We start from the raw sequence: 115,343 nt of genomic DNA, 5'->3' as shown, positions 1-115,343 counted from the left end.
TTTGGCGAAGTCTCTTCATAAGCCGATTGATCAGTTAAGACAAATGGCAAGGCGGCTTGCGAATGGGGATTATAAAAGCAAGATTGAGCTAAATGAATATGTGGAAATTGCTCAGCTTTCAGCATCTTTTAATGCGATGGCTGATGGAATTGAACTGCATATTAAGCAATTGAAAGAGGAGAAAGAGAAGCAGAAAGATTTCTTAGACCGCATTACGCATGAGTTAAAAACACCGTTAACGGCGATTATTGGCTATGTGGATTTAATTCCGAAGTTAAAGGCGAAGGAAGATGTAAAAGAGAGCCTGCGATATGTGGCTGTAGAGAGTGAGCGTTTATTATCACTTGTAGAGGAATTACTTAAGTCTTCAAAGTACGGGACGAGTACGTTTGAAGTATCACCTACAGTTGTGAACATAAAGGAATTAGCAGAAGAAGCAGTTTCAATTGTGAAACCTCGCCTGCAGCAATTCGAGATTGAAGTGATAAATGAGTTAACAGATGTACATGTTGTTGCAGATTTCGATAAGACGAAACAGATTTTCTTAAACGTGCTTGATAATGCGATAAAATATAGCGATGCTACACAAATTCGTATGAATGTAATTGTAAATGAACGCGAGGCAAAGGTTTTTGTTCATGATGATGGCATTGGTATAGATGAAGGTGTGCTTGCAGAGTGGAATGAATCGTCAGGAGGGAAGGTACTTCCTTCTAGTTACGGGAATGGTTACGGTTTGTATATTTGTCAGGAGATTATGAATAAGCAGGGCGGAAGTATGCGAATTGAGAGTAGTGAAGAGATGGGTACTACGATATTTATTACATTTTTACTTCCGAAACGGATGGAAGACATAAAAAACTTGAAAGCGGTTAAATGATACATTTATGAAACAATTATGCGGTATTTTCGAAACAACGTTTTTTTATCTTGGAGGTAGGCAGAAATGAAAAGGCTATCATTTCAAATTCTTATGTTTGTCCTTTGTATAATCGTTTCTCTTATTTTGTTCTATGTGATGGAGAAGCAAATATATAATCGAATCACAATAGTGAATGACAAACAAACTGTTTTACAAAGAGTGAATGAATCCCTGCCTACTGAAATGAAAGTTAGGCATGAAAAGTGGGGAGAAATTGTTATAACGGATGAAGTTCGTTTGCATACGATTGTTTCATTCTTTGACCGAATTCAAATAGAACCGAGAGAAGCTAATAATCAAGAACAAGTATTTACTGGAGAAGTAACGTACTTGAATGGACATAAACGTACTTTTGCAGTAGGTGACTTGTTCCAGTACGGGGCTGATATGTACGGAAAGAATGGTACGGACCCAATGATTTCAGCATTTCAAACGTATTTGTTAAGCCTGTATTACACACCAGAACGTATTAGTGATTTTTTTGCGTCAGCACAGGATGTCATAGTACGCCAAGGTGATGTAGAACGTGCGATGAATCTTACGCACATACTTGATTCGATTCGGTACGCAAAGCAAATTACAGATTACGGAGAAATACAGAAATTATTACAATCACAGAATGAACCGATTGCTTATATTACCGCTTATAAAACAGGGAAGCGTATAAAGAATGAGCGAGAAGACATTCTTACTATTTCTGTGTATCCATCGTACTTTGTTGTGCAATATCTCGGCGATAATAACGGGAATGTTATGTATATGAAAAGCTCCCTCGCAAATTTATTTGTAAAGGAGAATGTGTCATGAGAAAGATAGCCTTTTTCTTCTTTTTGCTAGTAATTGGAGGAGCGATGTCTAGTTGCTCTCGAGATACAACCTCTATTAAATATAATAAAAGTGGTCTCCCTATTTTGGATGATCGTCATCTTGTTGCGTATGTAGCAGCTCGTGAGGAAGTTGGTGAAGCTTTGCTTTCATCATTTTGTAAACCACGCGGCTGTACGTATGAATTTATTCGTCTTTCGACAGAAGAGCTTCTTCGGAGGGTAGAAGAGGAAGCTGGAAATCCGAAAGCAGATATTATTATTGGCGGTACGGTAGACGCGCATCAAATGATGAAGCAAAAAAATCTATCTATTCCTGTTACGAGTCAGCATGCGAACCGTATTTCAAAAACTGTTAAAGATAAAGACGGTTATTGGTACGGTTATGAAGTGGAGAAGTTGGCAATTGCGATCAATAAAGAGCGGTGGAATGAAGAAATAGCACCGCTCGGACTTCCTTATCCATCAAGATGGCAAGATTTATTAAATCCAGTATATAAGGGAAAGATTGTAATGCCAGATCCCAATGTCTCAGGAACAGCATATACGTTTTTTCAATCACTTATTGATACTGTAGGTGAAGTGGAAGCGAAGGAATATGTGAAGAACCTTGCAGGGCAAGTTGGTGAAGTAACGGTGAATGGTTACATACCAGTAGAGCTTGTTGCGAGCGGTGAGTATATGATAGGCATCAATTTCATGGGAGATCAGAGAATGCTTCAAAAACGAGGCTTTCCAATTGTAAGTATTGTACCTGAGCAAACAGGGTTATCTGTTAATGCGATTTCGAAACTAAAACGTGCACCGAATGGTATTATTGCGGATTTATTTATTGATTATTGTTTATCAGAAGAAGCGGGTCACATTTTAGAAAAAGTTTCGTTTGGCGTACCAACGATGTTTGTGAAGAACGAGAAAGAAATAGAAGGACAGCCGGTTAGAAGAACAAACCAAAATATATCAAATAGCGGAATAATCGAGATATGGAATAGACAGCGTCTCTCTCAGAAGTGAGAAAAGGAGACAAAATATATGTTTAAATGGCTCAAGCCAGCACCTGCAATTGAGAGATTGCCAGCGGATATGATTGATCGAGTATACAAATTATTACGTATTCGTGTATTGATGGGAATTTCAGTTGGGTATGCTGCTTATTATTTAGTTCGTAGTAACTTTACGTTATCAAGTACGTATTTAGTACAAGAATATGGATTTAGTACAGCTGAAATTGGACTACTAGGTTCAATCATGGCAATTGTTTATGGATTTAGTAAGTTCTTTATGGGGAATTTGTCAGATAAGGCTTTCGCCCAGCGCTTTATCGCAGTCGGTTTATTCTTATCAGGGCTTGTAAATATTTGTTTCGGTTTTGCATCGTCATTTGGAATGATTGTTACACTACTTGTTCTAAATGGTATTGTACAGGGTATGGGAGCACCCCCTTGTAGTATCGTTATGACGAAATGGTTCTCGAAGAAAGAACGTGGTACGAAAACAGGTATTTGGAATATTTCACATAACGTTGGCGGAATGCTTGTGCCACCACTTGTCGGAATTGGTGTAGCTATTTTTGGTGAAAATCATTGGCAAGGCGGCGTGTTTATTTTCCCTGCGATTATCGCAATGGTAATTTCAGTTCTTGTTTGGATTAATGCGAAGGATACACCAGAATCAGAAGGTCTTCCTCCAATTGATGAGTATCGTAATGACTATGAGAATCTTGAAAAAGCAGATAATGCTAACAAGATGTCACCAAAAGAAATTTTAATGAAGTATGTAGTGAAAAATAAATTTGTATGGTTCTTATGTATTGCAAATGCATTTGTTTATTTAATTCGCTTCGGTGTTATTAACTGGGTTCCACTTTATTTAACGACAGTTAAAGGTTTCTCAAAAAATGAAGCACATGCAGCATACGCAATCTTTGAAGGTATGGCAATTCCAAGTTCATTAATCGTTGGTCTTTTAAGTGATAAATTATTTAAAGGAAAACGTATGCCATTATGTATCATTAGTATGGTCGGAGTTGTTATTGGTACGTTTGTATATTGGCAAGCAACTAGCATACTTGTTGTAAGTATTGCAGTTTCTATTATCGGGTGTTTAATTTATGTACCACAGTTCTTAATCGGTTTAAGTGCGATGGAATTAGTACCGAAATTTGCAGTAGGTACGACAGTTGGTATGTGTGGTCTGTTCGGTTATGTAGGAGGAAGTCTTGTAGCAAACGCAGCAATCGGTGTTATTGTTGATCGTTCTGGCTGGGACGGTTGCTTCATCTTACTATTAACAGGTGCTATTTTATCAACAATCTTCTTGTTCATCGTTCAACGTGGACATGAGAGAAAAGCTCCTAAAGCAGCGTAATATTTTGTTAGAAAAGCTATCCAATTATCATTTTGGATAGCTTTTCTTATATTAATATAACCTTTCCTTAAATCTATCTTAAAAGACAATATGTCATATTTCTAATCATTGGAATTTTTGTTACAATATAAATGGATGTGTAAAACTTTGTAAAAAGAATGTAATAATATGTAATTCATTTTCAGAAAGTTTTATACAATTTTTACATTAAACTATTAAGTTATAAAAGGAGAGAGAATATGGTACCAAATACGGTTCGTACTCCAAACAAGAAGAAGAAATGGATTATTATCGGGGTTATTGCACTAATTGTTATTGTAGCAGCAGTTAATATTTTTATTATGCAAGGCAAGAAGAAGGGGGCAACAACAACGGCTGATGCTGTGAGCTTTGAGAAGGTAACGGAGCGAAAGCTTAATAATACGAAGTTAATTTCTGGTCAGGTGAAGCCTGGGAATATTGAAAGTTTTTATGCAGATCCAACTAAAGGAAAAGTGAAAGATATTGAGGTAAAAGAAGGACAAGAAGTAGAAAAAGGTGCGAAGTTATTCTCTTATGATAATGAAGAGATTAATTTACAAATGAAGCAAGCTGAGCTTGATCAGAAGATGGCGGATATGCGTTATGATCAAGGGAAGAAGAAGATTGATTCGCTGAAGAAAGAAATTAAGAAAGCGAAAGATAGCGGAGCTGGGAAAGAAGTAACAGATCCGATGGAAGAGCAAGTAAGTGAGTTAGAGATGGCGCAAAAGACAACTGATCTTGAGAAAGAAAAAGGGAAGTTGCAGAAAGAAGAGTTAAGTAAAAAGCAGAAAGAGCTTACGATTTATAGTAATTTTACTGGTGTCGTTCAAAAGTTAGATAAAGATGCGGCGCAAAGTTCATCTCAAGCGTTAGGTGGTCAAGGGAAAGCATTTTTACAAGTGGCGTCTAAAGATCCATTCCAAGTGCAAGGGACGTTAACTGAGCTTCAGAAGTCACAAATTCAACCAGATCAAACATTTACTGTCACTGCAAAAGCGAATAATAAGAAGAAGTGGACAGGTAAAATTACAGAGGTAAGTGAATTCCCAACGAGTGCAGAGATGTCTCAAGCTGGTGGTATGGGTGAAGCGACTCAAAATATGTCCCAATATACATATAAAGCAAGTCTTGATAGTCAAGATGGTTTATCTCCGGGTTATCACGTTTCTCTGCAAGTAAGTTTAGAGAATAAGACGATGATTGCAGTTCCGACTAAGAGTATTGTAGAAAAAGACGGTGATGCATTTGTTTATGTTGAGGATAAAGGAAAGCTTCGTAAACAAAATGTGAAAAAAGGTTCTACTGATGGAGACTGGACAGAGATTGTTGAAGGCGCAAAAGTGGGGCAAAAGGTGGTTAAAAATCCTTCCGACGACGTGTATGACGGAATGGAAGTGAAAGAGAAATGATTACGTTAAATAATATTGCTAAAACGTATTATCAAGGAAAGTTGGCAGTGCCAATCTTACATGATATTAGTGTAACGATTCAAAGCGGTGAGTTCGTTTCGATTATGGGACCGTCTGGTTCTGGTAAATCAACGCTTATGAATATTATCGGTTGTTTAGATCGCCCAACTGAAGGCGAATATATGCTGAATGATGTGAATATCTTAACAGCAGACGAGTCAAAGCTTGCTTTAATTCGTAATGAATATATCGGTTTTGTGTTTCAGCACTTTAATTTGCTTCCACGTCTTTCGGCAGTAGAAAATGTTGAACTTCCGCTCGTATACGGTGGTGTGAAGAAAGCAGAGCGTCGTCAAAGGGCTCTAGAAGCGCTTGGTAAAGTCGGTTTGTCAGATAGGGTTCATCATTTACCGAATGAATTATCAGGTGGACAGAAGCAGCGTGTAGCGATTGCAAGATCGATTGCGAATAATCCAACGTTCATTATGGCCGATGAGCCTACAGGCGCGCTTGATACGAAGTCTGGTGAGCAAGTTATGGATATTTTCACGAAGCTTAATGCAGAAGGTACAACGATTGTTATGGTTACGCATGAAGAGGAAGTAGCAGCGTATTCTTCCCGCCGCATTGTACTGCGAGACGGGAAAATTACAGAAGATAGAAGGTGTGCGGTATGAGTTTACTAGATAGTATAAAAATTGCCCTATCTTCTATTTTAGCTCATAAACTGCGTTCAGCTCTTACGATGCTCGGTATTATTATCGGCGTTGGTTCTATTATTACTGTCGTTGCGATTGGGCAAGGCGGGGAAGCGATGCTGAAGTCGAAATTCGCAGGTTCTGGTGGTAATAACCTTATGCCAATTCAATTTAAACCAGATATGAATGATGAGTTTGCTATAGGCGGATTTGAAATACCGAAGTTAACGGAAGAGGATATTTTAGAAGTAAAACAAGTGAAAGATGTTTCACATGTTATTACGACAAATTCGACGACAGAGATACTAGATGTAAATGATAAAAAAGCAAATCTGAACGTTATTGGTCTTGATAATGAATATTTTGCGGTTAATAAAGTAAAGGTCGTAAAGGGACGTACTTTAAATGAATCAGATATTTCTCATGCAAATAACGTTGTGATGATTAGTACAAAAACAGAAAAGACGTTATTTAAGGACGTAAACCCAGTTGGGCAAATTATTGAGATGAAAGGACAACCGATGCAGATTGTCGGTGTGTATACATCTGATAATGAGTTTATGGGATTTGAAATGGAAGAAGCGTTAATCCCCCTTACATTATGGCCTGTTTTATTCGGAACAGATGATATTCAAAATATCGCAATTCAAGCTAAAAATGTAGACGATTTAGAAGCAGCTGGGAAACAAGCTGTTGATGTATTAAATAGTCGTAAGCCAAGTGAAATTCCAGGTAAATATGAACTAGTGAATTTAAAAGAATTCCAAGAAAATGTTTCTAAAGTAACTGGTATTATGACGATGATTATCGGTGGTATCGCGGGTATTTCATTAGTCGTTGGTGGTATTGGTGTTATGAACATTATGCTCGTATCTGTAACGGAGCGTACGCGCGAAATTGGGATACGTAAAGCGCTTGGGGCAACACGTAGTAAAATTTTATTACAGTTTTTAATTGAAGCAGTTATGTTAACGCTTCTAGGTGGTTTGATCGGAATTGGTCTTGGATATGGCGGGGCATATATCGTTTCCACATTTGCGAAATGGCCACCGCTCGTTTCATGGGAAGTTGTCGTTGGGGGCGTACTATTCTCTATGACACTCGGTATTATTTTCGGATTAATTCCAGCAAATAAAGCTGCGAAATTAGATCCAATTGAAGCATTACGTTATGAATAAGTTAGTAGTGTAATAGAGAGGGAGCTCTTTACTACACATTACCGTTCTAGTGGGCGGTTCGTAGCCTCTATGTTGAGGAAGTGAACCGCCCGTTAGAACGGGTTATATAAATAGAAGGAGGCGTTATAATGGAAGCGAATATTAATACGCAAGATGTAGGTTCTAAAAAGCCATCGTTATTAGGGATGATTACATCTCCAGGTGAACAATTTGAGAGAATGAAGACGAAAAGTCCAGTATGGGGGGCATTTTTCCTTTTCATTATATTAACAGCTGTAATTGCAGGGATTGGCATGTATCAAGTAGTAAATCATCCTGGTGTAATGGGTGAGGTGCCTGATGCTGAAACGGCTAAAGTTGTTGGTTACTTCGGAATAGGGGCAGGTATTGTTGGAGGGCTATTTGGTACTGCGATTTGGTTCTTCATTGCGGCAGCTATTTATAAAGTGATTATGATGTTTATGAGTAATGATACTTCATACATGAAATTATTATCTATTTATGTCTACACATATACGATTTCAATTTTAGGTGCAATTGTGAACTTTATTATTAGAATGATTCTTGGTGGAGATATTGAAACTTCTTATACAAGTTTAGCAACTTTATTTGAGCCAGGTACAGTTGCTCATGGTGCTGCTTCATCATTCGAAGTTTTCAATATTTGGGCATTAGTTGTAATGGGGTTAGGATTACATATTACGGCTGGATTAAGTAAAAAACAAGCAACGATTTTAATTGTTATTTTCTTTATTCTTTCAGTTGGATTTAGTAGTTTAAGTGGTCTAGCTCCAAAATTTGGTGCATAATTTATTCTTTTAGAAAAAGGTGACTCTTCAAGGGAGTCACCTTTTTTATTTTTCCCCATACTTCAAATACCACCAGCAGAATTTCAAATTCTACTTCATGTAATTTCAAATTTCGGCGGTAGTATTTGAAATTACTCACAGTGAAATCGCTTCTTTATTTTTATATTGTGGAGGTACCGGCGGAATAACAAAGAGGTATACCTTTTAGAAACGGGTACTGTGTGAAACCAGCAACTTTTACAGAGACAGCTTTGTTGTATGAAGGAATGATCGTAAATCAAATAAAGAAGTTAGGGATTTATCAAGATTATGAAGAGTATTATCAATGTGGTTTAATTGGTCTTTGGCATGCGTATGAAAGGTATGATGCGGAGAAAGGAAGTTTTCCTGCATATGCAGTTATAACTGTGCGTGGTTATATATTAGAAAGATTGAAGAAAGAGTTTGCAGTGCAAGAAAAGTGTGTATGTGTAGGAGAATATGAGGATATCTTCCATTTTGAAGATATTGAAATGAGAGCAAAGGATTTTATGAGTGTATTAGATGAGAAGGAGAAGTATATTATTTTCGAACGTTTTTTTGTAGGGAAGACGATGGGGGAGATCGCTAACGAGATGGAAATGACCTATTATCAAGTGAGGTGGGTGTATCGGCAAGCACTTGAGAAAATGCGAAATAGTTTAAGAGAATAAATATGATTATAAGAATGGAAGGCAATGGATATTACTTTCCATTCTACTTATTCTGTTAAGGTAGTAAATGTAATAAGAGGTTTTTAAATTGTAGTGAATCTTGCATGTTCATACGTGATAATACGTATCCAGCTTTTAATAATTGCTGTTTTAACTTATGGGGACTGATATGTATTGTTGTAGTAGTGCCATTTGAGAAATGAATGTTAGCTTTTTTAATCTTTTTGAAAAATTCTATGTCATCTATATGGTTATAAAATAGCCATATACAGTTTGGAGAAGAAGGAGATTCTGTCGGGAAAGCACAAATATATTCTCGATGATTAATTGGAATTGGGACATTTTGTTTAAATTTAAAGTTTGTTTGGACTGCATTACGTCTACCTTGATAAGTAGAGTGAACATTGGTTAGACAAGATTGCTTGATGAGTTGGAGAGCAGTTTGACAGGAGTAAAGATGGTTCCCGCTACTGTCGATAATTTTGGTGCGATAATAAGGGTGCTTGTAAGGTTCCAGCATCATTGTAGAATTAGAAATAATAATATCATTTTCTTCATTCATAAATTTGATTCCTCCCTTATAAATGATAGTAATATCAAATATAATTATATACGAATTAAGTAAATTAATTATTAATATTCTGTTTCATATTGTAAATTTTGACTATTCGTTTACAATCAATAGATGTTAGTCTTTCTAATTTGCATCGCTTGTACATATATATGAAAATAGAAAAGAGTAGGCGGTGAGATAGTATGAAGAAAAAGTATATTATTATGGCTCTAGTTGTCGTGCTTCTAGTATATTTAGCAAATAGTAATCCGAGTAAAGGTGAATATACAGACTGGGCAGCGAAGCAGTTTATGAAACGTAATGATGTAAGTAAGAAGCTAGACGAAGTTCAAAAGGAAAATGAAGAGGGTCTCCTTGGCGATTTAGCATCGGCTGGTAAGAAGTTGGCGAAAAAATATGTTGAGCCACAAGTTGGATTATTAATCGAGAATTATACAAAGCGAAATGATTATATTTTCTTCTCAACATATACGACCGAGTTTGATATAGGCGGAGAACATTATAAATATGTATGCGTCGGTTTTTCAAAAATCTTTATTCCGATTGAAATGCCGAAGAAAAAAGACGAATCTGCAAAATGATGCAGATTCGTCTTTTTGTTTATAAGTTAATTGGAACTTCAGACACATTCTTTTCTACGAGACGGGCTCCTTTTTTTCGGGTATTTTCATTAATTGATGAAAATACAGATGAGGCAAGGATGGTATCCATTACTTGATTTACGACTTGTGCATCGACGGGTGTGATCGGTTTCTCGATAGAAAAGACAACTGTTTTTCCATCTTCTTTCGCGAAAATTAATTCTAGTACTTGCATACGTTATTTCCTCCTTTTTATTTATCGTGTTATATGCGGGTAGGCCGATCGGTGTAATCATCGGGGGATGAACAAAACCCCCACTGATTAAAGTTCCACCTTATAGGGTAGAAAGATCTGATGTGCTAACAAGTTGTATAGCGTGAAGCGGTGATACTTGTAAAGAAGCAAGAGCACGTGCTACGTTTTGTACTTGCTCTAAGTTTGCGTTTGTTTTAACACGCTTAAATTGTTTTTGCTTAAAAGCTGTTTTTCCGTTCTTATCTAATCCACTGTTTAAGACAAGACGTAAAGTTAAGTCCGTTACGATTGTTTCGACTGCCATGTTTATCACCCCCTTTCACTTTATAAATAGGGTGCAAATGTCATGTTTTGGCGTGAAATTTATTCTTTTTTTTGGTACGCTTAAAAGACTAAGAGAGGGGTTTCGGAAGAATGAATCGTAAATGGTTATTTTGGATTCCTGTTTTACTATGGATGGGGTTGATTTTCTATTCCTCGGCACAACCATATAAAAAGCAGGATATGCGTTCGGATATTGAACAATATGTAAATGTTGAGTTTGTGGAAGAGCATTTTTCGTGGGTATCTATCGATTATGGTGGTGGTACACCTGTTAGCATTGCAAATAAAGGTGTAGGCGGATTTATTGAGTTTTTCCTTCGTAAAGGTGCTCATTTTATGGTGTTCTTTATGCTCGGTTCATTGACGTATTATGCTTTTCATCGATCGGGTTATTCGAGAAAAAGGTGCTTCCTATACGCTCTTCTATTCGTTGCGGGATATGCAACATTTGATGAAATTCATCAATGGACTACGGGAGATCGTACACCGATGTGGCAAGATTCATTACTGGATACGTGCGGCGGATTAACAGGAATTATAATAAGCAATTGGTTTTGGAGTAGAAAAAGGAGCTAATCTTTTGAGATTAGCTCCTTTTGTTTATACACCAAGTAATTCTTTTAGTTCATCTGTAGATAGTTCGGTCATCCAACTATCGGTTGTAATGACGGCATTGTTTAAGGATTGTTTTCTTTCTAACATTTCATCAATTTTCTCTTCGAGTGTCCCCGTTGTAATAAGTTTATGAACGTGAACGAAGCGTTTTTGACCAATACGATATGCACGGTCTGTTGCTTGGTTTTCTACAGCTGGATTCCACCAACGGTCGTAGTGAATGACATGGTTGGCAGCGGTTAAGTTTAAGCCAGTTCCACCTGCTTTTAACGATAAGATGAAAATGTCATACGTTCCGTTTTGGAACTGCTCGATCATTTTGTCACGTTCCTTCTTCGGTACACTACCGTTTAAGAAGAGGACGCGCTGACCGAAATGTTCTTCTAACACATTTTTTAGCATGTTCCCCATACCGATGTATTGTGTGAAGATTAAACAACTTTCATTTTGATCTTTTATATTTTCAATTAGTTCCATTAGCGTGCTCGTTTTCATGGAACGTTCGATGATGTCTTTTGGTTCTGTTTCTTTTAAATAAAGAGCAGGATGGTTACAAATTTGTTTAAGTTTGTTCAGCATGAGTAATATAAATCCGCGTCTTTCAATCCCGCTTAATCCTTCTACATTTTGCAATGTATCTTGAACAAGTTGTTCATATAAGGAAGCTTGTTCACCAGTAAGTGGACAGTACGCTTTCTGTTCTTGTTTATCAGGCAAGTTTAATGCGACGGTTTGATCTTTCTTCGTACGACGCAGTAAAAACGGCGAGATAAAACGTTGAACTTGTTGGATTTTTCCTTCGTCACGGTCCTTTTCAATTGGTGAGACGAAGCGGCGCTGGAATTGTCCTAAGCTGCCGAGATATCCATGATTAATGAAGTCAAAAATAGACCAAAGCTCGGCAAGTCGGTTTTCCATCGGTGTACCGGTTAAAGCGATTTTGTGATTTGCTGGCAAGTTTCGTACTGCTTTCGACTGTTTCGTATGTGGGTTTTTAATATTTTGTGCTTCATCCAAAATAACAGCATCCCAGCATAACGTACTAAGTTCTTCTTCATCAAGCTGAGCTAATGCATAAGATGTTAATACAACATCTGCTGATTGAAGGAAGTCTTTAAATGATTCGCCTTTCGCTCGGTTACTTCCATAATGTAACTGAACACGTAAATTTGGTGCGAAACGCTCAAATTCTTTTTGCCAATTTCCAAGAACAGATGTCGGTGCCACGATTAAAGCAGGGCCTGTTTGGAGATTGTTCTCTTTTATATATAGTAAGTAAGTGATCGTTTGAATGCTTTTTCCAAGTCCCATGTCGTCAGCTAATAATGCTCCGAATCCAAGCGTTCTTAAATATAATAACCACTCAATGCCATGTTGTTGATACGGACGGAGTGTTGCGTTTAGTGCAGAAGGGACATCTACTTTTGGAATATCTCCAATGTGCAATAGTTTTTGGAATAGCTCTTCATAATATCCATCTAGCTCGATTTCAATATCGGTAAATGGACTATCTTCTTCTACAATTTCTGTTTCAGCAGTGTTTGATAAATGTTGCTGAAGGACATCTTTCATTTCTAGTCCATATTTATCGGCACGGTTCATAAGCTTTCGTACTTCTTCAATAAAGGCTGGATCCAGTCTCATCCATTGACCATTTATATTGAATAACCGTTTGTTTTGTTCAACGAGTTCGAAAAATTCGCTTTCGGATAAATCAATGCCGTTCGTTGAAATGCGCCAGTCAAAGTTAACGAGTGTATTCATGCCGAAGAAAGATTGCGTTTGCGTAGCATTTTGCTTCAGCTGCACACGTAATTTTGGTTTTGTCGCTTTTAAATTTTGCCACCAGGATGGCAGTAAAATCGTAATACCTGCAGCGAGTAATTCGTTACTTGCTTCTGTTAAGAAGTTCCACGCTTCTGTTTCAAAGAGCTCACTTCGGAATGTATCGCCTTCTTTTAACCACGGTACGAGCTTACTGAATCCTTCTTGTGTTTCAAGAATACGTTCTTCATAATCGTGCCATCGTTTTGGCAAAGAATCGATACTTTCATATACATATATGCGATGTGCCCCGCGCTTTGGTGTAACAATTGTCTCAAGCTTCCACATTTCAAATTCTTCTTGCGGCTCTTGTAGCCGTAGTCCGATTGTAAACGGAAGGTCATCTTCAATGTAACCAATTTTTCGAAGCCAATCTTCTTCATGTAGTGCTGCATCCAATTGTCTTTTCGTAAAGTCGTAATGTTCATAAAGTCTCTTGGCATCTTCCCATCCATCGTTTGAACGGTTATCTTGTAATATGCTTTCATTTACCGCGGCCGAGAAAAGAGATGCCAATGTGTCATCTTCGATTGGGGTATTTTGCACTTTCCAAGATGGTTGTTTGGGCCAATGCTCCATATCAGGTACGAAGCTACCGCTTGTGAAGGCATCCCATAATTCGTTCGCATCTTTCGTAAGTGCTGTAATAGGGCCATTCATTTGAATATGGGCAAAGGAGTTCATCGGTTTATTAGCGATGTATTCAAATGCTTGTGCGTTTGTTAGCATAACACCTTGTTTTCCTTCAAAGGTCGCTTCTTTTAGAAACGTGCCGTAGAAGGAAGTGGAATGCCACGTAAATGCATTTCGTTTCCAACTTGTTACGGATAATGGAGTACCGCTGTCATTTTCTCCCCAAAGGAACCAACCTTGACTAACATGCTGGAGCCTAATTGTTACTTCAGTTTGATTGATCATCGATTAATTTTCCTTTCCGTAATTCCTCTTGTAGTGCACGCAGACGTGAATGTAAGTTTGCGATGTGAATAATGAAAGCATCCCATTCATCAGTGCGCTTTAATCGTTTATATAATGTACGTAATTTCTTTAAGTAACGAACTGCACGTCTATATGATTTGCGGTTTCGCTCTTCAATGGCCTCGGTAGCAGCAAGGTGATAAAGAGGAAGGGCTGCTTCTGGTGCTTCCTTTTCAATATCTTTCAGCGGCTCTTTCAAAAGTTCAATTGCTTCAAACCCATGTAAGAGCTGAAGTTCTGCCCATGTACGATATTGCTTTTTCGCGAGTACGTATTGCTCATAGTTTGCGAAACTATATGGTAGTAGCTCTTGCAAAATCATTTCGAGTCCGGCTTGTTCATTTGTATGGGTTGCATACGTTTCATACATGATGACAAATAAGCGAACGATATCTTTTATGAAAATCGTATTTTCGTGCTCATGTATCGTTTTCTTCACTTGTTTATACGTAAAGGAAAGCCAGTTTTTCGCACGATCCCACTGCATTGTATTTAATAGCTCTTCTAACCAATAGAAGTACAGACTTACAACAGAAGCAGGCTGTTTTTTTAGTAAGTCCATCGCTAATAGGTCTTCGTCATTTAAAAAGAGTAGGTGAGAAGATGCTAATGCTTTGGAAAGTGGATTGATTTTCGTATCGATTCGCTTTTCTTCTTCTTGCAGTTTCTCTTTATTGTGTAAGAGTTCACTCCATATGTGACGATAAATAAAAAATCTTTCTTGCGTATAGGCATCGGTGGAGAAGAATACTTCGTGAACGAGACGAGCTGTTTCTTGCAAAATTGCTTCAGACTCTGAAGGAATCGCTTCTGATTGTAAGTCCCGAACGATGGATTCCACTTTATCTACAAATAAGCGAACGACGTTAACAGGCTGGTGATAAGAATACGTTTTATTTGCTTCGAAGTCCTGAATTTCTTCTAATAATTTTTGAAAGCAATAAAGCGCTGCGTGTAGCCTGAACAACTCATGTATCGCAACGATACGCGGAGCTTTCCGCTCGAGTTTCGTATAGAAGTCTGTAAAAATACTCATAAGAAAATACATTTGTTTATAAGTAAGCCGAGCTTGTTCTTTTTTAAATGATTCATATTCGTTGTCAAAATACGATTGCCAACTTTTATAATCCGTTTCTTCAAACGCTGATGATTGCAATACTTGTCTTGCAGTTCGAATAGGAGGAAGGGAAGGTTTCGTATTATTTTTAAATAAAGTTAATACATCTCCTACTTGCCCGAAACTAGATGCTGCAGATAGTAAAACAGCGAGCATATGCTCACATTGCGTTGGTGCAAAGCAATCGCAATAGCTTTCAGCGACGTTACGAATCGGGATATGGACGCTATATACGCTGCCTGCAGCATCTACAGTTCCTGATAGCGTATAACCATCAAAGTCAACGTTGTAGACAACACCACTACGATATAGGTGCCGAGCTGTAGCGACATGTTCCTGATCAGCTGTTTGCTGTGGATCTAGTCCTTGAACGAACTCATTCGCAATCATCATAATTTCATCTTTCGTAATTGAGTGTTGCAGCATAATATTCCTCCGTACACATATTTCTTTCCTTTACCATTATAAACAAAAAATGCTCAAAACAGAAAAAATGAAATTTGGATTATCATATTGTAACTGTGAATGGAGGTGGAAAGGTGTTTTTCAATATTTTTGAACGGCATCTTTTTTGTAGTTTACTTCTCTTGTCAATCTTTGTCAGTAAATCGATATTTCGTGTCGAACCGTTAATATATTTTTCTCTACTCATGTTTACGAAGGGAAAATAAAAAGGATATCACTTAGCCGAAAAAATTCGACGAGGTGATATCCTTTTTTACAATTATGAGCGCGTTTCCTTTAATATCGCTTGCACATATGGATCATGTAATATTTGTTCTATAATTGGTAACATGTTTTGTTCGAATGGAATATCGATAGGAAATGGCTTTTGTGAGCCGGGTTTGATTCCATATTGGACAATTTTGTAATGTGTATTTTCTTCAAAGCTGAGCACAATTAATCTATATCGATTGTCATCGCCAGCGAGTGAAAAGTCAATGGAAGTAGCGTCGTATGTTACTTCATCTTTATATATATACGGTTTTGGTGTACCGATCCAGTCTACTTTTGCTTGTACATTCATGAACATAACCTCCTTATAGTTATTATAAAAAAATAAAAGCCAGCTCTCAACAAAGAGAACCGGCTTTAGCAGTCATTGGTTATTTTAAAATTTTCACTTTAACAGTTTTGCGTCCCCATTTTTGAGCAGCGCTATCTGATCCAAGTAGAATGTCGATACGGTTACCTTTAATTGCACCGCCAGTATCTCCAGCGATAGCTTCTCCATAACCTTCAACCCATACTTTAGATCCTAATGGAATTACTTTCGGGTCAACAGCGATCATTTTCATGTTTGGGTTCGCTGTTAAGTCATGACCCATTGCAGTTAATACACGGCCACCGTATGTGCCACCGTTTTCGCTTGGGTGAGCTGTATATGCTGTAGCTACAACTGTTAACTCACGACCACCAGAAGGTGTGCTAGTTTCAGCAGCTTTCACAGCAGGCTTAGCAGCTGGTTTTGCTTGTGCTGCAGGTGCTTGCGCTTTAGCTGGTGCTACAGTTTTAGCAGGAGCAGGTTGTTCTTGTTTCTCTATAACAGGTGCTGTACCTGTTAAGAAAGGAACGTGAACATAAGCTGTTTTCCCGTTATATTCAAATTGTAACCACTCATTTTGTACTTGGTTCGTTGTTTCGATCATATCGTCTTTCTTCAACGTTCCAAGAATTTCTGAGTTTGTGTTCGTTTCAGCACGTACGTTTAATACGTTAGCTGTTACGTAGTAGATGCTTTTTGTAAACTCTGTACTTACGAATGCGTCTTTACCATCTAAAGTGATTTTTGACCATCCGTTCTCTGTATTTTGAACATCTATTTTATTCCCGTTTAGTAATTTACCGACAACTTTTGATTCCGTAGTAGGGTTTTCGCGTACATTTAGTACGTCTGTTGTTACAACAGTTTCTGCATTAGCAGATGATGTGAAAATCCCAAGACCAAAAACTGCTGCTGTTGCTATTCCAATTAATTTTTTCATGATAGCCTCCATTGCGTTTGTTTTCGTGTCCTCATTATAGCAACAGATTTTTTCGGATTTGAGGAAAACACACAATTACAAACCATTCGTAATCAGTCGTTAACATCCTGTAATATAGCAAAAAATATAAGAAAGCGTTTTTCATTCTATATGATTAGTAGGTTTCTACTTATATTCAAAATATTTAATACAACATATTGTTTTCGGCGTAAATAAAAATATTACAGGAGTATTACATAATGTTTACTAAACGGTTACATTCCTTGAGTATTTTACCGTTTTATGGGTAATATAGTTATATAAACATAAACATTTCGTTTGTGAAACTATAAACACGTGCTATATACTAGCAAAAAAACCGCATAATTGTTACAAACAGAAAGGGTTGCAAGGAAGAAAAATGCCCTTTTTTACATCTGTAACACATCCTTTTTTGGGAAAACACATTCCCCATCCGCATTTTTCTCGCACAATTTGACAGCAGTATTTCGATCTTATAGCTCTTGCAGAGTAAAAAGATTATACGGAAGGTAAGGCTGTCCATAAGAATTCTAGTTGGTGAAGGTGAAAGTAAGAAAATCACCGTAAAATTATAGTTTTCTATCCGATTTTACATATCGGAATTTATGTTATTTACAAAAGTGAAACCTACGAAGGGGGATTTGATGAGGAAACTGACAAAAACATTCATCGTTTCATTAACATTATGTATTGCATTTACAATTTGGGGGATTATTCCCGAATCTATTATGGGAAAAGGTAGCTTAGGAAATGTAACAACCGCAATTCAAACTGCACTAGTTAGTAAGTTTGGATGGTTCTATATTATTTCTGTTTCTATTATTTTAGGTGTGTCTATCTTTTTAATTGTTTCGAAATACGGTTCTATTCGTTTAGGTAAAGATGATGATGAACCTGATTATAGTTATATGACATGGTTTGCTATGCTATTTAGCGCTGGTATGGGTATCGGTTTAGTTTTCTGGGGCGTTGCTGAACCATTAAACCATTTGTACGCACCTCCGTTTGGAGAAGGTGCAACTGAGGAAAGTGCGCGTCTTGCATTACGTTTTTCATTTTTCCATTGGGGATTACATCCGTGGGGACTATATGCATTTGTAGCGCTGTGTATTGCTTACTTTACTTTTAGAAAAGGAAAAGCAAGTACAATTAGTGCGACAGTAGGTCCGTTATTCAAAGACGGGGAACATGGACGTATTGCTCATTCATTTGATGTGTTAGCTGTTTTTGCAACTGTGTTTGGTGTCGCAACATCATTAGGTCTTGGTGCGAAACAAATTGCTGGTGGTGTTAGTTATTTAACATCTATCCCGAATTCATTGCCGACACAGTTAGTTATTATTGCAATCGTAACCGTGTTATTTATGTTATCTGCGCAAACAGGTCTTGATAAAGGAATTAAATATTTAAGTAATGCGAATATTATTTTGGCGTTTGCACTTATGATTATTGTATTATTTGCAGGTCCAACAAACTTTATTATGAATTACTTCACTTCAACAATCGGTTCTTATATTCAGGAATTGCCAAGCATGAGCTTCCGCTTAAGTCCATTAGATGAAGGTGGAAACCAATGGATTCAGTCGTGGACTATCTTCTATTGGGCATGGTGGATTGCATGGTCACCATTTGTAGGTACGTTTATTGCCCGTGTTTCACGAGGACGTACGATTCGTGAGTTCGTTATCGGTGTGTTACTCGTACCGACTGTAATCGGTGCGCTTTGGTTCTCTGTTTTCGGCGGGACGGGTATTCATATGGAGCTGTTCGGCGATGCACATATCTTTGAAAAAATTAAAGAGATGGGGACTGAAGTAGGATTGTTCGCTATGTTTGATCAGATGGGAAGCTTTGGATCAGCTTTATCTGTGCTAGCAATTCTTCTGATTTCTACATTCTTTATTACATCTGCAGATTCTGCGACATTTGTTTTAGGGATGTTAACGACACATGGTAGTTTAAATCCGCCGAACCGCATTAAAATGGTTTGGGGTATCGTTTTAGCCGCACTAGCTTCTATCTTATTATATGTAGGTGGATTAGAAGCCTTACAAACGGCAGCTATCATAGCAGCATTCCCATTCGTCTTCGTTATTTTCTTTATGATGGCAGCATTATTTAAAGAGTTACAAAAAGAAGGACGTATGAAGCGTCATTAATAATAGAAGGAAAAGGAGCTGATTATGTATCAGCTCTTTTTTATATAGAAGGAATTTTAACTGCAAGTCAGGGAAATAAAATACTTTACTATGTAAGTAGTATGCCTTTTATACGAAGATAAATCGATACATTTCGACAATGTTCGATATCTTGCGGATTCTATTTGTATTTTTGACAAAAAATTGTCGGAAATGTGTTGTCACGTTTATTTATATGTGCTATATTATTTCCTGTAAGCGATTTCAAATAGTTTTAAAGCGCATTCAAGGGGGACATCTAGAATAATGAAACGTTACGAAAGAAAGTGGAAGCATATTTGTTTGAAACGTGTGGCACATCGTAGTGTCCAAGAAAGCACGGAACCTAAGACTGAAACGCGCAAAGAACAGCAAGAGAAGCAATTGGTTCTACAAAAATAGCAATCACTTTTTCGTATATAAATGAAGGTCAATCGTTCGTTGGGGGATGGACGTGAAATTACTTTCAGCTAAGGGGTATTGTCTGATATATATAATTTATACGGCAATAAATCAGCACAGAGCATACGGCGCTCTGTGCTGATTTTTATTTACAAAATAAAAATCAGTGGGAGAACTCCCACTGATTAAAGTTTTACTTTTCTTTTTTGAATCGAACTGTTTTATCCCAGCCAATGACTTGTTTCTTGCTCTTTGCACGTAAGTATAAAATTAAGCTGCGAATGAATAAGTACGTAAAGAGCTGTGCGTACGTAAAGTACATGATAACACTAATAAAAATATTAGTTGGTGTAAAGGTTCGTTCCACACTCTGGGCACTAAATAATTGAGAAACATATGTAATATATGCGACATACCACATAAATAGTAGCGGAATGCTATATTGAATTTGGAATATCCCGAGTAACCCAATTACAAACCAAACGTTCGAGATGATTAAGAATAGCCAAAATACAACATACACTAAAACTTGTTGTAAGGAATGGACGAGAAGTTTTCCTTTAAAGAAACTTAAGGAAGAAAACATTTTTTCTAAAATGTACAAGTTCCCTTGGAGCCAACGTGTACGCTGCTTAATAAGGATTTTTAAATGCTCAGGTTCTTGTTCCCATGTAATCGATTCTGGAACGATCGGTAAGAGATAGCCTTTTTGTGTAATTCGTAATGTTAATTCAGCGTCTTCTGCAATTGCATACGGGTCATAGCCGCCAAGTTCTTCTAATGCAGAGCGACGAAGAAGCATATTTGTTCCTGTTAGTGAACCTGTTTGGAATAGTAACCAGCGTCCTGATTGCATAAGGAGCTGGAAGATTTGAAATTCTAATGAAATCATTCGTGTTAGCCAGTTTCTGTTTTCATTTACAGTACGAACGTGACCAACAGCTCCAACAGCATCCTCGGTTGTTTCAGCGTGTTCTACAAGCATTCGCAGTGCATGTGGTTCAGGCTGGTTATCTGCATCATACACACAGAAGTATTCACCATCTGAAATACTAAGACCATAGTTTAATACACGCGATTTCCCTTTTGGTTCACCCGCCGGAACACGAATGTGACGAATATGAGCATAAGCTTTGTCAAAATCGTCACCAATTTCAGGTGTCTCATCTTGAGAGTTATCGTTTAATAAATAAACAGTTAGTTTACCTGGATATTCAATCTTTGCCATCGCCTCTAAAGTATCTTTAATAACGACCCCTTCATTGTGGGCTGGTATTAAAATGTCGACGCTTGGATAATGTTCTAGCGTACGATCTTTTCGTTTACTATTTCGGTGAACTAAACCTGCGAGTGTTAAGAAAGAATAGTAAACAAGTAAGGCAGAGAATAGAAAGGCTGTAAAGATAAGTATATACTTAATCGAAAATGTGATACTAATCCAAAAAACGAGTACGCAAAACAGAAGGAATAAAAGCAGTATAACGAGTGTCATCATAATAACGTCTTTCCTTTGTTCCCAATTTGCTCGCGTGAAATTTGTATATCTTGGATCGCTTCAGCAGCAAGCCATTGCTCCATTTTTGGCTTTAGACGGTTCATTACAATGTCAGCACCGGCTTCATTTGTGTTTTGTAATAAAATAACTAGCTTATTATTATCGTATTCAGCAGCAAGATCAAAGTCATCTCTTATCGTTTCAACTAATAATGAAGCTACACGGTTCATAACACTTTCCTTTGTATATTTACTAAAGGAATTGAAATCAAAGTAAATAATAACACCTGTTTCATTACGACGATTCATTGCAGTGATTAATAATGCTTGTCGTCTTTCGAATTCTTGTCTTGTTAATAATTTTGATTCTCCAATGTATTGTTCTAATATTCTCACGCGTTCGGTTAATTCTTTATTTTCATGAATAACCTTCTTTAATAAATGAGTGGAGATATATACGATGAAGAAGTTTGCTGCCATTAGGAAGTGAGTAATAATGTATTCCCATTGTTCTGATGTACTCCATAAGTAAAGCCATGCTTGGTAGAACAGATAGAATACCGAAGTAATGGTTGCTAATATAAAAAGAACAAATGCGGTTTTATCAGTTAATAATAGAAATAGTACATTAACAATTACATATATAATTGTAAAAATGAGAGCATGCTCATATTGCGTTACATGTACAGTTGTAAAATAAAATAAAATTTGTAAAATCCACATAGAGAGGACTTTATAGAAGTTATTTTTCACAAAACTTTCCTCCTTAAAGGTAATTCATGCAAGGATACTTGTAGTATGCGCAATTATTAAGAAATAGACCGGATGACTAGGTTATTTTGGAGAGCAACAACAAGTAGTATCTCTCTTTTGCAAGAAAAAATAAACAGACTTACTAATTATTGTATCATAATGTTCTTATATTTAAGCATAAAGTATTTAATATATACCAAAAAAATATACAACATATAATAAAAAGCCCCCTCTTTAGAAAGAGGAGACTTTGCGTCATTTTATCCGACTTTAATGGGCAGTAAGACCCTCACCTCAAAATTCAGCGAAAGCAAAGAAGTTAGGTGAGGATCAACTGCCCATAAAAGTCCGATTGGTTCAACTAATAATCAGTGGGGGATGAAGAAAACCCCCACTGATTAAAGTTTCACTTTATAGGAACATCATACCTGCAACTGCTGCATTTAAGAAGTTTGCTAATGTACCAGCGATAACTGCTTTAATCCCTAACTGTGCAATTTGTTTACGGCGAGTAGGAGCTAACGTTCCTGTTACACCTAATTGAATTGCGATAGAAGAGAAGTTTGCGAATCCACAGATTGCGAATGTTAAAATTAAATTTGTTTTTGCAGAGAACTCTGCCATGTGTGGTCCTAAGTTTGCGTATGCAACGAATTCGTTGATTGCAAGTTTTTGACCGATAAAGCTTGCTGCTTGTATAGCTTCACCAGGAGAAACACCGATTAAGATTGCAAATGGTGATAGTAAGTAGCCGAAGATTAAATCAAGGCTCAGTTTAATATCGAACCAAGAACCAACCCATCCTAATAAGCCATTTAATAAAGCGATTAATGCGATGAAAGCCATTAACATTGCTGCTACGTTAATAACAAGTTGCATACCTTCAGATGCACCACGTGCAGCTGCGTCAATAACGTTTGCATCTTCACGTTCTGTAGAAAGTTCAACGTTATTATCTACTTTTTCTGTTTCTGGCATAATTAGTTTCGCGATTAATAAACTTGATGGAGCTGCCATAATTGCTGCTGCTAATAAGTGTTCTAACGGAATACCCATTGCTGCATAGCCGACAAGAACTGATCCGGCAACAGCTGTCATACCGCTTACCATAATAGTGAAGAATTCACTATTTGTTAAACGTGCTAAGTAAGGTTTAATTAAGATTGGAGCTTCAGTTTGTCCTAAAAATACAGTTGTTACTGAGTTTAAACTTTCTGCTTTAGAAGTTCCAAGAAGTTTACTTAATGCGCCACCAACGACACTAACAAATCTCTGCATAATACCGAAATGATATAAGATTGCAACTAATGAACTAATAAATACGATTGGAAGTAGTGCTTGAATGAAGAAAACAAATCCCCAAGGGCCTTTTGCGTTGACTAAATCCCCAGCAACGAACTTAATTCCCTCGTAAGAAAAATTAATTAATCCTTGAACGCCATCTGCAGCGTATTTTAAACCTGCTTTTCCGGCATCCCATCGTAATACGATAAATGAAAATGACATTTGTAATGCTAGCGCGATTAAAATTGTGCGCCAATTAATAGCTTTGCGGTTGGAAGATAGTAAGAAAGCAATTGCTAATACTCCAATCACGCCGCCAATTCCCCATAAAAGATTCATGCAGTGTATGCTCCTTCCTCATAGTAAAAAAAGTGTATAAACCAGTTGTCTATACGTTTACGAATATAACATCTTAAGTAACTTATCATAATGGACATCGGAGGTCAAACGTCTAACGAAAAGTTTAAATAAAAAGAAAATTCTTTAAAAAAACACATATAAAATGATTAAACATGAAATAGGTTATGTTTTTTATGTAAAAATATACATTATGATAACGTTATGGAGTGTTTTTGTAGAATATAGTGTATGAAATAGGGAAATAGATACATTATTTTTTCGGGGATATAGGTGACATATATTAAAAAGAGCCTTCTAGTAATCTAGAAGGCTCTAAAAATATAACTTAAGGTGCTTTCGTGTATCCTAAGAAATGGCTCTTCCAATAAGAGTTACTTAATGAAGCGATTGCTACACCTTTATCTCCGGCTTGGATAAATGATCCGCCTCCAAGGTAAATACCCATATGAGAAGGACCTGCTTTATAAGTATCTTTGAAATAAATTAAGTCACCTGGTTGTGGACTTGAAGTTTGTGGTAGGCTACTCCAATATCCTGCAACACTTTGACGACTAATGTTATGACCAAATTTCTTAAATACGTGGTAGATGTAACCACTGCAGTCAACACCAGTAGCAGAAGTACCGCCCCAAACGTACGGTACGCCTTGCATTCCTTTTGCATATGCAAGTATGGAAGAACTGTCGCCGCTATTATTACCTGTATTGTTATTGTTATTATTGTTATTTTGGTTGTTGTTAGGCTTATTATCTACTGCGCCACCAACTGGTGTTTTAGAAAGGTAACGTGTTCCGATGTAACCAGTTTGACCGTTGTAGTTAATTTTGCTCCATCCAGAGTTTTCAGAGATTACTTGAACCTTCTGTCCTTGTGGAAGTGCCCCTATGATTCTATAATTTGTACCTTCGCCGCTACGTACGTTTAAGGCAGAAGCATTAATGTAGTAGTTGCCAATTGCACCTTGATCAGGTTGTTTTGGCTGTTCAGGAGTAGCAGTGCCACCTTTAACGAATTTTACAAACTCGCTACTAACGAAACCTGTTTTTCCTTGATAGTTTACTTTAAACCAACCGTTTTCAGATCCAACTACGTTTAATGTAGTCCCATTTAACACGCCACCAATTACACTATGGTAAGCAGCAGGGCCTGTACGAACGCGTAGAGATGTTGCGTTAACAACGTAAGTACCACCAGTTTGAACGGTTACATTATTATTTTGTTCTTGTTTGTTACCTTGTGTAACGTTGTCGCTAGAACCGCCTTTTGTTACGTAGTCTTTGCTTACGTAAGCAGCTTGTCCAGCGTAATTGATTTTGAACCAATCTTGAACTTCGCCAACAACTTGTACGACTTGTCCTTTTGTAACAGACCCTACAGTTGTGTGAGAAGTGCTAGGACCTGTACGAACACGAAGGGAAGATACATTTACTGTATAGTTTCCGCTTGCTGGTTTTACAGATTCTTGGTTGTTATTATTCGTATTGTTGTTTGAAGAACCTGCATTAGAAGAAACACCAGATACGAATTCGCCACTTACATAGCCAACTTGTCCATTATGGTTGATTTTCACCCAACCATTTTCTTGACCAATTACGTTTAATGCTTGTCCTTCATATACACGTCCTGAAACAGAACTAGAAGTGTTAGGAGCGGTACGTACACGTAATACATCAGCAGTAACTTTATTGTTTCCACCTGTTGTACTTACATTGGAATTGCTTGCACCATTTTTTGATACAAATTCACCGCTAACAAAGCCTGTTTTTCCATTAATGTTAATTTTGAACCAACCATTTTCTTCGCCAATCACGTTTAGTGATTGACCGTTATAAACGCGAGAGATGATGTCGTGAGAAGTACTTGATCCTGCACGAACATGTAATACACTAGCGTTTACCGTATAAGATGAGCTGTTTGATGCAGAAGCTTGGACAGTTGTAGCAGCTTTTTGTGTATTTTGTTCAGGGGCAGCTTGAACACTATCAAGTGTAGGTGCTGCTCCTCCTGCTACAGACACTGCCGCAAGACCGGCAAGGTATTTTTTCATAATTTGTCGATTCCTTTCTGTCTGTAATGTAGTTAAGAAATATTTACCAACTGTTAAAAATTCTAAAGAGCATGTCGATTACTGTCAAGACTTATGCGGGAATCTGAATATGACAAAAAGATTACAAGAAAAAATCAAGGCATAAATTACACCTTGATTTCCATTTAAATACATATATTGAATGTAGAAAGGTTAGAAATTATTCGTGTTTAAGAAGATGACATATTGGATTGTAACAAGCTTTGAGAAAAGGATCTTTGCAACATTTTTGTGATAGGGCCAACTTGACCATCTTGGATGGCAGTTCCATCAAGGTGAGTCATCGGCAAAATTTCAATCGTCGTTCCTGTAAAGAAACATTCATCCGCTTGATAAACATCGCGAATGCTAAACAGTTCTTCTTTTACCGGAATGCGAAGGGTTTTCGCTAAAGAAAGGACATACTGACGAATGATGCCATTTAAAATAAGGTGATTGGCTGGATGTGTGTAGAGAGTTCCGTTTTTTATGAGAAAGAAATTAGAATAGCTTCCCTCAGTTACAGTACCATTTCGTACGAAAAGAGCCTCTTTACAACCTTTACGTTCAGCTTTCGTAGCGGCTAATACATTGGGTAATAAATTTAATGATTTGATATCACAGCGTAGCCAGCGCGTATCTGGTTCTGATATAGCACGTACACCATATTCAATCCATAACGCTGGTCTTTCTTTCTTCGTAATATAGGCATAGATTGTAGGAGGGACGTCATATGAGAATGTGTGGGTACGAGCTTGTACACCACGAGATACTTGTAAATAAATCGTTCCATCTTCGTAGAAATTATTATTTTCAATTAGTTTGTAAAGTAGGATAATAAGTTCTGCTTTTGAGAAAGGGAGTGATAATTCTATTTCTTCCATGGAGCGATATAATCTTGTGATATGCGGATCTAATAAGTGAAAGTTTCCTTTATATAGGCGAATAACTTCGTAGACACCATCTCCAAACTGCAAGCCTCTTTCTTCAAGTTCTATGTACGCGCGATGTTTTGTTGTATCAATAACTGCATCATTCCATAGTACAAATCTTTCATATGCCAATTTCCGTCCCATCCTTTCGTAAGTGCATAAGTAAAGTGAAGCTTTCATTCGGAATAAAAATCACTATAGTAATTTCTATGTGAGTACTTCTTTACATATGACGTATATGTATTTGTAAATGGTAGAGAAGTAGTAATGATTTACAGCATTTTGTATATACAAATTCGAAAATGAGAAATAAGAATCCTGCTTTTGAATAAAAAAAAGCAACATTCTGATGGAATGCTGCACAAGGAGGGTAGCTATCTTTCATAGGGACATCGTCTTATTGAATGTTTTGTGTATGGAAACAAAACATAGTGAAAGACAATTATAAGAAAGTAGAAATAAACGATTCATATATTTCTTTAAGGGATCTTATTACAGATGAGAGATAAGAAATATATAGAACCTTGCTTACATATTTTATTATAGAGATGTTTCATTAATTCTATGTGAATATTTGGTAAAGGTTATGTAATGTTAAAGTTAATGAATATAAGTGATTGTATGGAGAAATATAAAAAAAAGAGGCTGAGATTACTCAGCGCTCTTCTTTTCTTCTTTAATAGCTGTCTTTACTTCACCAGTTTTGGTCTTATTACTTTCAGAGAAGCGAAGTAAGTCACCTTCAATGATTTTGTCAGACATGTTCAATTCATTTTGGGCACGATCAATGAGTGGTTGAGATTCTTCTTTTGGTAATTGTACAACTTCGCTAGTAGTACGGTCGTAGAATGTACTGTTCGTGTACATGTACTTATCTGTAATGAAGCTACCGTCACGAAGAACAACGAATCCTTTATTATCAGGTGAGAATACATCATGACCAAATTGAACTTGATTCGTAGAATCTACACCAAGTAAGTTTAGAATTGTTGGTTTAATGTCAATTTCACCAGTTGGTTTTGAAATTGTTTTACCTTCTTTTTGACCTGGAACGTGAATAAACATCGGTGTTTTTTGTAAGTTCATATGGTCAAATGCAGTGATTTCTTCTTTTCCTAAGAACTGTGCCATTGCACGGTTATGGTTTTCAGAAATACCGTAGTGATCACCGTAGAATACGATAACTGAGTTGTCGTAAATACCTTCTGCTTTTAGACGTTCAATAAAGTGTTTCATTGCTTCGTCTAAATAGCGAGCAGTTACCATGTAACGGTCAAATACGCCATCACCAGAATTGTATTCATCGATTAATTTCGTGCTGTCATCATAAGTGAATGGGTAATGATTTGTTAAAGTAAGGAAGCGAGTATAGAACGGTTGCTTCACTTCTTTTAACATATCGATAGATTGATCGAAGTATTCGATATCTTTTAATCCCCAATTCAATTTCGTTTCTGGCGTAATCTTGTAGTCAAGCTCGTTGTAGTAACGATCATAACCAAGTGCCGGATACATAATGTTACGGTTCCAGAATGTTGCGTTGTTCGCGTGGAATACTGATGTATGGTATCCTTGCTCACGTAAAATTTCTGGAGTTGCTGTATATTCGTTATTACCGTGTGTGAAGAATACGGCACCACGGTCTAGTGGATACATTGAAGTATCTACTAAGAATTCAGCATCAGATGTTTTTCCTTGCCCAGTTTGATGGAAGAAGTTATCAAAGTAATAACTTTCTTTCGTAAATTGGTTTAAGAATGGTGTAACTTCTTGTCCGTTAACTGTTGCACCAATTAAGAATGTTTGTAATGACTCAAGAGAGACAACAATTACGTTTTTCCCTTTTGCCGTACCAAACATATTTGGATCTGGTTTGCTTTGCGTTGTTTTTACGTAGTTCTCTGTTTCCTGTAATTTACTACCGTCAGCAAAAGCTTTTTGTGAACTTGATTTTGCTTGTAAGCCAAGATCATACACTTGGTGTACATATAAACCTAAGTTTTTAACAAGCATAACGCGGTCGAATGAACGTGTTAATAGTTCAGGACGCTCAGCTTCTGCAAGTCCTAAGTTTGCGAAGAAAATAGCAACTGTTGACACGAAGTATAGGGAACGCATTGGGCGTGCTACACGTTCTGTCGGTGCAAAATTCTTCATCTTCTTCAATAAAATGAAGAATACAATAATATCAGCAAATGCAAGGATAATTTTGTAGTTAAACAATTCTTTCACACTAGAACCTAAACTTCCAAAGTTAGATGTTTGTCCTAGTACTGGTAAAGTAACGAAGTCATTGTAGAATCCGTAGAACATTACGTTACCAACAAGAACGATTGTTAAAACAAAATTAATTCCAAGTGCTATATAGTTACGTTTTTTCCCTTTTGCAAATAATGCAAGACCAACAAGCAGTAATGATGCTGCTAATGGGCTAAGGAATAAAATGAATTCTTGCATGAAAGATTCAAGTTTTAAATCAAAGCTTGTGCGTGTAATAAGATACGTCTTCAGCCATAAAGCTAAAGCTACGAATACAGTGAAACGCACATTTTGAAATTGTGATTTCAAGGTTTCTTTCATTCATTTCCACCCTTTCTCTATCAGGCTTGGTCGATTTTGGAGCGAAAAATGCTAAAATAAAAAATACATAGTTTTCTTGGCCATAATTAGAGGTTCTATATTCACCCATATACGACTATAACTATGCATACCCTTTTGGTTTCTTGTGCTGCTCATAAGCATAACGTCATTTCTGTATTATACAACAAAATTCATTTCTGAGAAACACTATAACATTTTACATTTTTTGTATGAGATTTGTCACTACCAGAGAAAACTTTAACATTCGTTTATATGTCCGTCAACTAGAAAATATAACAAAGGTAGAGCAGAATGTTAAGTGAAAGTGAAAATTTTCTTGTTGAGAAATAAGAAATGACAATGGGTGAGTGGTTATCTAGAAACCTATTATATGAAGGGAAGTATGTAAAAATTAACGAACACTTGTTCTTTTTTCGTTTGTTTGTTACAATGAAAGTTCATTGATAGATTATGTGTAATTTTGATGAACTTTTACTGATAACATATTGTAGCTTATTTCTTTAAAAAAATAGGGAGGCTTTTACATGGAACAAAAATTTTCAGTTGAAGCGTTTTGGAAGAAAGCAAAACATGTTGCAAAGCAAGCGGGACAGTCGGTCATTTATGCAAGTTTATTATTGTTTTATGTTTTGCAAAGACCTGATGTTCCAAAGCGAGTGAAAATTATTGTGATTGGAGCACTTGCTTATTTTATTGCACCAATTGATGCCATCCCAGATTTCATTGCTGGAGTTGGTTATACAGATGATTTAGGGGCGTTAATGGCTGCTCTATTACAAGCGTCGTTATACGTCAATGAAGAGGTGAAAGATAAGGCGCGAGTGAAGTTGGCAGAATGGTTTGGTTCGGATATAGACACATCCTTTATCGATCAGAAATTAGATCAATAGGTGAGAACTGTCATATGGTGACAGGGCGAACGTAAGCGAGGAAGTGCATTATGCCATCAGGAAGAACGCATACGAAAATAAATTTAATATCCCTTCCGGTTGTTTTGTTTATGCTCTTTTCGTATGGATTAACAAACTTGGATTTTTTATTAACTTTTGCAATTGGCTTTTTAGTAGGTACTTCATTTTTAACGCCGGATTTAGATACATATAGTAATGCGTATAATAAATGGGGGTTCCTACGTATATTTTGGTATCCGTATAAGAAGGTCATGCCGCATCGCTCCTTCTTTACACATACAATTATACTTGGTGATGTGATTCGTATTGCATACATGTTAATTGTATTTTCTCCGTTTTTATTCCTATTAAATATAATCGTGTTTGACGGGAATTTAATAGAAATTGCGAAGGAACATGAGGTTGAAATTGTAACGTTCATAATGGGAATTGTTGTGGCAAGCACGCTTCACATTATAGCGGATAAAGTGAATACGCGCCGCAAGAAAATGATGAGAAAAAAGAAGAAGCGCAGAAGATAAAAAAACCGTCCCAAAAGGTATTTTGGGACGGTTTTTTCTTATTAAAAGATTGTCGTATTGCCGATAAAATTTCATTTATTATGATGCGTGCTGTTTTAATCAAACGTTTGTTTAAACTTAAGCTTTCAGCACTTTAATACCTTTTACGATGTTCCAAATGAAGTAGTATAAGCTAATAATTCCGCAAATACATAAGACAATCATTGCTCCAATTCCAAGTGTTACATCTGGCTGGTCAGATCCGATACCCATAATTCCTAGAATAGTTACGCCGATGAATGTAGCGATACTTGGAATAATGTGTGTCCATAGAGCACGTTTTGCATGTGGTTTTGTTTCAGCATCGCCTACAATCCAAACGATAATAGGGAATAAGATAGGGGCAAATAGTACACTAAAGTATGATAAAGCAGCTAATATTTTGTTTCCATTCATATATATCACCTCATGAATAATGTCTGTTGTTATACTATTATTATGCAATAGTTTTGGCAAGCTTTCTATCGATGAACATTACAGGAACGTGACGATTTTGTAAGATTTCCTGTTAAATAATAAAATTTTCAAAAAAATCTTTTTAAATAAAAATTGTTATGGTAGAATTAATGAAAACGTTTTCTTAGGCGTTTTTTTATTTTAGACTTAAAGGTATGATGACCTGATAGTCTATTGATGAGGTTATTCTATTTAAAAGGGGATTCTTTAGGGGGAGAGAACAATGAACACATGGACACAAGTTTATGATCCGTTCGGAAATATTTGGATTTCGGCAGCGGTCGCACTTATTCCGATTATCTTTTTTTTCTTAGCTTTAGCAGTTTTCCGCATGAAGGGGTATGTGGCAGGATTTATTACAGTTGTACTTACAATTTTAGTGGCTTTATTCGCTTATAAGATGCCGTTCACGATGGCGATGGCAGCGACGGGATATGGTTTCTTATACGGACTATGGCCAATTGCTTGGATTATCATTATGTCGGTATTTTTATATAAAATATCTGTGAAAACGGGTCAATTCGATGTGATTCGTGCATCTGTATTATCCATTACGAATGACCATCGTTTACTCGTTATTTTAATCGGTTTTTCATTTGGAGCATTTTTGGAAGGGGCAGCAGGATTTGGTGCACCAGTAGCAATTACGGCAGCACTTCTTGCAGGTCTTGGATTAAATCCTTTATATGCAGCGGGTCTGTGTTTAATCGCAAATACGGCACCAGTAGCGTTCGGAGCGATGGGAATTCCGATTACAGTTGCTGGACAAGTAACAGGTATTGATCCACATAAAATTGGACAAATGGCTGGACATCAATTACCGTTCTTATCATTATTTGTTCCGTTCTTTATCGTATTTTTAATGGATGGATTTAAAGGAGTAAGACAAACATGGCCGGCTCTATTTGTAGCAGGTAGCTCATTTGCAATTACGCAGTTCATTACAGCGACGTTCTTAGGACCAGAACTTCCGGATATTACGTCAGCACTTGTAAGTTTAGTGAGTTTATCGCTATTCTTAAAAGTTTGGCAGCCGAAAGAAATCTATCAGTCTAAAGAAGCAAATAGTGAAGTAGCAGCAACGGCGATATCTATGCCAAAACTAACGGTAGGAAAAGTAGTAAAAGCATGGTCTCCATTCATTATTTTAACTGTGATGGTAGTCATTTGGAGCCAAAGTTTCTTTAAAGCGTTATTTGCTTCAGGCGGTGCTTTGGAAAGCCTTGTGTTTAAGTTTGAAGTTCCAGGCTTACACAATTTAGTAATGAAAGCAGAGCCAATTGTAAATAAACCGACGCCTTATGAAGCAATCTTGAAATTAGATATTTTATCAGCGACGGGAACAGCAATTTTAATTGCTTGTATCATTTCTATCTTTATTTTGAAAATGAGTGCAAAAGATGCAGTAGTAACATTTAAAGAAACGTTAAATGAGCTTAAGATGCCAATTCTATCTATCGGATTCGTATTAGGATTCGCGTTTATCGCAAACTATTCTGGTCTATCTTCTACATTAGCATTAGCACTTGCAGGAACTGGCGGACTATTCCCGTTCTTCTCACCATTCCTAGGCTGGATCGGTGTATTTTTAACAGGGTCCGATACGTCAGCGAATGCACTGTTCTCGAATTTACAAGCGATTACAGCGCAGCAAGTCGGTGTATCTGAAGTACTTCTCGTTGCAGCAAATACAACGGGCGGTGTAACAGGAAAAATGATTTCTCCGCAATCGATTGCAATTGCTTGTGCGGCAGTTGGACTTGCTGGAAAAGAATCAGATTTATTCCGCTTTACAGTGAAGCATAGTTTATTCTTCGTAATTATTGTTGGTATTATGACGTATGTACAGGCATATTATTTAACGTGGATGATTCCATAAACAACAAAAGAAATAAACTTTGCATTTTTCAGATTATCGTGTATGATGGGAAAGTATTGAAAATTAAATCAGTGATAAACTAGGGGTGCCTAACGTATGCGTAGGCTGAGAGAGAAGCGTGTGAACTTCTTAACCCTTTGGACCTGATCTGGCTCGTACCAGCGTAGGGAAGTTAACGGCTTTACATAATGATGTCTTTATGAGCCAGGTCCTTATTTTTTTATGGACCTGGCTCTTTTTATTTTGGCATACGCTGGCCATATCTTGTCCTTGTCACGTACAGGGGGGCAACAAAGGTTATGAAACAGTCTGTTTCAGCTGAGCAAATTGAATTGAAATCGAGTTTACCAGGAAGTAAGAAAGTGTATGTGGATGGACCACGCGCGGGTATGAAAGTGCCGATGCGCGAGATTGAACAAAGCGAAACGAACGGTATTCCGAATCCGCCAATTCGTGTATATGATACGAGCGGTCCTTATACAGATCCTGCGTATAAAGTGGAACTGGAAAAGGGATTGCAGGCGCCGCGCCACTCTTGGATCCTGGAGCGCGGAGATGTAGAAGCATACGAAGGGCGCGAAGTAAAACCAGAGGATGACGGTGTGAAAGTGGCTTTGAAACATACGCCTGTTTTCCCGCAAATGGATCGTCAGCCGCTTAGAGCAAAGCAAGGTGGAAATGTTACGCAAATGCATTATGCACGTAAGGGTATCATTACGTCTGAGATGGAATATGTTGCGATTCGTGAAGGAGTAGAGCCTGAGTTTGTTCGTAAGGAAATCGCGGAAGGTCGTGCCATTTTACCAGCGAATATTAACCATCCGGAAGCAGAACCGATGATTATCGGCCGTAACTTTCACGTGAAGGTCAATGCAAATATCGGAAACTCTGCTGTATCTTCTTCAATTGCAGAAGAAGTAGAGAAGATGACGTGGGCAACGCGTTGGGGTGCGGATACGATTATGGATTTATCTACAGGTAAAAATATTCATACGACGCGTGAGTGGATTATTCGTAACGCGCCTGTACCAGTTGGAACTGTACCGATCTATCAAGCGCTGGAAAAAGTAAACGGAATTGCAGAAGATTTAACGTGGGAAGTGTATCGTGATACGTTAATTGAGCAAGCGGAGCAAGGCGTTGATTACTTTACAATTCACGCTGGCGTATTACTTCGTTACATTCCGATTACTGCAAAGCGTACGACAGGTATCGTTTCACGCGGTGGTTCAATTATGGCACAGTGGTGTTTATTCCATCATAAAGAAAACTTCTTATACACTCATTTTGAAGAGATATGTGAAATTATGAAGCAGTATGACGTTTCGTTCTCTCTTGGAGATGGATTACGTCCAGGTTCGATTGCAGATGCAAATGACGAAGCACAGTTTTCTGAGCTTGAAACACTTGGTGAATTAACGAAGATTGCTTGGAAACATGATGTGCAAGTGATGATTGAAGGACCTGGGCATGTACCGATGCATTTAATTAAAGAGAATATGGAGAAAGAGCTTGATATTTGTCAGGGCGCGCCGTTCTATACACTTGGGCCGTTAACGACAGATATTGCACCAGGTTATGACCATATTACATCGGCAATTGGAGCGGCGATGATTGGCTGGTTTGGAACGGCGATGCTTTGTTATGTAACGCCGAAAGAACATTTAGGTTTGCCGAATAAAGATGATGTTCGCACGGGGGTTATTACGTACAAAATTGCTGCACATGCAGCTGATCTTGCGAAAGGGCACAAAACGGCTCATCAGCGTGATGATGCACTTTCAAAAGCTCGCTTTGAATTCCGTTGGCGCGATCAATTTAATTTATCTTTAGATCCTGAACGTGCGATGGAATATCACGATGAAACATTGCCAGCAGAAGGCGCGAAAACGGCTCATTTCTGTTCAATGTGTGGACCGAAGTTTTGTAGTATGAGAATTTCACATGATATTCGTGAATATGCGAAAGACAATGATTTAGAAACGACAGAAGCAATTGAAAAAGGGATGAAAGAGAAAGCGAAAGAATTTAAAGACACTGGTAGTCATTTATACCAATAATACGTTACACCTCTTTACTTGATTGATCACACTGTAGTACCTAACTTAAATATAGAAGAAGCCCCCTTTGCTAAGACGGTAGCAAAGGGGGCTTCTATTTTCTATAAGGCGAAGAATAATTGTACCCAGTAGTATAAGAGGAATAATGTGACGGCTGTTGTGAGTGGGATTACGATGAGAGATACGCTTAAATAATCTTTCCATTTCACTTTAATTTTGTTTTGTCTTAGGATATACATCCAAATGAGGGAAGCTAGCGTACCGATTGGTAATAATAGTGAACCGATGTCACTACCAATAATGTTTGCCAGGTAGATAGTTTTTAATGTGACTGGGTCTAGTCCCATTTCTGTTAATGTGATTGTACCAATCATAAGTGCAGGGTGATTATTGAAGATGTTAGAGAGGATAGATACAAGTCCGCCCATTGCAAAGCTAGCATAGAGTAGATGCTGACTTACAACTGGCTCAAGCCAATTTACAAGTGCTGTTGTTAATCCTGCGTTGTGAAGTCCGTAAATAATGACATACATAGAGAAAGCGAAAATTAAAATGTGCCACGGTGTCTTTTTCAAAATATCGACTGGGTTTGTTCGTAAGTAGTACCATCTCCAGATGAGAAGAACGAGTGAACCGAGTACAGCAACAATTTCGATTGGAATCGATAAGAAGGATGCAACGAATAGAAGACAGCGCATAAGAAAGACGAAACCTAATACTTTTAACATGAATTTTGTACGTTTTTGTTTCGTATTAACAGATTTTGTTCCTTTAAGTGGATGGAAGTTTTTTGTGAAGAATATTTCTTCGATATCATATGAAGAAACAGGTAATCTTTCTGGTAGTTTTTTCTTTAAAACTGTGTACATAAGCCATGACATAAACAATAGTCCTAATGTTGCAGGTACAAACATCATAGCAGTATGCATGTAAAGAGTCATATTAACGATATTTAATGCGATTAAGTTTACGATATTACTTACACCAATTGGTGCACTAGATGCAGTAGCGATTAAAGCACCACTTAATAAATAAGGAATTTGTTGATGTGGTTTTAATTGAAGGTTTTTTAGAAGAAGAATTAAAATTGGAGTTGTAATTAAAATACTACCGTCGTTATTAAATAAAAGAGTCATAAGAAAACATAATAATTGAATATACCAGTATAGACGGCGACCAGAGCCTTTTGCTAAATTTGCAAGTTTCGCTGCGGACCAGTGGAAGAAGCCGAAGCTTTCTAATATAACCGCCATAACGATGGTCGCTAATATTGTTATAGAGGCACCGCCAATTTTACTAATAATATCTATGACGTCTGGTCTTGATACAAGTCCAGTAATCAAGATAATGCCAGCGCCAATTGCTGCCGGCCAAGCCTCATTTAAGCCACGGGGTCGCCAAAAGATAACAATCATCGTTAAGAAGAATACAATAATAGTAATCCATATTTCAATGCTCATATTTTACCTACCTTTCTAATTTTCCTTAAACCAATGTAGCTTGTCTCAAGGTCTGTATTGGTAGTATATTCAGCAAAAAATAAGAAGAACTAGGCATATAATGGAATGAAGTGAATATGTGTTTTTCAAGCGAAAGGACAAGTGTCACGAATAGTGAAATAACTATTATGAGAGGAGTCTATAAATTAGCGTGGCAGTAAGATAGTAAATGAAATTTATATGGGCGATTATGGAGATATATTGGTGCAACTTAAAATATATCAACGATTTTTAAAATATATCGACTTATCAACAAAATATGACAAAAGGAGCCCATCCAAAATGCCTTTTGGAACAGACTCCCCCGAATATATTATTTTTCCTTCAAAAAAGTTCGATCCTTCAAGAATAAATTCCAGAAGAAAATAAATCCTGGTAGTAAAATTGCGATTCCAATTGCGTATAGGATAAGCAATGCATAGAATGTTTCTGTCGTTGTAAAACTTGTAAATACAGTTACATCAGGATAAATGATATAAGGTAAATGCGCGACACCGTAAGCGTAACTTGCAAATGCATATTGAGCGACGACCGCTAAAACGGCAATGCGAGGGTATCCTAGTGTGCCATACTTCTTGTTTGTCCACCAAAGAGAAGAGTACCCGATAACGAATAAAACGATAGAAACTGTAAACCATGGGAATTGCTTTATGAGTCCTTGCATAAGCCAGTGTGTTTCCGGGTCCATTACAACGAGGGCGATAATCGCCGTAACAAGTGTTGCAGGACCAAGTATGATGGCGTTTCTTCTGTAAATTCTATACGAATCTTCTGAACCTTGCTCTCTCGCAAAATCAGCAAGAAAGAGAGAGGAGAGAAATAGTTCCGAAGTTAGCCCAAAGAGCATATAGCAGTAGATAACCGGGCTAGAAAGAAGTTTTCCATACAGGAGTACTTCTTTTCCTTCAGAGATTGTAATATAAGCCCCCTCTGTAACGGGTAAAACAGTAATTAATAAGGCTGGAATTAAGAGCCCAGTAATACCTGAAATCACCCGAAGGAGGAATTGATACTTTGGCAGAGAGTAAGCAAATACCATGAATGTACTGCGAATTGCAATGAGTATTAAAATTAACATAACTGGCACGAACATCACTGTTGCAAGGGTGAAAGCAGCTTTCGGAAAGAAACCGAGAAAAGCGACAACGACAAAAACGAGAAATGTATTTGTTACTTCCCAAGTTGGTGATAAGTATCGATTGGCAAGTTTGGCAGCGAGCGTTGGATGTTTTGCGTATACCATGCCCCAAAAACCTGCTCCAAAATCGATGGACCCTAATATACTGTATACGAAAATAAGAGCCCATAAGATGATGATTGCAATACTTTCCTCATGCACGAGAATCGCCTCCTTCGTGATGTAAATCATTTGTAAGCGGATGTTTCTTAAAGAATGTCCGTAGTACAAAAACTGTTAAAATGCCGAGTCCAATATATAAAATGATGAATAGAATAAATAAAGGACCGACAAAATCAGCGCGTGTAGAAGCGTCGACTGTCCGTTGCATACCATAAATGGTCCATGGTTGACGACCACTACAGCTGAAAATCCACCCGAATTCAATACCGAGCATCATAATTGGTCCACATGCTGCAGCTCCCCAAAGAAGCCACTTCGGTAATTCTGCACCTTTTTTTCGGTAAACAAAGTACCAATATAAGAGGGCGATTGCTGCAACTGCAAAAGTAAAGGCAGCGGTGCCGACCATTAAGTTGAATAGTGTATGTGTGTAAAATGGTGGCCATGTTTCTTGTGGGAATTCCTTTAGTCCTTTTACGACGGTGCTAGGGTCGAGTCCCACTAGTAGGCTAAGCATGTTCGGAATTTCTAGTGCATAGTTTAGTTCAAGTGTGTTAGGGTCTACAACTCCGCCAATTGATAACGGTGCATGTGATGTCGTTTCAAATAAAGCTTCAGCAGATGCAAGCTTTTCAGGAGAATGCTTATGTAAGGCAATCGCCGATTCGTGTCCCGAAAGCCACATCGTAGCACCTGTAATAAATGTCACGACGAGTCCTAACAGTAGTCCCTTTTTATGATAAGCAATTTCGCGTTTACTTAAGTTCTTCTTTAATAATTTAAATCCAGCGATAGAGGCAATGACGGCAGCTCCAGTTGCATAGGCAGTAATAACAACATGAAATGCGCTTGTACCAAAACTCGGATTAAAGAAGGCTTTCCATGGATCAACGTTAAAAACTGATCCATCTGGTCCCATTGAAAAGCCCGCGGGTGTATTCATCCATGTATTTGCTGATGTAATAAGCACGGCGGATGCCGTGGCACCAATCATGACGAAGAATAGCGAGATTAATCTCATGAATGGAGGTAGTTTGTCAGCTGCATATACATAAATAGACATGAACAACGCCTCTAAAAAGAAGGCGAAAATCTCAATTTGAAAGGGAACAGAAATAACCTGCCCAACAATTTTGGCAAAACCAGGCCAAAGAAGTGAAATTTGCACACCAACAATTGTACCAGTTGGAATTGCTACACCGAGAAGGATGGCAAAAGCCTTCGTCCATCTTTTCGCCATAATGGCGTAATCGGAATCTTTCTTCCAGTGATAGAGTATTTCACTTATAAAAATCATTAATGAAAGTCCGACACCAAGTGTTGCAAAGATAATGTGAAATGCTAATGAAGAACCAAAAAATGCTCTTGCTAATGTTACCGTATCCATATGTAAACTCCTCTTCTTTTTGCCATTATTTTCTGATTGAATTGGAAGATTTATTCAGAAAAACTACCAAAAATATATATGTATTTAAAAAGTGGATATGGTAATATAATGTTTGAATATTCTAAATAGAAAGAAGTTAATGAATAATATTTTGTTTGTTTTTTAGTAAGGAATATTTTATAATCTTTTATGCGAACATAAGTTCTGTTTTTCGAAGTGAAGAAGTTTATGTGAAATGGAGAGGATGTTTTATGTATCCTGAAGTCATTAAAAAGATGGCATTTTCAAAAGAGCATAGAGATTTATTATTGAAGCTGTATAATAAAGAGATTACGCGTCGTGAATATGATCGACTTGTGGCATCGCTATATAGACCTTCTAAAGAGGCTTGTGAGGGATAGAGGCAAGGGAGACAATCTAATAGATTGTCTTTTTTAATTTTACGTATGTTCTGGTAAAATTAAGGCTAGCCTTATTAGGGAGGTGAAAAGATTGCGGAAACGTTTATATATAGGGATTGGAGTTATTCTCTTAATCGCTTTAGGTGGAATTGTATTTTGGTCAGCTTTGCAAGGAAACCGTACGGAACATTTTATTTTAAGACATATGGTAAATGAAAATGGGACGCTTGCTACATATCGTTTAGCAGATACAAAGGCAGGTACGGGTGAAGCGAAGGGCCGTGAAGCTTTATCAGAATCGGCAGGACTGTGGCTACAATATACATTGGATAAAGACGATCAAGCGTTATTCGATGAACAAGTTAAGGTTATTCAAAATAACTTTGTACATAAGGACCAAATTGTTTTATGGAAAATCTCTGAAAAGGGAGAAGTGCAGTCAGCTACAAATGCACTTATAGATGATCTTCGTATTATAGAACAATTATATCGTGCTTATGAAATGTACAAGGAAGAGCGTTATAAAAACTTGGCAGATCAATTGAGTGACGCTGTAATTCGTTATAATAAGAAAGATAATTATTACGTTGATTATTATGATGCAGATGCAGGGAAACAAAATAATTTTGCAACGACATCATACTTAAATCCGCACGCATTCTCGTATATGAAAAAGTACGGGAAAGTTTCTGATCAGCAATATCAGGAAGTTGTTCAATTTTTAGCGGATTATCCAAGGCATGGCTGGGCATTCCCAAAAGAGTATAAAGAAGATGGTACATTTACGTACGATAAAGAAGTGAATCTTATTGACCAATCATACGTTGCATATCATCGAAGTTTAGGTGGCCTTTCATCAGATGCTTATTTGGAATTTATCAAGAAGAAGTTCCAGGAAGATGGAAAGCTATACGGTCGTTACAATTTAGAAACGGGAAAACAAACTGTGAATTATGAATCGCCAGCTGCATACGGACTAACGATCTTGTACGTACTACAAACAGGTGATACAAAGTTTGCAAAGGAATTATATGATCATATGGCCACATTCCGAAATGACAATATATTTAGTAGATATTACGGTGGATACGTAACAGGCGAAAATAATAATACGCACATTTTCGATAACGTATTGCCGCTTTTAGCGGAAATGGAATTGGAGAAGAGTAAGAAATAGAAGGTGCCATCCTCTGGAGATGGCACCTTTTATTTCTTACTAAGTCGATATAATTTTACGTTCTAATACTGGAGAAGTAGTCAATTACGAATTTACGAAATTGCTGAGCAGTTTTCGATAAGTAGCGTTTCTTCGACCAACTCAATCCGATAGTCCGCTCGCAATTGGGTTCAATAATACGTAACTTATTTAATGCTAAAGTAGAGTTTTTTAATAAAGTTAAACTTGGGACAAAGGCGATGCCGAGACCTTGCTTAATAAGGTCGCTAATCACGGTTGGTTCATCTACTTCAAAAGCGATATGTGGAGTGAAGCCAGCTTCTTTACAAAATTTATCCGTTAAGTGCCGAAATCCGTAACCAGTGTTCATACTAATAAATGGTTCGTCTTTTACTTCATGCAGATGGATACTTTCGCGTCCTGATAAACGATGACCTGAAGGGACAACTAAGAAAATTTCTTCTGTAATAAGTGGTTCCCACATAATTTCCTCGCCTTCAATTGGCACAGAAGAAATGCAAAAGTCAATTTCTATATTATCTAGTTGTCGCTTCATAGAAGGAGTAGATGCGAGAAATTGCTGGAATCGAACGTTAGGATGTTCTAGTAAAAAAGAGCCGAGTAGTTCTGGTAATATTCTCGGGATAGAAACTGCCAGTGTAATAGAGCTTTGTTGTAATTCAGCTAAATCTTTAATTTCTCTTTCGCCTTCACTTAATTCATGAAAAATGCGCTCTACTCGTTTTAAAAATACTTTTCCAAAAGAGTTTAATGTAATCTGTCGACCTTGGCGATCAAATAACGGGACGCCTAAGTCCTTTTCTAATCTAGCAATTGTTTTGCTAAGCGAAGGTTGTGCGATATGCAGTTCTTCAGCGGCTTTTGTCATATGTTCTAATCGTGCGACTGCCTGAAAGTATTTTAGTTGAAGAAGTTCCATTTTGACTCTCCTTTCTATAGACCAAAAGGAATGAATTGATAATTAAAGATGTATTATACAGTATGAAAATGGGCGTGTATAGTAAATCTGTTAAACCATTCGAAGGGTGTTAAATTAGGAGAAGGAGTATGTTTCATGAAGGGTATTAAACTTATATTTAAAGATTGGAAAGCGATGTGGCATCATAAACATGGACGTATCGCTTTAATTTTTTTATTAATCGTTCCGTTAATTTATTCAGGATTCTTTTTAGCTGGATATTGGGATCCGTACGGACGATTAGATAAATTACCTGTTGCAATTGTAAATTTAGATAAAGGTGCTGCGATGGATGAAAAAACAATTCATGCAGGAGAAGATTTTGTTAAAAATTTAAAAGAGAATAAGGAACTAGCTTTTCATTTCGTATCAGAAAAAAATGCTGATGAAGGGTTAAAAGAAGATAAGTATTATATGGTCGTTACGATTCCAGAGGATTTCTCTAAAAAGGTAAGTACACTTATGGATGAGAAACCAGAGCCAGCGCAGCTTCGGTACAAAGTAAATCCAGGTAAAAACTTTGTAGCAGCGCAAATTGGAACGACAGCTGTCGAAAATATGAAAACAAAAATCTCAAATAGTATTACGAAATCTTATACAGAAGGTGTCTTTTCAAAGTTTCAAGACTTAGCACAAGGATTGAGTGATGCAAGTAACGGTGCTGAGAAGCTGCATGAAGGAACGACAGATGCAAGAAATGGAGCAAATGAGCTTGCAGGTGGTATTCATCGTTTAAGTGACGGGACATCGAAATTGAAAGAGGGAAGTGACAAGCTTGCATCCAGCCAATCTGCCTTAACAGGGGGAGCAAATGAGCTGAGTCAAGGAGCAAACTCACTTTATAGTGGTATGGAGTTATTAGCGCAAGGTGAAAAAACATTACAATCAGGAGTTAGTGAATTAAGTGCTGGTACAAATGAATGGGTGAATGGAAGTGAGAAGCTTGCTGAAGGGCAAGTAAAAGCGGATGATGCAGCTAATAGTGTAAAACAACAATTAGAAGAGTACGTGAAAAGTCATCCGGAAGTGCAGCAAGATCCTGCTTTTCAAAAACTCGTTGCTACTTCTAACGGATTAGCTAAAGCAACAAACGCTTTAAATGGTGGCCAACAACAATTGACACAAGGTGCGAAGAAGCTTGCTGACGGTCAGAATAAGATTGAAGAAGGTATGAATACATTCGGAGTTAAGTTAAGCGAAGCTACTGCTGGAACGAAAAAGATAGCAGATGGTGCTGCGAATGTAGCTAATGGATTTACGAAGTGGGGAAATGGATTTACAACATTACAAGAAGGTGTAAATCACCTTGCGATTGGCGGAACAGAGCTGAATCATGGTGCTGATAAGTTAGCAGACGGACTTGTTAAACTTGACGATGGTGCGAAAGAACTTTCTACGAAATTAGGAGAGGGCGCAGAGAAGATAGCGGACGTTCGCAATGATGATACACGCAATACGATGTTCTCAGAGCCGGTTCAATTAGTGAAGTCGACAGTTTCTGATGTGCCTAATTACGGTTCAGGTATTGCACCATATTTTTTATCGCTTGCATTTTATGTTGGCGGAATTATGGCATCAAATATTTTACCTCTTGGTCGTAGACAAAATATGAAGGTAAGTGGAACGGTACATTTTATTAATAAACTAGGATTAGTATATTTAATTGGACTTATTCAAGCATTACTTGTAGATGTGGTTGTGCTAGGAGTTATGAAATTAGAAGTTGCAAGTGTGCCACTCTTTGTTTTATCAAGTATCGTTATTTCCTTTACGTTCATGACATTTATTCTTATGCTAGTAACGGTATTTGGTCTTGTTGGAAAGTTCTTAGCAGTAACGCTTCTCGTCCTGCAATTAGCGACGAGCGGGGGTACTTTCCCAGGAGAATTAAATATAGCTGTTCTTAGCAAAATTGGACAGTTTCTCCCAATGTCTCATTCTCTTAGAGGATTACAAGATGTTATCTCTTTAGGGGATTGGTCGCAATTACAAACGCAAATTTTAATATTGTTATGCTACCTCGTTGTTGCCGGCGGAATTGCTTGGATCACGAGTCATATACAGCATAAAGAAACGAATGTAGAACAAGTTTCTTAAAATGAAAGAAGCTATCCGTTTTTTTAGGATAGCTTCTTTTTTATTTACGCTCCATTACCGCAAAGTAATTGTTTTCATTATCAGCAAAGTTGAATGCTCTACCTGTAGGTAAATCTACAACTTGTCCAACTGTAACGTTTTTCTCAGAAAGATCTTTATACAGTTGATCTAAGTTGTTAGAGAAGAACATAAGTGAAGGTGTATGTAAGTTTAATTCAGGTTGCATCTTCGCAATTAACGCTTTATCGTGAAGGACGATGCTTGTGCCTCCTTCTTTCGTTGGTGCAATTTCAATCCAGCGAAAGCCTTGTCCGTTATTTTCTTCCGCAATAATTTGGAATCCTACTGTCTCAGTCCAAAATTGTACGGCTTCATCTTGATTATTTACATATAACATAATTTGTCCAATTTGATTAATCATAGGTGTGTCCTACTTTCTTTTCTTGTATGGAATTCTATTATATCAAAGATATGGTTTGAATACCTTTTCGTGATTTTTTCGAAGTACAATCTTAGCCCACTTCACATTTGTCGTCGGGGAAGGTCCTGTAATCCACGTATGAAATGGTAGCGTACTGCATATGACCATTGCTGAAATCGAGATTGTGGCTGTCATTGTAAATAATAATAGGCTATATAATATTGTGTTTTCTTGCAGTGTGAATAAAGAAAGAAACTTTGTACATAGTTGCAAGAAGAAAAAGTGAGCTAAATAAGCACCATACGTATAATTCCCGATAAATCGTAAAGCTTTATATAAGAAACCGCGTCTCTGTACAATTGTAATAGAAAGCACGTAAAGTATGATAATTTCGCATACGATATATAAAAACATAGACGGTTTTAAATAAGTCGAAACGGTTAAATGAATAGAGTTTGCGCCGTAAAAACTAAATAACTCATAATTGATGAATAGAAATAAGACGAAAAATAACATTGTTATAAGCGGGATATGCTTCATGACAAATAAACGCCATGTTTTTAGTGCGACAGCAGCGATTCCTCCCATGACGAAATAGAATGAGTAGAAGAAGAAGGAACGATCTGTATAATGTAAAATGGTTGAGCTAGTCAATTTCTCTCCATTAAAAATGTAGTGGGAAGAATACCACATTAAGAGGAAATATAGACAAGCAAAGATGGTCATATATTTATATATGTCTTTTTTATTTTCTGTTCGTTTTTGAAACCAATAAAATAGTGTGCATAGCAAAGGGAACAATAAGTGAATTTGGAACATCATAATAACGTACCAAAGATGGGGCGCGGCTGTTCCGAGTAATAAACTTTTGATTCCGCTTTGTAGTGTAATCATATCGTTTGTTGTTAATAAGTAAAGAATAGACCAGAAGAAATAAGGAATGAGTAAATGTGCGGCTTTTTCATAAATATATTCTGTGTAGGCCAGTTGCTTCGTATATTGCCGAATTAAGTGAAAGCCAACGATAAATATAAATGCAGGTGCCGAAAATTTTGCAAGGTTGAATAGCATGCCCATAATGAGGGATTGCTCAAGTAAGACATTTCCTTGATTCATTGTATATAATAACGAACTTTGCAAAACGACAGCAAGGAATGCAATGCTTTGCAAAACTTTAAATTCTGGTGCGCTTTGTGTCATTGTGTCCATCTCCTTTTCCATACATGATTATAGTACGGAGAATGGATGATAGGTGTGGAATATTTGTGAAGATTTTAACAAATTTGTGGCGGGAGGAGATATCAACGATTTTTCGGATATATCTGTTATAACTTCAAATATATCAACGATTTTTCGGATATATATATTATAACTTCAAATATATCAACGATTTTTTCAATATATCGACTTATCAACAAATAACGAAAAAAAGAGGATGCTCCAAACGAGCATCCTCTTTCTATTTATTAAGCAAATTTGTTTTTGATCCAGTTCTTACCTTCTACAAGGCGAGCTGTCATTACGGCACAAGCGTTATCTGCTGTTACGTTTAACATCGTTGCAGGAGGATCAATGATTGTACTAATTGCTGCGATAATTGGCAATGCTTCTGGCGGGAAGCCGTATAGAGAAACGATTAACATTTCACCAATCATACCACCACCTGGAATAGCGCCCATTACTGTTCCTACTAATAGAGAAACAACAAGTGCAATTGCTAATGTTTTCGGTCCTTCGAATTCCATGTTGAAAATACCGAATAAGAAAGCAATTTTTAATACGCCACCTAAAACAGATCCGTCTTTATGAAGTGTAGATCCAAGAAGGACAACTGTTTCACGAACGTCAGAAGAGATCCCCATTTTCTTCGTTGCTTCCAAGTTCGCTGGAATACTAGCAGCACTACTACAAGTTGCTAGTGATGTAACTGTAGGAGAGACCATGTTCTTCCAAAAAATTTGTACACCTTGCTTGCGACCCGCAAGGTATGCATAGAACGTGAAGAATACAAAGAAGTAAATTAGAGACGCTGGATAGTATACCATTGCTGCTCGGAAGTAAGTTCCAAGAAGTTGTGGTCCGAATTCACCAACTAATGCCGCGAAGTAAGCAGCGAGTCCGATTGGAGCGTAGTACATAATGAAAGATACAACTTTCATTGAAATTTCTGCACCAGCTTGTAAGAATGTAGCGAATGGCTTTCCTTTTTCACCAACTGCTGAAGTTGCAACCCCCATTAAAATAGAGAAGAAAATAAGAGCTAACATATTTTCACGAGATAGTAACTTTGAGAAGTCAGATACTGTTATAATACCAACAATTTGATCAGCAACACTAACAGCTTTGTCAGCCTTGTCAGGTTGTGTTAGTTCTAATACAACACCTTGTGCTGGCGGGAATACTTTCACGACAATAATCATAAAAATAGCAGCTAAAATACTTGTAAATAAGAAAGTCCCAGCCATACTAGACATAATTTTACCGAAACGTTTTAATCCATCCATATTAGCAATAGATGATGCGATGCTAAAGAACACTAACGGTACAACAATCGTAAACATTAAGTTTAAGAAAATGTCACCAAGCGGCTTTAAAGCAACTGCATCGGCACCCATGAAATAACCAATGAAACCACCAATTAGGATAGAAGATAATAAAATAAGTGGAAAGCGATATGCCTTCATAAATATATCCTCCTATCAATTAAAAAAATCATACTGAATTATTATAGCGAGTTAGAGTCCTCTTTACTAGGAGGATAATGATAGATGGAATAGCGTGAAAACCGAGAAATTTTTGTTTTTAAGCTCGGCATACAGCAGGAAATCTAGACATATATATTTGTAACCTAGTGGTGGCAAGGAATGCACCGTGGCTTAGGTTTAGAAAAAGGGGAGGGGAAAGGGATGAATATTTTACTTTGCTGTGCAGCGGGAATGTCTTCCAGTTTGATTGTTACAAAAATGGAGAAAGCAGCAGAGGCAAGAGGGATAGAGGTAAAGATTTGGGCTGTATCAGGTTCTGAAGTAAATAGTCACATAGATGAAGCTGATGTACTTTTACTTGGACCGCAAGTACGTTATTTATTACCGAAAATGAAAGAGTTATGTAAGGAGAAGGGAGTACCTGTGGATGTCATTCAATCTGTCCATTACGGGCTTTGTAATGGAGAAGCTATCTTACAAGCAGCTTTGTCAATGAAACCATGAGGAGAGTGGGATAGATGATACGGTTTTTAGAGAAATATGTAATGCCAGTAGCGGGAAAGGTTGCAGAACAGAGGCATTTGCAAGCAATTCGTGATGGAATTATTTTGACGATGCCGTTCTTAATTATTGGATCATTTTTCCTTATCATTAGTGCGCTACCAATACCAGGGTATAATGATTTTATGGCAGGGTTGTTTGGGGAGAATTGGCAGAGGGCTTTGGGGTATCCAGTTAGTGCAACTTTTAATATAATGGCTTTAATAGCTGTTTTTGGAATCGCTTACAGACTTGGGGAATATTATAAAGTGGATGCTTTAGCATCCGGGGCATTGTCGCTTGTGACGTTTTTACTTGCAACTCCCTTTCAAGTTGCATATATCATACCAAGCACGAAGGAAAGTGTAATTGTAGACGGAGCAATCCCAGCTGCATTAATGGGAAGCCAAGGACTGTTTGTGGCGATGATTATTGCAATTATATCTACTGAAATTTACCGATTTATTGTGCAGAAAAAGATGATTATAAAAATGCCTGAGACAGTTCCACCAGCAGTAACGCGTTCATTTGCAGCACTTATTCCGGGATTTATTGTTGTGACAGTTGTTTGGATCATTAGACTGATTTTTGAACAAACGACTTTCGGTAGTATTCATAATGTTGTAGGGAAGTTGCTGCAAGAGCCGCTTAGTGTACTGGGAGCTAGTCTTTGGGGTGCAGTAATTGCAGTTATCATTGTCCATGTTCTTTGGGCATGCGGAATTCATGGTGCTGCAATTGTTGGTGGTGTAATGAGCCCAATTTGGTTATCGTTAATGGATCAAAACCGAGTTGCTTTTCAAGCGGGTCAAGATGTACCGAATACGATTACCGCACAGTTTTTTGATTTATGGATTTATATGGGCGGTTCTGGTGCAACACTAGCTTTAGTTGTCGGAATGTTATTGTTTGCGCGAAGTCAGCAATTAAAAAGTATAGGCCGATTGTCGATTGCACCTGGTATTTTTAATATTAATGAAATGGTGACTTTCGGTATGCCAATTGTCATGAATCCACTTTTACTGATTCCATTTATAGTAGTTCCGGTTGTATTAACGATTGTTTCTTACTTTGCGATGGAATGGGGGCTAGTTGCCCGTCCGAGCGGAGCTGCTGTACCTTGGACGACACCGATTCTGTTTAGTGGATATTTGGGATCAGGCGGAAAAATTTCAGGTGTTATTTTGCAACTCGTTAACTTTGCACTAGCATTCTTCATTTATTTACCGTTCTTAAAAATATGGGATAAACAAAAGTTAGCGGAAGAAAAGGGGGAGTAAAGAACTAAAATGGATACGATAGAAACGAAGGCTTTTCACTTAATTTTGCATGGGGGAAATGCGAGAAGTTGTTCAATGGAAGCAATTGATTGCGCAAAGCGTGGAGAATTTACAGAAGCAGAAGCGAAATTACAAGAAGCGTTAGAGGAATTAAAAGAGGCGCACCGTGTACAAACGGAGCTCATACAGAAAGAAGCGGGTGGTGAAAAGACCGAAGTTACCCTTCTGATGGTGCACGCGCAAGATCATTTAATGAATGCAATTACGGTGAAGGAATTAGCGAGTGAATTTGTAGAATTATATAGGAAGATGTCAATATCTGAATAAACCTTGCGTATGCAAGGTTTTTTTATGTATGTTTCTGTACCATCAGTGGAATGTTCATTCCACTGATGGTATTTACAATCCTCCTTTTTACAAATGAGTAAGAGTGATATTTAATCGGTAGTAACAATTTCTCCTATACCACGAATTAGTTTTTTTATATGCATCTCATTTGGTTTTAATATACTTACGATATAATCAATCGCTATTTGCGGTTCAACGGTTGTACCGCATGTATAACAATCAATTGCTGCAAAGTTTTTTTCTGGATAAGTGTGAATAGAAAGGTGGCTTTCTGATAGCAAAATTAATACAGTAACGCCATAAGGCTGGAATTTTTTTTTACTTACGTTTAAAACGTGTGCACCAGATTGATCTGCAGCGGCAACTAAATGATGTTCTAAAAAGTAAATATCATCTAATAGGGGAGAATCCACTCCCCATAAATCTACTATTATATGCTTACCGAAAGTAGAATATTCCATAAGGTAGCACTCCTTACTATAATATCGTCAAAACTCCATTTCCTTTTTGTAGCATTGGTGTAGGATAAGATTCGATTCTGAGTTTAGAAGAGCGAGATTACGTTGTTCCAAATGTTCTTCTTTAAATTGAAATAAAGGAGAAAGAAGAGAGGGTAATGTTCGAGGAGATGGCACTACATATAATTGCTCAATTTGATCGAGTACATAGGCAGAATTAGCGGCAATATGAAATCCCCAGTCAGTTCCGAAAGAAGGAACGATTGTATGATAACTTTTCACAGTTAATCCAGCATGTTCAATTGTGTTACCGATACTCCAGTATACTAGAGGTGCATCAGCAGGGGAATTAGATTGACAGACGAACGCGCCGTCTTCTGTTAAGAATGTAGCTATACGAGCAAAAAGTTCGCTTGTATATAAAGTACTTAACAACTCTGTCGCTGGGTCTGGAAAATCAATAATGATTACATCGTATAAAGAGGAAGGAGAGCTTAAAAATTCTTTTGCATCACATACGTGTGTATTTACACGATTATCAAAAAATGCACTTTTGTTTAAAGAAACTAATTCAGGAACATTACGAGCCATATCAATCATCGATCCATCTAAGTCAACAAGGTCTACATGTAGTACAGTTTCATATTTTAAAACTTCTCGTAGGGCAAGACCATCGCCACCGCCTAATATGAGAACGCGTTTTGGATCAATTACTTTTGACATAATTGGATGTACAAGTGCTTCATGATAAATTTGCTCATCGACGGAACTAAATTGTAGTTGTTTGTCCAAATATAAACGGACATCGCTTACTTGTAACAAAGTAATATTTTGATAATTACTTTGTTCCGCAAATAAATTTGTATGTTCACCAGCTTGTATTTCCTTTAGAGAAATCTCATCCCACACATCTAAGTTGTGTGAATCTGTGGGTACTATGATTACATTTTCCGATTGTACTTGCTTGTCCTGTTTGTCCTGTTTGTCCTGTTTGTCTTGTTTGTCTTGTTTATCTTGTTTGTCTTGTTTATCTTGTTTATCTTGTTTGTCTTGTTTATCTTGTTTGTCCTGTTTGTCTTGTTTATCCTGTTTACCGTGCTTGTCCTGTTTGTTTTCTATTTCCTGCTGTTCTAGTTCAAATTTGTCAGAGTCTAATTCAGAACGTTTGTCTTTTTTATAGCTTGTTATTCTATAAATCTTTATTTTGCTTTGTTTTCTATGTTTTGGCATAGGAATCCCCTTTCGAATTGTGTTATTTTATTTTATTCTATGTAATTTAGTAGAGTTTGCTTGGACAATAGATAAGGGAGTGTGTTCAAGAGGAGTTTATTTTTAATAGATTTTCAAGCTAAAAAAATTTTTTAGTGTTTTTTTGTTTTAAACACAACTAGACAACTAAACACTAATCTATTTTCATACAGTTATGTATTAAAAGCGTGTTGTTTTATAACACACTGTGTGGTTTTTTGGTGACACACTAATTGAAAGCGTTAACACACAAAGAAAACAGTCGAAAAAGTGCTGATTTTAGTGGTTTTAAAAAGTTGGCACGCTAATTGCATTGATAAATAGCGTAAAGAAAAATAAATAAACATAAACTTTTTATACTACACAAGGGGGATTTTCAAATGAATATTTTATTATGTTGCTCAGCAGGGATGTCTACAAGTTTACTAGTTACAAAAATGGAAGCGGCTGCAAAAGCTCGCGGTCTAGAAGGAAAGATTTGGGCTGTATCTGGGGATGCAGTAAAAACGAATATCGATCAAGCAGATGTATTATTACTAGGACCACAAGTTCGTTACATGCTTTCTTCAATGAAAACGCTTGCTGATGAGAGAAACGTTGGAATCGACGTTATCAATCCAATGCACTACGGCATGATGAATGGAGAAGCAGTTTTAGATCACGCATTAACACTTAAAAAATAATTAGGGGGGAAGCGAAATGCAAAAATTTATTGCATTTATGGAGAAATATATTGTTCCTGTCGCTGGTAAAATCGGATCGCAACGTCACTTAGCTGCGATCCGTGATGGATTTATTGCAGTTATGCCACTTATTTTAGTTGGTGCACTGGCATCACTAATTAATGGTTTTCCGTCTGACGCTTTCCAAGATTTCATGAAAGGTTTGTTTGGTGAAACGTGGAAACAAGTTGGCGGTGGAATGTGGACTGGTTCTTTCGCAATTCTAGCACTAATCATAGCATTTACAACAAGTTATAACTTAGCAAAATCTTACGGCGTTGATGGTTTGTCAGCAGGTATTATTTCATTTGGTGCGTTAATTATTCTTACGCCAACAACACCGAAAGAAGGCGGATTGAACTTAGCTTGGACAGGTGCACAAGGGTTATTCGTAGCAATTATCGTGGCACTCCTTGTTACTGAGGTATTCCGTTTCTTTGTACAAAGAAATATTACTTTTAAAATGCCTGATGGAGTACCACCAGCAGTTTTAAGATCTTTCGCAGCTATAGTTCCAGCATTTGTTATCTTAACAGTAGTTGCAGGTATTCAATTAGCAGTGAAATTAGCTGGTACAAGTGTTCATGAATTTATCTTTAATACGATTCAATCACCACTGCAAAGTTTAGCAGGGACATTACCAAGTGCAATTGTCATTGTACTCCTTGTTCATCTTCTTTGGTTCTTCGGCTTACATGGTCCAAATATCGTTGGTGGTATTATTGAGCCATTATACTTACCGGCATTAGAGAAAAATATGAATTTATTCAAAGGTGGTACATCTGCATTTGATGTTCCAAACATTATTACAAAACCATTCTTTGATACTTTCGTATATCTTGGTGGTTCTGGTGCAACATTAGCGTTCTTAGTGGTCGTATTACTCGTAGCAAAAAGTGCACAATTACGCGGTGTATCTCGTCTATCAATTGGTCCAGGTGCATTCAACATTAACGAACCAGTAATCTTTGGTACACCAATTATTTTAAATCCAATTTTATTCTTACCGTTTATCTTAACACCAATTGTATTAGTAATTACTTCTTATACAGCTATATCTATTGGTTGGGTACCAAAAACCGTTGTGATGATTCCATGGGCAACACCACCAATTATTAGTGGTTATCTTGTAACAGGTGGACATATTTCTGGTGCGATTCTACAGTTATTCAACTTTGTAATTGCAATGGTAATCTATTATCCATTCGTTGTGTTATGTGACCGTTCAGTTGTTCGTACTGAAAAAGCAGCAGCGCAAGGAAATAACAACTCTGTACCTATGTAACATAGTAATTGTTCTCACAGACAAATTGTCTGTGAGAACAATTACCTTTATATCATGTTCAGAAAGATGAGACCCATCTTCAAGAACACCAAACTATCATTCATAAATTAATATTTTAATAGAAATGTTCAAACTGAAGGGGTATTTAAGTCGGTTGAACCATAATAGAGAGGGCGGTAATTATGATGACTACAGCAGAACAAATTCCATTCCAATTAATTTTAAATAGTGGTAATGCACGAAGCTTTGCAATGGAGGCACTTCAATTTGCCAAACAGGGGAAAATGGCAGAAGCAGATGAAGCGATGGTAAAGGCGAAAGAAGCGATTAATGAAGCGCATCATTTCCAAACAGAGCTCATACAATCAGAAGCAAGAGGAGAAAAAACAGAGGTTAGTGTTCTGTTAATTCATGCACAAGATCATTTAATGAATGCGATTACAGTAAAAGAATTAGCAGCAGAATTTATTGACCTTTATAAAAAGTTAGAAGCGAAAGGGGAATAAAGCATGACTGGAATTAAAATTGCTACAATCGGCGGTGGATCTAGTTATACACCAGAGTTAATTGAAGGATTTATTAAACGTTATGATGAGCTTCCTGTTCGTGAAATTTGGTTAGTAGATATTGAGGCAGGAAAAGAGAAGTTAGAAATCGTTGGTAACTTAGCGAAACGTATGGTGAAAAAATCTGGTTTACCAATCGAGGTTCATTTAACACTCGATCGCCGCGAAGCATTAAAAGATGCTGATTTCGTAACTACGCAGCTTCGTGTAGGGTTATTAGAAGCTCGTGCAAAAGATGAAGCAATCCCATTAAAATATGATGTAATCGGTCAGGAAACGAATGGTCCTGGTGGTTTATTCAAAGCATTGAGAACGATTCCTGTTATTTTAGATATTTGTAAGGATATGGAGGAGCTTTGTCCAAATGCATGGTTAATTAACTTCGCGAATCCAGCAGGTATGGTAACAGAAGCTGTCCTTCGTTATACAAATATTCAAAGAGTAGTTGGTCTATGTAACGTTCCAATCGGAATCCGTATGGGTCTTGCGAGATTACTTGAAGTAGATGCAAGTCGTGTACACGTTGACTTCGCAGGTTTAAACCATATGGTATACGGACTAGATGTATATTTAGATGGCGTAAGTGTAATGGATCGTGTGTTAGAGCTTGTAACAGATCCAGAGAAGCAAATTACGATGGAAAATATTGCAGCGCTTAACTGGGAGCCAGACTTTATTCGCGGTCTTCGTGCAATTCCATGTCCATACCATCGTTATTACTACAAAACACGTGAAATGTTAGAAGAAGAGAAAGAAGCTTCAGTTGAAAAAGGTACACGTGCAGAAGTAGTAAAACAATTAGAAGATGATTTATTCGAGTTATACAAAGACCCGAACTTAGATATTAAACCACCACAATTAGAAAAACGTGGCGGCGCTTATTATAGTGACGCAGCATGTAGCTTAATTACGTCTATTTACAATAATAAAGGTGATATCCAGCCTGTTAATACACGAAACAACGGAACAATTGCAAGCTTACCACATGATTCTGCTGTTGAAGTGAACTGTATTATTACGAAAGAAGGTCCAAAACCAATTGCGGTCGGAGATCTTCCCGTACCAGTTCGCGGTTTAGTACAACAAATTAAATCATTTGAGCGCACAACAATTGAAGCTGCTGTTACAGGAGATTATCATAAAGCGCTGCTTGCTATGACAATTAATCCACTTGTACCATCAGATAAAGTTGCAAAACAAATTTTAGATGAAATGTTGGAAGCACATAAAGAATATCTTCCGCAGTTCTTCAAAAAGGTAGAGAAATAAAGCGGCGCTATTTAGCCCGCTTTTTTTATTCTATTAGGAGGTATTACGATGATTAAGTTAATTGTAAATGCAGATGATTTCGGTCTTACTGAGGGTACAAATTATGGCATTATTGATGGACATATAAATGGACTTGTAAATTCAACGACGATGATGATGAATATGCCAGGAACAGAGCATGCGGTACGCTTAGCGAAAGAGTATAAAACGTTAGGGGTAGGAGTACATCTCGTATTAACGGCAGGGAAACCGCTTCTTGGAGACGTACCATCACTTGTAAATAGCGATGGGTTGTTTCATAAACAAAGCATCGTATGGGAAGGGAAGCTAAGTCCCGAAGAAGTTGAGAGAGAATGGACTGCTCAAATTGAGAAATTCTTATCTTACGGATTAACACCGACCCATTTAGATAGTCATCATCACGTACATGGATTGCCAATTTTGCACGATGTTCTTGAGAGATTAGCTGCTACATATAATGTTCCAATTCGTCGTTGTGAGGAAGAGCGAGCAGTACGCCCATTTTCTGACGTGTTTTACAGTGATTTTTACGCAGATGGTGTGACGGAAGATTACTTCGTGAAGTTAAAAGGAAGAGTACAAGGTGAACAAACGGTAGAAATTATGGTTCATCCAGCTTATATTGATCCAGAGCTTGTGAAGCGTTCTTCTTACGTAATGGATCGTGTGAAAGAATTACGTATTTTAACAGAGAGCGAGTTGCCTGAAGGAATAGAGCTTGTGAAGTTTTAATAGAAAAACGACGGCTATAGAATGCCGTCGTTTTTTATTTACAAAATGGATAAAATATATCCGCCAAAGGCTCCAAGTATAACGATAACCCAAGGTGGTGTTTTCCAAAAAGCGAGCAAGCAAAATAGAAGAGATGCAAAAACAAAATCTACAGCGTTCATAATTGTGCTTGTCCAAATAGGGTCATAAAAAGCTGCTAGTAAAATACCGACAACGGCTGCATTGACTCCAAGTAGTGCACCTTGTATATAAGAGGTTTTTCTCACACTGTCCCAAAATGGTAAAACACCAATAACGAGCAAGAAGGCAGGAAGAAAGATCGCAATTGTTGCGAGTATTGCCCCAAGCGTCCCGTTTAACATAGCTCCTATATAAGAAGCGAATGTAAATAGTGGACCTGGTACGGCTTGTGTTAATCCGTATCCAGCTAGGAACTGTTCTTTCGTCATCATTCCGTTTTGTACGAACTCACCTTCAAGAAGGGGTAGCACGACGTGTCCGCCTCCAAATACAAGTGCGCCAGAGCGATAGAAACTATCAAATAAAGCGATGTAATATGAGAACGGTCTTAATATTGGTAGCAACAGTAATAGTCCGAAGAATAAGATGAGACAAGAAACTGCTATCGTTTTTGAAATAGGTACTTTTATATTTTGAGATTGGCTAATTGGTTGGTTGCGATATAAAAACCAGCCGATAAAGCCAGATATTATAATGAGAATGACTTGTGTCCAGCTGTTTGGCCATAGTAAGGCGATTGCGGCAGTTACGATAGCAATCGTCGCACGATTTCGGTCTGGCGTTAATTTTTGTGCCATTCCCCATATGGCATGAGCGACAATGGCGACTGCTACAAGTTTTAGTCCATGAATCCAGCCAGCACTTCCAAGATCGAACTGATTAAGGAATGAGGCGAAGAAAACTAAAACAAGCACAGACGGTAAAGTGAATCCAATCCATGAAATAATAGCTCCTAATAGTCCGCCCCTTAATAATCCAACCCCCATACCGACTTGACTGCTAGCAGGACCAGGAAGGAATTGACATAGTGCTACTAAGTCTCCATAGCTTCGTTCATCCATCCATTTTCTTTTTTGCACGTATTCATGGTGGAAATAGCCGAGATGGGCGACAGGACCACCAAATGAAGTAAGTCCTAATTTAAATGAGACGAGAAAAATCTCTAATAATGTGTGGAAAGTGTATTTGTTATTTTCCAAAATGACCTCCTAGAATGTTTTTCTAAGTGCATTATACAAGAGATAGTAAAGCGAAAGGAACGATTCTAATGTAAAGATTGTGTGAATCTTTTCTTCGGAATTAAAGCTTGAAAAAGTCATAAATGATTATGTATAAACCATAAAGTAGTAGAAGTAGTGCTGGGAAATTTATATGAGGAGAATGCCCGTATGACAACACGTTTCTTTGCGAGGTTAACAGGGAAGAGGGAAATACCTCCTGTAAATACAGAAGCTTATGGTGTAACAGAGTTTATATTTAGTGATGATTTAAAGAAATTACAATATCGGATCATATTGAAAAACATCGAAAAAGTTACATCATGCCAAATTCATTTAGGAAAAGCGGATCAAATCGGTCCAGTGGTTTTAAATTTGTTTGGTCCAATAAAGCAAGGTATTAGTGTAAATGAAGGAGTCGTGACCGGTGTAGTCAATGTGGAAGATTTTGAAGGGCCTTTACAAGGGAGAGCGTTTGATAGCTTACTTCAAGAAATCATTCAGGCAAATGTATATGTAAATGTTTATACGAAGTCGAATAAGAAGGGCGAAATCAGGGGGAGAATCAGAAAAGTAAAGAAGTAGAAAAAAGGCTGTCCATTTTGGAACAGCCTTTTTTTCTATAAGGTGCAAATTTTAGCGGTTATTGTCGGTAAATCGATATATTGTGAAAATCGCTAATATAATTCGCGTTACGGTCGATATATTTAAAACACTGCTTCGATTAATTTTTTACAGGCTGGTTTTTAATGAAGAAGTCCATGATATAAAACACTTCATCATCAGGGATTTGTATTTCAAATGTATTTTCAATTGGTTGTAATGCTTTTTTCACTTTCATATACATCCAGTACTCATCTTGTCTTCGTTTCTCTTTATCTGGATGAGGGAGGAGACTTTCTCCTTTTTGAAGACGGTCAACCATACAGCTCATATGCAGAATCACACCCATTAAGCTGTCAGGAGTTAGCTGTAAGGAAATTAATTCTTGAATTGTATTTAATGCGTAACGAATTGTTTTAATAAGTAATGCTCCGTCGTTCCGCTGCATTTGTTGTTCCAGAATATCAGCCATTTTTGCATATGTTTCTTCATACGTAATTAATTCTTGAATTGGCTGAATCGCTGTGTAGTTTACAATGTCTTGGAAATGGTATGTTAAGCATGGCACCTGCACATCGAAATTTGTGACGATACAAATGATATTCCGCTCTTTTTTTATGTTCTCAATCATTTTCGTTAAATCTTTTTCATGGACGATACTAATCGGAATAATTTCAATTAATTCCTTGTCAAATCGCAAATAGTTCTCTAACATTTTTTGAATAGCTAAAGCACTGCCTTCCCCAGTTAAACAAGCTGTTAAAATAACAGACTTCATTGGTGATAGTGGCTTTTTCTTTTCTTCTTGTACGTTTAAGTAAAACGGTGTTAAGTTCTTCACTGTCTCATACAATGCATCTAACGAGTAGCCAAGTTGAGCTTTTCGAGCTGCTTCTAGTGCATGTGGAGTGCTTGTCATGGAAAGAACACGTACCGGAATTTTGAACTCAGTTTCTAATATATCACCAATATAAGCGAGTGAGCCCATATCGACGAGTAAGAGAAGTCCATTTACATTTTGGAGTGTTTTCATATACACTTTCACACGCTCTAAGAAATCTTTCGGCGATTCATGTAACGGCATATCGATACCGGTTACTTCCTCAATGCCGAGCAGTTCGTTTGCGACGTTTGCCATTTCTGTTGCGATGCCGTTGCCGTGCGCTAATATTAATACTTTTACTTCTGTTTGTGAGGCAGGAATTGGATCAACAACGAAGAACATTGTTAAAAAGCCTGCTTCATCAATAGGCATTGTTATTTGTAATTCGTCCTCCAGTAGTTGAATGCATTGCATAGCTACGGAAAAAGCGTCTTTATATTTCGTACGAATTTGATTTAATTGTGGGTGATGAATTTGTTTCCCAGCTTGCAAACGTTGTAGAGTTGTCTGTACATGTAAGCTTAAAGCGAGAAATACTTTTTCATCAAACGTCTTAGATAAATGCTTTTCAGCAAGTTCCGCAATTCTTTCACATACGGAAACGATATTACGATCCACAATTTTAAAAACATTTTCATGACTTGTTTTTTTAGAAATTTGGTTAAAATATTGTACGAAAAAGCTTTGAATATCATTTTCTATTAGTAATTCTAATTCGTCTTCTTCAATACCGCGAGCTTGAAGTTCTTCGTATTTATAATCAATATAATCGTAAATAGAAGACCGTTTTTCATTCTCAATTTTATGATTACTCCAACCTTCATCACCTGTAAATATAAATGTTTCATTTGGTATTTGGTATAGATGACGGCTCTTTCTTTCAATGAATAACCCTTCTTTCATATACCAAGGTAAATCTGTACTTGAAACATAGACAGAGTCACGTTTCTTTGTCACAAGGTCAGAATAGGCTTTCGCACAGGCAATTTGTACATCCGTTTTTAATTGCCCGATGTTATTGGGGCAATTGTAAAAGACGAAAGCGCGCATTGCATTCGGGCTAACGTGAATTTCTTTTCGCAGACGGATTGCTTCATTTGTGAAAAATAGTTGCAGTAAAGCAAATCGTTCTTTATGTGTACGCTCACGAAGTGGTGGCAGCGTAACAGTCATTGGTATACGTCTTGTAAATGTTTTTAATAAAAATGAATTTGGTTCTTCTGTTGTTGCAGTAATGATTAATACTTGTGCTTTACGCTCGTTTTCTGTTTCTCCAAGGCGGCGGTATACCCCGCGGTCAATAAAGGTGAAAAGCATTTCTTGTCCCTCTGGAGGAAGGCGATGTACTTCATCTAAGAAAAGGATCCCTTCATGTGCTTTTTCAATTAACCCTTTTTGATCACTTGCCCCTGTATAAGCTCCTTTTTTAATTCCAAATAACTGCCCCAGTAGTAGCTGTGGATTATTTGCGTAATCGGCACAGTTAAAGACGATAAATGGTGCATTTTTAGGAAGCTGTTCAACTTCAATTGCATATTCGTGCATTAAAGAAGCGAACATAGATTTTCCGACCCCTGTTTCTCCTAGCAGTAAAGTATGCATACCGTTTGGAGGATAGAGAATAGAAGCTTTCGCTTTTTCGATTGCGATTTTAAGGCTTGTATTTTCAATTGCAAATGTATCTAATGAAGTCATTTCCTTTGAATGCGTTTCCAACGAAGCGTTCGTTTCTATATAAAAACGAACAGGACGCGTATTTGTTTTTAATAAACGTTTATCTTTTACAAGTTTGTTTAAGTCGCTACTTACATTGGCACGATCTAGTTGCAACAGGGTAGCTAGTTCTGATGCGGTTACACCTTCTATATAATTGCCTTCTTGTATTGCGTTAAAAATGAGATCTATTCGTTTCATTTCTATTCACCTCGAAACTTCATCACTATTTAAAATTTTACACAAAAATGGGAAGGGTGGGAAGAGAAAAATAAAACAGCTTTAGCAAATAGGCACTAAAGCTGTTACAATCTTGTGTCTTTCCAAAAGTTCACTTCGAGGTGAGAAGATGGATTATAGGGAAGAAGTTTGTATCCTTGTGACTGTAAGTAATCAATTACTTTAGGCAGTATTTGTACGGTTACACTCGAATCATGCATTAAAATCACTTCGACTTGTTCATCGCTCTGATTACGTACTCTTTCTAGTATGGCAGAAGGATTGTCATAGCTTTTCCAGTCATATGTATCGATTGTCCAATCCCACATTTTATACTGGGCGGATACAAGTGCATCACGGTAATTCTTTTTTAAGTAAGGCATACTACCATACGGGACGCGAACGAGATGTGTATTTAATTTTGTAACTTGCTGAACAATGTTTTGTGTTTGTTCCATTTCTGTAATTAAAGCGGATGGATCACCAGTGTAAAGGCGTTTTACATCGTGTGACATACTGTGAAGTCCGATATAATGCCCCTCTTGAATTAATCGTTGCATTGTTTTTTTATAATGTGGTACTTTTCCACCAATAACAAAGAAAGTTGCTTTTCCGTTCTTTTCCTTTAAGATGTTTAAAATTTGCGTAGTATATTTGTTTGGTCCGTCATCAAATGTTAAGTACGCGATTTTTTGGATAGGAGAGGTAGTTTCAGTATTTGGATGATGTTCAGCAGGGGTCATTGTAGTTGCTCCTGCATGAGATGACGCGTACATAGTAATTGTTAAAAATAAAATAACGTATTGAAATACTCGCTTGATCATAACATTCACCCTCAGTTTGACAATCAAGATGTAAAAAAGAAAATATAATCCTTTTCTTATTATGTATATCTTTCTCCAATAGTGGAGCTCTCAAACAATCTATATTTTGGAAATATAAAATGATGAATAAAAAATAGCATCCTCTTATAAGAAAGAGGATGCTATTTGAATATTTCATAATTGTAAAGGCTATACTACAATTAGTCTTCGCGTTTTTTCACTTTTTTATAAAAGGAAATAAGTGGTTTGTAACGGTCGTGTACAAGACCGATTACTTCAGCGACTATTTCAGTAAAGAAAATTAAAGCAAACAGAAGAATCATTGATATCCATAGCGTCGCTTTAGTGAAAAAAATAGCATTTACACTAAAAAAAATACCAAATGCATAAATGATGAGCACCGTCGTACGATGAGAGAATCCCATTGCTAGGAGACGGTGATGTAAATGAGATTTATCTGGTGCTGAAATTGGTTTTTTATTTACAATACGACGAATAATCGCAAAAGTTGTATCAAATATAGGTACACCTAAAATGATAATTGGAACAAGGAAACTAAATAGCGTTACACTTTTGTATAATCCCAATAAAGATAGGATGGAAATACAATAACCTAAAAATAGGGCGCCGGTATCTCCCATGAAAATCTTTGCTGGATGGAAATTATAGAATAAAAATCCAAGCGTACTTGCAAGTGCGATAAGTGCTAATGGCAAGATAATAACTGCACCAGTACCCATAGGGCTGGTGAGGGCCATGTAAGCCAATGTTGCTAGAACGATTGATGAAATTCCAGCGGATAATCCATCTAAACCATCAATTAAGTTGATGGCATTTGTAATGCCTACAATCCAAAAAACTGTAATTGGATATGCGAGCCATCCAAGTTCAGTATCCCCGATAATTGGTATATATAGTACCTGTACTAATAATCCACTTTTTACAATTAATATAGCAACTAATAGCTGGCCACCAAATTTTACTTTTGCTGATAATTCATACATATCATCTAAAATCCCAATGATAATGATGATGATAGCGCCTAAGCTTATTGATAACATTCTTTGTTCGTATAACCCACCAACAACAAAACCTACAGCTACACCGATAAAAATTGCTAATCCGCCAAGACGGGGCATGATTTTTTGGTGTACTTTACGCGCGTTTGGTTTATCTGTTGCTCCTATCTTAAATGCTAATTTAATAACGAAAGGAGTAACGCCGAGTACAGTGATAAAGGATGCCAAAATGGCATAAATCACCTGTGAGTCCATTAATACCCCACCTTTTATATTTAAACGTAATTTTTAGATGTTTTTTCTGAAAATTTAGATGATTATTTACAGGCTCATAACATATGGTATCACAAAAAGATTAGAATTCAATCTTTTTTTCTTTGTGTGGTAAATGGAAGCGGATAGAATATATGACAATTGTATACAGAATGTTGAATCATTTGAGAAGGTTAATCGTATTGGGCTTTGGAATATGACATTTTCTCTTTTTCTTCGATAGTGAATACTTTTATTTCAGTATTATAAGTGTTACACGTAGAAATGAGTAAGTTCCGTGTTAAAATGTGGGAATTTATCCGCATGAACGGGCAGTAAGGTTCGCACCTCAAAATTCAGTTGGAGAAAAGAAGTTAGGTGGGGATCTTAATTCCTGTAAAAGCCTGATTGGTTTAACTAATAATTAGTCGATGACGGATGACCCTTACTGAATAAAGTTTCATTTTATATTCTTACATGTAATTTTACAAAAACTTAAAAAAGAATGGAAAAAGTAATTCATATAATAAAGAAGTAAAAGAGTTTTCTCATTTTTAATGTGAGAGGGGGAAGCACAGGGAGAATTCTATGTATTCGTATATTTTCTATTGTATATTCCTGTGCGAAAAGGAAATGAAAATTACGATAATAGGCACCGGATACGTTGGATTAATTACAGGAGTAGGACTGGCAATGTTAGGCCATTCAGTCACATGTTTTGATATAAATGATGAGAAAATTGAACGGATAAAGCAAGGAGATCTGCCTATTTATGAAGCGGGTTTATATGAATTAATAAATGATGCATGTGAGAATGATTGTTTAACTTTTACAACAAGTAGAGTAAAAGCATTTTACGATGCAGAATTTATATTTATTGCAGTTGGAACGCCGTCTTTATTAGATGGGACAGCGGATTTAACATATATTCGAAGTGCTTGTGACGATATTGGAACATATGCGACGAATGACATTATTGTCGTTACGAAAAGTACGGTTCCTGTAGGTACAAATGATGTTATGAGGGGATGGATTGAGGAGAAATTACAAAATAGATATGAATTACATATCGTATCGAATCCGGAATTTTTACGGGAAGGTTCAGGGATTTACGATTTTTTTCAGGGAGATCGTATTGTAATTGGAGCAGATAATGAGGAAGCGGCACGAAAAGTGGAGAATTTGTATAGTGAATTACGCTTAAAAACGTATGTTACAAATATAAAAAGTGCAGAGATGATTAAATATGCATCGAATGCTTTTTTAGCGACAAAAATTAGTTTTATCAATGAAATTTCAAATATATGTGAGAAGGTAGGAGCCAATGTATTAGACGTTGCACAAGGGATGGGAATGGATAAGAGAATTGGGGCGTCTTTTTTAAATGCGGGCATTGGTTATGGGGGTTCTTGTTTTCCGAAAGATACGAAAGCGCTTGTGCAAATTGCAGGGAATGTTTCTCATGATTTTCGTTTGTTGAAAGCGGTTATTGAAGTGAATAATAAACAACAGTTGTTATTGGTTGAGAAAGCGAAAAAAGTAATAAATATGAACAAGAAGCGGATTGCTGTGCTGGGAGCGGCATTTAAACCGAATACGGATGATATAAGAGATGCACCGTCCCTTATTATGATACAAGAATTAATTCATATAGGTGCGAATGTAGTTCTATATGATCCAAAGGCGATTCACAATATGAAAAATATCTTTGGGGAAACTATAGAATATAGCGAATGTATAGATGAATCGATTAGAGGAGCGAGTGCGGCTTTTATCATAACAGAATGGGAAGCAATCAGAGCTTATCCGTTAGAAAAGTACGCACAACTTATGAGAGAACCTATTTTATTCGATGGAAGAAATTGTTATACTATTGAGGGTGTCAAAGAGCAAGGGATAGATTATTATTCGGTTGGAAGAGAAAGTATTTGTAAGAGAGACTTTTCCGTTATTCGTTAAAAAGGTATGTATTCATGTATATTCTTATATGTCATAATAGAATTTGTAACTAGTGAAAGAAAAGAGGCAATGAAATGACTGAACGTTTAAAAGTAATGACAATTTTCGGGACACGTCCAGAAGCAATTAAAATGGCACCTCTTGTGTTAGAGTTGCAAAAACATCCAGAAAAAATTGAGTCGATTGTGACTGTAACAGCGCAACATCGTCAAATGTTAGACCAAGTATTAAGTATCTTTGGAATTACGCCAGATTTCGATTTAAATATTATGAAAGACCGCCAAACTTTAATTGATATTACAACGCGTGGTTTAGAAGGTTTGGATAAAGTAATGAAAGAAGCAAAGCCGGATATTGTACTTGTACATGGTGATACAACGACAACATTTATTGCAAGTTTAGCTGCTTTCTACAATCAAATTCCAGTAGGGCATGTTGAAGCAGGACTTCGTACATGGGATAAATATTCTCCATACCCAGAAGAGATGAATCGCCAATTAACAGGCGTCATGGCAGATCTTCATTTCTCACCTACAACAAAATCAGCAACGAACTTACAGAAAGAAAATAAAGATGAGTCACGCATTTTCATAACAGGAAATACAGCAATTGACGCACTAAAAACGACTGTAAAAGAAACATATAGTCATCCTGTACTAGAGAAACTTGGAAACGATCGTCTTGTACTTATGACAGCTCACCGCCGTGAAAACTTAGGAGAGCCAATGCGTAATATGTTCCGTGCAATTAAACGTCTTGTTGATAAGCATGAAGACGTACAAGTTGTGTATCCGGTTCATATGAACCCAGTTGTTCGTGAAACAGCGAATGATATTTTAGGCGATCATAGCCGCATTCATTTAATTGAGCCGCTAGATGTAATTGATTTCCACAATGTTGCAGCTCGTTCATACTTAATGTTAACTGATTCTGGTGGGGTACAAGAGGAAGCGCCGTCACTTGGTGTACCGGTTCTTGTTCTTCGTGATACAACAGAGCGCCCAGAAGGTATTGAAGCAGGTACATTGAAATTAGCAGGAACAGACGAAGAGACAATCTTTGGTCTTGCTGATGAGTTATTATCAGATAAAGAAGCTCATGATAAGATGTCAAAAGCATCTAATCCTTACGGTGATGGCCGTGCATCAGAGCGCATTGTTGAAGCAATTTTACAACACTTTAATAAGTAAATAAAAAAGAGCCAAATCATATGCGATTTGGCTCTTTTTGTTATTGCTGATTTCTCATAATCCACTCTGCATGAGCATTCGTAGAAGGAGGTGGTTCAGTTGGTGTTTTGTTCTGATTCTGATTCGTTTCTTTCTTTGCCTTTTCGTCAGAGTTAGAATTTGAAGAAGGGTTTGATTCGGTTTTTGTCGTTGAATTGTCTTGCGTGTTTGCTGTTTCTCCTAATTCTTTTTTTATTTCGTTACGTACTGCCTCAACACCGTTTGGATCCGGAAGGAAGTAATAAATACCACCTATTTTTTTGTCTTCTCCTTCAAGCTTGAACGTTTGTATTGTAGAAGGATCAAACCCAGATAGTTTATTGTAAAGTGCAAGTCCGTCAGAAATAGGAATGTCAGTTTTTATATATTTTCCAACGACTGCTGTTAAATCTTTAATTTTAAATACGGTAGAGGCTGAATTTAGTTTTTGAGCAACAGCGGCTAGTAATTGTCTTTGTCTAGCGGCCCGACCATAATCGCCGTTTGGATCCTGCTTTCGCATACGTACGTATGCGAGTGCTTCTTCCCCATTTAAGTCTTGTTGTCCTTGCTTAAATTCGATTTTTTTGTAGTAATCCACGTCTGAACGCTCCCAAAAATCGAATGGGACATCAACAGTAACACCGCCAACAGCATCAACAATTCCTTTAAAGCCTTGGAAATCAATTTTAATATAATGGTCTACAGGAACTTTTAGAAAACCTTCGATAGTTTTGATTGCCATTTCTTCTCCGCCGTAAGCGTGCGCAGCGTTAATTTTGTCCTCTTTGTTCTTACCAACAATTGGAACGCGACTATCACGAGGGATACTCATAAGCGAAATCTTTTTAGTTTTAGGATTGACGGTCGCAAACATTAATGAATCTGTACGACCGTTTTGACCGTCCGTTGCATAATCTTCTATACCCATAATGAGGAGTGTAAAAGGCTCCTTTGTAATTTCTACATCTTCGGTTCTCAAGTCCGATTTTTGACGAGTAAAACCACTATACATCCCCATGAGAGAAGAGTAGGAATTTAATATATAAAGTCCTACACCACCAAATAAAAATACGAAAATAAGGAAGTAGAAAAACTTTCTTCTTCGTTTCTTTTTTATTCTGCTATTTTGGAGATGATAATAACGTTCTTCCATATATAATCTCCTTAGTTCATTTGTAGGAAAGTAATTTACTACATTAATCTTTAAAGGTGAGGATGTAGTTATTCTTAGATAACACCTTGTTCTAAGTACAACATATCTCCTTCTGTAATTGTACATTTCCCATTTGTTAACTCAATCATCCAATCTGTGAATGCTTGTTTTCCGTCTTCTTTTACATACGTATCAAATGTGACATTTTCGAGATAATGTATATCTTTAATGGCATATTTCGAATTACGTAATTCATTTTCAATTTTGCCAAGTAATGTGTAATCAATTTCGGTCTGCATAACACGCATTAGTTTTCGCTGAACAATACCGACATGATTAATGCCTTCGCTTGTACATTTTCCATATGCGCGAATTAATCCACCTGCGCCAAGTTTGATGCCACCAAAATAGCGTGTAACGACAACGACGGTATCTTTTAAACCGCGTTTTTTTAGTACCTCTAACATAGGTACGCCAGCTGTGCCGCTAGGTTCTCCATCATCATTTGCTTTTTGGATTTGATCTTGTTCGCCAATCAAATACGCAGAACAATTATGTGTGGCATTCCAATTTTGTTTTTTTATTTTTTGTATAAATTCTTGAGCTTCTGCTTCGGTTGTAGCTCTGCTAACGTAACAAATAAATCTTGATTTTTGAATGACAATTTCGTGCTCACCGTAGTCTTTGATTGTTAAATATTGTAATAACACTCGTATACGCTCCTATCTACCAAAATGACTAGTACTTTACATTTTAAAAGCGAGCGTTTTTATATTCAAACATTTTTTATAAATAAGTTGAAATTTTTGGTGAGTATTTCACCTTTTTGTTGTAATTTGTCGAGATGGTAAGTATTATTTCAAATTGGCATTTTCATGTATGGATGCACCATTTTTAGTTTTCGTGTAAACTTAGGGAATAAAAACTTTTTTATAAGGCAGGTACGCAAATGAAAACAGCTATTGTTACTGATAGTACAGCATATATACCGAAGCATATTCGTGATGAACTCAATATATATATGATTCCATTAAACGTTGTGTTTGGAACGGAATCTTATCAAGAAGAAGCTGAAATTTCAGTAGATGATTTCTATGTAAAAGTACGTGAGCAAGAAGAACTTCCGAAAACTTCTCAGCCAGCAATCGGAAAGTTTGTTGAGTTATTTGAAGAACTATCTAAGGATTATGATGCGGTTATTAGCATTCATCTTTCAAGTGGGATTAGTGGTACATACCAAACGGCAACGACAGCCGGGCAAATGGTAGAGGGTATTGATGTATATACGTACGACTCTGAAATTAGTTGTGAAGTACAAGGATTCTATGTACGTGAAGGTGCAAAGCTAGCAAGCGAAGGAAAAGATCCGAAAGAGATCGTTGCCCGTTTTGATGAAATGAAGAAAACGATGGACGCTTATTTTGTAGTGGATGATTTACATCATTTACAACGTGGAGGACGATTAAATAGTGCACAAGCTTTCATTGGTAGTTTGTTACAAGTGAAGCCCGTTTTATATTTTAGAGATAAAATCATTATTCCATTTGAAAAGATTCGTACACGTAAAAAAGCGTTAAAACGAATTGTTGAAATTTTTGATGAGCAAGCAAGTCAAGGTGTACCTATGGAAGCAGTTATCATTCATGCACAACGTGAAGAGGAAGCGAATGAATGGAAGGCAGAATTAGAAGCAAAATATCCTCATGTTACAATCCGCACAGGTTATTTCGGTGCTGTAATTGGTACGCATTTAGGTGAAGGTGCACTAGGTCTTGGATGGTATACGAAGTAATAAGATATAAAAAGCTCTCTTTTTGAAGAGGGTTTTTTTACGGATATTTTACGTGTAGTTGACAAGTTAATATTTGGAAATGGTAAAATGTACGTAAAATAAAATAATGAGGAAAGTTTTATAACTTACTTTTTACAAGAAACTATATTATAATAGAAGAGAGGTGAAACATATGGAGCATAATTCTTGTTTATGTCCAAAGTTTGAGTCAGCTTTTACTTTGCTTAGTAAAAAATGGACTGGCTTAATTATTAAATCTTTGCTTGAAGAGTCAAAACGTTTTAGAGAAATCGCAGATATTATACCGAATATGAGCGATCGTATGTTATCAGAGCGTTTAAAGGAATTGGAAAGTGAAGGCATTGTAGTTCGTAATGTTTATCCGGAAGTACCAGTGCGAATCGAGTACGGCTTAACTGAAAAAGGGAAAGCATTAGAAAGTGTTATGGATGAAGTCCAAAATTGGGCTGAGAAATGGATGAAATAACATTTTGATTTCATTTGTATTAGTGTATGTAACAAAACGTAAGGGAAACCTTGCGTTTTTTTTTTGCTTATAAAAAGCTTTTAAAATTCTACACATATATACAAAAATATGCATATTTTGCGATAGAGTTACATATAATATTACATTTGTTTTACAATAGCGTAACATTAGCAAAAAAAATCCCGAAATATGGTATAAACTTTATAGGTTATATACGGAAAAAAGACAAAAGAAAGCGGTGTAAAAAATAAAATGAAAAAGCTAAAAATGGCATCTTGCGCATTAGTTGCAGGGTTAATGTTTTCAGGACTAACACCAAATGTATTTGCAGAAGATAAAATTTCTGACGTGAAATCACAAATTAATACACAAAATGACACTTTACATAAACAACAACAAGAACGTGATGTATTACAAAAGCAAATGAATGACTTAAACAAAACAATTCAAGGTTTGGATAAATCTGTTCAAGAGAATGCTTCAAAACTTGATGAAACAACGAAAAAAGTTGCGGATACTGAGCAATTAATCGAAAATAAAAATAAAGATATTGCAGAACTACAAACGAAAATTGCAAAACGTGAAGAGTTATTAAGAAAACGTTTAGTTGCACTTCAAGAGCAACCAAACACGAACGTTGTAACAGAAGTTCTTGTAAACTCTAAAAACGTTGCAGATTTAGTTGATCGTTTAACTTCTGTTTCTAAAATTCTTGAGTCTGACGAAGATATCATGAAAACACAACAAGAAGATCAAGCGAACGTGAAAAAAGATGTTGAAACGGTAAAAACAAAGCAAAAAGAATTAAAAGAAGCACAAGCTCAAATTGAAACTGCTAAGAAAGAACTTGACGCTGAAAAAGCGAAAAAAGCAACAGCAGTAAACGATTTAAGTGGTAAAATGGATACAGTTGTAACTTCAATGACAAGTACGGAAAGTCAATTGAAAGATCTTGAAAAACAAGCATTACAATTACAACGTATTGCTGAACAAGAAGCACAAGAGAAAGCGGCACAAGAAGCTGCTGCTCAAAAACAAGCAGAACAAGCTGCTAAAGATGCGCAAGCGCCCACAGCACAAGCACCTGCTCAGCAAGCTGCACCAGCAAACAACGGTGGACAAGCTCAAAAAGAAGAGCCTAAAAAGGAAGAACCTAAAAAAGAAGAGCCTAAAAAAGAAGCACCTAAGCAAGAAACGAAAAAACCAGAGCCAGCACCAACTCCAAATGCGGGTGGCGTAATTGGTAAAGCACAAGGTTACTTAGGCTTACCATATGTTTGGGGAAGTGCATCTCCATCAAACGGTGGTTTTGACTGTAGTGGATTCATTTCTTACATCTATGGTGTAGGGCGTCAAGACGTTGCAGGTTACTGGAATTCAGTTTCTCGAGTAAGTAGCCCACAACCTGGAGATTTAGTATTCTTCCAAGGTACTTATAAACCAGGTCCATCTCACATCGGTATTTACGTTGGTAATGGCCAAATGATTCATGCTGGTGATAAAGGGATTGCTTACGCTAGCTTAAGCAGTAGTTACAACCAAAAACATTTCTTAGGTTACGGAAGATTATAGGATTATAATTTAATAAAAAACGTGTATAAAGTCGATAGCTTACTATTTTATAAGTAGGTTATCGGCTTTTTTGAGTTTTTACGAGATTATGAGAAAGGTTTATAGTAGTGCTGGAGGTGGTTGCTGATGTTAGCAGGGAAACAGTTACTATTAGAGGAACTCTCTTCAGATTTACGGGATACATTACAAGATTTGAAAAAGAAGAGGGAGGTCGTATGTGTACAAGGTGTAAAAAAGAAAGCTTCTAAATATATGTGTCAGCGCTGCGGAAATATAGAGCAGCGACTATTTGCGTCATTTTTATGTAAAAGGTGCAGTAAAGTATGTACGTATTGCCGGAAGTGTATAACGATGGGGAGGGTAAGTGAATGTGCTGTACTCGTTCGTGGGATCGCTGAAAGAAAAGGAGAAAAAGGTTTAAATCCGTTACAGTGGAACGGGACCTTGTCTACTGGTCAGGAGTTGGCGGCGCAAGGTGTTATAGAAGCTATTAAGAAGAAAGACTCTTTTTTTATTTGGGCTGTCTGCGGGGCTGGAAAGACAGAAATGTTATTTTACGGTATGGAAGAGGCATTGCGAAAAGGAGAAAGGGTTTGTATCGCAACACCAAGAACAGATGTTGTACTAGAATTAGCACCGAGATTACAAGAAGTGTTTCCACATATAAATGTAGCTGCTTTATACGGAGGGAGTGTAGACCGGGAAAAAGATGCAGCGTTAGTCGTTGCAACTACGCATCAATTGTTACGTTACTATCGAGCGTTTCATGTCATGGTTGTAGATGAGATAGATGCCTTCCCGTATTATGCGGATCAAATGTTACAGTATGCAGTGCAACAAGCGATGAAAGAGAAAGCGGCGCGTATTTATTTAACGGCAACTCCCGATGAAAAGTGGAAACATAATTTCAGAAGGGGTAAACAAAAAGGTATCATTGTCTCTGGACGATACCATCGTCATCCGTTACCAGTTCCTTTATTTTGCTGGTGCGGAAATTGGAAGAAAAGTCTCCACCATAAAAGAATTCCTCGAGTGTTACTACAATGGTTAAAAATGTACGTAAGCAAAAAATATCCCATTTTTTTATTTGTTCCTCATGTGCGATATATAAAAGAATTGAGCCTGATATTGAAAACGTTGGATCCTAGAATCGATGGTGTACATGCAGAAGATCCGATGAGAAAAGAAAAAGTAGCAGCTTTCAGAAAGGGAGAAATTCCGTTATTAGTTACAACGACAATTTTAGAGAGAGGAGTAACTGTGAAGAATTTACAAGTTGCGGTGTTAGGGGCGGAAGAAGAAATCTTTTCAGAAAGTGCGCTCGTACAAATTGCCGGCCGAGCAGGTCGTAGTTTTGAAGAACCTTATGGCGAGGTCGTTTATTTTCATTGTGGTAAGACAGAGGCGATGGTACGCGCGAAAAGGCATATTCAAAGTATGAACAAAAAGGCGAAAGAACAAGGATTAATCGATTAATGCATTGTCTACTTTGCGATGAGTATATGTTGGAAACAGTTAGTTGGTACACCTTCTTTGTAAAGTCTCACAAAAAATATATATGTGATAGGTGTGAGCGGAAACTCTCCTATATTATAGGAGAGATTTGCATGGAGTGTGGGCGACCTTTAGAGGACTTGACTTCCGAATATAAAGAAAATGATATTTGTGTGGATTGCATAAGGTGGATAAAAGAGGAGAAGTATCGTCCTTTTAAAAATCGTTCTTTGCACGTGTACGATGATGAGATGAAAGAAATATTAGCACAGTTTAAGTTTCGGGGAGATGCGGAGTTAGTTCATATTTTTTATCGATCCTTTCGAGAGCTATTTCAAAAGCATTTTACGAGCATTTCAAGTGTTATTGCTGTTCCGCTTAGTAGGGAACGGGAATATGAACGTGGTTTTAATCAGGCAGAGTTATTAGCAGCATGTTTACCTGTCAAAATTTCTTATCCCTCATTAAGAAGAAGGGAAACAGAAAAGCAAAGTAAGAAGACACGTAAAGAAAGGCTTTCGGGAAGTAATCCTTTTTATTTTCAGGGAGAAGATATGTTTCATGATCAACATATTTTACTCGTTGATGATGTATATACGACAGGAATTACAGTTAGACAAATTGGAAGTCTTTTATACGGTAGAGGAGCAAGGGAAGTTTCTAGTTTGACGCTTTGTAGAAGTTGATCTGTAACTGTCGAAAGGGATAATAAAAAGACGATAAGTCTTCTTTGACTTCGTAAGTTGTCATTCGTTATAGTCAAAGTATGGGGCGAATGCCCTGATTTTTAGAGTGAAGGGAATGGAATGAACATGCAAGGAAGAGTGAAATGGTTCAATGCAGAAAAGGGATTTGGGTTTATTGAGCGTGAAGATGGTGATGATGTGTTTGTTCATTTTTCTGCTATTCAACAAGATGGATATAAGTCATTAGAAGAAGGGCAACAAGTTGAGTTTGACATTGTAGATGGAGCACGTGGGCCACAAGCAGCTAATGTTGTAAAACTGTAGGAATATTGTTTTTGGGTAGAGAAAGCTGCGTTTGTGGCAACGTTATATATATAGTAGAACCTCTTGTTTTTTGCAAGAGGTTTTTGTTATGAATCAAGTTGTCAAAAAGTTGTTTCTTTTCTGTAACGAATTGTCCACAGTTATATTCGTTATTCACGATGTTAATAGGATAAAATAAAGATAGAAACGATGCATCTTTTCATTTCAACAAAAAACGATAAAAAAATCGCAATTCCACTAATTTTTTTAAAAAAGTTAGAAGGAGTTTTTAAGCCAATGTCGAAATTATAGTACATAGGCTTGAAAGGAGGAATTCATCTATGAAATTCAACATTCGTGGTGAAAATATTGAAGTAACTCCAGCATTAAAGGAATATGTAGAGAAAAAACTAAGTAAGTTAGAGCGTTATTTTGATACATTCCCAGAGATTAAAGTTAATTTAAAAGTATACTCTGACAAGCAACGTGTCGAGGTAACAATTCCATTTACTGATTTATTACTTCGTGCAGAAGAAACTAATAGCGATATGTACGCTGCTATCGATTTAGTAGTTGATAAACTTGAGCGACAAATTCGTAAACATAAAACAAAGGTAAATCGTAAGTTACGTGAGAAAGGTTCTGTGAAAACGAACTTTATCCTTCCAGAAGCAGTAGCTGTTCTGGATGCGGTAGAAGAGGATGAATTAGAACTTGTACGTACAAAACGATTTGATTTAAAACCGATGGACGTTGAAGAAGCGATCCTACAAATGGATATGCTAGGGCATAATTTCTTCGTCTTCACAAATGCTGATACAAATGAAACTAATGTTGTATATGGCCGTAAAGATGGGAAATATGGTTTAATCGAAACTAAATAATAATTCAAAAGCGCAGCCGAAATGGCTGCGCTTTTTTTGCTGAAAATAGATTTTTTTAAAAAGTTTTCTTAATTTAGAACGAGACATTCGGCCGATTGTTGTCATAGTTATAAGACAAGTGTTACAATTATCATTAGGTATATACATTTTAGTTTTTTTAATTAGGAGAAAAATTGGCATAACATACATTTGATTTTTATAACGACTGATTGTAATAGAAAAAGAAAAAACAATCGGAAGTTTTATTTTAATAAAAAAGAGGAGCGTATTTCCTATGATCGGTATTTTAAAAAAGGTATTTGATGTAAATCAACGCCAAATTAAACGTATGCAGAAGACAGTTGAGCAAATTGATGCATTAGAATCATCTATTAAGCCACTAACAGATGAGCAATTAAAAGGAAAGACGCTTGAATTTAAAGAACGTCTAACAAAAGGTGAGACAGTAGATGATCTACTTCCAGAAGCTTTTGCAGTTGTTCGCGAAGCTGCCACTCGTGTTCTTGGAATGCGTCCGTACGGCGTGCAGTTAATGGGTGGTATTGCCTTACATGAAGGAAATATCTCTGAGATGAAAACGGGTGAAGGTAAAACGTTAACATCTACATTACCTGTATATTTAAATGCTTTAACAGGAAAAGGTGTTCACGTTGTTACGGTCAATGAATACTTAGCACAACGTGATGCGAGCGAAATGGGACAACTTCATGAGTTCCTTGGCTTAACAGTAGGAATTAACTTAAACAGTATGTCACGCGAAGAGAAACAAGAGGCTTATGCTGCTGATATTACGTATAGCACAAATAATGAGCTTGGATTCGATTACTTACGTGACAACATGGTTTTATATAGGGAACAGTGCGTTCAGCGTCCACTTCATTTTGCTATTATCGATGAAGTCGATTCTATTTTAGTCGATGAAGCACGTACGCCGCTTATTATTTCGGGACAAGCTCAAAAATCAACAGAGCTATACATGTTTGCAAATGCATTCGTTCGTACATTAGAAAATGAAAAAGAGTATTCATTTGATGTGAAAACGAAAAATGTAATGTTAACTGAAGATGGTATTACGAAAGCAGAGAAAGCTTTCCATATTGAAAACTTATTCGATTTAAAACATGTCGCACTTCTTCACCATATTAATCAGGCGCTCCGTGCACACGTTGTCATGCACCTTGATACAGATTATGTTGTACAAGAAGGCGAAATCGTAATTGTAGACCAATTCACTGGTCGTCTTATGAAAGGTCGTCGTTATAGCGAAGGTTTGCACCAAGCTATTGAAGCAAAAGAAGGCGTAGAAATTCAAAATGAAAGTATGACACTCGCAACAATTACGTTCCAGAACTATTTCCGTATGTATGAAAAGTTATCTGGTATGACTGGTACAGCGAAAACGGAAGAAGAAGAATTCCGTAGTATTTACAATATGAATGTTATCGTAATTCCAACGAACAAAGATATTATTCGTGATGACCGTGCTGATTTAATCTTCAAATCAATGGAAGGCAAATTCAATGCAGTTGTTGAGGATATTGTAAATCGTCATAAACAAGGGCAACCTATTCTTGTCGGAACAGTTGCAATTGAAACGTCAGAGCTTATTTCAAAAATGTTAACACGTAAAGGTGTACGCCATAACATTTTAAATGCGAAAAACCATGCACGAGAAGCAGATATCATTGCAGAAGCTGGTATGAAAGGTGCTGTAACGATTGCGACGAATATGGCTGGTCGTGGTACGGATATTAAGCTTGGAGACGATATTAAAAACGTTGGTCTAGCAGTTATCGGTACAGAGCGTCACGAAAGCCGTCGTATTGATAATCAGTTACGTGGTCGTGCTGGTCGTCAAGGGGACCCTGGTGTAACGCAGTTCTACTTGTCTATGGAAGATGAACTAATGCGCCGCTTCGGTTCTGACAATATGAAAGCGATGATGGATCGTCTTGGTATGGATGATTCACAGCCGATTGAAAGTAAAATGGTTTCTCGTGCGGTAGAATCTGCACAAAAACGCGTAGAAGGAAATAACTATGATGCACGTAAGCAGTTACTGCAGTACGATGATGTACTTCGTCAGCAACGTGAAGTTATTTACAAACAGCGTCAAGAAGTAATGGATTCTGAGAACTTACGCAGTATTATTGAAGGTATGATGAAATCTACAGTAGAACGTGCTGTTGCGCTTCATACACAAGAGGAAATTGAAGAAGATTGGAACATTAAAGGTCTTGTTGACTACTTAAATACAAACCTTCTGCAAGAAGGTGATATAAAAGAAGAAGAGTTACGTCGTCTTGCTCCAGAGGAAATGAGCGAGCCAATTATCACGAAATTAATAGAGCGTTACAACGACAAAGAAAAGCTTCTGCCAGAAGAGCAAATGCGTGAGTTTGAAAAAGTTGTTGTATTCCGTGTAGTAGATACGAAATGGACAGAGCATATTGATGCGATGGATCACCTTCGTGAAGGTATTCATTTACGTGCTTACGGTCAAATTGATCCACTTCGTGAGTATCAAATGGAAGGATTCGCAATGTTCGAGTCAATGATTGCTTCTATTGAAGAGGAAATCTCTCGTTACATTATGAAAGCTGAAATTGAACAAAACTTAGAGCGTCAAGAAGTTGTTCAAGGTGAAGCTGTTCATCCATCTAGTGATGGCGAAGAGGCGAAGAAAAAACCAGTTGTAAAAGGTGACCAAGTAGGCCGCAACGATTTATGTAAATGTGGTAGCGGTAAAAAATATAAAAACTGCTGTGGTATCGGGAAGTAATACAGGGCGATAGCCCAGATTGCTTTGCAAAATTTTACATCAAAAATATATAATTAAGAAAGTTTAAACTCTCTCCGTCATAAGTGGAGAGAGTTTCCCTTGTTCTCATAAGAAAGTAACAGCAATTACATAGAGGTGAAGGAAATGGAATTAGTAGAAATTAGACAAGAATTAGAGAAAATGGCTAAGAGATTAGCGGCTTTTAGGGGGTCTCTTTGACCTTCCTACTAAGGAGAAACAAATTGCAGAGTTAGAAGAGACAATGATGGGTGCAGGATTTTGGGATGACCAACAAGGTGCACAAGCTGTAATTAACGAAGCTAATGCACTGAAAGAGATGGTTGGAAAGTTCCGTCAGTTAGATGAGACCTTCGAAAATTTAGAAATCACGCATGAGCTTTTAAAAGAAGAGTATGATGAAGATTTACATGAGGAACTTGAATCTGAAGTGAAAGGCTTAATTCAAGAAATGAATGAGTATGAGCTTCAGTTATTACTAAGCGATCCTTATGATAAAAATAACGCTATTTTAGAATTACACCCAGGTGCTGGTGGAACAGAGTCACAAGACTGGGGTTCTATGTTATTACGTATGTACACACGTTGGGCTGAAAAACGTGGGTTTAAAGTAGAAACGGTTGACTACTTACCAGGTGATGAAGCTGGTATTAAGAGTGTTACTTTATTAATTAAAGGTCATAACGCTTACGGTTATTTAAAGGCAGAGAAAGGTGTACATCGTCTTGTACGTATTTCGCCATTCGATTCTTCAGGCCGTCGTCATACATCGTTCGTATCTTGTGAAGTTGTACCTGAGTTCAATGATGAAGTTGAAATCGAAATACGTTCAGAAGACTTAAAAGTTGATACGTACCGTGCAAGTGGTGCAGGTGGACAGCATATTAATACGACAGACTCAGCAGTTCGTATTACACATACACCAACAAACACAGTTGTAACATGTCAGTCAGAGCGTTCGCAAATTAAAAACCGTGAGCACGCGATGAAAATGTTAAAAGCGAAATTATATCAAAAGAAATTAGAAGAGCAACAAGCGGAGTTAGATGAAATTCGCGGTGAACAAAAAGAAATCGGATGGGGTAGCCAAATTCGTTCTTACGTATTCCACCCGTATTCTCTTGTGAAAGACCACCGTACAAATACAGAGGTTGGTAACGTACAAGCAGTTATGGATGGAGAAATTGATCCATTTATTGATGCTTACTTACGTTCTCGCATCTAATAAGCGAAAAAAAGCCAACAAAGTTGTCGGCGTATGCTGAGGATAATCGAGGATATAAAGAATTTGATTTTATTTCTATAGATGAAGTAAAGAGGAAGAGAAGTTGGAAACGACAACTTCTCTTTTTGATGAGATTATATGTAGCATACAATGTTGTATATTGTATTGTAAAAAGTAGAGAATAGTAAAACAGAGCGGTAATAGAGTAAGACTTGAACAGAACTTTTGTGATTTTCTGTTCAACAAGAATTCTTTATAGAAGTTTTTATGTTGTTCACAGAATTGAAACAACTTATGAAAGCTTTATATTATCAGGGTTTTTACTGTATTTTTGAAAAATATGAAATATACCTTAGTTTTTCTATATAAAGATAGTGCTTATAATGAAAATGAGTGTGTTAGGAATGAAAAGAATATCAACAATGGGGAGCGATAGAAGTGAAAAAGAAATTGTTGGCTATTGCGTTAGGAACATCAGTCGTTTTTGCTTTAGGAGCATGTGGAAATAAAGAAGAGAGTAAGCCTTCGAAACAATCTGCAAGCACAGATAGCGCAGAGCAAATTTACCAAAAAAGTTGTATAGGCTGTCACGCGAAAGATTTATCGGGAGCAACTGGACCGGATTTACGAAAAGTGGGACAGAAATATGATGCAGCAGAGATTGAAAAGATTATTGAAAAAGGTCGCGGTTCCATGTCACCAGGAATCATTCAAGGTGAGGATGCGAAAAAAGTAGCTGAGTGGTTAGCTGAACATAAATAAAAAAGGTAAACTGGACGGGTTGGTTATATAATCTTATCCCAAAATGATTTTGGGTAAGAACTATGACGACTCGTTTCCTTTTTTCGGGGTGTAACATAACTGTAACAAAAATGTATCCGAACTGGAAACCGTTTGATGTTACAATGAGGTTTGTAGAATTTTGCTGAAATATATTACATAGTAGTATTGCTTATAAAAAGATTGTAAGTAGACTACCTTCAACAAGAGTGGTTAAGCGAGAATAAAAGGTTATCTTTTATTTTCAGATGTACAGAAAAGTATTTCGAAAAAAATCATTAAGTATTGGGTGATAAATAATGATAAAAATGACGAATGTTTATAAGGAGTACCCGAATGGTATGAAAGCCATTGCTGGTCTCACAGTTAACATTAAACAAGGTGAGTTTGTATACGTAGTTGGACCGAGTGGAGCCGGGAAATCTACATTTATTAAAATGATGTATCGTGAAGAGAAGCCATCTACAGGATCAATTAATGTAAATGGACTTGTTATTGAAACATTAGCAGAAAGAGATGTTCCATATTTCCGTCGTCAATTAGGCGTAATTTTCCAAGATTTTAAATTACTACCTAAGTTAACGGTATATGAGAATGTTGCGTTTGCCTTAGAAGTAATTGAAGAAGAAAAAGAAGCCATTCGTGAGCGTGTAACAGAAGTTTTAGGTCTTGTAGGTCTTGAGGATCGTGCAGACGCACTACCAAGTGAACTTTCGGGCGGAGAGCAGCAACGTGTTGCGATTGCGAGAGCAATTGTTAATAGACCAAAGGTTGTAATTGCCGATGAGCCAACAGGTAACTTAGATATTGAAACAGCTCTTGATATTATGAAGATTTTTACGCGTATTAACGAGCGTGGTACAACGATTGTTATGGCGACACATAACTCAGATATCGTAAATACAATTCGTCATCGTGTAATCGCGATTGAAGGCGGAAAAATTGTTCGAGATGAGATTGAGGGAGGATACGGATATGAAGGCTAAGACCCTTAGTCGACATTTGCGAGAAGGTGTAAAGAATCTATCACGTAATGGATGGATGACGTTTGCTTCTGTTAGTGCAGTAACAGTTACATTATTACTTGTAGGTGTCTTTTTAACAGCGATTATGAATATGAACCATTTTGCGACGAAAGTAGAGCAAGATGTAGAAATTCGTGTACACATTGATCCAGCAGCAAAAGAAGCTGATCAAAAGAAATTAGAAGATGATATGAGTAAGATTGCGAAAGTAGAATCTATTAAATATTCTTCTAAAGAAGAAGAGCTAAAACGCTTAATTAAAAGCTTAGGTGATAGCGGAAAAACGTTTGAGTTATTTGAACAAGATAACCCACTTAAAAACGTATTTATTGTAAAAGCAAAAGAACCAACAGATACAGCGACAATCGCGAAAAAGATTGAGAAAATGCAGTTTGTAAGTAATGTTCAATACGGTAAAGGCCAAGTTGAAAAATTATTTGATACTGTAAAAACAGGACGTAATATCGGGATTGCGTTAATTGCAGGTCTTTTATTCACAGCGATGTTCTTAATCTCTAATACAATTAAAATTACAATTTATGCTCGTAGTACAGAAATCGAAATTATGAAACTGGTAGGTGCAACAAACTGGTTTATTCGTTGGCCGTTCTTATTAGAGGGATTATTCCTAGGAGTATTAGGATCAATTATTCCAATTGGCTTAATTCTAGTTACGTATAATTCACTACAAAGTGTGTTTAACGAAAAACTTGGCGGAACAATTTTCGAACTTCTACCATACAGTCCTTTCGTATTCCAATTAGCTGGTTTACTAGTGTTAATCGGGGCTTTAATCGGTATGTGGGGAAGTGTAATGTCAATTCGTCGCTTCTTAAAAGTATAAAAAGTTGCAAACATAATTCGTACAAGCTTATCATATAGTAGAAATAGGTAAAGGCATCACACACTGTGTGATGCCTTTTGCTACACCACCTGTGTGTTTTGGAAAGGGGAATTCCGCATTGAAACGTAGAGTTGCAATTATTGGAATGGTTGTTGCATTTTTAATTGGTGCTGGCGGAATGTTTGCAGGTATGTCTTTATTTGGGGTTAACCCAGCAGAAGTAACGCAAACAATTTCGAGTGGAAACGCTAGCACCTCACAAGGGAATTTGGCAAAAATTAATGAGGCGTATGCACTAATTGATTCACGTTATGTGGAAGACGTGAAGGATGACAAGTTAGTCGAAGGTGCAATACAAGGCATGTTGTCTACGCTGAAGGACCCTTATTCCACGTATATGGATAAAGAAACGGCTAAACAGTTTAGTGAATCGCTTGATCCTGAGTTAGAGGGGATCGGGGCTGAGGTGAACAAAACGGACGGTAAGCTTATTATCGTATCTCCAATTAAAGGCTCACCGGCAGAAAAGATTGGAATTAAACCGAATGACCAAATTTTATCTGTAGATGGAAATAGTGTGAAAGATTTATCACGTGAAGAAGCAGTATTAAAGATTCGTGGTAAAAAAGGAACGACTGTCGCGATTGAAATTAAGCGTGCAGGAGTAGCTGATCCGATTGTATTTAAAATTAAGCGTGAAAAAATTCCAATCTTCACAGTGTTTAGTTCTGTGAAACAAGAGAGTGGAAAAGATATCGGTTATATGCAAATCACTTCTTTTGCTGAAAATACGGCGAAAGAATTTAAGGATCAGTTAAAAGAGTTAGAGAAGAAAAATATAAAAGGCTTAGTTATTGATGTGCGTGGTAATCCTGGTGGCTACTTAAATAGTGTAGAAGAGATACTAGGGGAAATTATGACGGATAAAAAGCCGATGCTACAAGTAGAGCAACGAAATGGTGAGAAAAAGAAATTCTCTACGGAACTGAAAGAGAAAAAGCCATATCCAATTTCAGTATTAATTGATAACGGAAGTGCTTCTGCTTCTGAGATTTTAGCGGGTGCGCTAAAAGAGGGAGAAGGATACGATTTAATTGGTGAAAAAACGTTTGGTAAAGGTACTGTTCAGCAAGCCGTTCCATTTAAAGATGGCAGCAACATTAAATTAACGATGTTTAAATGGTTAACACCGGATGGAAACTGGATTCATAAAAAAGGAATCGCGCCAACAGTAGAAGTGAAGCAACCAGATTATTATCATGCGACACCAATTCAAATTGAAAAGACACTTTCATACAATTCAAATGATGTGCAAGTAAAACACGCGCAAGAAATGCTTAAGAGTTTAGGATATGTACCAGGACGTGAAGATGGATACTTTAGTAAAGAGACAGAATCAGCGCTGAAAGCATTCCAAAATGCGAATGAGATGGAAGCGACAGGACAGCTGGATAAAAAGACAGCTGAGGCGATTCAAACTAAAATTATTGAAAAAATCCGTTCTGGAGAAAACGATCTACAATTACAGTCAGCATTAAAGTTAATAGTGAAATAAAAAGAAATACAGGCAGTTTGCTGCCTGTATTTTTTTGTGTTAAACAAACGTTTGTCCAGTTATGATAATATAAAAAGAAAGAATGATATAAATGGTGGTGATTGGGTTCGTGGAGGCATGGATTTTTGAAATAATGCGGGCAGTTGGACGTTTTTTCTTACACCCTGCTGTCTATGTATTTTTAATAAGTAGTATCTTCGTTGGATACTTACGTATGTTACGAGAACGAAAGGATTTTTCCTTTAAAGTTTATGATATTTGGTTTGAACTGCGAACATCTCTATTTGCGGGAGTTGGATACGGATTAATCGTATCTATTATTACAATTGGACTTGGCCTTGTTGTTTCCAAAACGAGCTTATGGGTCATCTTACTTTGGACGTTATTATTTGGATTAACTGCTATGTATCGATATTTATCAGCAGCTTATACATTTAGTATCGCAATTGTATGCGTTCTATTATCTTCTAAGCTACCAGTTTCCTTCTTACAGCTTGGAGAAGGGGAAGAGAGTACGATTGTATCTCTTGCTATTTTACTAGGTGTCATGCTCGTTGTAGAGGGCTTGTTGATTTCTAAAAATGCAGTAGGATATTCTACGCCGAAGATTCGTAAGGGTAAGCGTGGGCTAAAGATTGGTTTACACGAATCAAAGCGTTTATGGATCGTTCCTATTTTTATTCTTGTACCAGGTGATGCAGTAACACAGTTTATTTCATGGTGGCCTGTCGTTTCAATCGGTTCACATACCTATTCTCTATTCCTCGTTCCATTTTTAATTGGATTTATGAGAAAGATTAGAAGTTATGAGCCAACAGAAGCTTTATTATTCACAGGAAGACGTGTCTACGGATTAGCAGGAATTGTACTTGTTTTAGGAATCGCAAGTTATTGGTGGCACGTACTTGCCATTATCGCAATGGGAGTCGCAATGCTTGGGCGTTTCACAATTTCCATGCAAGAAAAAATTGCGGATGAGACAAGACCGGCGTACTTCGCTGCACGTAATGATGGGCTTGTTGTATTAGATACAATCCCGAATACAATTGGGGCAGAGCTGAATTTACTGCCTGGAGAAGTAATTACGAAAGTAAATGGAGTCATTCCAGGAAGCGCTGAGGAATTTTATGATGCACTTCAAACGAAGACGACGGGAGCATTTTGTAAGTTAGAAGTATTAGATACAAATGGAGAGCTTCGCCTTGCTCAAACGGCATTATACGCTGGGGGACATCATGAATTAGGTATTGTATTTGTTCAGCAGGAGCATGAGTGGGATTCGGAAGCGATGTAATAATAAAATGAAAGAAGAGGTTATATAACATTGTAGTTATATAGCCTCTTCTTTTTTGATTTACGGTTTTACTTGAGTGTAATGTTGCACAACAAACTCACGAAACGTTTGTGCAGCAAGTGATAAGTAGTGTTTTTCATTCCATACTAAATGAGGCGTCCATTGGCAAACGGGCTCTTCAATATGGAGAAGCGTTAGCGGGGGTAATTCCTTTTTTGCTGCGATTGGTAAAAAAGCAACGCCAAGTCCAGTGCGTACTAAGCCGCTTATTGCTGCAGGTTCATCTCCTTCACATACAATGTTAGGCGTAAACCCAGCTTGTCTGCAGAAATTGTCTGTAATCTCACGGAAGCTATACCCTGGTTTTAGGGAGATAAAAGGATCATTTGCTACTTCACTTAGCTTGATACGATCGCGATCTTTGAGTCGATGTGTACTTGGTACAGCTAGTACGATCTCTTCGGTCATTAATGGAAGACTATAGACTCCTAGTCGATCAATAGGTGAAGGTGTGAGACAAAAGTCGATTTCGCCTTTTTCAAGAAGCTGAATTTTTAATTCTTCTGTAGATGCTTGTGTTATGCGGAAGTTAATGTGTGGATATAGGGCTAGGAAAGGTGCTAGCAATTCAGAGACCCGATTTAAAGTTGTAGTAGCTACTACAACACTTCCTTGTTCTAATCCAGCCATATCTGTAACTTGTCGTTTGCCTACTTCGAGTGCCTCAAGGGCTGTATCCACTTGCTTGAGAAAAGCCTTTCCGAAAGTGTTTAGACGGATTTTTCGTCCGATTCGATCAAATAAGGGAACCCCTAACTCTTCTTCTAATCGAGAGATAGTAACGCTTAAAGCTGGTTGGGAGATATGAAGTTCTTGTGCCGCTTTTGTTATATGTTCCGTCCGAGCGACTGTCTTAAAATACTTGAGCTGCAGCAATTCCATAAATTATGTTCACCTTCTCTTATATACTCGAAGTTATTAATATGATAGTTATTTTATATTTTTGTTTATCAATAATCAATTTTATAATAGGAGTGTGAAAAGAAATACTATAAGAATTTATATATAGATAAAAAATGAGGTGGATGATTTTTGGATATTCAAAAATATTTAGAGCATATTCAATCTGAAAAAAGAGAGGTAAGTTTCTCTTACTTATCTCATCTTCAAAAGCAACATGTACTCAACGTTCACTTTGAGAATCTTGATATTCTTGCAAGAAAACCTCTATCTTTGCGTGAAGAAGATTTATATCAAAAAATTGTTCATGCGAAGAAGGGTGGCGTGTGCTACGAGTTAAACGGAATATTTTATTTTCTGCTAAAAGAATTAGGATTTGATCCCTATCTTATGGCAGGAACTGTATATGTAAGAGAAGGAATTTGGGCTCTTGAAAATGCTCATTTATTCATAATCGCACCAATTGATAATAAAGAGTATTTGGTGGATGTAGGCATGGGCGGTAATTCACCGAGAATTCCTGTTCCGTTGAATGGAGAGGAAGTTGTGGATAGTGATGGTCTTTACCGAGTAAATAAAGACGAGACAACATCATTTTATTATTTGCAAAAAAAGACGGATGATGATTGGGAGATGCTATATCGATTTGAACAGCCGTCTCATAAATGGAACTTGGAAAACATTCATCCAATTTGTGTCTTAACTGAAACAGCTCCAGAATCAATGTTCAATAAGGTGTATTTCCTTTCACGAGTTACAGAAAATGGGCGCATCACCTTGTTAGGAGACACACTGATTATTGTTGATGGAAAAGAAAAAACAAAAGAAAAGCTAGAAAAACATGAGATTAAAGAAACTGTTCGTCGTTATTTTCAAATCCAAGTGTAGTGAGGGGATTTTAGGGTGGGTTAATATGTAACTTTAGATCTACAAGTTAAACCGTTTATTGCACAGTTGGAAGTTACCGGATAAGAACAGAGAAGCGAAAGATTTATCAGGAGTATGATAAGTTTTGAACTATTTAAAGGATGTATTTGTGAAAAAATAAAAGGAACGAAACTTATCAGTAGAGCACTTTGGGTTGAATGCGATCCGTAACATATAGAAATGAAGCCTAATTTCTCATGGATATAAATGAGGAGTTAGGCTTTTTAAATTTATCCACTTTTTTAGTTTCATAGACGGATAACTTGAATAATTATTTGATAATGGTTATCATTTAGGGAGTCTTTTTAATTTTGGAAAATGGAGGTAAGATATGCTACGTAAATTTTTTTCTTACTATAAACCGTATAAAGGTTTATTTATACTCGACTTTTCTTGCGCAGTTGTCGCAGGGTTACTAGAACTTGGCTTCCCGCTTATCGTAAATCAATTTATTGATAAGTTATTGCCCGGACAAAACTGGACGCTTATTTTATGGGCTTGTTTCGGTTTACTTGCAGTGTATATATTAAATGCAGGCTTACAATATGTCGTTACATATTGGGGACATATGCTTGGTGTTAACATTGAAACAGATATGAGGCAGAAATTATTTGATCACATTCAAAAGCTATCATTCAGATTTTTTGACAATAATAAAACAGGTCATTTAATTTCACGTCTTACAAACGACTTAATGGAAATTGGGGAAATTGCTCACCATGGGCCAGAAGATTTATTTATCGCTGTTATGACTTTAGTTGGGGCATTCTCATTTATGATGATGATCAACTGGAAGTTAGCGCTATTAACGTTCTTCGTCATTCCATTCCTATTATGGTTGGCACTTTACTTCAATAAAAAAATGACAGGTACGTTTAGACGTCTATTCTCAGACGTTGCTGATTTCAATGCATGTATTGAGAACAACGTTGGCGGTATCCGTGTTGTACAAGCATTCGGAAATGAAAAGTTTGAGAAAGAGCAATTTGCTGTTAACAACGCTCGTTTCCGTACAACGAAATTAATGGCGTATAAAATTATGGCATTAAATTCATCGATTAGTTATATGCTCATGCGTCTCGTAACACTCTTCGTCTTAATATGCGGTACATGGTTTGTTCTGCAAGGTGAATTAACGTACGGTGGATTTATCGGATTCGTTCTATTAACGAATATTTTCTTCCGCCCAATTGAAAAAATTAATGCGGTAATCGAAAGCTATCCGAAAGGAATCGCTGGTTTTAAGAGGTATGTAGAGCTTCTTGAAACAGAGCCAGATATTGTAGACTCTAAAGATGCGATGGAAGTTAAACATGTACATGGTGATATTCAATATAGCAACGTTACATTCGGATATGAAAACAAAGAACCGATTTTAAATGATATTAGTTTGAAAATACATGCAGGTGAAACAGTTGCGTTCGTAGGACCATCAGGAGCTGGAAAAACGACGTTATGTAGTCTATTACCACGTTTTTATGAACAATCGTCTGGATCGATTCAAATTGATGGTATTGATACGAAAGATATGACGTTATCTTCACTTCGTAAGCAAATTGGAATTGTGCAGCAAGATGTGTTCTTATTCTCAGGAACAATTCGTGAAAATATCGCTTACGGAAACTTAAAGGCGTCAGAAGCTGAAATTTGGCAGGCAGTAAAACGTGCGCAGTTAGAAGACTTAATTTACTCACAACCAGACGGTTTAGATACCGTTATCGGTGAGCGTGGTGTGAAACTTTCTGGTGGACAGAAGCAACGTCTAGCGATTGCTCGTATGTTCTTGAAAAACCCGCCAATTTTAATATTAGATGAAGCGACTTCCGCATTAGATACAGAGACGGAACTTGCGATTCAAAAATCACTTGCTGAACTATCTGTCGGCCGTACAACATTAGTTATCGCTCACAGACTTGCAACGATTAAAAATGCAGATCGTATCGTCGTTGTAAATAAAGATGGTATTGCAGAACAAGGTTCACATGATGAATTAATTGAGCAAGGCGGAGGATACAGCAGGTTATACGAAGCACAGTTCAGTTCATAAATATAATTTCTACTGAATTAGCACATCATATAAGTAGATGGAAATCTCATATGGGAGGCTATGAAGCATGATTGTAACAACAACGTCTACAATTCAAGGAAAAGAAATTATTGAGTATATCGATATCGTCAATGGAGAGGCGATTATGGGCGCGAATATCGTTCGTGACCTTTTCGCCTCTGTCCGTGACGTTGTCGGCGGTCGTGCGGGTGCTTATGAAAGTAAATTAAAAGAAGCACGCGACATCGCAATGGAAGAGATGAAAACTTTCGCAAGACAAAAAAATGCGAATGCAATTGTTGGTATCGACGTGGATTACGAAGTAGTTCGCGAAGGAATGCTAATGGTTGCAGTGAGCGGAACTGCTGTCCGTATTTAAAGTGAAAAGCCGTGCTGATGCACGGCTTTTTCACTTTTATTAATGCTATTCTATGTCGAAGTTCCAATATTTCTTGGGAAATGCGGAAGGCCTTGTCGAGATATAGGGAAGACATTAGAGCGCTTCTTTACATTTCTGGATTTGAACTAATAATGTTTCGTATTCTTGTTCGAGAGATGGGATATCATCGTGATGATTTGGCATGGAAATTCGGCCGATAATTTCTGTTAATTTTGTTTGTAATCGTAATAATTCTTGTTCAGTTACGTTTACAGAATCCCCGGTGGTTCTTTTTGTGTATTGCTCGTAATTACCGTGGAATATTCTTGGTTTACTCTCATCTACTTGTAGAATATGGTCTGCAACAGAGCGAATAAAGGCACGGTCATGGCTAATGAAAAGTATTGTGCCAGGATATTCTTGTAACATGATTTCTAATTCTTCTTGCGTCGCTAAGTCTAAATAGTTTGTCGGTTCATCGAGCAGAAGCATATTATAGTTTCCTAAAAATACTTTTGCGAGTGCGACCTTCATTCGTTCGCCGCCACTTAAGACATGTACAGGTTTATGAACATCTTCACGGCGGAATAAAAGCCGTGCAAGTATTGTTCTAACGAATGCTTCTGTATAGTTGGTTTCTTCTAGAACGTTCTCTAAAATGGTTTTATCTGTTTTTAAAATTGATAGTGTTTGTTCAAAGTATCCAATTTTACAACTTTTCGAAAGCTGAATGCCACGCTCGTTTGCGAGAAGCATGTTGAACAAAGTTGTTTTGCCGCTTCCGTTTGCACCTAAAATAGCAAGTTTTGCACCAGGGGCAATAGTTCCATTCATATTTTTAAATAGTGTGCGGTCGCCTATTTTCTTTGTTGCTTTATTGAACTGTACTGCCACTTTACTATGAATGGGTGTATGGTATTGCACGTCAAACTGAGTCTGAGAAAGATCCTTTGACTTTTCTTTCTTTTCTAGTTTTTCGAGACGTGTTTCTAGTGCGTTCGCTGCTTTGCTAACCTGTTCTTGGCCATGAGCCCCGCTTAACTTATAAAGTTTAGATTCAGATGAACTGAAGCGAGTTGGGATTTTTGTCATATTAGAAGCACGTTGCTTTTTTTGTGAAATTGATTGCTCTAAACGATTTTTTTCTTGTATATATTGATCATATTCTGCTTGTTTTTGTGTTCGTTCACGTTCTTTTTGCCTTCGATAGTTGGAATAGTTTCCTTTATACTCTTGAATCGTCCCGTCTTCAATTTCAATAATTTTTGTACATATATTATCTAGAAATTCACGATCATGCGATATTAAAACAAGTGACCCTTTATAAGATAAAAGTGCCTTTTCTAATTGCTCTGTACCAACCATATCTAAGTGGCTTGTTGGTTCATCAGCAAATAAAATTCCTGCATCTTGTTCGAGAGCATGAGCAATCTTTAGCCGCATTCGTTCACCACCGCTCATTGCATCTGTAACGTTTGAAATACTCCATTTTCCTTTTGCGAGAGCAGAAGTGGTTTCCGGTAGTTCCTCGCTAAGTTGAGGAATGATGCTGATAGAACTATGATGAGTTACTATGCCTTTGTCAGCTTCTATTTCTTTACTTAATATTTGTAATAACGTAGATTTACCAGCTCCGTTGACTCCGACAATTCCTATGCGATCCTGTGCTTGAATTTCCAGTGACGGTAACGTAAATAGTGTGCGATCACCAAAGCTCTTTTCAATATTGCGTGCGAATAAAATAGTCATAAAAAAACCTCCCTAGTTTCACTAGAGAGGATAAACGTCGCCCTTGCATGTAAAAAATCGTACATAAATAAACGATTTTTTTACATGATCGTTTCGAAAGAAAGTATCGACAAATGGACAGACTAATCCCCTGCTAGTTTTCATCATTTTTTGTTCACTATTTGTGATGGATGAAATAAATAAGAGAATTAGAACTTCATTGGTCAAAGTACCTTCCTTTCATAATGTTACTTTTATTGTATGCGCATACAAAATGGTTTGTCAAACTTATTTCTATTTACTGTTTTTGAACTTATTATTATACAATTGTACTTTTGCTAGAGCCTCAGCATCATTTTTGATTTCATCCAATCCATTCGCATCCCCAATAACATACCCTTCAAATGATGAACCAACAAAATCAAAGATATATTGAAACTGAGCAATAAGCGGTAATGCTTTCAGCTTTGGATTGTCTCCGCCAACGATGACAACGTACATTTTTTTACCTTTCATTTTTTCTTTGAAATGAAGGGATGTATCGCGTAAGCTTTGTGACCAGCGATCGACGAAGTTTTTCATATGACCGCTCATTCCATACCAGTATAGCGGTGTAGCAAAGATAATTGTGTCGTGCTCTAACATACGCTCGATTAACTGCTCGTAGTCATCATTTACAGGTTGGAATCCTTCTGCATCATGACGTTGGTCTGTAATAGGATGGACTGTATGGTCTTGCAAGTAAATTTGTTCTGTTTCAATTCCATCGATCATCGTATGTGTTAAAGCTTCTGTATTGCCATTTTGTCTTGAACTGCCATGTATAACAAACATGTAATCATTCCTTTTCTTTTGCTTGTTTTAGGAGTGAAACGTGTTTTTGCAAATTCGTTTGAATGCTGGAAAGTAATGAGATTTGCTTCGTTACTTCATTGAGTTTATCTTCATAAAGCGTAAGGATACTGCTGCAAGGATTTTCGTACAGGTGTGGTTCAATTTCAAGGCAACGCAGCATCCTTGCCGTCTCTTCTAAATTTAAGCCAATTTGTAAGTACATTTGAATAAGTTCTACTTTTTTGATGGCATTTTCATCAAAATCACGGTAGCCATTTGTGAGGCGTTTAGAAGGGAGTAATCCCTTTTCCTCATAATGTCTTAGTGATCTTTCGCTAACGCCAGTTTCTTTTGATAACTCTCCAATTCGCAACGTGTTTCACTCCTTTTAAACGTATTGTAAACCTTCACACTAATGTGAAGGTCAACTCTGTTTTTTCGCAAAAGAATCTACATGATTTAAAAACACTTGAATAGCTTTAGACTGAATAAAGTATTTGCCACGCACGATGGAGAAGGGACGGATGAGTTGTTCATTTGGAACTTCGACGTGGAATAGCTCTTTTGCCAGTAGCTCTTTCCGTACAGTCCAATCAGAAAGGATAGCGATGCCAAGCCCAGCACTAACTGCTTCCTTCACGCTTTGAATACTACTGAATGTAAAGAATCGTTTCATTTTTAAATGGTGTTGATGAATAAAGCGATCACTATAAGCACGTGTTCCAGAACCACTTTCTCTTAATACCCATACTTGATCTTGGAGTGTGTTTTCATTTATTTCATTTGTGTGGAGCAGTGGATGATTTGGCGGAACGACGAGCTTCATTTCATCTTGCATAAATGTTTCAACGTCAACATCGGCATATACGACTTGCCCTTCCACTAAGCCGATATCAATTTGATTAGAGCGAAGGCTTTGCAAAACGTCTTCTGTATTTGAGATAAAAGTATGAACTTCGACGTGTGGATTTTCATTCGCATAGTTAGCTAGTATTTTTGGAAGTAAGTATTCGCCAATTGTAAAACTAGCACCGATGCGAAGAGTTCCTGTTACAACGTTATGTAATTCGTTAATTTCTTGTTTAGCATCTTCGTAAAGAGAGAGCATTTGCTTTGCGTGTATATATAAAATGTTTCCAGCCTCTGTCACTTGAACGTGCTTAGGAGAGCGCTGAATAAGTGTAGTGCCAAATTCGTTTTCTAAGTTGCGTATGTGCATACTTACGCCAGGCTGTGAAAGGTTTAATAATTCTGCTGCACGGGAGAAGTGTTTCTGTTCAACGACAGTAACAAAAATCTTTAAAATGTCTACGTTCATATAATGGGATCCTTTCGTTTTTCTATCATCTTATCATAAGTATTTCTGATGATAGAGATTCAATATTGATATTAAACTTATTATAGAAACTCTCTTATAATGTAAGTAGAAAGAACATGCATGTTCCAATACGATTATTGGGGTGGTACAAAGTGGAACAAACACTTGTTATACAAAAGAAAAAGGGCTTTGGATTTTCGCAAGGAATTGGGATTACATTATTAATCGCAATTGCCGCGAAATATTTAGCAGAGCTTCCATTTTTAAATATTATGGGACAATTAGTAATTGCTATTCTAATTGGGATGGTTTGGCGAGCAACTATCGGAGTTCCGCAAGAAGCGATAGTTGGAACGAATTTCGCGAGTAAGAAGTTGCTTCGCTTTGGGATCATCTTACTTGGAATGCGGTTAAATCTTGTTGATATTGCGAAGGCGGGACCGAAAGTATTGGTCATCGCAGCGGTTGTTATTACATTTACGATTTTCGTTGTATATGGGCTAACGAAAGTATTTAAGGTAGAAAAGAAACTCGGAATTTTAACAGCGTGCGGAACAGCAATTTGCGGCGCGGCTGCGGTCGTGGCAATTGCACCGCAAGTGAAAGCGAAGGATGAAGAAACGGCAGTTGGGGCAGCAATTATTGCAATTTTAGGTACAATATTTACACTTATTTATACGCTATTATACCCAGTGCTTGGCTTCTCACCGTACGGTTACGGTGTATTCTCAGGTGCGACGCTGCACGAAATCGCTCATGTCATCGCAGCTGCGGCGCCAGGAGGAAGTACGGCTGTAGACATCGCAGTTATCGTGAAATTAACGCGCGTTGCAATGCTTGTGCCAGTAGCGATTTTAATTGGATTATGGTTTGGTAAGAGTGAAGGCAGCGAGGAAAAAAAATCGTGGCGTGACCTTCCAATTCCGTGGTTCATCTTCGGATTTTTAGCGATGAGTGCAGTGCATTCGCTCGGGGTTATACCAGAAGTTGTTGCCGGATACATTGTTGTCATTGCTTACATGCTTATTGCAATGGCGATGGCGGGTCTTGGTTTAAATGTAGAGTTTAAAACGTTCCGTAAGTTAGGAAGTAAGGCATTCGTGGCGGGGCTGATCGGCTCGGTTTTTCTTTCTATTCTTGGATACGTTCTTGTATATGTATTAGGATTTATGTAGTAGGACGAAGAAGCTGTTCCAAAAGATATTTTGGGACAGCTTTTTTTATATTTATAGTGCTACGGGTGTCGATATATTAAAAAAATAGCTGATATAAATTGAATTACGCTTGTACTTTGTTAGAGAAGGTGATCAGTGAAACGTTTTTCTGAAATTTGTAGAGATATCTTTACTTATAACTGGAAAATATTTATAATTAAAGTAAAGATATCTTTACTTTCGAAGGTGGAGCCTATGGGTGTGAAAAATAAAATAAAAGAGTTAAGAAAGCAACATCATATAACACAAGTGGAAATGGCAAAGGCGATGCAGGTGACACGGCAGACAATCGTGGCGATTGAAAACCATCATTACAACCCGAGTCTAGAGTTATCCCTAAAAATCGCCAAATATTTTGGGGTGAAGGTGGAGGAAATATTTACGCTAGAGTAAGGGGAGAAAAAATGGAAGATACTAAAAAGTTATTTATCGGTGCGACTTTTGGATTGTTTTTGGGAGACATTGTAGTTCATATTATGAATCCGGCTATACCAATTTTACCGCTCGTAGTGAGTAACGTTTTAGCAATTGTATTTTTGATAGTGTATTCGTATTACAAAAAGCGTAAGTACAAAAAAGAAGAACTTCCAGATATAGATGAGCGAGTAAATGAAAACATAAAAAAGTATGTAAATGTCTCATTTGTATTCGCGTTTCTATTGCTTATTGTTTATATTGTTGCGAGCAAAGCAATAGGTAGAGCTGTTATACCAGTGCAAGAAATATTTATGATATGTAGTTCCTTATTTGCGGGTAATCTCATCATAGGAGTCATGATAGGAAAACGGGCATAGAGATAGGAGGAATGAAAAATGCAAGATGAGTTTGAGAGATTTCAGTCGGATAAAGCGTTTAAATATGTAGGATTATTTTTTACGATTAGTTTAGCGATATGGAGTTTATATAATTTAATTGTTGATGGAAATGCTGGTATGCCGTTTGTTTTATTTGTACTAGGGCAGTGGGTGTATTTTCTTGTGAACTATTGGCCGAAGTGGAAATATAGAAATCAAAAAGAGGTCGATCATGTATGAGTAAGCGAGATGTTATACGGTTCATAGGAAGTTTGTTTTTAGCGGGTCTTGTTTTAAATGTGAGTTTAATGATTTTAAGCATTTCGTGGGGAACTATTTTTATATCGAATGTAGCACTAGTCATTTTATATAGTATTGCTGAATATAGAGAACAGAAGCGTTTGAAAGAAGAGGGAGTACCGTCAATTGATGAGCGAGTTGTGAACAAGATGAAGTCATATTTTACGATTAGTATTACAAGCTTCGTGTTCTTGTTCATTATGTATCTTTGTGTAAATAAGTATGTAGATAGGCAAGCAGTACATGTAAATGAGTTATTATATATTGCTATTTTTGGTTTATTAATAAGTATGGCATCGACGAGTGTGTTAGCAACAAGGAATAGATAGAAAAAGGGGAACTGGGATGGGATTACCGGTGTTATGTGTCGCTACGGCTATTTTTGCTTTGTTTTGGGGAATGCAGAACTTCTCTCGTTATCCAGTGCCAAGTATTTGTATTATGCTCGGTACTGTAGGTTTATCATATTATTTATTAGTTTCAGCTCATTATCATAAAACAGCAACGAGTGTTGTTGTTGGAGCACTTATTTTATTTTGTGGGCGCGCTATACAAAAGGGATTATTTCCGTAAAAGCTGTTTATACAAAGAGTATAAATAGCTTTTTGTATTTTTTTTACAAAAGTCTTGAAAGTTACGTAACGTCATCTTTTATAATGAAGGGGAAGAGGTGATAGTAGTGATTTCAATACAACAATTGACGAAAGAGACAGGGATAACAGTACGTACATTACGTTATTATGATCAAATAGATTTATTAAAGCCGAGCGGGAAAACGGAGGGTGGACATCGGTTATATAGTGAAATTGATGTCATTCGACTACAACAAATTTTGTTTTTAAAGGAAATGGGATTTTCATTAAAAGAGGCTGCGAATATGTTAGTAAAAGGTGAGGTTAACTTAAAGGATTCTCTTGAAAAACAACTTCGATTTGTACAGGAAGAACAAAAGAAATTTAATCGAATGGAGCGTGTTTTACAAGCTGTTGTTTATTCGGTAGATGTGGAGGGAGAACTTGATTGGAAAGTTATGTTTGAACTTATTCAGCTTTCGAAACAGTCGTCTCGTATACGTGAAATATTTCAAAATGAAGTATTTTCAAAGGAAGAACAAAAATTGCTTCATAACTTGCCGAATATGAGTGAAGAAGATCCGAATGTTTTAGAATGGGTAGATTTATTAAAGCAATTACGTACTTTTATGAAAGACGGTAAAGAAGCCGCGAGTGATGAGGTACAAGGGGCAACGAAGAGCTTAATGCAGAAGTGTTTAGAAATGGCCAATGGTGACGAAGCGTTTTTAGATAAGTTATGGGAAGTTAGAAAATCGAAGGAAGATTCACAGAAAATGAGCATGTATCCAATTGAAGAAGAACTTTTATTATATATGGATGAAGCTTTTCGTATATATGATGAAAAGGAGAGGGATAAATGAGTATACTTGCAGAATATCGTTGGTACTTTTTAATTGGGGCAGAGATTGTATTTTGGTTATCGGCTATCGGTTTCTTTTTACTTCGTTACGGATTCCGTTTGAAAAAGGCAAGTTTTATTATGGGGATTGTACTCCTCGTAAATGAAGTGTTTATTTTAACTTTAGGGGTAGTGGACTATTATCAAACAGGGAAGTTCTCTAATTTTCAAATCATTACTGTAATTATCTTATTGTATGCAGTTTTCTACGGGAAAAAGGATTTGAAGAAGCTTGATATATTTGCGCAAAAGCTAGTTGCGAAATGGCGGAATGAACCGGCGCCTATTATTGAAGAACAGGTAGAATTAACAGGTATGGCCTATGCGAAGCAGGAAATAAAAAATTGGATATTGCATCTTGTTTTATTCGTTGTTGTGCATATTTTCTTTTTCTTTCTGTACGGTTTTGTCCCGTTTGAACAATGGGGTAATTGGTTAGAAACGGGGATTGTTTTAAATAAAGCAGCGAGTCGTGTTAGCCAAGTTTGGGCGATTATATTTTTAGTGGATACAGTTATTTCATTTTCATATGTTCTTTTCCCGAAGAAGGAGAAAGGAAAAGAGAAGCTACTTTCGTAGAGGAAAGTAGCTTTTTCTAGTATACCAATAGTTTGTATAGGAGAGGATGACAATAGGAAAAACAGGTTTTATATGCTTATTTCTCTTTAGTTTAGTAGCATGCTCACAATCTAACATTACAATTGATAAGAAGAATGATGTTGTTGTAAAGGGAACAGAAATTTCTAATCTAGATAAATTTGAAAAGTTCGTTTTGAATGTGGAACAAGGGGAAGTTGATAAAATAAGAATTGTACATTATACACATGAAGGTGATCCGGTTTTTCAAACGTTAGAGTATAGTGGGACAGATATAATTCATATATTAGATAATAGGCAAGATCGATTTGCTGGTAATCATACAGATATAGATGAAGATAGCTGTAAAAGGATTGTTAAAGAGCAGCGTGAATTACAAACGGCTTATAGGTTAATAGACTGTGTGAATGAAAATGGGCGCAATGGATATGATTTATTATATGTACCTAAAAAATAGAGTTAGTAGAGGAAGGAAGTTTTGGCTCCTTCCTTTTTCTATGTATATATTGTCGAAAGTTTTACCGAATATCTGTTCGTTTTCTTGGTTTTTTTATGAGCATTCGTGGTAAAATGGGAATACAGATTTTTTACGAGGAGGTCGGTTTTGTTTGGAACATCAATTTGAAATTATTTCAGCGTATTCCCCGCAAGGTGATCAGCCGGTAGCTATAGAGAAGCTTGTAGAGGGAATTAATAGTGGAAAGAAAAAGCAAGTGTTGCTTGGAGCGACAGGAACGGGTAAGACATTTACGATTTCAAATGTCATTAAAGAGGTGCAGAAGCCAACACTTGTCATGGCTCATAATAAAACGTTAGCAGGACAGTTATATAGTGAGCTGAAAGATTTTTTTCCGAATAATGCAGTTGAATATTTTGTTAGTTATTACGATTATTATCAGCCAGAAGCGTATGTGCCGCAAACAGATACGTTTATTGAAAAAGATGCGCAGATTAATGATGAAATCGATAAATTGCGTCACTCAGCAACATCTGCACTATTTGAACGGGATGATGTGATTATTGTTGCGAGTGTTTCTTGTATATACGGTTTAGGTTCTCCAGAAGAATACCGCGAGTTAGTTGTTTCACTTAGAGTTGGTATGGAAAAGGACCGCAATCAATTGCTTCGTGAACTTGTTGATGTACAGTATGGACGTAATGACATTGATTTCAAGCGTGGTACATTCCGTGTGCGCGGAGATGTAGTTGAAATCTTCCCAGCATCACTTGATGAGCATTGTATTCGAATTGAATTTTTCGGCGATGAAATCGATCGTATTCGCGAAGTAAATGCGTTAACAGGTGAAGTATTAGCAGAACGTGATCATGTAGCAATCTTCCCAGCATCTCACTTCGTTACACGTGAGGAAAAAATGAAGGTCGCTATTGAAAATATCGAAAAAGAATTAGAAGAGCGTTTAAAGGAATTAAATGATAATGGCAAGTTGTTAGAAGCGCAGCGTATAGAGCAACGTACACGTTATGATTTAGAAATGATGCGTGAGATGGGCTTTTGTTCAGGGATTGAAAATTATTCCCGTCATTTGACACTTCGTCCAGCGGGGGCAACGCCATATACGTTATTAGACTATTTCCCGGAAGATTTCTTAATCGTTATGGATGAGTCGCACGTATCAGTACCGCAAGTAAGAGCGATGTATAACGGGGACCAAGCACGTAAACAAGTGCTTGTAGATCATGGATTCCGTCTGCCATCAGCTTTAGATAATAGACCGCTTACGTTTGATGAGTTTGAAGGGAAAACGAATCAAGTTATTTACGTTTCAGCAACGCCAGGACCGTACGAGTTAGAGCAGGCACCGGAAGTAATAGAACAAATTATTCGTCCAACAGGGCTTTTAGATCCACCAATTGATATACGACCAATTGAAGGGCAAATTGATGATTTATTAGGAGAAATTCAAGATCGCATTGCAAAAAATGAACGTGTATTAATTACAACTTTAACGAAGAAGATGTCAGAGGATTTAACAGACTACTTAAAAGATGTAGGAATTAAAGTGAACTATCTTCACTCTGAAATTAAAACGTTAGAACGTATTGAAATTATCCGTGATCTTCGCCTTGGTAAGTTTGACGTACTTGTCGGTATTAACTTATTACGAGAAGGATTAGATATTCCAGAAGTATCACTTGTAGCTATTTTAGATGCTGATAAGGAAGGGTTCTTGCGTTCAGAGCGTTCATTAATTCAAACAATCGGTCGTGCAGCACGTAATGAAAACGGCCGCGTTATTATGTATGCAGATCGTATAACAAGATCAATGGGAATTGCAATTGAAGAAACGCAGCGTCGTCGTACTATACAAGAAGCTTACAATAAAGAGCATGGTATTACGCCGAAAACGATTCAAAAAGGTGTGCGTGATGTTATCCGTGCAACGACAGCTGCTGAAGAGCCGGAAATGTATGAAGCGGCACCAGCTAAGAAGATGACGAAAAAAGAGCGTGAAAAGACAATTGCGAAGATGGAAGCAGAGATGAAAGAAGCAGCAAAAGCGTTAGATTTCGAGCGTGCAGCTGAATTGAGAGATTTACTATTAGAATTAAAAGCGGAAGGGTGAAAAGAGTGAGCGTGAGTAAGGATTTTATTGTTGTAAAAGGTGCTAGAGCACATAACTTAAAAAATATTGATGTAACCATTCCGAGAAATCAGCTTGTTGTTGTAACGGGATTGTCTGGTTCAGGGAAGTCATCATTAGCGTTTGATACGATTTATGCAGAAGGGCAGCGCAGATACGTAGAATCGTTATCTGCGTATGCGCGCCAGTTTTTAGGACAAATGGATAAGCCAGATGTAGATACGATTGAAGGATTGTCACCAGCGATTTCAATCGATCAAAAAACGACGAGTCGTAATCCTCGTTCAACAGTTGGAACGGTCACAGAGATTTATGATTATTTACGTTTATTATTTGCGCGAATTGGTACGCCGATTTGTCCGAATCATGGCATTGAAATTACGTCACAAACAGTAGAGCAAATGGTAGACCGTGTACTTGAATATCCTGAACGTACGAAATTACAAGTGTTAGCTCCTATCGTTTCTGGGCGTAAAGGTGCGCACGTGAAAGTGCTTGAAGATATTAAGAAGCAAGGGTATGTTCGTGTACGTGTTGATGGTGAAATGCTTGATGTATCTGAAGATATTGCGTTAGATAAAAATAAGAAGCATTCTATCGAAGTTGTAATTGACCGTATTGTTGTAAAAGAAGGGATTGCAAGCCGTCTTGCGGATTCTCTTGAAAGTGCATTAAAGCTTGGCGGGGGCCGAGTGTTAATTGATGTAATGGGAGAAGAGGAACTTCTATTTAGTGAACATCATGCTTGTCCGCATTGTGGTTTTTCAATCGGAGAATTAGAGCCGCGCATGTTCTCATTCAACAGTCCATTCGGGGCGTGTCCTTCTTGTGATGGACTTGGTTCAAAGTTAGAGGTGGATTTAGAACTTGTCATTCCGAATTGGGATTTATCATTAAATGAACATGCGATTGCGCCTTGGGAGCCGACAAGCTCACAATATTACCCACAGCTTTTACAATCTGTATGTAATCATTACGGCGTTGATATGGATATGCCTGTGAAAGATATACCGAAAGATTTATTTGATAAAGTGTTGTACGGAAGCGGTGAAGAGAAAGTTTATTTCCGCTATGTAAATGAATTTGGTCAAGTAAAGGAAAATGAGATTTTATTTGAAGGTGTTATTCCAAATATCGAACGTCGTTATCGTGAAACGAGTTCTGATTATGTCCGTGAGCAAATGGAAAAGTATATGGCAGAGCAAGCTTGTCCGAAGTGTAAAGGTGGACGCTTAAAGCCTGAGAGTTTAGCTGTTTTCGTTGGTGATAAAACGATTGCTGATGTAACGAAGTATTCTGTTCAAGAAGTACAGGAATTCTTCTCGAATGTGGAGCTAACGGAGAAACAACGAACAATTGCTCATTTAATTTTAAGAGAAATCCAGGAGCGCGTTGGATTCTTAGTGAACGTCGGTTTAGATTATTTAACGTTAAGTCGTGCTGCAGGAACTTTATCAGGTGGTGAGGCGCAGCGTATTCGTTTAGCGACACAAATCGGTTCTCGTCTTACTGGCGTACTTTACATTCTTGATGAGCCTTCAATCGGTTTGCATCAGCGCGATAACGATCGTCTTATTCGCACATTGCAAGAAATGCGCGATTTAGGAAATACGTTAATTGTCGTTGAGCATGATGAAGACACAATGATGGCTGCTGATTATTTACTTGATATCGGACCTGGTGCAGGTATTCACGGTGGCCAAGTTGTATCAGCGGGTACACCAGCTGAAGTGATGCAAGATGAGAATTCGCTAACAGGGAAGTATTTAAGCGGTAAAGAGTTTATTCCGGTTCCACTTGAAAGACGTAAGGGTGACGGACGTAAAGTGGAAATTGTCGGTGCAAAAGAGAATAACTTAAAAAATGCAAAGATGTCATTCCCGCTTGGTACGTTTGTAGCGATAACGGGTGTATCTGGTTCCGGTAAAAGTACGATGATTAATGAAGTACTATATAAATCATTAGCGCAAAAGTTATATAAAGCGAAAGCGAAGCCAGGTACTCATAAAGAAATTAAAGGTCTTGAGCATTTAGATAAAGTAATCGATATTGATCAATCGCCAATCGGGCGTACACCACGTTCTAATCCAGCGACGTATACAGGTGTATTCGATGATATTCGTGATGTGTTTGCACAAACGAATGAAGCGAAAGTGCGTGGATATCAAAAAGGACGTTTCAGCTTTAATGTAAAAGGTGGACGTTGTGAAGCGTGCCGTGGTGATGGAATTATTAAAATCGAAATGCACTTCTTACCAGACGTATACGTTCCGTGTGAAGTTTGTCATGGTAAACGTTATAACCGCGAAACGTTAGAAGTGAAGTATAAAGATAAGAACATTTCTGAAGTGTTAGGGATGACAATTGAAGATGGAGTAGAGTTCTTCGCTAATATCCCAAAAATTAAGCGTAAACTTCAAACGCTTGTAGATGTAGGGCTTGGTTATATGAAATTAGGACAGCCAGCTACTACGTTATCTGGAGGAGAAGCACAGCGCGTGAAATTAGCTTCTGAATTACACCGTCGTTCTACTGGGCGTACGTTATATATTTTAGATGAGCCAACGACTGGTTTGCATGCACATGATATCGCGCGTCTTCTAGAAGTGCTGCAACGCCTTGTTGAAAGTGGCGAGACAGTTCTTGTTATTGAACATAATTTAGATGTAATTAAAACAGCTGACTATATCGTTGATCTTGGACCAGAGGGCGGAGATAAAGGTGGGCAAATCGTTGCCTCAGGAACGCCAGAGCAAGTAGTAAAAGAAGAGCGTTCGTATACAGGTAAGTATTTAAAAGAGATTTTAAATCGCGATAAAGCAAGAATGAAAGAGAAAATAAAAGAAGTAGAATTATCACAATAAGTGTATTCATAAAAACCGAGTGGGAATGACACTCGGTTTTTATTTTATCCCGCTATTTGTGGGCAACCCGATTGGTTTAACTAATAATCAGTGGGGATGAACAAAATCCCCACTGATTAAAAATTCGCTTTATAGGGGGGAGAAGATGGAGTTTATAGATGTTTTAAGAAAGAAAAACATGAAGGTAAGAGAGTTTCAAAGTTGGGGTGTATATTTTCGCAAGCGCTGGGAGGATCATTTTGCAAATCATTTAAGTGATGAGGAAAAAGAAGATATTTTCCTGTATGGAGATAAGTATGCATGTGGGTATCTTTGGCACATATTTAGTTATGAGAAAAAGAAGTGTTTAGAGGGTGAAGAAGCGGAGAACGCGTTTCATAATGAAGTGAAAAAGAATTGTTACATATTCTATCAACATTGTGAGGAAGTCATACTAATAACGGATGCGAGTTTATTACATATGGATGATATATTACGGGAGACGGATGATGCATATAAAGGTGATATCTATATTGTAGACAAAGATTTCACTTGGACCTTTGTGAAAACTCATGAACATAGATGGTGTGGCCCTTATTTTGCGGGGGAAATGTTAGTAGGTATACAAGCATGAAGAGTAGAATAAATTGATATAAGTGTTCGTATGATACTTGCGTTTATTATCTATTAGCGTATGATGAAATATATATGTCAAAAGGATGTGTAAGAAAATGAGATGGATTGTATCACTTCTTGTAAATAGCATTGTGTTAATCGCTGTATCGGGACTTTTAAAAGGGATTGCACCAGACGCGTTTTACGTAGCAAATATACAGACTGCAATTATTGCGAGTATTATTTTGGCTGTTTTAAATGTGTTCGTAAAACCGTTTTTAATTTTAATTACGCTACCGATTACTCTTGTAACTTTCGGGTTCTTCTTAATTGTTATTAATGCGATTACGTTAAAAATAGCAGATTCATTATTAGGAGATGCATTTAATATATCAGGGTTTGGTGTAGCAATCGTTGCGGCAATTTGTATTTCAATTTTTAATATGATTATTGAAAAGGCAATTGTGGAGCCGCTATATGAAAAAAAGAGAAAATGACAAAAAGAAAAACATTTCATGATGTATATGAAATGTTTTTTTCTATTTATTAGAAACCGTATTTCTTGTTTCCAGAAAAAAATGGTACAATATCCGGTAGAATGGAATTTTACATCAAATGAGACTGAACCCGCAGCGGAGTGGAGGTTTATACATATGCCGAAAGTAAGGACGAAAGATTTAATTGAACAATTTCAATTGGAGTTAATAAGTGGTGAAGAAGGAATTCATCGTCCGATTGATACAAGTGATTTATCACGACCTGGAATTGAAATGGCAGGATTTTTCACATATTATCCAGCTGATCGCGTGCAGCTTCTTGGAAAGACGGAGCTTACGTTCTTTGACACATTAACGTCAGAGCAAAAGCAAGAGAGAATGAAAGCGCTTTGTACTGAGGAGACGCCATGTATCATTATAACTCGTAATCAAGATGTACCAGATGAGTTATTACAAGCATCACGTGAATCAGGCATGCCTTTATTACGTTCTGCTCAAACGACAACAAGATTATCAAGTCGTTTAACAAATTATTTAGAAGGTAAGTTAGCACCAACAACAGCTGTACATGGTGTGTTAGTAGATATTTACGGTGTTGGTGTTTTAATTACAGGTCAAAGTGGTGTCGGTAAAAGTGAGACAGCTCTTGAGCTTGTAAAACGTGGTCACCGTCTTGTTGCGGATGATAGTGTAGAAATTCGCCAAGAAGATGAAGACACATTAGTAGGAAGCTCACCAGATTTAATTGAGCATTTATTAGAAATTCGTGGTCTAGGTATCATTAACGTTATGACGTTATTCGGTGCAGGGGCAGTGCGAAATTATAAGCGTATTACACTTGTTATTAATCTTGAAATTTGGGATCAAAAGAAAAATTACGATCGCTTAGGTCTTGATGAAGAGAAGATGAAGATTATTGATACAGAGCTTACGAAGATTACACTTCCAGTTCGTCCTGGTCGAAACTTGGCTGTTATTATTGAAGTAGCAGCGATGAACTTCCGTTTAAAACGTATGGGAGTCAATGCAGCACAACAGTTCTCTGAACGATTAATGAGTGCGATTGAGTTAGGAAATCAGGAGTAAACTTTGGAGAGGGGGGTCATACATATGCTGTTAGGTTCTGTACCACAGCTTGACCGTGTAGCGATTCAACTTGGGCCGTTTCCTGTATATTGGTACGGGATTATTATCGGTACAGGCGTGCTATTAGGTCTTTGGCTAGCAACTCGCGAGGGAGAAAGACTAGGTATTCCAAAAGATACATTTGTTGACCTTGTATTAATTGCAGTACCGATCGCTATTCTATTTGCGAGAATGTACTATGTTATTTTTGAATGGGAATATTACGCGCAAAACCCGAGTCAAATTATTAATATTCGTCAAGGTGGCTTGGCGATTCATGGTGGTTTAATCGGGGCTGTTATTACAGGGATTCTTTTTGCGAAACGACGCGGGGTTTCATTCTGGAAGTTGGCTGATATTGCTGCGCCAAGTATTTTACTAGGACAAGCAATTGGTCGATGGGGAAACTTTATGAACCAAGAGGCGCATGGTGATGAAGTAACGAGACAGTTTTTAGAAGGACTTCATTTACCGGATTTCATTATTAATCAAATGTATATTGAGGGTGTTTACTATCACCCAACGTTTTTATATGAATCATTATGGAATTTTACAGGTGTCATTTTATTACTTGCATTACGAAAAGTGAATTTACGACGCGGGGAATTATTCTTCACATATTTAATTTGGTATTCAATAGGGCGCTTCTTCGTAGAAGGCTTACGTACAGATAGTTTAATGTTAGGACCACTTCGTATCGCACAAGTAATGTCAATTGGACTTGTTGTTATTTCTATTATTTTCATTATCGTGAGACGAAAAATGGGGCAAGCTGATAAAAGATATTCGGAAAATTAGAGAAAAGTAGCATCTTATTATAAGGTGCTGCTTCTTTCATATTCAGGAAAGAGAAGGGACTAAGACAATGAGAATAAATACAGTGTTATTTGATTTAGATGGAACTTTAATTAATACAAACGAACTTATTATTTCTTCTTTTTTACATACGTTACATACATATTATCCAAATCAATATAAGCGTGAAGATGTATTGCCATTTATCGGCCCTTCTTTACATGATACTTTCAGCAAGATTAATGAAAACAAGGTTGAAGAGATGATTACATGTTATCGTCAATTTAACCATGATCATCACGATGAATTAGTAGAAGAATATGAAACTGTATATGAAACAGTTCAAGAGTTGAAGAAGCAAGGCTATAAAGTTGGTATTGTTACAACGAAAGCGAGACAAACAGTTGAGATGGGATTAAGGTTATCAAAGCTTGATGAATTTTTTGATGTTGTCGTGACAATTGATGATGTAGAGCATGTGAAACCACATCCAGAACCACTTCAAAAAGCGCTTGAGTTATTAGATGCGAAACCGGAAGAAGCATTGATGGTTGGGGATAACCATCATGATATTGTTGGTGGACAAAATGCGGGTACGAAAACAGCTGCTGTCTCATGGACGTTGAAAGGTAGAGCGTATTTAGAGGCTTACAAGCCGGACTTTATGCTAGATAAAATGAGTGATTTGCTACCGATTTTGTCTAATATGAACCGTTTATAAAGGTCCAAGTAAGTTAGTAGGGGTGTATTTCCCTACTAACTTACAGTTTCACTTTTTAGTAGAGGAGCGAGTTAAGTGCGACGGACAACGCGCTATCCTGTTTCGGGAGAAAATTCATTATGGAATGTGTATAAAACAGTGTCTTTTTGGAAGGTAATGAAAAACTTTATTATTATCCAAATTGCGCGTTATACACCATTTTTATCCGTCAAGAATTGGTTGTACCGTACATTTTTACGGATGAAAGTCGGAAAGAAAACATCAATTGCGCTTATGGTAGTGCCGGATATTATGTTCCCAGAAAAGATAACTGTGGGAGAGAATTCAATTATCGGCTATAATACAACGCTTTTAGCACATGAATATTTAATTCGCGAATATCGACTTGGAGAGATCTTCATAGGAAATGAAGTGATGATTGGAGCAAATACAACTATATTACCAGGTGTGGAAATTGGGGATGGTGCGATTATTTCAGCTGGCACACTTGTTCATAGAGATGTACCAAGCGGCGCTTTCGTGGGTGGAAATCCAATGCGTGTTATTTATACGAAAGAAGAAATGGATGCTAGAGAAGGTTGATGCTAAAAATGTAACATTTCTCTTCTTTTTTAATGAATAAAAAGGAAATAATTGAGTATAATATACTGTTTTGTTTTTTACGGAATCGTTTATACTTATAGATAGAAGAATGTGTGAACGAAGAAAACAAAAAATTGGAGGATATATGGGGAAAAATCAAGGAATATATAAGGAGAACGGACAAGTTATCTCTTTTAATCAATTAGCGGACTTCTTTTATAAAAAAGGGATGAGAGCTTACAAAGGGCAAAAATTGCAAGATGCAATTAAATATTTTCGAAGAGCGGCACAAAGTGAGAAGGAGCCGTTTATTTTATGCCAATTAGCAACAGTATTATCTGAGGCTGGTGAATATCAAGAGTCGAATCAAATCTTCTTTAAGCTTGTTAGATCTAATCCAGAACTTGAACAATGCTATTATTTTATTGCAAATAATTATGCATATATGGGGCTATTTCAGCAGGCGAAAAAGTATGCGGATCGCTATTTAGAAGTTGCAGAAGAGAAGGAATTTGTAGAAGATACATTAGAATTACTTGAAATTATGGAAGAAGAAGCGATGGGTGAGGAAGAGATTGAGGATGAAGATGATCTAATTGTTATGCAAGAAGAAGCGAATCGTTATATTCGTAACGGACAATTGGAAGAAGCAATTGCTACATTGGAAATTGTTACAAAAGATTATCCGGAATTTTGGTCGGGTCATAATAATTTAGCCATTGCACATTTTCAATCTGGTAATGTAGATAAAGCTCTGAAGTTAACGGAAATGATTTTAGAGAAAAATCCTGGTAATATACATGCGCTTTGTAATACGCTTATTTTCCTATATTCAATTGGAGAGCATAAACAAGTAGAAGCGTTAGCGGAGCAGTTAGTTTCAGTATATCCGATTTCGTTCGAGCATCGTTTGAAACTTGGAACGACACTTGCAACAATTGGTCATTTTGAGCCTGCATATAAATGGTTCAAAGTATTAAAGCGTCAAGGATATGAGGGAGACGTTAGTTTTTATTATTGGTTTGCATATTCTGCTTATATGGTGAAAGATCAGCAAGTAGCTGAAAAAATGTGGCAGCATGTTGTAGAATTGCACCCTGATAAAAAGGGAAAAGAACCGTGGAATGCGCTGAATTTAGCAGATGAAGGACAAAACGTATTATTTGAAGAATTACGAAAATCATTTCAACAAAGTGCGACGCTAGAGGAACAAATGCTAGCTTTATATTTAATGAATGAATTGTCAACGCCAGAGAAGGTGGGATTCTTCTTTGATGTAACGCAGGCGAAGAACGGTGTTCCAATCGTATCGCAACTTGCAAAGTATTTCTTTTTACTTAATAGCCATAAGAGCATTCCAGCTGATTTACAGCAATTTGAACAGTGCGCGCAAATTGCGGATGCTTTATATAATTATACGAAAAAAGATGATGAATTAATCGAAGAGTGTTTACAATTTTGGTTTTGTACGTTCATACGTTTATATACATCTGGGGCAGTTTTTACAAATGTATACGGCTGGTCAGCTGCGGTTGAATATATTGTACGCAGCGAACAAGGAAATAAGATGACACAGTCGGAGCTTGGGGATGTATATAATGTATCTGTAGCGACTGTTCGAAAGTATGTGCAGGCTGTTAAACGTACGCACACATAGGGTAAGCAAATCATTGGGAAAAAAATGATGCTAACAGTATAATGAGGGTAACTTAATTGTGTAGGAATGAATAGGAGTGAATAGTGTGTCAGAAGAAAAAATTTATGATGTCATTATTATTGGTGCAGGACCAGCTGGTATGACAGCTGCAGTATATACATCTCGTGCGAATTTAAGCACATTAATGCTTGAGCGTGGTATCCCAGGTGGCCAAATGGCAAATACAGAAGATGTAGAGAACTATCCAGGTTATGAGTCTATTTTAGGACCAGACTTATCAAATAAAATGTTCGAGCATGCGAAGAAATTTGGTGCTGAATATGCATACGGTGATGTGAAAGCAGTCATTGATGGTAAAGAATACAAAACAATTATTGCTGGTAAAAAAGAATATAAAGCACGTGCAATTATCGTTGCAAGCGGTGCAGAGTATAAAAAAATTGGTGTGCCAGGCGAAGCAGAACTTGGCGGCCGTGGTGTATCATATTGTGCAGTATGTGATGGAGCTTTCTTTAAAGGGAAAGAACTTGTAGTTATTGGTGGTGGAGATTCTGCTGTTGAAGAGGGTGTATTCTTAACACGCTTCGCATCAAAGGTAACAATCGTTCACCGTCGTGACACTCTTCGTGCACAGAAAATTTTACAAGATCGTGCTTTCCAAAACGAGAAAGTTGATTTCATTTGGAATCACACTATAAAAGAAATTAACGATGCAAATGGTAAAGTGGGAAGCGTAACACTTGTAGACGTAAACAGTGGAGAAGAGAAAGAAGTCAAAACTGATGGAGTGTTCATATATATCGGTATGTTACCACTATCAAAACCATTTGTTGAACTAGGTATTACAAATGAAAATGGTTACCTTGAAACAAATGAGCGTATGGAAACGAAAGTTCCTGGTATTTTCGCAGCTGGAGATGTTCGTGAAAAAATGCTACGTCAAATTGTAACGGCAACAGGTGATGGTAGTATCGCAGCACAAAGTGCACAACATTACGTAGAAGAATTATTAGAAGAACTAAAAACTGTATCAGAAAAATAAGGGATAATATGCCTTTTGAGAAGAAAGCTACCGATAGGAGCTTTCTTCTTTTTTTATGAAAATGTCAAAGTTTTGTCAAAAAATATTAGGATTATAAGCTTTCTTATTGATATACTGGACTTTACGGAAAAAATCACTATAAGAAATGAGGAATTTATTCAGTATGGAATGGCGTAATATATACCGTGGATTTTGTATGGGTGTTAGTGATTTAATTCCTGGTGTGAGCGGCGGTACAATCGCTGTTGTGTTAGGGATTTATGAACAATTACTTGCAGCAATTAGTGGATTCTTTAGTCGTGAATGGAAAAAACATTTAGGATTTTTAATTCCCCTTGCAGCTGGTGTGGCAGCAGCGTTTTTAACGTTAAGTCACGTTATTAAATATTTACTTGCGAATCATTATGAACCGACTCAATTTTTCTTCCTCGGTTTAATTATTAGTATATTACCGATGTTAATGAGAGAAGCTGATGCAAAGTCGTCGTTTAAAGGTAAGCACATTGTTTTATTAATAGTTGCAGCCATTCTTGTTGCAATCACAGCTTTCTTTAAACCAGATAAGGCAGCAGATCCAATTACGACGTTAACAATTTTAAATGCAATTGGTTTATTTTTCGCGGGCTGGATGGCTAGTATGGCTATGTTGCTTCCTGGAATTAGCGGATCATTTATTTTATTAATTATTGGTGTGTATCCGACAGCAATTAATGCTTTAACTACACTGAACTTACCTTTAATCGTAGTTATCGGTGCTGGTGTTATGGCGGGGTTTGTTGTAAGTAGTAAAGGAATTAGTTTCTTGTTAGATCGTTATAAAAGTATGACATTTGCGGCAATTATTGGACTTGTTATCGGCTCGATTGTAATTGTGTTCCCTGGTATTCCAACTGGAGGATTTTCAATTATAAGTTCAATTATTACCTTTATTTTAGGATTTGCGATTGTTACTTATTTCGGTAAGAAATAAGGACTTTAATCCCCTTGGCGATAAAAATCGTTAAGGGGATTTTTCATGCTATTCATTGAAAGTGTAGGCATTTACATTGCTTGTTCTAAAAAGCTTTTTTAAAATTGTTGAGTAGCATGTGCTTAGCGAAAGAGGACTGGCTCCTTCGTTGTAGCAAACTGTTTTTGATAGTATAATGAAATGAGTATGCAGTGAGAAATTTACTGCAAGTAGCTGAGGTGAAGAAACATGCAAAGAGTGACAAACTGTGTGTTAATTAGAGATAATGAAGTACTCTTACTCCAAAAACCTCGCCGAAATTGGTGGGTTGCACCAGGCGGGAAAATGGAGCGTGGTGAGACAGTAAGAGATTCCGTTGTTCGCGAGTATCGTGAAGAAACAGGTATTTATTTAAAGAACCCAGCGTTAAAAGGGGTCTTCACCTTTGTCATCCAAGAAGGTGATAAAGTTGTTTCTGAATGGATGATGTTCTCCTTTTTAGCGACAGATTTTGCAGGAGAAAACAAACTAGAGAGCGAAGAAGGCATCATTGGTTGGCATACATTTGACAAAATTGATGATTTAGCAATGGCACCAGGAGATTATCACATTATTGATTATTTAATTAAAGGAAATGGCATAATCTACGGTACATTTGTATATACCCCAGATTTTGAGTTGCTTTCATATCGATTAGATCCGAGTTAAACCGTCAAGGAGAGGATACGATGACAGAGAATAATGATATAAAAATGGTAATTATTACAGGAATGTCTGGAGCTGGAAAGACAGTAGCTTTACAAAGTTTTGAAGATTTAGGATATTTCTGTGTAGATAATTTACCACCGATGTTATTGCCGAAGTTTATTGAACTTATGGCGGATTCAAAAGGGAAAATGAATAAAGTAGCACTTGGCGTTGATTTACGTGGCCGAGAGTTTTTCGAACATTTATGGGGAGCACTTGATGATTTATCAGAACGTACATGGATTATTCCTCATATTTTATTCTTAGATGCGAAAGATGGCACGCTTGTAACTCGTTATAAAGAAACGAGACGTTCGCATCCACTTGCACCAACTGGTTTGCCGTTAAAGGGAATCGAGATGGAGCGTGGCTTATTAACTGATATGAAGGCACGAGCGAATATTGTGCTGGATACATCGGATTTAAAACCGAAAGAATTACGTGAAAAAATTGTTCATCTGTTTTCAACTGAAACTGAGCAAGCATTTCGTGTAAATGTTATGTCATTTGGATTTAAGTACGGTATTCCAATTGATGCAGATTTAGTATTTGATGTTCGTTTTTTACCAAATCCATATTACATTCCACATATGAAGCCATTAACAGGACTAGATGAAGAAGTTTCATCGTATGTGCTGAAATTTAATGAGACACATAAGTTTTTAGAAAAATTGACGGATCTTATTACTTTCATGCTGCCTCATTATAAAAGAGAAGGCAAGAGTCAACTTGTAATTGCAATTGGATGTACAGGTGGACAGCATCGTTCTGTTACGCTTACAGAATACCTTGGGAAACATTTGAAACCAGAGTATAGCGTTCATGTATCTCATCGTGATGTGGAGAAGAGAAAGGGCCATTAAGGGATGAAAAAAGAGAGAAAACCTAAAATTGTTATCATGGGAGGCGGTACTGGACTCTCTGTTTTATTAAGAGGATTAAAACAATATCCGGTTGATATTACAGCAGTTGTTACAATCGCTGATGATGGTGGCAGTTCAGGTAGATTACGTGATGAGCTCGAAATTCCACCCCCAGGTGACATTCGTAACGTACTTGTTGCGTTATCAGATGTAGAGCCGCTGGTGGAAGCTTTATTTCAGCATCGTTTCACAACGGGAGACGGGCTGAAAGGTCATGCGTTAGGAAATTTATTATTAGCGGGTATGACCTCGATTACAGGAGACTTCTTCCATGCGATTACGGAAACGAGTAAAGTGTTAAATGTCAGAGGACGTGTGTTACCGGCAGCGAACCAAAGTGCGGTACTTCATGCGGAACTAGAAGATGGAGAAATTGTAACAGGTGAATCAAAGATTCCTTATTCTGGGAAGAAGATTAACCGCGTCTTTTTAACTCCAGAAGATGTAGAGCCGTTACATGAAACGTTGGCTGAGATTAAACGAGCTGATTTACTTGTTTTTGGTCCAGGAAGTTTGTATACGAGTATATTACCGAATTTAGTTGTTAACAAAATCGGGGATGCTGTTCTTGCTGCAAAAGCGAAGAAGGTATATGTGTGTAATGTTATGACGCAAGCTGGTGAAACGATGGGATATACTGCGTTTGACCATGTGCAGGCGTTACATGATCATTTAGGTAAACCATTTATTGATACTGCAATTGTAAATAACCGTGATATTCCTTGTGAATTACGTCAGTTATATGAGGAAGAAATGTCGGCACCAGTTGTAGTAGATGAAGAACGTTTTACAGAGAGCAATATTGATGTCATTCAAGATCAATTAGCGAAGTATGATGATCGTGTTGTAAGGCACGATACATTAAAACTAGCTTCTATTTTATATTCACTGTTGTAGATGTGCGTTGCCTCGTTTGAGGTAACGCTCATCATTTCATATAGGACAAGATTTTTGTTCCAAAGTAATCGTATAAGGAGGTGTTGACTGTGTCATTTGCATCAGAAACAAAGAAAGAGCTAACGAATCTTGAGGTGAAGGAATGCTGTGAGAAAGCAGAATTATCAGCGTTACTTCGAATGAACGGATCGCTTTCTTTTTCAAACCGTCGTCTATCTATCGATATTCAAACGGAGAATGCGGCAATCGCAAGAAGGATTTATACGCTTTTGAAAAAAGGATATGACGTGACGGTAGAATTACTTGTTCGTAAAAAAATGCGATTGAAGAAAAATAATGTATATATTGTGCGGCTTGTTGAGAAGTCTCGCGAAATATTAGCTGATCTTCATATTGTTCGAGACGACTTTTCGTTAATTCGAAATATATCCCAGGAATTAATCGAGAAGAAATGTTGTAAACGATCGTATTTACGAGGTGCATTTTTAGCAGGTGGTTCAGTAAATAACCCAGAAACATCATCTTATCATTTAGAGGTCTTTTCGTTATATAAGGAACATAATGATGCTATATGTGAATTGATGAACGGATTTGATTTAAATAGTAAGACGTTGGAAAGAAGAAAAGGGTACATTACGTATTTGAAAGAAGCAGAAAAGATTACGGAGTTTTTAAATATTATAGGCGCTCATAATGCACTTTTAAGATTTGAAGACATTCGAATCGTTCGCGATATGCGTAATTCAGTAAATCGTTTAGTGAACTGCGAAACAGCCAATTTAAATAAAACAATTGGTGCAGCGCTAAGGCAGATTGAAAATATCCGTTATATTGATGAGACAGTTGGTCTTGATATATTACCAGATAAACTGCGAGAAATTGCACAATTACGAAGAGATTATCAAGATGTAACATTGAAAGAGTTAGGCGAGATGGTATCCGGGGGGAAAATTAGTAAATCGGGTATTAATCATCGTTTGCGTAAAATCGATGAGATTGCAGAGAAATTACGCGCGGGGGAAGCGGTAGCAAAAAAATAAGAGGTTAAAGGGGAAATGGAGCTGTGGTTCAAAAACGAGTTAAGGTTTCATTAAAAAACGGTTTACAAGCACGTCCGGCTGCGTTGTTTGTACAAGAGGCCAATCGCTTTCATGCGGATATCTTCATCGAGAAAGATGGAAAGACAGTGAATGCAAAGAGCATAATGGGGATTATGAGCTTAGCAATTGGAACTGGTAGCATGATAACAATTACAACAGAAGGTTCAGATGCAGAAGAAGCTTTAGAAGCATTAGCTGCATATATACAATAAGAAGCTATCGCGCATGTGCGATAGCTTTTTTGTTTTGTTGTTTGGTGTTTGTTGTTGGCGGTCGGGTATGTAGGCGGTGCATGCTTGTCGAGGATTGTCGGTAAGTCGATAAGTTGTGTCGAATCGTCGATATATTTGAAAAATCGCTGATATATTTAGAAGGATACTAGCTGGGGTATGCACGTGCGGAGGTTTAATCATAAAAAAAGCGCCCTGTAAGAGGGCGCTTCCGCTTTTAGTTATATCCAGCTCCAGCGGCTAGAATCTCCGGTCGTTTCGCTTTTACATTCGAGGCAAAAAGCGCCTCGGATGTAAAAGCTCCATCGCCCTGCGATTCTGAACGAGCCGCTTCCGCTTTTAAGCATTAACGATTTGTAAAGATCTTATCGATTAAGCCGTATTCTAGAGCTCTTTCAGCTGTCATGAAGTTGTCGCGGTCTGTGTCGCGTTGTAGTACTTCAAGTGGTTGACCTGTGCGGTCAGCAAGAATTTGGTTTAGTTTTTCACGTAAGAATAGGATACGTTTTGCAGCAATTTCGATTTCAGTCGCTTGACCTTGTGCTCCGCCAAGTGGTTGGTGAATCATTACTTCACTGTTTGGAAGTGCATAACGTTTTCCTTTTTCACCTGCTGCAAGTAAGAATGCACCCATAGATGCAGCCATACCGATACAGATTGTTGATACTTGTGGTTTAATAAATTGCATTGTATCGTAAATTGCCATACCTGCTGTGATAGAACCACCAGGGCTATTGATGTAGATGTGAATATCTTTTTCTGGATCTTGAGATTCCAAGAATAAAAGCTGGGAAACGATTGAGTTAGCTACGTTGTCATCAATTGCACTACCAAGCATAATGATGCGGTCTTTTAATAGTCGAGAGTAAATATCGTAAGCGCGTTCTCCACGATTTGTTTGTTCAATTACTGTAGGAATTAAATTCATCTGTTATTTCCTCCTTCTAAAGCTTTCTTAGTCTTATAATACAATTATGGTCAATAAAGGTCAAACGAAACCACTTTAAATCAAAAAAATATGTAGTTGTACCATGAATTATTCGCTATGTTTTTGAAATTCCCTGCTTATGTATCTTCAACATCATAACCGAATTACATAAATTTAAACGTCATGAAATCTGTAGTAAAAAGAAAAGAACGCCTTTTTACTGAAGCGTTCTTGTGATATCTATTCTTTTAAAAGATAGGTTACTTTATTTAAAATCTTTTCGATGTGTTTCGCGTTTTTACTATACATTTCGCTTGCTGATTTCGACTTTGTTTCTAGGGAAAATAGTTCAAGATCAGCATGACATTTTTTTAAAGATGCTAATAATAAAGGCTTGTTTTGAGGAGAAGGCATTTGTAGTTTGTCATTATAAATGTCGATAGTAAGTTGTCCGTATGAATCCACTTGACCGAGAAAGACATTTTCAATAACAACACCGAGCTTTTCTAGTTCAGAATGTAACCAAGCACGGTTATGTCCACTAGAGGATAGAGGCTCATCTAAGACATTGCCATCCATAATAACAGTTTGCGGTTCTTTTTCATTTGGTACTTTTAACCCGATGTCTTTTGCTGTAAGTGGCTGAGAGTCTTTCTTTAATAATACATTTAAATCTCCGCTCGGTTCTAAGACAGCAAATTCGACTTCAGCTATACTGAATGCACCATTCCCTCTAAGAAGTTCAAGTAACTCATCACTTGTATATTTTTCTTTCTTTAGATTATCCTCAAGTACTTTGCCATCCTTTATTAAAACTGTAGATTTCCCTTCAAAAAAATCTCTAGCAGTTTTGTTTTTTAGGGAGAGAATTCCGACAAAAAAGGGTACTGAGGCGAAAATAAGTATGGCAAAGACACCATGGAAAAATTTTTGATCAAGCCCTGTAGCTATTTGAGCGGCGATATCACCGATTGTCATTCCTGCTATGTATTCAAAAAAGGAAAGCTGAGAGATTTGCCTTTTTCCTAAACACTTTGTAATAGTGAATAAAATGATTAATATGAATACAGAGCGAAGAATGACAAGTGTCCATTCCGGCAGGTGAGACATAGTCATTTCCTCCAGTCTACTTAAAA

At 37.1% G+C, this 115,343-nt stretch carries 107 protein-coding genes, 1 pseudogene and 1 riboswitch (1 of these 109 running past the window's edge); of the genes and pseudogenes, 72 read left to right on the top strand and 36 right to left on the bottom strand.

Annotation, left to right across the window (positions count from 1 at the left end; genetic code table 11):
* The 9 genes from JDS82_RS16970 to JDS82_RS16930 form a co-directional block, all read left to right on the top strand.
* Positions 1 to 880 carry the 3' portion of a HAMP domain-containing sensor histidine kinase gene (locus JDS82_RS16970; protein WP_199713619.1) on the top strand. It extends 551 nt beyond the left edge of the window, so only the last 880 of its 1,431 coding nucleotides appear in the window; its start codon lies off the left edge, out of view; its stop codon occupies positions 878 to 880.
* 66 nt (positions 881 to 946) lie between these two features.
* The gene (locus JDS82_RS16965) at positions 947 to 1,729 is read left to right on the top strand and encodes a DUF3919 family protein (RefSeq protein ID WP_048566692.1); all 783 of its coding nucleotides are present in this window, start codon (positions 947 to 949) and stop codon (positions 1,727 to 1,729) included.
* Positions 1,726 to 2,760, top strand: coding sequence for an ABC transporter substrate-binding protein (locus JDS82_RS16960; protein WP_199713618.1), 1,035 nt, complete (start codon positions 1,726 to 1,728; stop codon positions 2,758 to 2,760). Before JDS82_RS16965 ends, JDS82_RS16960 begins: the two co-directional genes overlap by 4 nt.
* Before the next feature lie 18 nt (positions 2,761 to 2,778).
* Complete coding sequence (gene pgtP / locus JDS82_RS16955; RefSeq protein WP_199713617.1) at positions 2,779 to 4,113, top strand: MFS transporter; 1,335 nt, start codon at positions 2,779 to 2,781, stop codon at positions 4,111 to 4,113.
* Between the two features lie 239 nt (positions 4,114 to 4,352).
* Entirely contained in the window at positions 4,353 to 5,546 is a 1,194-nt protein-coding gene (locus JDS82_RS16950) for an efflux RND transporter periplasmic adaptor subunit (RefSeq protein ID WP_088091846.1), read from the top strand.
* Positions 5,543 to 6,223: an ABC transporter ATP-binding protein gene (locus JDS82_RS16945; RefSeq protein WP_000631612.1), complete on the top strand. Its 681-nt coding sequence runs from the start codon at positions 5,543 to 5,545 to the stop codon at positions 6,221 to 6,223. The genes JDS82_RS16950 and JDS82_RS16945 overlap by 4 nt, the downstream gene beginning before the upstream one ends.
* Positions 6,220 to 7,422 carry an ABC transporter permease gene (locus JDS82_RS16940; RefSeq protein ID WP_000054368.1) on the top strand — a complete coding sequence of 401 codons (1,203 nt, stop codon included), beginning with the start codon at positions 6,220 to 6,222 and terminating at the stop codon, positions 7,420 to 7,422. Before JDS82_RS16945 ends, JDS82_RS16940 begins: the two co-directional genes overlap by 4 nt.
* A gap of 128 nt (positions 7,423 to 7,550) precedes the next feature.
* Positions 7,551 to 8,231, top strand: coding sequence for a YknW family membrane protein (gene yknW / locus JDS82_RS16935; RefSeq protein WP_199713616.1), 681 nt, complete (start codon positions 7,551 to 7,553; stop codon positions 8,229 to 8,231).
* A gap of 221 nt (positions 8,232 to 8,452) precedes the next feature.
* Complete coding sequence (locus JDS82_RS16930; RefSeq protein WP_000801300.1) at positions 8,453 to 8,923, top strand: sigma-70 family RNA polymerase sigma factor; 471 nt, start codon at positions 8,453 to 8,455, stop codon at positions 8,921 to 8,923.
* 55 nt (positions 8,924 to 8,978) lie between these two features.
* Here JDS82_RS16930 and JDS82_RS16925 read toward each other — a convergent pair whose 3' ends face one another.
* Positions 8,979 to 9,485 (bottom strand): competence protein ComK, encoded by a 507-nt coding sequence (locus JDS82_RS16925; protein WP_001001403.1) that lies wholly within the window; start codon positions 9,483 to 9,485, stop codon positions 8,979 to 8,981.
* Positions 9,486 to 9,679: 194 nt separating this feature from the next.
* Between JDS82_RS16925 and JDS82_RS16920 the strand changes: the two genes are divergently transcribed.
* Positions 9,680 to 10,078, top strand: a complete 399-nt coding sequence (locus JDS82_RS16920) for a DUF4359 domain-containing protein (RefSeq protein ID WP_000731403.1) — start codon at positions 9,680 to 9,682, stop codon at positions 10,076 to 10,078.
* A 19-nt stretch (positions 10,079 to 10,097) separates the two neighbouring features.
* On the opposite strand, the gene JDS82_RS16915 is transcribed toward JDS82_RS16920, so the two are convergent.
* The gene (locus JDS82_RS16915; protein WP_001197599.1) at positions 10,098 to 10,313 is read right to left on the bottom strand and encodes a DUF2922 domain-containing protein; all 216 of its coding nucleotides are present in this window, start codon (positions 10,311 to 10,313) and stop codon (positions 10,098 to 10,100) included.
* 100 nt (positions 10,314 to 10,413) lie between these two features.
* Positions 10,414 to 10,638 carry a DUF1659 domain-containing protein gene (locus tag JDS82_RS16910; RefSeq protein ID WP_000257712.1) on the bottom strand — a complete coding sequence of 75 codons (225 nt, stop codon included), beginning with the start codon at positions 10,636 to 10,638 and terminating at the stop codon, positions 10,414 to 10,416.
* 110 nt (positions 10,639 to 10,748) lie between these two features.
* On the opposite strand from JDS82_RS16910, the gene JDS82_RS16905 reads away from it, so the two are divergent.
* On the top strand, positions 10,749 to 11,234 hold the full coding sequence (locus JDS82_RS16905; protein WP_001080700.1) for a VanZ family protein: 486 nt from the start codon (positions 10,749 to 10,751) through the stop codon (positions 11,232 to 11,234).
* 24 nt (positions 11,235 to 11,258) lie between these two features.
* On the opposite strand, the gene JDS82_RS16900 is transcribed toward JDS82_RS16905, so the two are convergent.
* The 4 genes from JDS82_RS16900 to JDS82_RS16885 form a co-directional block, all read right to left on the bottom strand.
* Positions 11,259 to 14,015: a DEAD/DEAH box helicase gene (locus tag JDS82_RS16900; RefSeq protein ID WP_199713615.1), complete on the bottom strand. Its 2,757-nt coding sequence runs from the start codon at positions 14,013 to 14,015 to the stop codon at positions 11,259 to 11,261.
* Positions 13,999 to 15,618 carry an SWIM zinc finger family protein gene (locus tag JDS82_RS16895; RefSeq protein WP_000939124.1) on the bottom strand — a complete coding sequence of 540 codons (1,620 nt, stop codon included), beginning with the start codon at positions 15,616 to 15,618 and terminating at the stop codon, positions 13,999 to 14,001. The genes JDS82_RS16900 and JDS82_RS16895 overlap by 17 nt, the downstream gene beginning before the upstream one ends.
* Before the next feature lie 298 nt (positions 15,619 to 15,916).
* Positions 15,917 to 16,219: a DUF3910 family protein gene (locus tag JDS82_RS16890; RefSeq protein ID WP_001102531.1), complete on the bottom strand. Its 303-nt coding sequence runs from the start codon at positions 16,217 to 16,219 to the stop codon at positions 15,917 to 15,919.
* 79 nt (positions 16,220 to 16,298) lie between these two features.
* Positions 16,299 to 17,177, bottom strand: coding sequence for a cell wall-binding protein EntA (locus JDS82_RS16885; protein ID WP_064473143.1), 879 nt, complete (start codon positions 17,175 to 17,177; stop codon positions 16,299 to 16,301).
* Positions 17,178 to 17,842: 665 nt separating this feature from the next.
* On the opposite strand from JDS82_RS16885, the gene opuD reads away from it, so the two are divergent.
* Positions 17,843 to 19,357, top strand: coding sequence for a glycine betaine transporter OpuD (gene opuD, locus JDS82_RS16880; protein WP_048566681.1), 1,515 nt, complete (start codon positions 17,843 to 17,845; stop codon positions 19,355 to 19,357).
* Positions 19,358 to 19,970: 613 nt separating this feature from the next.
* On the opposite strand, the gene JDS82_RS16875 is transcribed toward opuD, so the two are convergent.
* The 6 genes from JDS82_RS16875 to JDS82_RS16850 form a co-directional block, all read right to left on the bottom strand.
* The gene (locus JDS82_RS16875) at positions 19,971 to 21,272 is read right to left on the bottom strand and encodes a glycosyltransferase family 2 protein (RefSeq protein WP_000988744.1); all 1,302 of its coding nucleotides are present in this window, start codon (positions 21,270 to 21,272) and stop codon (positions 19,971 to 19,973) included.
* Positions 21,269 to 22,024, bottom strand: coding sequence for a GGDEF domain-containing protein (locus JDS82_RS16870; RefSeq protein ID WP_048566680.1), 756 nt, complete (start codon positions 22,022 to 22,024; stop codon positions 21,269 to 21,271). The genes JDS82_RS16875 and JDS82_RS16870 overlap by 4 nt, the downstream gene beginning before the upstream one ends.
* 411 nt (positions 22,025 to 22,435) lie before the next feature.
* Positions 22,436 to 23,647, bottom strand: coding sequence for a NupC/NupG family nucleoside CNT transporter (locus JDS82_RS16865; RefSeq protein WP_001051033.1), 1,212 nt, complete (start codon positions 23,645 to 23,647; stop codon positions 22,436 to 22,438).
* Positions 23,648 to 23,993: 346 nt separating this feature from the next.
* A complete protein-coding gene (locus JDS82_RS16860; protein ID WP_064449588.1) occupies positions 23,994 to 25,715 on the bottom strand; it encodes a C40 family peptidase in 1,722 nt (573 codons plus the stop codon).
* A gap of 209 nt (positions 25,716 to 25,924) precedes the next feature.
* Positions 25,925 to 26,809 carry a D-amino-acid transaminase gene (locus tag JDS82_RS16855; RefSeq protein ID WP_061673549.1) on the bottom strand — a complete coding sequence of 295 codons (885 nt, stop codon included), beginning with the start codon at positions 26,807 to 26,809 and terminating at the stop codon, positions 25,925 to 25,927.
* A gap of 507 nt (positions 26,810 to 27,316) precedes the next feature.
* Positions 27,317 to 29,245 (bottom strand): LTA synthase family protein, encoded by a 1,929-nt coding sequence (locus JDS82_RS16850; RefSeq protein ID WP_000665354.1) that lies wholly within the window; start codon positions 29,243 to 29,245, stop codon positions 27,317 to 27,319.
* A 545-nt stretch (positions 29,246 to 29,790) separates the two neighbouring features.
* Between JDS82_RS16850 and JDS82_RS16845 the strand changes: the two genes are divergently transcribed.
* Together JDS82_RS16845 and JDS82_RS16840 are read left to right on the top strand one after the other, a co-directional pair.
* Complete coding sequence (locus JDS82_RS16845) at positions 29,791 to 30,156, top strand: YkvA family protein (RefSeq protein WP_000435500.1); 366 nt, start codon at positions 29,791 to 29,793, stop codon at positions 30,154 to 30,156.
* Positions 30,157 to 30,206: 50 nt separating this feature from the next.
* Complete coding sequence (locus tag JDS82_RS16840) at positions 30,207 to 30,698, top strand: metal-binding protein (RefSeq protein WP_001139086.1); 492 nt, start codon at positions 30,207 to 30,209, stop codon at positions 30,696 to 30,698.
* A 117-nt stretch (positions 30,699 to 30,815) separates the two neighbouring features.
* Here JDS82_RS16840 and JDS82_RS16835 read toward each other — a convergent pair whose 3' ends face one another.
* On the bottom strand, positions 30,816 to 31,133 hold the full coding sequence (locus JDS82_RS16835; protein WP_001014097.1) for a magnetosome magnetite crystal formation protein family: 318 nt from the start codon (positions 31,131 to 31,133) through the stop codon (positions 30,816 to 30,818).
* A 283-nt stretch (positions 31,134 to 31,416) separates the two neighbouring features.
* Here JDS82_RS16835 and lldP point away from each other — a divergent pair, with 283 nt between their 5' ends.
* Together lldP and thiC are read left to right on the top strand one after the other, a co-directional pair.
* Entirely contained in the window at positions 31,417 to 33,072 is a 1,656-nt protein-coding gene (gene lldP / locus JDS82_RS16830) for an L-lactate permease (RefSeq protein ID WP_001099314.1), read from the top strand.
* 71 nt (positions 33,073 to 33,143) lie between these two features.
* Positions 33,144 to 33,259: riboswitch (TPP riboswitch) on the top strand.
* A gap of 112 nt (positions 33,260 to 33,371) precedes the next feature.
* Positions 33,372 to 35,132, top strand: a complete 1,761-nt coding sequence (thiC, locus tag JDS82_RS16825; protein ID WP_000814449.1) for a phosphomethylpyrimidine synthase ThiC — start codon at positions 33,372 to 33,374, stop codon at positions 35,130 to 35,132.
* 101 nt (positions 35,133 to 35,233) lie between these two features.
* On the opposite strand, the gene JDS82_RS16820 is transcribed toward thiC, so the two are convergent.
* From JDS82_RS16820 to cydA, 3 genes are all read right to left on the bottom strand, one after another.
* Positions 35,234 to 36,592 carry an arsenic transporter gene (locus JDS82_RS16820; protein WP_000021139.1) on the bottom strand — a complete coding sequence of 453 codons (1,359 nt, stop codon included), beginning with the start codon at positions 36,590 to 36,592 and terminating at the stop codon, positions 35,234 to 35,236.
* 352 nt (positions 36,593 to 36,944) lie between these two features.
* Positions 36,945 to 37,970 (bottom strand): cytochrome d ubiquinol oxidase subunit II, encoded by a 1,026-nt coding sequence (locus JDS82_RS16815; protein WP_000544164.1) that lies wholly within the window; start codon positions 37,968 to 37,970, stop codon positions 36,945 to 36,947.
* On the bottom strand, positions 37,963 to 39,318 hold the full coding sequence (gene cydA, locus JDS82_RS16810) for a cytochrome ubiquinol oxidase subunit I (protein ID WP_000381956.1): 1,356 nt from the start codon (positions 39,316 to 39,318) through the stop codon (positions 37,963 to 37,965). The genes JDS82_RS16815 and cydA overlap by 8 nt, the downstream gene beginning before the upstream one ends.
* A gap of 251 nt (positions 39,319 to 39,569) precedes the next feature.
* Between cydA and JDS82_RS16805 the strand changes: the two genes are divergently transcribed.
* Positions 39,570 to 39,719: a hypothetical protein gene (locus JDS82_RS16805; RefSeq protein WP_000283173.1), complete on the top strand. Its 150-nt coding sequence runs from the start codon at positions 39,570 to 39,572 to the stop codon at positions 39,717 to 39,719.
* A 91-nt stretch (positions 39,720 to 39,810) separates the two neighbouring features.
* Positions 39,811 to 40,896 carry a glycosyl hydrolase family 8 gene (locus tag JDS82_RS16800; RefSeq protein WP_001231681.1) on the top strand — a complete coding sequence of 362 codons (1,086 nt, stop codon included), beginning with the start codon at positions 39,811 to 39,813 and terminating at the stop codon, positions 40,894 to 40,896.
* 55 nt (positions 40,897 to 40,951) lie between these two features.
* Here JDS82_RS16800 and JDS82_RS16795 read toward each other — a convergent pair whose 3' ends face one another.
* Complete coding sequence (locus JDS82_RS16795; RefSeq protein WP_000421893.1) at positions 40,952 to 41,836, bottom strand: LysR family transcriptional regulator; 885 nt, start codon at positions 41,834 to 41,836, stop codon at positions 40,952 to 40,954.
* A gap of 135 nt (positions 41,837 to 41,971) precedes the next feature.
* Here JDS82_RS16795 and JDS82_RS16790 point away from each other — a divergent pair, with 135 nt between their 5' ends.
* Positions 41,972 to 43,972, top strand: a complete 2,001-nt coding sequence (locus tag JDS82_RS16790; protein ID WP_064473140.1) for a YhgE/Pip family protein — start codon at positions 41,972 to 41,974, stop codon at positions 43,970 to 43,972.
* Positions 43,973 to 44,012: 40 nt separating this feature from the next.
* Here the strand turns inward: JDS82_RS16790 and JDS82_RS16785 are convergent, their stop codons facing one another.
* From JDS82_RS16785 to JDS82_RS16775, 3 genes are all read right to left on the bottom strand, one after another.
* Positions 44,013 to 44,393 (bottom strand): VOC family protein, encoded by a 381-nt coding sequence (locus JDS82_RS16785; RefSeq protein ID WP_048542560.1) that lies wholly within the window; start codon positions 44,391 to 44,393, stop codon positions 44,013 to 44,015.
* Positions 44,394 to 44,435: 42 nt separating this feature from the next.
* Positions 44,436 to 45,593, bottom strand: a complete 1,158-nt coding sequence (locus JDS82_RS16780) for an acyltransferase (protein ID WP_199713614.1) — start codon at positions 45,591 to 45,593, stop codon at positions 44,436 to 44,438.
* Between the two features lie 266 nt (positions 45,594 to 45,859).
* A complete protein-coding gene (locus JDS82_RS16775) occupies positions 45,860 to 47,077 on the bottom strand; it encodes a dicarboxylate/amino acid:cation symporter (RefSeq protein WP_000649364.1) in 1,218 nt (405 codons plus the stop codon).
* Between the two features lie 222 nt (positions 47,078 to 47,299).
* Between JDS82_RS16775 and JDS82_RS16770 the strand changes: the two genes are divergently transcribed.
* From JDS82_RS16770 to JDS82_RS16760, 3 genes are read left to right on the top strand one after another with little or no spacing between them, the layout of a single operon-like run.
* Complete coding sequence (locus JDS82_RS16770) at positions 47,300 to 47,602, top strand: PTS sugar transporter subunit IIB (RefSeq protein ID WP_001023539.1); 303 nt, start codon at positions 47,300 to 47,302, stop codon at positions 47,600 to 47,602.
* 14 nt (positions 47,603 to 47,616) lie between these two features.
* Positions 47,617 to 48,918 (top strand): PTS cellobiose transporter subunit IIC, encoded by a 1,302-nt coding sequence (celB, locus tag JDS82_RS16765; protein ID WP_000617779.1) that lies wholly within the window; start codon positions 47,617 to 47,619, stop codon positions 48,916 to 48,918.
* A 9-nt stretch (positions 48,919 to 48,927) separates the two neighbouring features.
* On the top strand, positions 48,928 to 49,245 hold the full coding sequence (locus tag JDS82_RS16760) for a PTS sugar transporter subunit IIA (RefSeq protein ID WP_064470706.1): 318 nt from the start codon (positions 48,928 to 48,930) through the stop codon (positions 49,243 to 49,245).
* 110 nt (positions 49,246 to 49,355) lie between these two features.
* Here the strand turns inward: JDS82_RS16760 and speD are convergent, their stop codons facing one another.
* Positions 49,356 to 49,727 (bottom strand): adenosylmethionine decarboxylase, encoded by a 372-nt coding sequence (speD, locus tag JDS82_RS16755; protein ID WP_074651559.1) that lies wholly within the window; start codon positions 49,725 to 49,727, stop codon positions 49,356 to 49,358.
* A gap of 27 nt (positions 49,728 to 49,754) precedes the next feature.
* Complete coding sequence (locus JDS82_RS16750; RefSeq protein WP_199713613.1) at positions 49,755 to 50,954, bottom strand: polyamine aminopropyltransferase; 1,200 nt, start codon at positions 50,952 to 50,954, stop codon at positions 49,755 to 49,757.
* Positions 50,955 to 51,352: 398 nt separating this feature from the next.
* On the opposite strand from JDS82_RS16750, the gene JDS82_RS16745 reads away from it, so the two are divergent.
* The 5 genes from JDS82_RS16745 to chbG all read left to right on the top strand — a co-directional run bounded on the left by JDS82_RS16745 (position 51,353) and on the right by chbG (position 55,567).
* Positions 51,353 to 51,655 carry a PTS sugar transporter subunit IIB gene (locus JDS82_RS16745; protein ID WP_001023569.1) on the top strand — a complete coding sequence of 101 codons (303 nt, stop codon included), beginning with the start codon at positions 51,353 to 51,355 and terminating at the stop codon, positions 51,653 to 51,655.
* 16 nt (positions 51,656 to 51,671) lie between these two features.
* Entirely contained in the window at positions 51,672 to 52,979 is a 1,308-nt protein-coding gene (gene celB / locus JDS82_RS16740; protein WP_199713612.1) for a PTS cellobiose transporter subunit IIC, read from the top strand.
* Positions 52,980 to 53,161: 182 nt separating this feature from the next.
* Complete coding sequence (locus JDS82_RS16735; protein WP_000989055.1) at positions 53,162 to 53,485, top strand: PTS lactose/cellobiose transporter subunit IIA; 324 nt, start codon at positions 53,162 to 53,164, stop codon at positions 53,483 to 53,485.
* A gap of 3 nt (positions 53,486 to 53,488) precedes the next feature.
* Complete coding sequence (celF, locus tag JDS82_RS16730; protein WP_000145757.1) at positions 53,489 to 54,814, top strand: 6-phospho-beta-glucosidase; 1,326 nt, start codon at positions 53,489 to 53,491, stop codon at positions 54,812 to 54,814.
* Positions 54,815 to 54,862: 48 nt separating this feature from the next.
* Positions 54,863 to 55,567, top strand: coding sequence for a chitin disaccharide deacetylase (gene chbG / locus JDS82_RS16725; protein WP_000593474.1), 705 nt, complete (start codon positions 54,863 to 54,865; stop codon positions 55,565 to 55,567).
* 38 nt (positions 55,568 to 55,605) lie between these two features.
* Here chbG and JDS82_RS16720 read toward each other — a convergent pair whose 3' ends face one another.
* Positions 55,606 to 56,787 (bottom strand): chromate transporter, encoded by a 1,182-nt coding sequence (locus tag JDS82_RS16720; RefSeq protein WP_000429775.1) that lies wholly within the window; start codon positions 56,785 to 56,787, stop codon positions 55,606 to 55,608.
* 189 nt (positions 56,788 to 56,976) lie between these two features.
* On the opposite strand from JDS82_RS16720, the gene exsM reads away from it, so the two are divergent.
* On the top strand, positions 56,977 to 57,390 hold the full coding sequence (exsM, locus tag JDS82_RS16715; RefSeq protein ID WP_000213117.1) for an exosporium regulatory protein ExsM: 414 nt from the start codon (positions 56,977 to 56,979) through the stop codon (positions 57,388 to 57,390).
* Between the two features lie 139 nt (positions 57,391 to 57,529).
* Here the strand turns inward: exsM and JDS82_RS16710 are convergent, their stop codons facing one another.
* The 3 genes from JDS82_RS16710 to JDS82_RS16700 form a co-directional block, all read right to left on the bottom strand.
* Complete coding sequence (locus tag JDS82_RS16710) at positions 57,530 to 60,205, bottom strand: sigma-54-dependent transcriptional regulator (RefSeq protein ID WP_199713611.1); 2,676 nt, start codon at positions 60,203 to 60,205, stop codon at positions 57,530 to 57,532.
* Between the two features lie 104 nt (positions 60,206 to 60,309).
* The gene (locus JDS82_RS16705) at positions 60,310 to 61,047 is read right to left on the bottom strand and encodes a polysaccharide deacetylase family protein (protein ID WP_199713610.1); all 738 of its coding nucleotides are present in this window, start codon (positions 61,045 to 61,047) and stop codon (positions 60,310 to 60,312) included.
* A gap of 200 nt (positions 61,048 to 61,247) precedes the next feature.
* Positions 61,248 to 62,321 (bottom strand): glycosyltransferase family 4 protein, encoded by a 1,074-nt coding sequence (locus tag JDS82_RS16700; RefSeq protein ID WP_000378302.1) that lies wholly within the window; start codon positions 62,319 to 62,321, stop codon positions 61,248 to 61,250.
* 585 nt (positions 62,322 to 62,906) lie between these two features.
* Between JDS82_RS16700 and JDS82_RS16695 the strand changes: the two genes are divergently transcribed.
* Both JDS82_RS16695 and wecB read left to right on the top strand, forming a co-directional pair.
* Complete coding sequence (locus tag JDS82_RS16695; protein WP_199713609.1) at positions 62,907 to 64,277, top strand: UDP-glucose dehydrogenase family protein; 1,371 nt, start codon at positions 62,907 to 62,909, stop codon at positions 64,275 to 64,277.
* A gap of 74 nt (positions 64,278 to 64,351) precedes the next feature.
* A complete protein-coding gene (wecB, locus tag JDS82_RS16690) occupies positions 64,352 to 65,467 on the top strand; it encodes a non-hydrolyzing UDP-N-acetylglucosamine 2-epimerase (RefSeq protein ID WP_000140139.1) in 1,116 nt (371 codons plus the stop codon).
* Positions 65,468 to 65,507: 40 nt separating this feature from the next.
* Here the strand turns inward: wecB and JDS82_RS16685 are convergent, their stop codons facing one another.
* Positions 65,508 to 66,641: an LCP family protein gene (locus JDS82_RS16685; protein WP_199713608.1), complete on the bottom strand. Its 1,134-nt coding sequence runs from the start codon at positions 66,639 to 66,641 to the stop codon at positions 65,508 to 65,510.
* Between the two features lie 74 nt (positions 66,642 to 66,715).
* Positions 66,716 to 67,351, bottom strand: coding sequence for a YigZ family protein (locus JDS82_RS16680; protein ID WP_199713607.1), 636 nt, complete (start codon positions 67,349 to 67,351; stop codon positions 66,716 to 66,718).
* Between the two features lie 239 nt (positions 67,352 to 67,590).
* Here JDS82_RS16680 and JDS82_RS16675 point away from each other — a divergent pair, with 239 nt between their 5' ends.
* The 14 genes and pseudogenes from JDS82_RS16675 to JDS82_RS16610 all read left to right on the top strand — a co-directional run bounded on the left by JDS82_RS16675 (position 67,591) and on the right by JDS82_RS16610 (position 83,382).
* Positions 67,591 to 68,433, top strand: a complete 843-nt coding sequence (locus JDS82_RS16675) for a DegV family protein (protein WP_000844775.1) — start codon at positions 67,591 to 67,593, stop codon at positions 68,431 to 68,433.
* Positions 68,434 to 68,605: 172 nt separating this feature from the next.
* On the top strand, positions 68,606 to 68,920 hold the full coding sequence (locus JDS82_RS16670) for a winged helix-turn-helix transcriptional regulator (protein ID WP_000400858.1): 315 nt from the start codon (positions 68,606 to 68,608) through the stop codon (positions 68,918 to 68,920).
* A gap of 146 nt (positions 68,921 to 69,066) precedes the next feature.
* Positions 69,067 to 70,492 (top strand): annotated as a pseudogene (locus tag JDS82_RS16665) (C40 family peptidase).
* Positions 70,493 to 70,618: 126 nt separating this feature from the next.
* Entirely contained in the window at positions 70,619 to 71,968 is a 1,350-nt protein-coding gene (comFA, locus tag JDS82_RS16660; RefSeq protein ID WP_199713606.1) for an ATP-dependent helicase ComFA, read from the top strand.
* The gene (locus tag JDS82_RS16655; RefSeq protein ID WP_088321296.1) at positions 71,968 to 72,672 is read left to right on the top strand and encodes a ComF family protein; all 705 of its coding nucleotides are present in this window, start codon (positions 71,968 to 71,970) and stop codon (positions 72,670 to 72,672) included. The genes comFA and JDS82_RS16655 overlap by 1 nt, the downstream gene beginning before the upstream one ends.
* Before the next feature lie 126 nt (positions 72,673 to 72,798).
* A complete protein-coding gene (cspC, locus tag JDS82_RS16650) occupies positions 72,799 to 72,996 on the top strand; it encodes a cold shock protein CspC (protein ID WP_001990088.1) in 198 nt (65 codons plus the stop codon).
* A 320-nt stretch (positions 72,997 to 73,316) separates the two neighbouring features.
* On the top strand, positions 73,317 to 73,859 hold the full coding sequence (gene hpf / locus JDS82_RS16645) for a ribosome hibernation-promoting factor, HPF/YfiA family (RefSeq protein WP_000671193.1): 543 nt from the start codon (positions 73,317 to 73,319) through the stop codon (positions 73,857 to 73,859).
* Between the two features lie 274 nt (positions 73,860 to 74,133).
* Entirely contained in the window at positions 74,134 to 76,641 is a 2,508-nt protein-coding gene (secA, locus tag JDS82_RS16640; protein WP_000579394.1) for a preprotein translocase subunit SecA, read from the top strand.
* Positions 76,642 to 76,785: 144 nt separating this feature from the next.
* Positions 76,786 to 77,884 (top strand): peptide chain release factor 2 gene (gene prfB / locus JDS82_RS16635; RefSeq protein ID WP_096001656.1). Its coding sequence is split into 2 segments (ribosomal slippage): positions 76,786 to 76,857 and positions 76,859 to 77,884, totalling 1,098 coding nucleotides; the frame shifts between segments, so codons are not numbered across the junction.
* Between the two features lie 438 nt (positions 77,885 to 78,322).
* Complete coding sequence (gene cccB, locus JDS82_RS16630) at positions 78,323 to 78,646, top strand: cytochrome c551 (RefSeq protein ID WP_000727965.1); 324 nt, start codon at positions 78,323 to 78,325, stop codon at positions 78,644 to 78,646.
* A 317-nt stretch (positions 78,647 to 78,963) separates the two neighbouring features.
* Complete coding sequence (ftsE, locus tag JDS82_RS16625; RefSeq protein WP_000594325.1) at positions 78,964 to 79,650, top strand: cell division ATP-binding protein FtsE; 687 nt, start codon at positions 78,964 to 78,966, stop codon at positions 79,648 to 79,650.
* The gene (gene ftsX, locus JDS82_RS16620) at positions 79,640 to 80,533 is read left to right on the top strand and encodes a permease-like cell division protein FtsX (RefSeq protein ID WP_000645020.1); all 894 of its coding nucleotides are present in this window, start codon (positions 79,640 to 79,642) and stop codon (positions 80,531 to 80,533) included. The genes ftsE and ftsX overlap by 11 nt, the downstream gene beginning before the upstream one ends.
* A gap of 118 nt (positions 80,534 to 80,651) precedes the next feature.
* Entirely contained in the window at positions 80,652 to 82,088 is a 1,437-nt protein-coding gene (locus tag JDS82_RS16615) for a S41 family peptidase (protein ID WP_000830301.1), read from the top strand.
* 91 nt (positions 82,089 to 82,179) lie between these two features.
* Positions 82,180 to 83,382, top strand: coding sequence for a PDZ domain-containing protein (locus tag JDS82_RS16610; RefSeq protein WP_048566663.1), 1,203 nt, complete (start codon positions 82,180 to 82,182; stop codon positions 83,380 to 83,382).
* 60 nt (positions 83,383 to 83,442) lie between these two features.
* Here JDS82_RS16610 and JDS82_RS16605 read toward each other — a convergent pair whose 3' ends face one another.
* A complete protein-coding gene (locus tag JDS82_RS16605) occupies positions 83,443 to 84,324 on the bottom strand; it encodes a LysR family transcriptional regulator (RefSeq protein WP_064470717.1) in 882 nt (293 codons plus the stop codon).
* Between the two features lie 150 nt (positions 84,325 to 84,474).
* Between JDS82_RS16605 and JDS82_RS16600 the strand changes: the two genes are divergently transcribed.
* From JDS82_RS16600 to JDS82_RS16590, 3 genes are all read left to right on the top strand, one after another.
* Positions 84,475 to 85,230, top strand: coding sequence for an arylamine N-acetyltransferase family protein (locus JDS82_RS16600; protein WP_064057313.1), 756 nt, complete (start codon positions 84,475 to 84,477; stop codon positions 85,228 to 85,230).
* A 370-nt stretch (positions 85,231 to 85,600) separates the two neighbouring features.
* Positions 85,601 to 87,316, top strand: a complete 1,716-nt coding sequence (locus tag JDS82_RS16595; RefSeq protein WP_000944611.1) for an ABC transporter ATP-binding protein — start codon at positions 85,601 to 85,603, stop codon at positions 87,314 to 87,316.
* A gap of 67 nt (positions 87,317 to 87,383) precedes the next feature.
* A complete protein-coding gene (locus JDS82_RS16590) occupies positions 87,384 to 87,695 on the top strand; it encodes a heavy metal-binding domain-containing protein (RefSeq protein WP_000637523.1) in 312 nt (103 codons plus the stop codon).
* A 114-nt stretch (positions 87,696 to 87,809) separates the two neighbouring features.
* Here the strand turns inward: JDS82_RS16590 and abc-f are convergent, their stop codons facing one another.
* From abc-f to JDS82_RS16570, 4 genes are all read right to left on the bottom strand, one after another.
* The gene (abc-f, locus tag JDS82_RS16585; protein ID WP_199713605.1) at positions 87,810 to 89,444 is read right to left on the bottom strand and encodes a ribosomal protection-like ABC-F family protein; all 1,635 of its coding nucleotides are present in this window, start codon (positions 89,442 to 89,444) and stop codon (positions 87,810 to 87,812) included.
* Between the two features lie 273 nt (positions 89,445 to 89,717).
* Positions 89,718 to 90,257 (bottom strand): flavodoxin family protein, encoded by a 540-nt coding sequence (locus JDS82_RS16580; RefSeq protein WP_000497637.1) that lies wholly within the window; start codon positions 90,255 to 90,257, stop codon positions 89,718 to 89,720.
* 4 nt (positions 90,258 to 90,261) lie between these two features.
* On the bottom strand, positions 90,262 to 90,630 hold the full coding sequence (locus JDS82_RS16575; RefSeq protein WP_001219220.1) for a MerR family transcriptional regulator: 369 nt from the start codon (positions 90,628 to 90,630) through the stop codon (positions 90,262 to 90,264).
* A 51-nt stretch (positions 90,631 to 90,681) separates the two neighbouring features.
* The gene (locus JDS82_RS16570; protein WP_048566661.1) at positions 90,682 to 91,575 is read right to left on the bottom strand and encodes a LysR family transcriptional regulator; all 894 of its coding nucleotides are present in this window, start codon (positions 91,573 to 91,575) and stop codon (positions 90,682 to 90,684) included.
* Between the two features lie 152 nt (positions 91,576 to 91,727).
* Between JDS82_RS16570 and JDS82_RS16565 the strand changes: the two genes are divergently transcribed.
* The 25 genes from JDS82_RS16565 to JDS82_RS16445 all read left to right on the top strand — a co-directional run bounded on the left by JDS82_RS16565 (position 91,728) and on the right by JDS82_RS16445 (position 113,261).
* On the top strand, positions 91,728 to 92,750 hold the full coding sequence (locus JDS82_RS16565) for a putative sulfate exporter family transporter (RefSeq protein ID WP_199713604.1): 1,023 nt from the start codon (positions 91,728 to 91,730) through the stop codon (positions 92,748 to 92,750).
* A 234-nt stretch (positions 92,751 to 92,984) separates the two neighbouring features.
* Entirely contained in the window at positions 92,985 to 93,182 is a 198-nt protein-coding gene (locus JDS82_RS16560) for a helix-turn-helix transcriptional regulator (protein WP_000538359.1), read from the top strand.
* Between the two features lie 11 nt (positions 93,183 to 93,193).
* Positions 93,194 to 93,583 (top strand): hypothetical protein, encoded by a 390-nt coding sequence (locus JDS82_RS16555; protein ID WP_199713603.1) that lies wholly within the window; start codon positions 93,194 to 93,196, stop codon positions 93,581 to 93,583.
* 18 nt (positions 93,584 to 93,601) lie between these two features.
* Entirely contained in the window at positions 93,602 to 93,823 is a 222-nt protein-coding gene (locus JDS82_RS16550) for a hypothetical protein (protein ID WP_029440982.1), read from the top strand.
* A complete protein-coding gene (locus JDS82_RS16545) occupies positions 93,820 to 94,212 on the top strand; it encodes a hypothetical protein (RefSeq protein ID WP_000043932.1) in 393 nt (130 codons plus the stop codon). Before JDS82_RS16550 ends, JDS82_RS16545 begins: the two co-directional genes overlap by 4 nt.
* Before the next feature lie 16 nt (positions 94,213 to 94,228).
* Positions 94,229 to 94,456, top strand: a complete 228-nt coding sequence (locus JDS82_RS16540; protein WP_046955580.1) for a hypothetical protein — start codon at positions 94,229 to 94,231, stop codon at positions 94,454 to 94,456.
* 100 nt (positions 94,457 to 94,556) lie between these two features.
* Entirely contained in the window at positions 94,557 to 95,318 is a 762-nt protein-coding gene (locus JDS82_RS16535) for a MerR family transcriptional regulator (RefSeq protein ID WP_033658957.1), read from the top strand.
* Positions 95,315 to 95,935, top strand: a complete 621-nt coding sequence (locus JDS82_RS16530; protein ID WP_000025204.1) for a hypothetical protein — start codon at positions 95,315 to 95,317, stop codon at positions 95,933 to 95,935. Before JDS82_RS16535 ends, JDS82_RS16530 begins: the two co-directional genes overlap by 4 nt.
* Positions 95,936 to 95,981: 46 nt before the next feature.
* Entirely contained in the window at positions 95,982 to 96,410 is a 429-nt protein-coding gene (locus JDS82_RS16525; RefSeq protein ID WP_000152011.1) for a DUF4362 domain-containing protein, read from the top strand.
* Positions 96,411 to 96,561: 151 nt separating this feature from the next.
* Positions 96,562 to 98,538, top strand: coding sequence for an excinuclease ABC subunit B (uvrB, locus tag JDS82_RS16520; RefSeq protein ID WP_000400992.1), 1,977 nt, complete (start codon positions 96,562 to 96,564; stop codon positions 98,536 to 98,538).
* 11 nt (positions 98,539 to 98,549) lie between these two features.
* Positions 98,550 to 101,420, top strand: a complete 2,871-nt coding sequence (uvrA, locus tag JDS82_RS16515; protein ID WP_033658958.1) for an excinuclease ABC subunit UvrA — start codon at positions 98,550 to 98,552, stop codon at positions 101,418 to 101,420.
* 145 nt (positions 101,421 to 101,565) lie between these two features.
* Positions 101,566 to 102,033 carry a DUF4275 family protein gene (locus JDS82_RS16510; protein WP_000394323.1) on the top strand — a complete coding sequence of 156 codons (468 nt, stop codon included), beginning with the start codon at positions 101,566 to 101,568 and terminating at the stop codon, positions 102,031 to 102,033.
* Positions 102,034 to 102,130: 97 nt separating this feature from the next.
* Positions 102,131 to 102,511 carry a phage holin family protein gene (locus tag JDS82_RS16505; protein WP_001267305.1) on the top strand — a complete coding sequence of 127 codons (381 nt, stop codon included), beginning with the start codon at positions 102,131 to 102,133 and terminating at the stop codon, positions 102,509 to 102,511.
* 156 nt (positions 102,512 to 102,667) lie between these two features.
* The gene (gene hprK, locus JDS82_RS16500) at positions 102,668 to 103,597 is read left to right on the top strand and encodes an HPr(Ser) kinase/phosphatase (RefSeq protein WP_001127247.1); all 930 of its coding nucleotides are present in this window, start codon (positions 102,668 to 102,670) and stop codon (positions 103,595 to 103,597) included.
* A gap of 24 nt (positions 103,598 to 103,621) precedes the next feature.
* Complete coding sequence (lgt, locus tag JDS82_RS16495) at positions 103,622 to 104,434, top strand: prolipoprotein diacylglyceryl transferase (protein WP_199713602.1); 813 nt, start codon at positions 103,622 to 103,624, stop codon at positions 104,432 to 104,434.
* 67 nt (positions 104,435 to 104,501) lie between these two features.
* Complete coding sequence (ppaX, locus tag JDS82_RS16490; RefSeq protein ID WP_001222401.1) at positions 104,502 to 105,152, top strand: pyrophosphatase PpaX; 651 nt, start codon at positions 104,502 to 104,504, stop codon at positions 105,150 to 105,152.
* A gap of 75 nt (positions 105,153 to 105,227) precedes the next feature.
* Positions 105,228 to 105,734: an acyltransferase gene (locus JDS82_RS16485; RefSeq protein ID WP_001255074.1), complete on the top strand. Its 507-nt coding sequence runs from the start codon at positions 105,228 to 105,230 to the stop codon at positions 105,732 to 105,734.
* 145 nt (positions 105,735 to 105,879) lie between these two features.
* Positions 105,880 to 107,391 (top strand): tetratricopeptide repeat protein, encoded by a 1,512-nt coding sequence (locus JDS82_RS16480; protein WP_000517701.1) that lies wholly within the window; start codon positions 105,880 to 105,882, stop codon positions 107,389 to 107,391.
* An 85-nt stretch (positions 107,392 to 107,476) separates the two neighbouring features.
* Positions 107,477 to 108,433, top strand: coding sequence for a thioredoxin-disulfide reductase (gene trxB / locus JDS82_RS16475; RefSeq protein ID WP_001288064.1), 957 nt, complete (start codon positions 107,477 to 107,479; stop codon positions 108,431 to 108,433).
* A gap of 163 nt (positions 108,434 to 108,596) precedes the next feature.
* Positions 108,597 to 109,403 carry a DUF368 domain-containing protein gene (locus JDS82_RS16470; protein ID WP_000455195.1) on the top strand — a complete coding sequence of 269 codons (807 nt, stop codon included), beginning with the start codon at positions 108,597 to 108,599 and terminating at the stop codon, positions 109,401 to 109,403.
* A 228-nt stretch (positions 109,404 to 109,631) separates the two neighbouring features.
* Complete coding sequence (locus tag JDS82_RS16465; protein WP_001190080.1) at positions 109,632 to 110,090, top strand: NUDIX hydrolase; 459 nt, start codon at positions 109,632 to 109,634, stop codon at positions 110,088 to 110,090.
* A gap of 20 nt (positions 110,091 to 110,110) precedes the next feature.
* Positions 110,111 to 110,992 carry an RNase adapter RapZ gene (rapZ, locus tag JDS82_RS16460; RefSeq protein ID WP_000138461.1) on the top strand — a complete coding sequence of 294 codons (882 nt, stop codon included), beginning with the start codon at positions 110,111 to 110,113 and terminating at the stop codon, positions 110,990 to 110,992.
* 3 nt (positions 110,993 to 110,995) lie between these two features.
* Positions 110,996 to 111,949: a gluconeogenesis factor YvcK family protein gene (locus JDS82_RS16455; RefSeq protein WP_000712182.1), complete on the top strand. Its 954-nt coding sequence runs from the start codon at positions 110,996 to 110,998 to the stop codon at positions 111,947 to 111,949.
* Positions 111,950 to 112,038: 89 nt separating this feature from the next.
* The gene (whiA, locus tag JDS82_RS16450; protein WP_000006569.1) at positions 112,039 to 112,989 is read left to right on the top strand and encodes a DNA-binding protein WhiA; all 951 of its coding nucleotides are present in this window, start codon (positions 112,039 to 112,041) and stop codon (positions 112,987 to 112,989) included.
* A 23-nt stretch (positions 112,990 to 113,012) separates the two neighbouring features.
* On the top strand, positions 113,013 to 113,261 hold the full coding sequence (locus JDS82_RS16445) for an HPr family phosphocarrier protein (protein ID WP_000250305.1): 249 nt from the start codon (positions 113,013 to 113,015) through the stop codon (positions 113,259 to 113,261).
* A 364-nt stretch (positions 113,262 to 113,625) separates the two neighbouring features.
* Here JDS82_RS16445 and clpP read toward each other — a convergent pair whose 3' ends face one another.
* A complete protein-coding gene (gene clpP, locus JDS82_RS16440) occupies positions 113,626 to 114,207 on the bottom strand; it encodes an ATP-dependent Clp endopeptidase proteolytic subunit ClpP (protein ID WP_001049163.1) in 582 nt (193 codons plus the stop codon).
* Between the two features lie 240 nt (positions 114,208 to 114,447).
* Positions 114,448 to 115,317, bottom strand: coding sequence for a DUF421 domain-containing protein (locus JDS82_RS16435; protein WP_064449600.1), 870 nt, complete (start codon positions 115,315 to 115,317; stop codon positions 114,448 to 114,450).
* Between the last annotated feature and the right edge of the window lie 26 nt (positions 115,318 to 115,343).

This window comes from Bacillus cereus group sp. N14 (assembly GCF_016483555.1).
Classification (GTDB): Bacteria; Bacillota; Bacilli; order Bacillales; family Bacillaceae_G; genus Bacillus_A; species Bacillus_A wiedmannii.
The sequence above is the reverse complement of the archived record's forward strand: the minus strand, read 5'-3'. Positions and strand labels throughout refer to the sequence as shown.

Coding starts and splice junctions, on each gene's coding strand:
- JDS82_RS16965 (WP_048566692.1), top strand. CDS start 947: ATGAAAAGGCTATCATTTCAAATTCTTATGTTTGTCCTTTGTATAATC.
- JDS82_RS16960 (WP_199713618.1), top strand. CDS start 1,726: ATGAGAAAGATAGCCTTTTTCTTCTTTTTGCTAGTAATTGGAGGAGCG.
- pgtP (WP_199713617.1), top strand. CDS start 2,779: ATGTTTAAATGGCTCAAGCCAGCACCTGCAATTGAGAGATTGCCAGCG.
- JDS82_RS16950 (WP_088091846.1), top strand. CDS start 4,353: ATGGTACCAAATACGGTTCGTACTCCAAACAAGAAGAAGAAATGGATT.
- JDS82_RS16945 (WP_000631612.1), top strand. CDS start 5,543: ATGATTACGTTAAATAATATTGCTAAAACGTATTATCAAGGAAAGTTG.
- JDS82_RS16940 (WP_000054368.1), top strand. CDS start 6,220: ATGAGTTTACTAGATAGTATAAAAATTGCCCTATCTTCTATTTTAGCT.
- yknW (WP_199713616.1), top strand. CDS start 7,551: ATGGAAGCGAATATTAATACGCAAGATGTAGGTTCTAAAAAGCCATCG.
- JDS82_RS16925 (WP_001001403.1), bottom strand. CDS start 9,485: ATGAATGAAGAAAATGATATTATTATTTCTAATTCTACAATGATGCTG.
- JDS82_RS16920 (WP_000731403.1), top strand. CDS start 9,680: ATGAAGAAAAAGTATATTATTATGGCTCTAGTTGTCGTGCTTCTAGTA.
- JDS82_RS16915 (WP_001197599.1), bottom strand. CDS start 10,313: ATGCAAGTACTAGAATTAATTTTCGCGAAAGAAGATGGAAAAACAGTT.
- JDS82_RS16910 (WP_000257712.1), bottom strand. CDS start 10,638: ATGGCAGTCGAAACAATCGTAACGGACTTAACTTTACGTCTTGTCTTA.
- JDS82_RS16905 (WP_001080700.1), top strand. CDS start 10,749: ATGAATCGTAAATGGTTATTTTGGATTCCTGTTTTACTATGGATGGGG.
- JDS82_RS16900 (WP_199713615.1), bottom strand. CDS start 14,015: ATGATCAATCAAACTGAAGTAACAATTAGGCTCCAGCATGTTAGTCAA.
- JDS82_RS16895 (WP_000939124.1), bottom strand. CDS start 15,618: ATGCTGCAACACTCAATTACGAAAGATGAAATTATGATGATTGCGAAT.
- JDS82_RS16890 (WP_001102531.1), bottom strand. CDS start 16,219: ATGAATGTACAAGCAAAAGTAGACTGGATCGGTACACCAAAACCGTAT.
- JDS82_RS16885 (WP_064473143.1), bottom strand. CDS start 17,177: ATGAAAAAATTAATTGGAATAGCAACAGCAGCAGTTTTTGGTCTTGGG.
- opuD (WP_048566681.1), top strand. CDS start 17,843: ATGAGGAAACTGACAAAAACATTCATCGTTTCATTAACATTATGTATT.
- JDS82_RS16875 (WP_000988744.1), bottom strand. CDS start 21,272: ATGATGACACTCGTTATACTGCTTTTATTCCTTCTGTTTTGCGTACTC.
- JDS82_RS16865 (WP_001051033.1), bottom strand. CDS start 23,647: ATGAATCTTTTATGGGGAATTGGCGGCGTGATTGGAGTATTAGCAATT.
- JDS82_RS16860 (WP_064449588.1), bottom strand. CDS start 25,715: ATGAAAAAATACCTTGCCGGTCTTGCGGCAGTGTCTGTAGCAGGAGGA.
- JDS82_RS16855 (WP_061673549.1), bottom strand. CDS start 26,809: ATGGGACGGAAATTGGCATATGAAAGATTTGTACTATGGAATGATGCA.
- JDS82_RS16850 (WP_000665354.1), bottom strand. CDS start 29,245: ATGAAAGAAACCTTGAAATCACAATTTCAAAATGTGCGTTTCACTGTA.
- JDS82_RS16845 (WP_000435500.1), top strand. CDS start 29,791: ATGGAACAAAAATTTTCAGTTGAAGCGTTTTGGAAGAAAGCAAAACAT.
- JDS82_RS16840 (WP_001139086.1), top strand. CDS start 30,207: ATGCCATCAGGAAGAACGCATACGAAAATAAATTTAATATCCCTTCCG.
- JDS82_RS16835 (WP_001014097.1), bottom strand. CDS start 31,133: ATGAATGGAAACAAAATATTAGCTGCTTTATCATACTTTAGTGTACTA.
- lldP (WP_001099314.1), top strand. CDS start 31,417: ATGAACACATGGACACAAGTTTATGATCCGTTCGGAAATATTTGGATT.
- thiC (WP_000814449.1), top strand. CDS start 33,372: ATGAAACAGTCTGTTTCAGCTGAGCAAATTGAATTGAAATCGAGTTTA.
- JDS82_RS16820 (WP_000021139.1), bottom strand. CDS start 36,592: ATGAGCATTGAAATATGGATTACTATTATTGTATTCTTCTTAACGATG.
- cydA (WP_000381956.1), bottom strand. CDS start 39,318: ATGGATACGGTAACATTAGCAAGAGCATTTTTTGGTTCTTCATTAGCA.
- JDS82_RS16805 (WP_000283173.1), top strand. CDS start 39,570: ATGTATCCTGAAGTCATTAAAAAGATGGCATTTTCAAAAGAGCATAGA.
- JDS82_RS16795 (WP_000421893.1), bottom strand. CDS start 41,836: ATGGAACTTCTTCAACTAAAATACTTTCAGGCAGTCGCACGATTAGAA.
- JDS82_RS16790 (WP_064473140.1), top strand. CDS start 41,972: ATGAAGGGTATTAAACTTATATTTAAAGATTGGAAAGCGATGTGGCAT.
- JDS82_RS16785 (WP_048542560.1), bottom strand. CDS start 44,393: ATGATTAATCAAATTGGACAAATTATGTTATATGTAAATAATCAAGAT.
- JDS82_RS16780 (WP_199713614.1), bottom strand. CDS start 45,593: ATGACACAAAGCGCACCAGAATTTAAAGTTTTGCAAAGCATTGCATTC.
- JDS82_RS16775 (WP_000649364.1), bottom strand. CDS start 47,077: ATGAAGGCATATCGCTTTCCACTTATTTTATTATCTTCTATCCTAATT.
- JDS82_RS16770 (WP_001023539.1), top strand. CDS start 47,300: ATGAATATTTTACTTTGCTGTGCAGCGGGAATGTCTTCCAGTTTGATT.
- celB (WP_000617779.1), top strand. CDS start 47,617: ATGATACGGTTTTTAGAGAAATATGTAATGCCAGTAGCGGGAAAGGTT.
- JDS82_RS16760 (WP_064470706.1), top strand. CDS start 48,928: ATGGATACGATAGAAACGAAGGCTTTTCACTTAATTTTGCATGGGGGA.
- speD (WP_074651559.1), bottom strand. CDS start 49,727: ATGGAATATTCTACTTTCGGTAAGCATATAATAGTAGATTTATGGGGA.
- JDS82_RS16750 (WP_199713613.1), bottom strand. CDS start 50,954: ATGCCAAAACATAGAAAACAAAGCAAAATAAAGATTTATAGAATAACA.
- JDS82_RS16745 (WP_001023569.1), top strand. CDS start 51,353: ATGAATATTTTATTATGTTGCTCAGCAGGGATGTCTACAAGTTTACTA.
- celB (WP_199713612.1), top strand. CDS start 51,672: ATGCAAAAATTTATTGCATTTATGGAGAAATATATTGTTCCTGTCGCT.
- JDS82_RS16735 (WP_000989055.1), top strand. CDS start 53,162: ATGATGACTACAGCAGAACAAATTCCATTCCAATTAATTTTAAATAGT.
- celF (WP_000145757.1), top strand. CDS start 53,489: ATGACTGGAATTAAAATTGCTACAATCGGCGGTGGATCTAGTTATACA.
- chbG (WP_000593474.1), top strand. CDS start 54,863: ATGATTAAGTTAATTGTAAATGCAGATGATTTCGGTCTTACTGAGGGT.
- exsM (WP_000213117.1), top strand. CDS start 56,977: ATGACAACACGTTTCTTTGCGAGGTTAACAGGGAAGAGGGAAATACCT.
- JDS82_RS16710 (WP_199713611.1), bottom strand. CDS start 60,205: ATGAAACGAATAGATCTCATTTTTAACGCAATACAAGAAGGCAATTAT.
- JDS82_RS16705 (WP_199713610.1), bottom strand. CDS start 61,047: ATGATCAAGCGAGTATTTCAATACGTTATTTTATTTTTAACAATTACT.
- JDS82_RS16700 (WP_000378302.1), bottom strand. CDS start 62,321: ATGGACTCACAGGTGATTTATGCCATTTTGGCATCCTTTATCACTGTA.
- JDS82_RS16695 (WP_199713609.1), top strand. CDS start 62,907: ATGTATTCGTATATTTTCTATTGTATATTCCTGTGCGAAAAGGAAATG.
- wecB (WP_000140139.1), top strand. CDS start 64,352: ATGACTGAACGTTTAAAAGTAATGACAATTTTCGGGACACGTCCAGAA.
- JDS82_RS16685 (WP_199713608.1), bottom strand. CDS start 66,641: ATGGAAGAACGTTATTATCATCTCCAAAATAGCAGAATAAAAAAGAAA.
- JDS82_RS16675 (WP_000844775.1), top strand. CDS start 67,591: ATGAAAACAGCTATTGTTACTGATAGTACAGCATATATACCGAAGCAT.
- JDS82_RS16670 (WP_000400858.1), top strand. CDS start 68,606: ATGGAGCATAATTCTTGTTTATGTCCAAAGTTTGAGTCAGCTTTTACT.
- comFA (WP_199713606.1), top strand. CDS start 70,619: ATGTTAGCAGGGAAACAGTTACTATTAGAGGAACTCTCTTCAGATTTA.
- JDS82_RS16655 (WP_088321296.1), top strand. CDS start 71,968: ATGCATTGTCTACTTTGCGATGAGTATATGTTGGAAACAGTTAGTTGG.
- cspC (WP_001990088.1), top strand. CDS start 72,799: ATGCAAGGAAGAGTGAAATGGTTCAATGCAGAAAAGGGATTTGGGTTT.
- hpf (WP_000671193.1), top strand. CDS start 73,317: ATGAAATTCAACATTCGTGGTGAAAATATTGAAGTAACTCCAGCATTA.
- secA (WP_000579394.1), top strand. CDS start 74,134: ATGATCGGTATTTTAAAAAAGGTATTTGATGTAAATCAACGCCAAATT.
- ftsE (WP_000594325.1), top strand. CDS start 78,964: ATGATAAAAATGACGAATGTTTATAAGGAGTACCCGAATGGTATGAAA.
- ftsX (WP_000645020.1), top strand. CDS start 79,640: ATGAAGGCTAAGACCCTTAGTCGACATTTGCGAGAAGGTGTAAAGAAT.
- JDS82_RS16610 (WP_048566663.1), top strand. CDS start 82,180: ATGGTGGTGATTGGGTTCGTGGAGGCATGGATTTTTGAAATAATGCGG.
- JDS82_RS16605 (WP_064470717.1), bottom strand. CDS start 84,324: ATGGAATTGCTGCAGCTCAAGTATTTTAAGACAGTCGCTCGGACGGAA.
- JDS82_RS16595 (WP_000944611.1), top strand. CDS start 85,601: ATGCTACGTAAATTTTTTTCTTACTATAAACCGTATAAAGGTTTATTT.
- JDS82_RS16590 (WP_000637523.1), top strand. CDS start 87,384: ATGATTGTAACAACAACGTCTACAATTCAAGGAAAAGAAATTATTGAG.
- abc-f (WP_199713605.1), bottom strand. CDS start 89,444: ATGACTATTTTATTCGCACGCAATATTGAAAAGAGCTTTGGTGATCGC.
- JDS82_RS16580 (WP_000497637.1), bottom strand. CDS start 90,257: ATGTTTGTTATACATGGCAGTTCAAGACAAAATGGCAATACAGAAGCT.
- JDS82_RS16570 (WP_048566661.1), bottom strand. CDS start 91,575: ATGAACGTAGACATTTTAAAGATTTTTGTTACTGTCGTTGAACAGAAA.
- JDS82_RS16560 (WP_000538359.1), top strand. CDS start 92,985: ATGGGTGTGAAAAATAAAATAAAAGAGTTAAGAAAGCAACATCATATA.
- JDS82_RS16555 (WP_199713603.1), top strand. CDS start 93,194: ATGGAAGATACTAAAAAGTTATTTATCGGTGCGACTTTTGGATTGTTT.
- JDS82_RS16550 (WP_029440982.1), top strand. CDS start 93,602: ATGCAAGATGAGTTTGAGAGATTTCAGTCGGATAAAGCGTTTAAATAT.
- JDS82_RS16545 (WP_000043932.1), top strand. CDS start 93,820: ATGAGTAAGCGAGATGTTATACGGTTCATAGGAAGTTTGTTTTTAGCG.
- JDS82_RS16540 (WP_046955580.1), top strand. CDS start 94,229: ATGGGATTACCGGTGTTATGTGTCGCTACGGCTATTTTTGCTTTGTTT.
- JDS82_RS16530 (WP_000025204.1), top strand. CDS start 95,315: ATGAGTATACTTGCAGAATATCGTTGGTACTTTTTAATTGGGGCAGAG.
- JDS82_RS16525 (WP_000152011.1), top strand. CDS start 95,982: ATGACAATAGGAAAAACAGGTTTTATATGCTTATTTCTCTTTAGTTTA.
- JDS82_RS16510 (WP_000394323.1), top strand. CDS start 101,566: ATGGAGTTTATAGATGTTTTAAGAAAGAAAAACATGAAGGTAAGAGAG.
- JDS82_RS16505 (WP_001267305.1), top strand. CDS start 102,131: ATGAGATGGATTGTATCACTTCTTGTAAATAGCATTGTGTTAATCGCT.
- hprK (WP_001127247.1), top strand. CDS start 102,668: ATGCCGAAAGTAAGGACGAAAGATTTAATTGAACAATTTCAATTGGAG.
- lgt (WP_199713602.1), top strand. CDS start 103,622: ATGCTGTTAGGTTCTGTACCACAGCTTGACCGTGTAGCGATTCAACTT.
- ppaX (WP_001222401.1), top strand. CDS start 104,502: ATGAGAATAAATACAGTGTTATTTGATTTAGATGGAACTTTAATTAAT.
- JDS82_RS16480 (WP_000517701.1), top strand. CDS start 105,880: ATGGGGAAAAATCAAGGAATATATAAGGAGAACGGACAAGTTATCTCT.
- JDS82_RS16470 (WP_000455195.1), top strand. CDS start 108,597: ATGGAATGGCGTAATATATACCGTGGATTTTGTATGGGTGTTAGTGAT.
- JDS82_RS16465 (WP_001190080.1), top strand. CDS start 109,632: ATGCAAAGAGTGACAAACTGTGTGTTAATTAGAGATAATGAAGTACTC.
- rapZ (WP_000138461.1), top strand. CDS start 110,111: ATGACAGAGAATAATGATATAAAAATGGTAATTATTACAGGAATGTCT.
- JDS82_RS16455 (WP_000712182.1), top strand. CDS start 110,996: ATGAAAAAAGAGAGAAAACCTAAAATTGTTATCATGGGAGGCGGTACT.
- clpP (WP_001049163.1), bottom strand. CDS start 114,207: ATGAATTTAATTCCTACAGTAATTGAACAAACAAATCGTGGAGAACGC.
- JDS82_RS16435 (WP_064449600.1), bottom strand. CDS start 115,317: ATGTCTCACCTGCCGGAATGGACACTTGTCATTCTTCGCTCTGTATTC.